Here is a 115343-nt window from a genome sequence, read left to right as displayed (position 1 = left end):
GAAAATACCATCCAGTTCACGGCCTAACGGACTGGCAACCGCTTCCGGTGAGCTGCTGCATTCTTCGTAGGAGTACCTCTCCGAATCAATACCAAAGCCTTTTAGCACGTTATTGTAAGCGGTCTTTCCATAGGAACCAAGATTAATAAATCCCCCGTCCCCACATTCAAAAACACCTGCTGGCTGATAAGCGGTCTGCATGACTCCTTGTCTGTGTTTGAGCGTTTGGTTCATGGTCCAGAGCACAAAGTTATCATCCATTACCCTCATCCAGCTTTCAGTCAAGCTGGCATCAATACGTTGACCCTTGCCGGTTTTTTGGGCATTCATATAAGCCATCAGAATTCCGTTGACTGCGATTAAACCTGTCAGGTAGTCACCTACATACTGCTGCGCATAATAAGGCTCACGATCAGGATAACCCTGCAGCAAAGACCAACCGGATTCAGACTGTCCCAATGGGTCATATCCGGGGCGGTCTATATGTCTCTGCTCACCGCCAAACCCAGATGTTCCGTACCCGCTGATGTGACAAATGATTAATTTTGGATTGACTTCCATCAACATCTCATCTGTAATGCCCAACTTATCAATCCAGACCATATTTTCAATCCAGACATCCGCATTTTTAACGAGTGATAAAAATATTTCTTTTGATTCAGGAACTTTTTTAAAGTTAGTCTCTAATGAAAAACTCAATTTGTTTCTTGCATTCTGTATCCAGGCACCACTAATGGACTTACCTTCCACTGTGATTTGTGGTTTCTGATGCCGAGCTGGATCTCCACCTGTTTTTGGTCTTTCAAGTGCAATAACCTCGGCGCCAAAGTCACTCATCATCGTGGCACAAAAAGGAGCTGCTACTATAGATCCGTTAAGTAATACCCTAATACCTGATAAAGGCCCAAATACAGGGGCAAAAAGAGGTGCTGGTTTATGTTTCAATTTTTCCCATCTGCTCATAAGTCGTTTCCTCCTAATGATTTATTTGCATGGCTGACACTTGTTCAGTGTCAGCCTGCATAGCCTTATAAATTAACCCAAGCATTCTTCAGCAATATCAATGGCGGAAGAATCACCGATTTCCACTACTTTACGAATGACAGCAACCTCTGGCAAAACGTTTTTGACATAAAAACGCGCACTGGCAATTTTGCCTTTATAAAATTTAGCATCTGCATTGCTCGCTGCTAATTTCTTACTAGCCAGTACTCCTTGGTCAAGTATCAGTCTTGCACAATAAAGCATGGAAGAAGCATGAAGAATACGAGTAGAGAATAATGGCATCAGCTGGGCTTTACCATCTTTCATATATTGCCTCAGTTGCTCAATTGTGGCGTTGTAATCTTCTAATGCAGCTTGCAGGATTTTAAATTCTTGTTCAAAACCTGCGACATCTTTGTTAGCCTCAATAAAATTGCTGATATCTCCAATCCAGTCCTTAAACACTTTTCCCTTTTTCAGGCCAAATTTACGACCCACTAGATCCAAAGACTGAATAAAATCTGTTCCTTCCCAAATGGAATTAATTTTGGAATCACGTGCCAATTGTTCAACTTGATATTCGGAAATATATCCGTAGCCACCGTGAACCTGTATAGCCTCGCCAATTAACGGCCAAGATAAATCTGAAGCATACGCTTTGCACAGCGGATTGCTAATTTGGAACATTCCATCAGCAAACTCACGCTCTTCAGCATCTTGACTGCTATGAGCCAAGTCCAGATAATAGCAGCTCTTAAAAATCAAGGCCCGAATTGCTTCTGTGCAGGATTTTTGTAACATCAGCATCCGACGAACATCCTCATGTTCAATAATGCGTACTTTAGGACCTTTAGGATCTGTAAACTTCGTGCCTTGTACTCTTACCTTAGCATATTCCTTGGCTAAGTTATAAGCTGCCGATGCTGCTGCGAGAGATTGTGTCCCGGTATTCAACCGTTCTTCATTCATCATTACAAACATCTGCGCAATTCCCTCGCCCTTACCGCTTTCATCTGGCGGATTACCAATAATATAGCCGCGACAGTTATCATTTTCACCATATGACAAAGCACAAGTAGGAGAACCATGCTGACCCATTTTTTCTTCAATTCCGGTAGTAATAACATCATTAAATTCACCTAGGGTACCATCATCATTTACCCAATATTTGGGAACTATGAACAGTGATAGCCCTGCTGTACCCGGGCGAGAATTTTCCGTACGGGCCAATACCAGATGGATGAAGTTTTCACAAAGGTCATGATCAGCAGCAGTTATAAATAATTTTTGACCTTTAATTTTGTAAATACCCGGCTCATCAGTAGGAAACGCTTTGGTAACATTTGCTCCAACATCAGTACCTGCATTGGGTTCGGTTAAGTTCATGGTTCCGCCCCACTTGCCATCGCACATGCCAGCCAAGAACTTTTGTTTTAAAAACTCACTGCCAAACTGCTGAATAACCGATATGACTCCAGAAGTCAAGCCCCAGAAACCTGTAAATGCAAGACTGGCATGACTAAGCATCTCATAGTTAGCTTGAATTAAAGTTAAAGGAAGGTGCCCCTCTGCTTCACGATCTGCGTTTACTGCGCCCAAACCAGCATCGTTGATAACTTGGTAAGCCTTTTTAAATGAATCAGGAGTGATTACTTTGCCATCTGTAAAATGAACACCTATTTTATCTGAATCGTCATTAATCACAGCAATTTCGTCTCGACAGATATTATATGTATTGTCAATGATAGGATCAATAATACCAACGCAGTCTTGATATTCTGAAAGTGAGAATAATTTGTCCATATCCAGCCATTCGTTCAGAACAAATTTAATTTCTCTCTTATCGTATAAAAATTTTGTACCTGCCACGGTTATTCCCCCTGCATAATATTTTATTGTTTTTTTAAATAACGCTGTAACCTTTCGGAGAAGGTTACAGCGTTATTTAAATATAAATTAACCGCCGATTGTTTGACCGCCATCTAGAAGGATATACGTGCCAGTCATATAACTAAAGCAATCGGACACCATTGCTAATACTGGACCAGCAATTTCCTCCACACACCCTAATCTACGGACGGCTGTTCTTTTTTCCATCTTAGCTTTGATCTCAGGATTAGCAAAAATATCCTGATTAAGTTCAGTAATGACATATCCAGGACAAACTGCGTTTACAGTAATACCATACCGTGCCCACTCATTAGCCATCGTCTTAGTAAGGCTTAAAACACCAGCCTTTGAAGCGCCATAAGGAGCAACACTCTTGCCGCCTATAAGACCACCAACAGAAGCAATATTTACAATTTTACCGCCTTTACCCTGTTTCGCCATTTGAGCAACAACAGCACTTGCAAACAAGAAACAACCCTTCAGATTGGTATCGATAACCTTCATAAAGCTATCCTCAGTCTGTTCCAAAAGGCTAGCGGTTTTTCCACTGATACCCGCGTTATTGATGAGAATATCTATCTTGCCAAAAGCCTCAACAGTTTTAGCAACTACTGCATCGATATTTTCTTTATTAGAAGAATCAGCAGCAATTCCAAGACATTTTACGCCATAAAGAGTATTAATATCTTTTGCAATCCGTTCACAATCTTCAGGGGTACGACTGGTAATAACCACGTTGCATCCGTACATTGCAAAGGTAGATGCAATGGCATAGCCGATTCCTTTTGTGCCCCCAGTAACAATAGCTACCTTATCGTTCAAATCAAAGCTAGGTTTTTTAATTTCCTTGGCCATTAAAATTCCCTCCCCCATTATATGAACATTTTACGGCATTGGACGAGCTACGTTGCCCGTCACAACGCCGTGTTACTTATCTTCTTACTTTTTTTCTATCTGAGTGTTCTTAAATTTATCCAGCATAGCTCTTGGTGTCACTGTCTTGCGCTCGTAACGAGGACACTTTACACCTTCAAAACCAGCAAGGTATTTGGCAATATCTTTCAGTGGCTCAAGGTCATAACGGCTCATCATCGTAATGGTCTCCATAAGCGGTGATCCACCACCATGTACACCGGCAACAGCTTGGGCTGCCTCAAAAGGATCACAAAGCTTATCCTCCATCATGCGCATCACTCTGTGCGTCTCCTCCACTGTATAATCTGGATTTCTCATGATATATTTATTGCAAAGATCAGCTGTCTCCGGTGCGTAGAAGGATTCTTCCGTTGGCAGCGATGCACAAATGCCGCCTGTCAGATCTGCCAGTGTCTCATATTCATGGTAAATTTTCTGGCCTGCCAATTTGCGTCCTGCATTGGTTAGAATTTCATCTGGTACCCAGGATCCGTTAGGAAATTTAACTGCCCGCAGCGCCGAAGACTGACCTGCTGCGAATACCAATTCAGCCGTGCTAATGATTTCACATATTTTCTCACGTACATGCGGCTCCTTAGCGATATCATTGACATCAGCTACTAACGCTGCCTGTGCGGCAATAACTTCGGAAACTGCTGTCTTACAGCCCGTATAGGAATGTCTGTGAAAGTGAGCAAACATCAGTGCCAGGTAGCCCGCATACTGAAGAACATCCGGGTTGTCAAGACCATTCAAAAATACCCTATCTTCGGGAACAAATACATCATCAAAAATTGTCAGTGATTCTACGTCTCCGACTTGATTAAATGGAGCCTGAATATGTTTCCGTTTATGATGCTGGCCAGGAAGCGCCATAAGCTTAATGCCATCCCAATCAGCCGGCAAAGCAAACGATACTGCATAGCCTTCATCGCCTTTACCCATAAACTTAGTTGGATTAACAATAATTTCATCAACATACGGCGCATTGGAATTGCAGATTTTTGCTCCGCGAACAATAATGCCCTTACAAGGTTTTCCGTCAACGCCTATGCCATCCACATCTGTCTTGATTATATGTACAAACTGGTCCGGATCTGGTTGCATATGAGCTCTCTTATACTTAGGATTACGCGACCCCTTTACATCAGTCTGAGCACAGTTGCAGATAAGATCATTTTCCTGGCAATATAAAAGATACTTATTAAAGCGTTCATGATACTTTGTACCGCAAGCCAAATCGCAGTCATAGGAGACTACCGCAATAGCATTAAGCGCATCTGAACCCATGCAGCGTTGTGTGCAGCCGCCGACGTGTTGACAAAGTAGTCTTGTCATCAATTGCTTATTAAGCAAATCTTCCTTGGATTGATGAATGTGTGTGAACCGGTTAATTTTCTTGCCGGTAAGGTGAGAAGTCGCCATACATACATCGGCGTACTCAGGATCATTGGCCAGATCATAGCACTGCTTCATAACATAACAACCGCCGTCAATCCAGTTGCCTGACCGGTCAACCTTTTCACCATTCAAATATACATTTGGTTTCATTTTGAGCAGTCGCGCTTTATACGCTTCATATGTTCCTACTCCCATTGTTAATTCCCCCTTGAATATTTTTATATTTTAAAAAATTTCGATATAGATGGAACGCTCGTTCTATGTAGTTAGAATAGCATATCCAAATATTTACGTCAAGATAATTATGAACATTTTGTATTAATGATGAATTACTTACTTTATCTAATAAATGATAACCGCCATAAACATTGCCACTGCTAAACAAACACAGCCCCCGACTAAGCCAAGAAAGAAAATGTGTTTATAAACTTCTTTGTGCGATAAACCAAAAACTGCCATGCAAGAAAATATAAAACCACTTTGGGGCATCGCTGAAAATGTTGAAGAAGCCATAGCAGAAATTCTATGAACTACCTCGGGCGATACACCGGAAGCTATCCATGATTTGCCGAATAGAGGAATAGCAATTCCCAAAGCACCGGATGCTGAAGCGGTAACCATAGCAAGGAACCCAGTTATAACAGGTATTTGAGTTAATGCTCCTCCAGGCAGGCTACTCATACCACCTTGCAATAATTTAAAACCAGGAGCCGAAGCTACGACACTCCCAACACCTACCGCTGCAGCAGTAAAAATAATTGGCAACAAGGAATTGGTTGCCCCCGCGTTAAGCGTCTTAATTTGATTTGGTATATGGTTAAATAGCACAACCGCAGCCACAATAACCGCAGCCAATAACGCTGGAACTATTATATTGGAAATATGCATTGCACTACCTATGAATATGATTGCAATTAGAACTACCATAGGCAGTACTGATGCAAAAAGAGAGGGTAACTCCTTCGGATTTACATCGGAATTTATCACTTGACCGCTCTCTTCGTAATGTTCTCCGGTAGCCAAAACACTTTTCAGCTGCCATTTCATATACACTAAGCCCATTATGGCTGAAATTATAGTAACAACAATACTCATCACGGGTGCGGCTGCAAGAGTCGTTCCTAATGCGGTTGGAATAACATTTTGTATTGATGGAGTCCCCGGTACCATAGTCATGGTAAATGTCGTACCACCGAAAATCATTGGCACCATTACAAGGCGCCACGGCAAATTCAGTTCCTTGAAAATAGGTCTGGCAAGTGCAACGATTGTAAAGATTACAATGAATAAGCTTACACCACCATATGTCAATACTGCGGATATTAATGATATTGCTATTAAAACCGCATAGGCGTTCTCTTTACCGGTCAATTTAAAAATACTATTGGCAATGCTTACTGTTGCTTTACTGTCCTCCAAATATTTACCTAATACTGCACCCAATATAAATATTGGCAGAAAGCCGGTTATAAAGCCGCCAAGTCCCGCTAAATACGATGTCTTGCCAACAAAAAATGCCTCTTGCAACGACATTCCGTTAGTTAAAATAATTACTAATGCCGCTACCGGCGCAATAACTACGATGTTGACACCTTTAATTGCTAAATAAACCAAAAGAGCAATTCCCAAGATAATACCTACAGGTGCTAACATAATATCCACTCCTAAATATATTATTTGTTATGTTTTTAATAATTCACTTCCTCGGCAACCAGCGGCTGCTCATTCAGGACATTATCTATCTGACCCGTAATATTAATAGAAGAACTCAACCTTCGAAAAATACGATTTTCCGAGATCACTTACTCCGTCAATAAGCTTGCTATCCTTAATTTTGAGATCCTGCATTCCAATCGTCCAAGTTACATTTTTAGCAATCGTGCTAAACAGGGCTATGGATACACCTTTGATATTATCAGTGCCTTTCATATTGGGTATGCTCCAGATGTAGAGCTTACAGCTTGACCGTCAAAGCCGCCAATGCCATACGGAGTGGCACCAGCCTCAACACTGCGGTACGAAATCGTGGACTTTCTTATAGTCTGTCAGCGGTTTGGCCTCAAAATAGGCCGCCGGCATTTTAGAACATTCTAACAATTTCCCCTGCCAAATTTAGTGTCTAAGATAATGATTTACTGGTTATGAGCAGGAATTTTTTCCTCAAACAGCTTAAACTTTTGAACCTTACCACTTGGAGTTCGGGGTAATCGATCTACAAACTCAAACAATACGGGTACCTTATACTTAGCCATACGTTCCAGCAACCACTTTCTAGTCGCCTCCGCAGTCATTGAACCCTTTTGTTTTGGTACTATATAGGCCTTTACTTGCTGACCCAGGTACTTATCGGGAATGCCAATTACTGCAACCTCAGCAATCAGCGTGTGCTCTTCAAGGACAATCTCTATCTGGCGTGGATAAATATTCTCTCCTCCACGTATAATCATGTCCCCTTTACGATCAACAATATACAGGTACCCCTCGTCATCAAAATGGCCTATATCACCTGTATGCAAAAAACCTCCCCTCATGATTTCCGCAGTCTGCTCAGGTTTATTCAGATAGCCCATCATAACACAATCACCCTTGATGCAAACTTCACCATCTACATTGTTGGGCAGTATGTTACCTTCTTCATCCATGATCTCTATTTGTTCCCCCGGATGAGTCATCCCGCATGAGCCATCCTTAAAATGTCCGAGAGCCGGCTCCGTAGTATTTCCTCCGCATCCCTCGGTGAGACCATAGCCTACTAAAAAATCTATGTTATATTTCTTCTTAAACTCTCTTCGTGTTGCCAACGAAAGAGACGCCCCGCCGGTAAATGCATAACGTATTTTTACTTTGGACAGATCAATGTCAATCGGATCAACCTTACTTAAGATATAGTCAAACATTGTGGGTACACCCATAATAATGGTAATTCCGTATTGCATAACCGCTGGCCAAAATTCATAGGGAGAAAATTTCTTACAGATACATAGAGCTTGCCCAGCATAGCTTATTGGATAAGTAAACACGCACAGGGGATTAGTGTGAAACATGGGCAACATAATCAACATAACATCATTGCCCTTGATATAACCCTGCCGGTTAATATTCCGGCATTGCGAAAGCTGAGCCCTGTTAGAAAGTAAAATTCCCTTGGGCTGACCAGTAGTACCGGATGAATATAATAACATAAAAGGATCCTCAAGACTTTGTTTGACTAGACATTCATCTGTAGGATACTGTTCCAAAATATCTGCAAACATTTTTTGCGCTATAGCTGATTCGTGAGCTACATCAGTTACAGCTTCAACCACATAAGGCTTAGACTTGGACTGATCAAGACCCTTAGCAAATTCATCAATATAATCACTTCCAACAAAAGCTGCCTTCGGCTTAGCATCATTCAGCACATACGCAATTTCCGGGCCCTTTAAACAATAATTCATGGCTAGAGCTACCGCCCCCAGCTTTTGAGCACCCCACATGGTATAGTAGATTTCGGGAGCATTCCGGATCATCACCGCCACAATGTCGCCCTTTTTGACACCCTTTTCTTTTAGGAAATTAGCTATCTGATTTGCTCGTTCATTGGTATCTCTGTAAGTTAATTTTTGATCATAATAATACACATGTGGTGCTTCCGGAGTTTCCTTTGATCGTATTGTTAGCATTTGGGCTATACTCTCAAATTCTAACCGCCTTCCTTTTAAATGAGCTTGTGCCTCCAGTTCTATAATTGGCATTTGTGGTCTCATGATATCTCGCCTGCCTTAGTTTAGATAACGGTTTCAGTGGAAACTATCATACTCAAATCATGGCAAGATATGTTGATACGATAAGCTGTTATACCCATCGTACCAACGTATAAAAAATATCTTCTTATTTTTTTTCTATCTGAGTATTCTTAAATTTATCCAGCATAGCTCTTGGTGTCACTGTCTTGCGCTCGTAACGAGGACACTTTACACCTTCAAAGCCAGCAAGGTATTTGGCAATATCTTTCAGTGGCTCAAGGTCATAACGGCTCATCATCGTAATAGTCTCCATAAGCGGTGATCCACCACCGTGTACACCGGCAACAGCTTGGGCTGCCTCAAAAGGATCACAAAGCTTATCCTCCATCATGCGCATCACTCTGTGCGTCTCCTCCGCTGTATAATCTGGATTTCTCATGATATATTTATTGCAAAGATCAGCTGTCTCCGGTGCGTAGAAGGATTCTTCTGTTGGCAGCGATGCACAAATGCCGCCTGTCAGATCTGCCAGTGTCTCATATTCATGGTAAATTTTCTGGCCTGCCAATTTGCGTCCTGCATTGGTTAGAATTTCATCTGGTACCCAGGATCCGTTAGGAAATTTAACTGCCCGCAGCGCCGAAGACTGACCTGCTGCGAATACCAATTCAGCCGTGCTAATGATTTCACATATTTTCTCACGTACATGCGGCTCCTTAGCGATATCATTGACATCAGCTACTAACGCTGCCTGTGCGGCAATAACTTCGGAAACTGCTGTCTTACAGCCCGTATAGGAATGTCTGTGAAAGTGAGCAAACATCAGTGCCAGGTAGCCCGCATACTGAAGAACATCCGGGTTGTCAAGACCATTCAAAAATACCCTATCTTCGGGGACAAATACATCATCAAAAATTGTCAGTGATTCTACGTCTCCGACTTGATTAAATGGAGCCTGAATATGTTTCCGTTTATGATGCTGGCCAGGAAGCGCCATAAGCTTAATGCCATCCCAATCAGCCGGCAAAGCAAACGATACTGCATAGCCTTCATCGCCTTTACCCATAAACTTAGTTGGATTAACAATAATTTCATCAACATACGGCGCACAGGAATTGCAGACTTTTGCCCCGCGAACAATAATGCCTTTACAAGGTTTTCCGTCAACGCCTATGCCATCCACATCTGTCTTGATTATATGTACAAACTGGTCCGGATCTGGTTGCAGATGAGCTCTCTTATACTTAGGATTACGCGACCCCTTTACATCAGTCTGAGCACAGTTGCAGATAAGATCATTTTCCTGGCAATATAAAAGATACTTATTAAAGCGTTCATGATACTTTGTACCGCAAGCCAAATCGCAGTCATAGGAGACTACCGCAATAGCATTGAGCGCATCTGAACCCATGCAGCGTTGTGTGCAGCCGCCGACGTGTTGACAAAGTAGTCTTGTCATCAATTGCTTATTAAGCAAATCTTCCTTGGATTGATGAATGTGTGTGAACCGGTTAATTTTCTTGCCGGTAAGATGAGAAGTCGCCGTACATACATCGGCGTACTCAGGATCATTGGCCAGATCATAGCACTGCTTCATAACATAACAACCGCCGTCAATCCAGTTGCCTGACCGGTCAACCTTTTCACCATTCAAATATACATTTGGTTTCATTTTGAGCAGTCGCGCTTTATACGCTTCATATGTTCCTACTCCCATTGTTAATTCCCCCTTGAATATTTTTATATTTTTAAAAATTTTGATATAGATGGAACGCTCGTTCTAATTTTAAAAAAATAATTTCCTCTTTTCTGCAAAATACGGAATAGCCGAAACAATTCACCATGATCTATTTACTTTCATTTGCTGCTATTATGATTAGTCCCAGCTAAAAAGACGCTTACCAACTCCGAAATCATTATAGCTCTTTCACAGTTTTTAGCATCTTGATAATTTTAGCTGATCTTTCATTTAGAAACTGTTGTGGATCTACATCGGTATAATCAAATACCCCTTTGCCTGATTTCAACCCAAGCTCCCCTTTAGCGACGAGTTCTTTACCCAAAGAATTGGCTTCGGTATCATTACATAACGTTTTATGAATATCCGTTGATACCGATGTGGTCAAATCCCAACCAACTATGTCATACAAAGCCATAGGTCCCTCAAAAGCATAGCGAATACCACTCGTATTTCTTATCGCTTTATCTATGTCTTGAGCCGTAGTCCATCCCTTAGTTACCATATATCCGGCTTCCCTGGTAATAGCCGTTGCTATGCGATTAACAATAAAGCCGGGAATGTATTGTTTAATTACAGCTGGATCTTTGCCTAACTGAATAAGTAATGCTTTTACTTTATCAAGAGTTTCATCTGAAGTCTTCGGCCCCATTACTACCTCTACTAATCCCATGATAACCGGTGGATTGAAAAAGTGAGTAATTAATAACCGTTCAGGATGTGATATTTGAGCAATTTCAAAGATATTTGAAGCTGAAGTATTACTACAAAAAATACAATCTGGAGTACATAGTTTATCAAGCTGTGAAAAAATTTCTCTTTTAACATCAGCGTTTTCAAAAACACTTTCTACCACTAAATTTACTTGGGGAGCACATTTAGTAAGATCAGCTTCATAAGTAATTAATGTTTTAGTTTGTTCGGCTTCTTTTTGAGTTGCTAACCCTTCTTTGATCAAATTATCCACGTTGTTACTAATTCTTTCTTTTGCGTGGACAAGTTGTTCTGAAAACTTATCACTAATAATTACTTGAAAACCCTTGCTGGCAAATAATTGTGCAATACCACTCCCCATAGTACCAGCACCTACAATTAATATTTTCCAATTTTCAAACATGATAATCCTCCTTATATAATTAATATGCTTTTGAAAGCCAAGAGACTTTATAGTTCAAGACGTTGTCTTGGCCTTTTTGCTTTTTTCCTTCAACCAATCTCAAGCTTTAAAATTGGGAACTTGACTTTTTCGAAAGGTCCTTATAATCGCGCTGAAGAAATTTTTAATGTTTTTTATATTGTGAAAATTTAGATATGGATAGAACGCTCGTTCCAAATTTAGAATAGCATAGTCCCAAATCTTCGTCAAGAAAATTTGGGTATTTCTTAACAAAGTTTTTTAGCATAGTGACGAATACATTCTCTGGTTAAGAAATACCGCTAATGTGATCCTTTTCTGACGTTGAACCTTAATTTAATCTAATAATTTATTAGTTCTTGCTGAACAGTTTGTCCTAAACCGTTAAGTATAAAATCAAACAAGTAACGATCAATATCATTTATAGATTTATCCTTTACAGTCCAACTTTTTAAAGGTAAAAATGCAACTATATATGTTAATATACTTGCTAATATCTCTAAATCAGTATTGATAGGTGTTTGTTTATTTACATCTTCTAGCATTTTGTGATAACTAGCAATCGTAGTTTCTTGTTCCATTTTTAAAACATTATTTAAATAATCCTTTTTTAGGTATTTGGTTTCAGTTGAAATAAATTGTATTAATTTTTTATTCTTACTTGCAAAAGTCATATTAGCTTTTATAAAACTTAAAAGTTTTTCACCCGGTGTATCATATTGCTCAATATTTTGAGCTTTTATAAATTCAAACACTTTGTTGTGAAAGTACTGGTGTACCAAATACAATACGTCATCCTTGGAAGAAATATAGTGATAAAGTTGCCCCATAGACATATTGCATGCATCCGCAATCTCACGAATAGTAGTCGGATGAAAACCCCTGACATAAAAAAGTTTTAACGCACCTTCCACTATCTGTATTTGTTTACTCTCAATCAAAAATTCATTTTTAGCAGAAGAAATAGAGTAATTTCCTATTGTCTGCTTTTGTTTATCGTGTTGCGTTTTGACCCCACCTCTCCAGAATAATCAATAATGAGTGTATCATAGATTACATAGTTATGCTACCTCTACCTTCAATTTCACCTTATGTGGTCTTAGACTTGGCCCCTTTAACTTGGTTTACATTAAGAAAGAGGAGCCGATATCGGCTCCTCTTTCTTAATCAAATATTTTTAGCATTCAAATTAAGACAGTTCCTCTGGACAATGCATATTCTTACTTTTTTCGTACTCTTGTAGAACAGCTTTTCCTAAGCCGTTAAAAATAAAATCAAATAAACAACAATTAACATCGTCTATAGATTTTTCTTTTACAGTCCAGCCCTTCAAAGGCAAAAATGCTACTACATAAGCTAATATACTGGCTAGCACTTCTAAATCACCATTGATTGGTATTTCCTTATTTAGGTCTATTAACAATTGATGATAATTATCAATTGTATCTTCCTGCTCCATATTTAAAACATCTTTTAAATACTCTTTTTTTAAATATTTTGTCTCTGTCGAAATTAATTGTATAATTTTTTTATTCTCACTGACAAAAAACATATTAGCTACTAGATACTTGATAAGTCTCTCCATTGGCGTAGCATACTGTTCAATATTTTGAGCTTTAACAAAGTCCGACCTAAGCTGGTGAAAGTATTGGTGCACCAAATACAATACGTCATCTTTAGAAGAAATATAGTGATAGAGCTGTCCCATAGACATGTTACATGACTCTGCGATCTCACGGATAGAAGTCGGATGAAATCCTTGTGTGTAAAAGAGCTTTAATGCACCTTCTACAATTTGTATATGTTTACTTTTTATCAATTCATCATCTTTAGCAGAAGAAATAGCATAATTTCCTTTTTTTTGTTTAGATTCATTACTGTCCGTTTAGGTTTCCTCCTATCAGTGATAATTTGAAAAAAATTACTTTGTTAAGTAATACTACTAAATAACATTTTTTTTGTCAAGCGGTTACTTGGATCTCAGGCAAACGTATGTTCTGCCACCAAATAGTTGTTAATAGTAGAGAATAATTGTGATATAATAAGAAGCAAAAATATGGAGGATATAGCACAGGTCTCTCGCTTAGCGGGCTGATCCTGAATAGAAAACTCGGGGGTATTTTTTTGCTGCTGATTTTACGTATTGGATTTCTGTTGATGATGCTCTTAATTTTTAACCACAGTGCGATCGCTATAGCGCAGATACCGTTGCGCGGTGTTGTCGAAGGTTATTACGGGAAGCCGTGGACACAGGAAGAACGTCTGAATCAGTTCTGTTTTTACGGTGAAAAAGGACTTAACGCCTATATTTATGCACCGAAAGATGATCCGTTGCATCGGGCTAACTGGCGTGAGCCATATCCTGATGAAAAGTTGAAAGAACTGAGCAAACTAATTGTTGTTGCCGAGAAGCACGGTGTAGAGTTCATTTTTGCGGTTTCACCCGGCCTTGATCTACATTTTGAGGCGGCTGCAGGTGAGAATGACCGCCAAGCAATGCTTCATAAACTTAGTACGCTTTACCAAGCCGGGGTGCGGCGTTTTGCTGTTTTCTTTGACGACATTGAGAATCGCAACGGCAAGGGCCAGGCTGCTTTTCTCAACTGGCTCAATGAACATTTGGTGCATCGCTATAATGGAATCAAGTCCTTGATTGTCGTGCCGACGGAATATTTTCTCGAAGATATGGTACAGCATAAAATGGTTAAACCCTATACTGTGGATTTTGCCACAGCGCTTGATAAAGATATTCTCGTGCTTTATACGGGACAAACCGTTGTTCCAGAAGGGATTTCTGTGCAGGATATGCAGATGGTATCAAAAATTTATGGGCGGAAAATAGGGGTATGGTGGAACTACCCTGTGTCAGATTATCTAAAGGAAAAACTTGCGCTAGGTCCGGTACATAACCTTGAAGGCAGTGCAGACATGGCAGCTTTTTTCATGAATCCCATGGAACATGCGGAACTTTCAAAGCTTACTCTGGCAACAGGAGCAGATTTTTCGAGAAATCCTTCGAAATACGATGAAGAGGCTTCCTGGCAGCAGGCTCTTCAGGAGCAATATGGAGACCAGGCAAGAAATATGGAACTTTTTGCAGAGCATTCGCAGCGCATGGAAAATGACTGGGCACATACAGGGCGGCAGGATGCTCCCTATATGCGGAAACAGATGAATATTCTATGGAAAAAAATAAAAATAAAAGGCAATGCGAAATTTGAGATTTCATGGCTTAAGAAGAGTTTTATTCATTTAGAAAAGGCATCTCAGGAATTACTTGAGGCACTCCCGCAGGAAAAACTTAATGAGTGTAAGCCGCAACTGCAGTTATTGGCGCTGACAGCAGTTGCAGATCACAAAGCCATTGCTATGATTGAAGCCGAGATGAATGAAGAGACGCAGCTTTCCCGGAAGTATTACCGTTTACTGCTGAGGGAACGTGCCAAGCTTATCGATAAAGAAAAAAATACAAAGATTTCCGAAAAAACGGCACGGGCTTTTGTTGACGAAGCAGCTTTATGGTATGAAAATAGGCATAAAAAAATGACGAGGACAAATGACAGTGTTAATCATATGAAACCTAGCCGTAAGCCCACTAGTAACAAATAACCACCTGGTGTACCATACCTCAGGTGGTTGCTTGATTGTGTTTATATTATCCTGATTGGTTTCTGTTCCGGAAGTGCGAATTTAAACTCAGGTTCCTTTTCACGCATCTTCCTGGCTTCTTCTCCAGTTTTTACTTCAAACCAAATACCTTCCGCCCTGCGTCCTGAGAAGGTTGGTCCAAAGCGAACAAAGATAGCATTGTCCCAGTCATAAACTTCTTGGAGTGAAGGTTCTAAAACCCGGAGTTTTAATTGCCCGTAGGAATACCTTGTATGCTCCAAAGATAGTAGTTTCATAAGTTCAGGAATTGTGTATTCCGTAATCCCATTAGCTTTTGAAGACCAAATGATATCAAAAACAGCTAATGTATGCTTGCCTCGATATTGAATTCCCTTTATCAACTGACACTCAAAATCATTAGGATCCATTGTTGCAATCAACTGCAAAATTCTATCGGTGAATTGAAAAGTTATCCTCTTCTCCGTATATTCGATACTTTGAAACCACTGTGTCCGGATTAACCTTTGACTATTTTTTTCGTATAGCCAAACTCCTTTTGTAGATACCTTTTCAAGCTCATTAACCAACGAAGCATACAAACGATTAGAATCGAGATCGCAAACTTTTAAAAAATCACTAATTGGCATCCCGCATTCCGTTTGGGTGGACTCACCTGTTCTAGATATCTGAAGTTGAGAGATAGCCGCAGTTAACATTTTTTGCTGAAGCTCAGTAAGTGGGTCACGACGTCCGATTACATTGCCCACGCTGATCGATTTATTAGGATTAGCTGTAAGTCCCTCAGGATGCAGTGCCACAGATACCAATTGTTCACTATCAAAAGCTTCGGAAACTTTTTTTATAACAATATCCAATTTTGCCACCTCACAGCATTATTATATAGTAGGGTATCCATCAATTGCAAGTCGCATCCACATCGCAATGGGTGAAAACATAATACCCATTATCAGCCAATAACAAAGAAATAACTTTACCAATTCCCGAAGCCGCTCCCGTAATAACAGCTACGCGTTTCTTATACTTCACATAATAAATCAGCCCGCTTAAGCTGCAAATTTTATTCACTTAATACCGCTGTCAATACGTCAGAAAGTATTGTGATCATCTCATCAACTTCCTGGGAAGTAACAATTAATGGCGGCATAAACCGTATGTAAGCAGGACGTGGCGAATTAATTAACAATCCTCTTTTTCGACATTCACTGACCACTTCGCTGCCTTTTTCTACCGGCAAGTCAAATGCAATCAAAAGTCCCTTGCCGCGAATATTGGTTACTTTAAATTTAGAGGCAAAGCTAGTTAACTGGTGCCGAATGTTTTCACCCTGTATTTCTGCATTTTTAGATAAATTTTTATCGATAATTTCATTCACAACTGCCATACCTACCGCCATCCCAAGCGGTTGACTGGAGTACGTTCCTCCTTGGTCGCCAGCATCAAATATATCAAACTTCTCCTTGGCCAATAACGCAGCTAAAGGATACCCGCCCCCGATACCTTTAGCTAAAGTCATTAGATCAGGTTCAATATCGTAATGTTCATAGGCAAAGAGTTTTCCTGTCCGCCCAATACCCGTCTGAACCTCATCAAATACTAATAAAATGTTTTTTTCATCACATAACTCACGCAATGATCGGATATAATTTTTTTCAAGTTCAAAAACTCCGCCCTCACCTTGCACAGGCTCCAACATAATTGCACAAGTGTTGACGCTGATTGCCTCCTGTATTGCAGTAAGGTCATTTTGCGGAACATGCTTGAACCCCTGAACCTTAGGTTCAAATAGGCTTTCCCATTTTTGTTTACCGGTAGCTGACATGGTTGCAAGTGTCCTTCCATGAAAGCTATCGATTGCTGTAATAATTTCATATGCCCCATTAAGATACTTTACACCATATTTCCGTGCTAATTTTATAGCACCCTCATTAGCTTCCGCGCCAGTACTGGCAAAAAATACTTTATCAAAACAGGATTTATCAGTAAGAAGTTTGGCAAATTTAATCATTGGCACATTATAAAAGGTTGGGCTGGCATTGATTAATTTTGCACTCTGTTGTGCAAGAGCTTTAGTTATAGCTTCTGGACAATGTCCCAAAGAGGTAACTGCCCAACCACCGATAAAGTCCAGATATTTTTTGCCATTTGTATCCCATAAGTACATTCCCTCACCTTTCTCCATGACAAGGTTAGGCCTATTGGCAGTAAATAAAATAGAATTATTTGCTTCCTTAAGCAGTGATTCTGTATCCTGTTTGCTTTCTTCTAAACTCATACATGTACTGCAAGTAGGACAAGCTGTATTTAGCTTAGGCTTATGAGCTCTAATAAACGCGCTTACCACTGCACCCTCTACTTGCGCTAACTCAGCTTTCGACAAGTGCGAAAACATTTCAATACCTATATCCATAACATCATAGACCCGCGTAACTTGGACTTCAATGTTTCCAAACCCAACATTCACTAACTTGTCCTGGTATTCAGTATCGCTAAGCGCCCCGGCTATGCAACCGGCCCAAGCAATTAAATCCTGCTGTACTTTCAGCGGCAATGCTTTTTTGAGTACAATATCTGACACTGCAAACCGTCCACCTGACTTCAAAACCCGGAAGCATTCTTTTAGCACCTTATCTTTATCGGCAGACAGATTAATAACACAATTTGAGATAATGACATCCACTGAGTTATCAGGCAAAGGAATGTCCTCAATATGTCCTTTTAAGAACTCTACATTTGCAATTCCTGATTTTTTCTGGTTTTGTCTGGCTTCTTCCAGCATCTCGTCAGTCATGTCTAAACCGTATGCCTTACCATGAGGTCCAACTCTCTTAGCAGAAAGCAAAACATCCAACCCGGCACCACTACCTAAATCCAATACTATTTCGTCAGGATAAAGTTCAGCCAGCGCAGTTGGGTTGCCGCACCCAAAAGAGGTTGCAACCATATCCTCAGGCAATCCCTGAACCTCTATCCCCGAGTATAGATTTCCAGTAATTTTTTGTGTTGCTTTACCTAGGCTAGTGTCGCAACAAGAACTTCCTTCACCGCAACAGCCTTTTCTTCCGGTAATAGCCTTGGCGTACTTCTTTCTTACTACCTCTCTAATTGTTTCACTCACAACTGCACCCTCCTTCTTTTCGTATAATTCCTGAGCAGATCTGGCGTTCAACAAAACTCATATTTGAGTCTTTTACTGCTTTGAGGATATAGGGTAAAGCTTCAATCACCAGCTCGCGCTTTTCTTCAGGAATCGAATTCAATATCCGTTCGTAATATTTTTTCATATTGCTATTGATTACTTCAACCATCTCATTTCCTTGGGCGGTTAACGTAATTTTCATGTATCGTCTATCCTCCTTATCGATGTTCCTGGCTACCAGTCCGGCATTAACAAGATTATCGACTGTACGACTCATGGTACTTTTATCAAGAGTAAGTAGTTCTGATAATTCAATTAATGACAAACCATTTGACCTGCCAATCTCCACCAAGGTGTGGCATTGTGCAATTGTAATCCCGCAACATGAGGCATCTGCCTTTTGTAACAAACCAGTTTTCCGCACACATGTCCTAACAACTTCCCGAAAAATATCGGCATCATTCGTATCTACCAAGATAACTACCTCTCTTCATTTTTTGTCTCTTCTAATATCAATCTTTATTTCGATGCTACTATTATTTGTTGACAGACAGTGGCAATAATTCCCCACACAAATCCTCCTTCATATTAAGTGTATACATTCTATATATTGCCAAGCAAATTGTAACATAAAACAGTTTGATATTGCAACTGTATTGAATTTATTGTTTATAACCCAAAACAGGCACCGTTTTTAAAACGATACCTGTTTGCATAATAAAATAATAACAATCAAACTTTTCTAGCGTTATTGAAAAATTACCCGGCCTTCATCCCCATCAACGGTAACAATTTGTCCATCTTGAATAGCCATCATAACACCTGGTACGTTAATTACTGTTGGGATTCCATATTCTCTAGCAATAATTGCTCCATGTGAAATATATCCTCCGGTTTCCATTATCACAGCACAAGCTTTCAAAAACAGAGGAGTCCAACCCGGATCGGTAGAAGGGGTCACCAGGACCTCGCCCGGCTGCAGCTTATTTCCCTCGCCAGGATGATTGATCAATCGGGCTGTACCAGTGGCTTTGCCGGCTGCCGCTCCCACGCCCTGCAAGTAATTACCTGAGGGAATGATAGCCGGCTGCGAGCGCGTTGCCTTATCACCCTGGATAATGTCCGGAGGGATGAGCAACTCATTGGCTTTATGAGTTGCTATGCGGTCTTGCACCAGGCTTTTAAGCCCCATCCCATTCCATTCTCCACCTACTATCGAGAATATCTCGGGCCAGGTGCAGAAGAAACTATCGGATGGTTCATCAATAAGGTTCCGTCTGGCAAAACGGTTGCCCAACTCCAGGGCTATAGAACGGTAGGGTTCCAAAGCCATGACCAAAACCGATTTAGCCATTTCCCGTAATCCGGCTCCCTGCTGGGCATCTGCAATTGTTTGGGCTCGCAAGTCGTCCAGATTGGCGGTGGACATCGTCGTCCTAATAATATCCAATAGGTAGGAAGGATCTTCCTGCCAGCGAGGGTTGATGACATCCAATTCAACAACTGTTACTTATAAAAGATAATTCAAATACTCAAACAAGCGGATTTAGGAACACCCCATAGGATAAGCCTGATACGGCTCCCTATGGGGTTATTATCGCTATTCTACAATATTTAATTGGAAGTGATGTGTACCTTGCTTGATAAGTTTGTTCCTTATCAAGGTACACATTATGCTTTACCTTATTCTTGCTGTTTAGGTCAAATTTCAATTGTGGTAACGCTACCTTATCGCAACTTCCTGGCCCGAGGGACTAACTGCTATGGCAATCCGGTTTAGCCCGCTTTGCCGGATTGCCTCCATGAGCTCTACCACCCGCCCGTGCTCGACGCTGCGATCGGCATTGATGATCACCGAGGTTTGCTTGTCGCTCTTACTCTGATTTACAAGCCGCAGCACAGCATCTGCAGGAGTAGCAATCTGTTCTTTATCGTAAAAAATATTGCCGTCTTTGGTCAGAGTTAGCGTAATCACTTGCTGCGGTTTATCTTGGTTTCCGGCTGCATGGGGCAGATTGACCGGCATACTGAACTGGTTGGTCATTGATAATGAGGCCAACATGAAGAAGACTAGGAGGAAAAACATGGTATCAATCATGGGAATAATCTCAATGCGCGCTTTCTTAAGCGGTTTTCGAGGTATCTTCATCTGCCGTCCTCCTTGCCGACGAGGTCAGAGCTATTTCCAGCCGAGTGGCGTAGTGTTCTATAGTGTCAGTTTCCCGTTCGATGCGCGAGAGAAAGTAGTTGTAAGGGATGAGAGAAATCACCGCCACGGTTATGCCTGTTGCGGTGGCAATCAGTGCCTCGGCCACCCCGCCGGTAACGGCGTGTGGTTGGCCCATTCCTGATAAGGCCATGATCTGAAAGGAATTGATCATGCCGATAATGGTGCCCAAGAGCCCGAGAAGTGGCGACAGTGTGACGATGGTGTCCAGCACCGGTAGGCCACGCCGCATGGTGGACAATTCGGCAATCCCCGCCGCTTCCATCGCTTTGGCTGGGCTGAGACGGTTATTTATTCCAACTGCCATTATTTTAAGGAGTGGTAAGGAAGATTTCCCGGCCAGATTCAGCGCTTCATTCCTGTGTTCGCTGCCTATCATATTCAGCACCTTTTCGGCAAGATTGGTATCACTCATGCGTCGAAAAAAGAAAAATCGCTCGATGATAACAGCTACCGCTGCCACAGAACAAACGGCTAGTGGAAGCATCATCCAGCCTCCTTTTAATAATTCGTACAAATTCATCATCCTCTCTTTTAGACCGAAATTACAGTAACTTATATTTCGACTTCCTTCTATTTCCCCTGGTTCTTCGCAGCTACCGGAACTTTTTTTTATTCAAATGGCTAGCTGTCTGAAATTTCTCCAGGTCCTGACGTTCAATACGCCATTTTGAATTCACACGATTTCTCAATTTAAATCCTTGTATTTCTCCTTCATTTAACCATTTAATTACAGTTACATATTCTACTTTCAAGATTTGCGCTGCTTCCTTCGGAGTCAATAATTCCATGTTTCACCTGCTTTCTGCTGGAAATTTTGCCAATATAGTATCCGGCATACTGTTTCTTCCTATGCCTCTCTAAGGGAGAACCGCACTCTTACGTCAAAAAAACTGGTAATAGGTATTCCGCACCTTTTCGCAGGCGAGAAGCGCCACTTTTGCACTGCCATCAGCGCTGCTTCATCGAATGACTCATAGCCGCTGCTTTCACGTACACTTACCCTAACCGCTGATCCGTCAGTGTCGATGAGGACGCGTACAAGAACAACTCCTTCTAAATTAGACTTTTTAGCACTCTGGGGATAGGAGGGCCTAGGAGTGTAAAGACAACTGGCGCCTGCCGACTCACCACCGCCTTGTTTATCACCTTGCCCTTCGCCCATGTTTCCACCGCCCTTTATATCACCTTGCCCTTCGTCCATATTGCCACCGCCCGTAACCGCAGTTTCAACTGTACCAGTTCCCTGGGACACCTTCTTAACCACCGAATTCTCACAAGATTCTCCGGGAATTGCTGCCGGCAGTGGATCGGTGCGCTTAGAGGCCTGTACAGACTTTGACGCCACCGGCTCTTGCTGAGATGATGTAGATGGGGTCGGCGCGAAAGTAGAAGATTGCTCCGGTGCCGGAGTATCATCGATTTCCGTTTTCCCGGTATCCAAAATGCTAGCAGGCATAATATCGACCCCGATACTGGCAATATCAACTGTTGGTGCATCCGGTTCAAACAACCCCAGCGTGAGTATGGCGCCAAGCAATGCGCCATGGAGAAATAATGAGATTCCTAATGGTTTCGTAAAAGGAGAATTATTTAAAAAACTCATTCTAGCCTCCACTACAATAATTTATTTTTTAGCACATATACTAAAACCGTCACCTATTTTGCTAAAATCCAGTCGGTGATCGTGAAACTGCATCAATGATGACTTGTGAGCTATGCTTATTATCGCTGTATCAGGCAGCCTGTCCATAAGAAGCCGGTAAAGTCTGGCCTCGCTTAATTCATCTAACGCCGAAGTCGCTTCATCAAGGAAAAGCCACTGCGGTTTAATCAACAGTGCACGCACAAAAGCCAGCCGTTGTTGCTCACCGGCGGAAAGCTGCTGATCCCATTGACATTCTTCATCCAATCTGCTGCACAGCCTTGACAAACCGCAGTCAGCTAACGTTTGACTGACAAACTCATTGCTGTAGACTTCTGCCGGCTCAGGATAAGTCACTGCCTGACGCAACGCACCAATAGGCAGATACGTTCGCTGGGGAAGATACAACATTCTGGTGCCGACCGGCAGCTTAATAGTACCACAGCAAAAAGGCCATAGCCCGTTGATGGCGCGAAAGAGGGTTGTTTTCCCACAGCCTGAAGGTCCGGTGACTAAAGTGCGGCTACGGGGTGGAAACTGCAGGGCAATATTTTGCAAAATCGCGGTATCATCAGGCTGGTAAAGGGAAAATTCCTCCAGATGAATATCATCTGCCGTTACCGCTTGCCGTGTTAAGCCCGGAGAAAGGGCTGCTGCTGCCTCCTGCAACGCTTGTTGAAAGCCGATAAGCCGGTCTATCGTGGCCTTCCATTTCGCCAGCGATTCATATCTGTATACAAACCAGGAAAATGAGCCTGCCACTTTGCCAAATGCATTTTTTGTCTGCATCATTTCACCAAGTTGTATCGCCCCGGTGAAGAATAGTGGCGCTATTACCAGATAAGGAACTATATCCGTAACCTTGGAATAGCCGAAGTGAAAGTACCCGAGTCGTTTTACCCGGTGGATGATATTGAACCAATTAGACGCTATCTTGCCGAAACATCGGCTCAGATTTTGCTGTTCCTGTTCTTCCCCCCGGGAAGCCGCGATTTCTTCGGCGTTTTCCCGCAGCCGGACCAACGCAAAGCGGTAATCGGCTTCGTATTGCTGCTGTTCTCGATCGAATGCGATGAGCGGCTTGCCAATTTGGTGATTTATCCAGGTCCCAACGATGGAATAGAACAGAACGACCCACAGAATAAAGCCGGGAATCTGAATCCCGCCGAATGTAACCAGGTTTGACATATTCCACAGAATGGCGGCGAACGCTCCTAAAGATCCCATGGTATAGATAAACCCGAAAACTATTTCAATCGTTTGGATCGGAAAATCGCGCAAGTCTTCGGCGATCCGCTGGTCGGGGTTGTCCGCACCAATGACGGCAAACCGCAGACGGTAGTAAGCCTGATCTTTGAGCCAGCAGCCGGCATAACGCTTAGACAGCCAGCGGCGCCAGCGAAGCTCCACAATCTGACGAAAATAAATCTCATAAGTCCTCATAAGCAGATAGATAACGCCGAGGATAAAATAGCGGATCAGTTGATGGATAAATTCCGCGTAATCAACATCTTGAAAGCTATTATAAAAAAGTCTCTGCCAGTCATTATATACTACGGACCAGTAAATCTCGGCGATGTTCAAAGCCAGAACACCGCCGAGCAATGCTCCGGAAACCCAGCGTTCTTCCGACCGCCAGTAAGGAATCAGGAGTGTCCATAGATTACGGGAAAAAGTTAGTATTTTAGCGATCACAATTCGTTTCCTACTCCTTTAATACGGCAATGTTATCTACTGAAAAGTCCGCTCAACACACAGGACACAGTTCCGCGGTGTACCTGCTTGAACATAGTTTGTGCCACCATAGGCCCAGTACTTTCTGTTTTTTCTACAATATCCTTAGCGGAAAGTCCACTCAGCACGTAAAATAAAGTTTCTTGGATTACCGGCCTTGAAATAGCTGCCATTGCCATATTGCCAATACTTTTTGTTAGTCAAATTATATATGTTGAGTGAGTAACGACAATCACTACTTGGCTTATAATAAATAACCCCATCAATTGTATTATAACCTGTCAAATAGCCCCAATTTTTTACATTATAATCAAGCGCACGCGTGCCAACATGAGTTAGTCCGCCGCCAAAGCCCCAGCCCTTCCAGTGACCATCCTGTACTTCATAAGTAGTCCACAATTTCAGGGTATGCTTTGGTATATACGGAATCGGCGAACCGCTTGCATAATAATCATCAGTTACAACTCTGCCATTGCAATATGAATAAGACAGCAAGAGATTCCACCATGGGCGAATAGCGTAGGTAGCATCAAGCTCCATTCCTTTGCTGGTTATCTTACCAATCTGGACATATGTCTTAGGATCGGTGTCAAGACCAAAAGTCATATTACCACGGTTGATGCGGTAAGTTGACAACGTAACACTAGCCCGGTTGCTCATGTCGACCTTAACGCCGCCCTCAACCTGATCACCGCTTTCCGGGGTAAAATAGAAGGTTTGACCAGCGTCGTTAGTTTTTGGACTCTGCGGTTCATAGTAAGTAGAGCGACCGACAAACCAGGTAACCCCCGGCGAGGCTTCATAAGTGAACCCCAACCGCGAACTATGGCCTGAAATTTCGGGGTTCTGTTTGCTACTTAACTTTTGGCGGGTCCAACTGCCCCCGGCGGTAAACTTAACTTTTGGGGAAAGTTCTACAATATCCGAGATATAAGTTCCTAAACGCTTCTCATTCACAGCGGAATTAGTATTACTCTTTTGAACATAGGGAGTGGGATAATCTTGGTCTTCTAACAAGGAAATAGACCCATACCCTGAACATGATTTAGACCAGGGATTATTCCAAGTACTGTACGCCCAGGTGTAGCCTACTGTTAAATCATGCTTTAAACCCCAAGCATCAAATTTACCGTTGGCATTTGTATCCCAGGATTTTGTATCGGACTCCCGCACGCCTTGTGTCCAGCCTACTGTTTGGGTAAGGTTAGTACGATTTACCGTTCTTGTACCCATTATCCGATCACGATAGGTTGACCGATCGCTGTAACCAATGGCGGAGTGAATCGTCCAGTCATCATTTAACTTGTAATCCACCCGCGCCTGAATGGTCCGGGCGATAAATTCAAATTTCCTGTATTTTGTATAATTTGCATCATAGGGAAGTAGCCAATAATATGTTGCCTTATTGTGAATTCCCGGCACAAAGCCGATGTCACCCGGATCCGCTCCGGTATGATGATGATAGCCCGCTTCGAAAGTGTATGTTAGGTCTTGCCTTGGCTGCCCTTGCACAATAAAGTCGCCGTCAAAGCGTTTATACCTAGTATCCCCCCATCTAAAATCCCCATAATCGGCATTTTGAATAATGGTGCGCGACAGCCACTTTTTGTCCTTAGTCAGCGGAATGGACATATCAATATCTATCGACCGGCCTTTCCAGGAAAGAAGATCAGTACCAATAGTATAAGACTCATAAGGCAGTGGCTTTTTGGTGACAAAGTTAATCAGCCCCCCTGGCGAGCCGTCTCCATATAGCACCCCCGACGGTCCTTTAAGAACTTCGATACGATCCAGATTGCCTGTCCATCTGGACATTACCGAGTACCTATCCGATAAGCCATTCACATAAAATGGAGCATTAAACCCGGAGCCAAAACCACGGATGGCATAGCGGTTTGAAGTATCCCAATAATCAAGGGAATCCAACCCCATAGCCACCCCAGCGATATTAGAAAGCGCCTGATCAATAGTCGTCACATGCTGCTCTTGCATGACTTTTTGCCCCACGCTGGCGATTGACTGCGGCAAATCCTTATTTTCCACATCGGATTTGCTGCCGGCGTAGCTGTGAGTTATCACGTAATCTTTGACGCCTTCAGCATCTTCCTGCTGCCCAATGGTCAGCTTTTGCTTCTCCTTATCCGCCTTAACTTCCACCTCAGCAATCGGTACGTTCCCATTCTGAGTTGCTTTGTCCGTTACGACCGGGTTATTTCCGGCTTTGGTCTCTGATTTTTGTTCAGATGCTTGTCCTTGTTCCTGATTTGATTGTTGCTCCGCCGCAACAGCCTGGTTTCCTTCTGCTTGCACGGAATCGCTGTTCTCCTCTGCAAGAGCCATTCCTGGCAGCCAGCAGGACATAGCAAGCGCCAGCGCCATGGCCCCTACCCGCTTTCGCATTATCTTTTTTGTCTTGTTCATCCCTCTCCACCATCTCCTATTATTTTTAGCCCGGACTAAGATGCCTCAGGCTTTTTAATTTATTGTCTACCTTACTTTTTTTACATAAACAAATACCCTTTTTTCAATTTCCCGGGCCACGGTTTTGGCCAATTCACCACCCATCGCCGCAATAGTGGCTGCGGCTTCCGGCACTTCGCCTTTCGTACGTTCAAACTCAAACGCGATATAATAGCCGCCGGGCTTAACCAAGGGGAGACATGACTCCACCAATTTGCTCAAATGAAAAGAAAGTCCGCGCGACAAGGCAACCTGATATTGTCCCTGGTGTTCCGGCATAGTTGCCGCATCCTCAACCCGGCAATGAATTGTTGTAACTTCGCTAAGCTTAAGTTGATCGATAACTTCCTGTCGAAAAGACAGCCGGCTATCTGAGGCGTCAAGCATGCAAAGCTTTATATCCGGTCGCAGTATTTTCAGCGGTATGCCGGGAAATCCCGCCCCGGAAGCAATATCAATAACCTTACCGCCGATAGGAAAGACCAACGGATCATAGCAGGAAAGACAATCAATAATGGTCCTTATTGTTATGTCGGCATCCCGAATATACTCCCGGGCTTTTAACATCTCGTAGTAACAATTTAAGTCTTCCAATTGTTTGCCGCTGAGTATTATGTTATTTTTTGCCGACATCGTAGTCAATTCCGCACTTAAAGTCATATATTTCATTCTCCCTCTGTTAATTTTTCAGCCGCAATTTTTTCGTTATTAATTTATAACCTTGTCCAGGTGATGCAATTAAAAAGTAATTGGATACATTTACAGCTCCACCATAATAATTAATCTGTAAGATTATCAGTGTCCGCAAAAACAAATCCGCGGCAAATTGAACATCGCGGCCAACCCGGCTACAGTTACACCGAAATAAATCACCGGTTTTCCTTGCTGAAGTTCATGATACGTGTCGTTAACCAGCACACTGCCGGTGCTGAGCACGATATCTGCCCAGCGGGCATGCTCCGCATTCAAGGCCGCATCGTAGATTCGCGTGCCGCATCGAATTTGGCCGATATTGTCCGGATTAAGATCACTTGCCCGTAGTTCAAATCCGGCCTCGTTCAAAGACTGGATCATGGCCGGCTGAAAACCGATAAAAGCGATTTTGGGGTTGCCATATTTTTCGCGAATATATTCCGGCAGTTTTTGGGCACATTGCGCAGGTTCTGCATCTTTGCAATGAATTGTCGCTTCCACCTGGTTTAAGCTGCGCATTAGGGCATTTAATGTCGCTACAAAAATCGCCCGGCGAAAATTCGTATCCAGTTTCAGATTTAGTACATTACCCAGCGTCCCTTCCCAGCGTCCCGGCTGATCGGTAAACGCCTGGCCGATTCCCTCGCCCAGACGCGATTCCAGCATAACTTCTTTCCCGTTAAGTAAAGGATAATCATCACGGTCAGGTTTACCGATCGCTTCTTCCGGGGTAAGGTCCCGCGCCGAAACAATTAAAACTTTTTCTTGTTCGCTCCAGCCGTTTTCCGCTGCAATCTTAGCAAGCCGCACTTGGGCCGTTTCCAATAATGACATTTGTTGCCATCTCCCTTTAGTTTATGGTAGTAAAACTTTTCTTTATATCATTTCGCTGTAATTATGATTTTCGAACGCAGTGGCTTCCAAAATGAACTATCGCCATCCGGAGCTACAAAAATTATCTGAATATTTACACCGGCTTTATCCCTTTTTTACATAGACAAATGTACGTTTTTCAAGTTCTTGCGTCACAGTTTTAACTAATTGTCCGCCCCCGGCGGCAACTTTTGCGGCTGCATCCGGCACTTCTTTGCGGCGCTCGACCTCAAACTGAATATAATGACCGTCCGGCTTGACCAATTGCAGACATAACTCAACCAATTTGCTGAGCGAAAAGGAAAGGCCACGCGATACGGCAACCTGATATTGTTCACGATGCTCTGGCATAAGTATGGCTTCCTCAACCGGAGCATGAACCAGTGTAACGTCAGATAACTTCAGTTGATCGACAACTTCCCGCCAAAATTCCAGCCGATAATCTGAGGCATCAAGCAAACAAAGCTTACTATCCGGCCGCAATATTTTTAGCGGTATGCCGGGAAATCCAGGTCCGGCAGCCACATCAATAACCCGGCAACCAACCGGAAACATCGTAACATCATAACAGGAAAGACAATCAATCATTGTACCTACCGTTATTTCGGCGTTTCGGATATAATCTCTGTCCCTCAGCATTTCATAGTAACAAGTCAATTTTTCTAACTGTTTATCACTAAGCTTAATGTTGTATTCTTCGGCCATAGTAGCCAATGCCGCATTAAAATCCATTGGTTCATTCCTCCTATCGCTAAATAAGACAATAGCCGGACCAACATGTGCCCTTTTGCGCACATGTTAGCCCGATATTCTTGTTCTTATAATGAATATGTATACTTACTACTCCGGTCAGGCAGGCATTCGGCCAAATTTCGTAAGCGCCGGACAAGTTCTTGTTGCTCCTCGACCGTTTCAACATAATTGCACAGACAAGACCGGGGATATTCGGCCGGTGTTGATCTCACCTTTTTTATATAAACAAGCGCCTGGCTGTTATCCTGATTGGTAAGCTGCACAGATTTGGTCTTGGCTAATTCTCCACCTAACATGACGATACGCGCGGCGGCTGCCGCGACTTGCTCCTGATAATTTTCACTTTTGAAGGCAATATAATAACCGCCGGGACAAACCAAGGGCAAACATAACTCCAGCAGAACAGTAAGCGAAGAGGGGATGCCACGTGAGAGTGCGACCTGGTATTGTTCCCGGTGTTCCCGGCATTGACCGGCATCCTCGGCCCAGGCATGAACCACCGTAACGCCCAGCAATCCCAGCCGGTCAACCACCTCCCGCAAAAGCGGCAACCGCTTGTTCGACCAATCAAGCAAGCAGATCTCGACATCAGGCCGCAATATTTTTAGCAACAGACCAGGAAACCCCGTTCCCGTTCCCACATCGACAATCCGGCAGCCAACAGGGAAGACCGCCGGATCATAACACGCAAGACAATCAATAATAATCCCGATAGTTGTGTCTGCGTTTTGAATGTAACCTCTGGCCTGCAAAATTTCATAGTAACAAGTCAACTCCTCCAATTGCTTATCACTAAGTTTGATATTATATTTCACAGCCATCGCAGCTAATTTTGCGCGAAAATCCATTTATTCCAGTCCTCCCATTGGCCTGCTTTGATAAACACTGACCGTCATTCCAACGTTTTGGTCTAATACATAAAGAAATTGCCATAAGCCATAAGGAATGGCGTGGCAATTTCAGAATTAAATAATGCAATATACACATAACCATACAATAGATGTTCTTGCACTTATCTCTAAAATTACATTCCTTTCCAAATGGGAGGTAAAGTAGTTTCCCGCTATACCCATTGGCTAGTTGCCATTCTTTTCAGTTTAGGCAATTTAGCTCGGAATTTTATATTCAATATATTTAATCTTACTTTGGGATTGTCATCATTTTTTGCTATTGCTTAATTACCCTAACTACAATCATGAAATCTGATCTAAGTCAAGCCGGGCGTTCAAACGAACGCCGGTTTGGCTTAAACCAAAAAACTATACGTAGATCTTAACCGACAACTTTAAATCCAAGTCCCTCTACCGTCTTTACATACTCAGCACGATCTGCGGAACCAGTTATAACCGCTTCCTTGTTTCCTAAATCAACAGTTACACCTGTAACTCCAGACAGATCTTTAAGTGCTTTTTCTACCTTGCCTTTACACATACCGCATGACATGCCTTCAATTTTTAAGACTGTTTGACTCATTTTCTCACCCCCTTTCCATTCTGTAAAATTTAGATATAACAAGTAGTTATTGCTAAGCTTTTTTATAAAACCATACCATTTTTGGTAAACAGCATTTTACATTATATTTTAGCAACATTAAATATAACAAAAACTAATAAAAATATACAAAGTTTTTGCTTATGTGTATTTACATTTGTTTGTTTTTATTAAATAATATACTTAAATGTATTTAATTGCAATTAGGTATTTTTATGTAAGCTAGTAATATAAAAATACCTATTAAAAAAGGAGTGTAAACAATGACGACAAAACTTCGTTACGATTATGCCCCGTAACTTCTATTCAAGTTTTCCTTGTCCAACATTTATAGTTCTAATTTGAAAGGATATTATGATTCGTCCACATAAAGAACGTCGCATTGAACAATTACCACCTGTTACCCTTTACAAGCCTGCAGGAATTCCCTGTTGCAAACAAGATGAAATTACCTTAAAAATTGAAGAAATGGAAGCCATTCGCTTAGCAGATATTGAACTACTTGATCAATTAGCTGCTGCTGAACGCATGGAAGTATCCCGCTCTACCTTTAATCGTATTGTTAATGCGGCGCACCAAAAAATAGCAGCTGCATTATGGCGGGGCCAGGCATTGCGTGTTGACGGCGGCACTTTTCGAATTGCTCACAAATGCCAAACTGACCTACGCTATTTTACCTGCCAAACCTGCGGCCACAAGTGGACATTACCGCATTGCACCAGACAACGTTGTTGTGAGAAACATTGCTGTGAGGTAACATGTCCTGCGTGTCATGCTTTAATTGTTATACATCAAGATGAATAAAAATTTTTGCGCTAATTATGAAATATATCTCACGCAATTATTTCAAAATCAATGATAAATGGTAGTTATATTGAAAAAGTATCCATTAGAAAAGGAGTGTAAACAATTATGACAAAACCTCAACGATTATGCCCCGTAACTTCTACTCAAATTGCCCTTGTCCAACGATTGCTCGGCGGTAAATGGAAGCTAGTGATATTATGGCGATTAAGCGAAGGAATAAAACGATTCGGTGTCCTGCAAAAACAACTGCCTAATATTTCGCAGCCAATCCTGACCCACCAACTGCGAGAGCTTGAGCGGGATAAACTAATACATCGTGAAGTATATAATGAACTCCCTCTGAGAGTTGAATATTCATTAACCAGCATTGGCAAAAATATTGTACCAGTATTAGTAAGCGTTTTTAGCTGGATAAACAACTACAATACAAGCATACAAGCTTTAGCTGATGAATTAGCCGCTGGTAAAGATTCTGCTCCAATAATACAGAGCTGCCACTGTGGTGACTATTGCATTTGCGGCGATAAATGCGATTGTGACAGCACGGAGAAATAACTGGATAAACAAAGACCTTCCAGTTTTTCACCAAGCTGGAAGGCCTTTGTCTAAAAAAGTGGACTAATCGAATTTGTTTATACAATCAGCTGATGTTCACAGAGATCAACACAAATGAAAACAAACATCAACCTTTCTTTTCTTTACTCAAAAATACGTATTAAATTAGTAAACAAGTCTTTACTTTGTTGAATTTTTTCTTCCCCGCCAAGAACGCATACATAATTCTGCTTCATACACTCCGAAACTAGCGGTGCCAGTTGTCTAACCTGTTGCGGAGTAATATTAAGGATCTGCTGCCGCTCCTGTTCTAAGTCCTGCTGAGTAATATGCTGCAAATAGTTTTCAACTGCCCGCGTTCCCTTCATCGAGGCAGTCAACGGACTATCCAAATCACTAATTGTGCCAATAATATATTTAGTCATTTCCCGGTCACTTACTGTGAATGATTCTAAAAAGCCGGCAGCTTCATCATAAACAGCTACAGTATCTTGTAAATTAGGATCGCGATAAGAACCAAACACCATATTACCGTTGCGTTCAAAGCGGGCAAAAGCGCCATATGCACCACCCTGTACCCTAATTCGATTCCACAGATACCCATAGCGCATAATTGTTTCTACTACTTTTAGACCACCATGATATTCAAAGCCAAGCCGACGGAAATTATAGCCTTTAGCAACATATTGTACCTTAGACGAAGTCATTAAACCTTCATTTTTGGCGGCAAAACAGAACTCATAAGTGCCTGGAAGAGATTTGGCTTGTTTAAGCTGTCCGGCCAATATCGGTAAATTTTTAATAATTTCTGCATAATCACCCGAATCAGCAGTTATACTCAGTAACAGACCTTGCTTGGTAAATAGTAAGTCGGCAACCTGCTGTAAATTAAACTGAATATTTTCAAATTCCTGTTCAAAGTTTTCTTCCAGCTTTGTAACAAAATAATAAAATGATAAATAACTAAGTTCCTTACATTTCGCTACCGGCGAAATATAAGACAATACCCGGGTTAACGAAATAGCTTGGCCTCCTCGCAAAATACTCGCAGCACATTTAGATTTTATCTCAGAGACCAGTTCTTTAAGCCGCTTTTTATCATTAAATTTACTATGACCAAGAATTTCACCAAGTAGTGACATAAGTTCCGGCAGTTTAGCAACAAGTACCCTTGATCTCACTATAAATTTCGGATAAAACAAGGTATCGTCATTTTTTTCCGAGTAGACTACTGAAGAAGAATGGATTCCTCCGGTATGAATATTAATTTCATTAGTTAGTTCACTATAACTGTATTTTTCGGTATCCACTTCGCCAAGCACCCGTTCAAGTAAAACTAAGTAAGGAAGCAATTCCTGCGGCACAACGGCAGTGTCAAAATACAAATTAACATAGGCGATGCGGTTAGTAAATAAGGAATGGAATAGCACCTTTAGGCCCGCTTCCTGTCTTTCTTCCAGTGGCAGCTTTTCAACTTTTGGAGAAATGTCACTAAGCTTAAGCAAAGGTATGGTTTCCAATTGCTCAGCTGAATCCGGGGTAGTCTGCCGTTTCTTTAATTTTGCAGTTTGATTCACAATAGCTTGGATTTCCGCTGCTGACAGTTTGGATTTGTATTCGGCAAGCTGCTGCTTTAACTGACCATTCTTTGCTTCAGCTAACCCTTGTTCTGGTTTTAATACAACGATTGCCTGATGGGCATTATCTAAAAGCCGTTGTTCTATCATATTTTCGAAATAGTTAGAAGTTAAACCTTGTTTAATTTTCGCTAAAGGAGCTTCATATTCCAAATGAATCAGCGGGTTTTGATCATACAGCCAACTATCCATACAATCAAAATTATACCCCAGGCCTTTATTGCCGAAATCATCTGCACGCAAGTGAAATTCATGGATGTTAACTGATGCCTCCAAGAATTTTTTATCAATACCCTTCATACATAACTGCCGCAGTGTCTTGTAAACCACCTTAACAAAATCATCCTTCTGGTTTTCATTGGCACCACGTACACCAACAGTAAATACCGGTTGGAGAATCTTTCGATTAAACCGGCCAAATACATCCTTGCCAATACCCGCTTCAATCAAAGCTTTCTTTAACGGTGCCGCCGGAGTGGACAAAAGTAAATGATTAAGAATTTTAAAAGCTAGGATTGCTTCAGCATCCGTAACTTCACCAATAACAAAGTTTAAACTAAGGAACGTCTTATCCGACTGCTTTTCATTGGGTGAAATGGGATATACATAAGTGCAATCTTTAGTATGAGTAAACGGCAATTGTTTTTTTATTGCCGAATCTACCGTTATCTTATCAAAATTGCTTAAATATTCTTTATCAATAAATGCTAACTCTTCGTCAATATCCAGATCTCCATATAAAAAAATATAACTATTTGACGGATGATAATATTTTTTATGAAAGTCAACGAAATCTTGCTGTGTTAAGTCAGGAATACAATCAGGATCACCACCGGACTCTACACCATAAGGTGATTCAGGAAATAGCGCTTCTTGAATCTTTCTTCCAAGAATAGCATCAGGCGATGAAAACGCGCCTTTCATTTCATTGTAGACTACGCCTTTATATGTTAACTCATCTGCGGCATTTTTCAGTTCATAATGCCAGCCTTCTTGCATCATAATCTCCGGATATTTTTCAATGTTAGGATAAAACACAGCATCAAGATAAACATCCATAAGATTACGAAAGTCTTTGCTATTGCGACTTGCAACAGGATACATAGTTTTATCAGCAAATGTCATGGCATTAATAAAAGTATTCAGCGAGCCTTTTACAAGTTCAACAAATGGTTCTTTTGTAGGAAATTTACGCGAACCACAAAGGACAGAATGTTCCAAAATATGCGGTAATCCTGTACTATCGCTGGGAGGAGTGCGAAAACTAATTGAAAAAACCCTATTATCATCATCGTTTTTTAAAAATAGCAACTTTGCCCCTGACTTGACATGGCAAAAAAGCTGTGATTTGCAATTAATTTCTTTGACATCTTTCCCTTCAAGTAATTTAAATCCATTCACAATTTGCCCTACATTAATTGTCATAAATGCACCTCTTTTTAGAGATTTTTGATTATTCAGATGTCTTTACTTGATAGAATAGACACCTTAAACGCAATCATTTTATTAAATAATATACTTAAATACAAATTATTACAATAAGGTACTTTTTTGTAAGCTGGTACTGTAAAAGTACCTATATTTGTAACATACCTATTTATTTATAGGTATTTTTATAGTAGTAAGTTATATAAAAATACCTACTTGTAAGAAGTTTCCTTTTGATGTAGTATTTGTATGAACACAAACAGGCATAAATAAACTAAATAAAACAATAAATTTAAAAGCACTTAACCAAGGAGGGCATAAAAAACAAAACCCTGCACAAAAAATGCCAGAGTCGTAATCTTTAAAATAGCGTTATTCTCCTCTTGATTTACGGCAGTCATCCGGGTGACCAAGGCATTAGATTTTCAAGCAGGGACGAGTTGGAATGAACCGTTTTTTATCCCCATACAGGCATTTTAAGCAGTTGTGACACTTTTTTTACCAGCCCACGGGAGGATTTATTTTGCGCATTTCTATAAAACAAAAAGCAAAAAAAATTTTACGTAATTATGTCTTTATTCTCAAAATGCTTTGGCAATATAGCCGAAAACAATTTATTTTACTTGCTTTAATGACTATTGCTGCTTCGATGATCCCTATCGGGATACTGTTTCTGAATAGAGAAGCATTAAATATTATTGCCTACCCCGCCAAACAAGAAAATGGTTTTATCAGTACTATTATCGTTCTAGCGCTTATTGCAATTGCCAATAGTTTACATCGGTTTTCTGAAGAGCTGAAGGATTTGGCTATTCAAACAAGCTTATTTATGATTTTCTTGCGAATAGCTAGAGGTTATGAACAAGATTTATATGCGGTCATTTTAATGGACTTTTTTGAAACCAAACCTACAATAGAATTGAATAAGGGGGTTGAGTTCCCAACAAAGGACACTCCTCCGACTATTGAATTCCGTAATGTATCCTTCGCTTACCCCGGTATGACAAAATCAATATTGAGTAATATGAGCTTCACTATAAAGCCTGGCGAAAAGGGACGTAAAGTAAAAAGTACGCTTCTCCTTTCTGGTTTGTTTGGTTTGGCGATTAAACAATACCATAAAGGGGCGTACTTTTTACATTTTTTATAAAATTTTTATTGCGGGAGGAACTACCAAGGCCATCGCGTGAGGGATTTCGTTCTGCTTTTGATGCAATAGAAATTATCGTGCTAGAAAAGTGGGTTCACACAGCAAACCGTCACCCATGATTCTCCTTATGTAAAAAGCTTCAGCACAGCCCTGTATTTTTGATAATCACATTAACGGTTTCATGGTTAGGGCTGGGTGTTGCTTTTCTTCCAGAAATGGTAAGATTTCATCTTCAGTAATGCCAACAGTTTCATCAGCAATCTTATCAACAAAATCGGCACCCAAACCGGCGGCTACCGCAGCATCAACCAGATCTTGTCCGAGGTATTCTTTAAGGTCTTTTGGCATCCAGACAATACGACCCAAGCCGCCATCAGCAGAGATAAACTTGGAACTGGTAAGATACGTACGACCAATACCCATGAACCCAGGAGTTTGCACACCACCGCCGCAAGTGCCGGCCAGCGTTGAGAAGGTCATACCGCAAGGAGTATCACCAGAATGCTCACGGGTAGTAATCATTACACCGTTACACAACGGGAGTATCGCCAGAATGGCTTCAAAACATCCACAAGAGGTCATCGGACGATCCATCAGAGTATAGAGATTAACCTCTTCTAGTGTACGGTTAGAGGAATTATATACGAATTCGTTCATACTCTGCCACATGCCCTTAGCTTCATCAAGGCACTCGCCTTTAGGAATCGGCTGGTTTGGGCCAGTGGGGGTAATTTCGTTAGATGCTTTGGCATCAAGCCAGCTTACAGCACCACACAAGCCAACCCGCTGCGGGGTAACAATACATACATGATTAGGTGCAAACGATTGACAAAGCAAACAAGAGTAGAAGACATCCACCGACTCGTCAGTAAGACCTTTCAGGCGGGCATCGCGCGCCTTATATTTCTCACGGGCGATCTTGATTTTTTCTTCAATAATATCTTTATCAGTAACGATTGTAACCTGCACACGGTCAACAATGGCCGGATAATCCGACTTATACTTAGCAATAAGAATCTCGCCAAAGTCCCTGATTTTGAAGCCAGCAGCTTTAGCGCCTTTGCTGATACGAACCCAGCACATATCACGCTGTGCTACGTGCCACAAACCTTCACCGTAGTTGAGGTTGTAGTGAACGCGGCGCTCAAGCACACCTTCAAAATCTTCTTGCATCTTACGACCATAGATGTCAATCATGAAGCCAATCGGAAAAATACTACCTTCAGGCATTTCATCAATATCTGGTCCGATAACTTCGATTTTACCGTCTTCAACTTCGTCAGAAGGCAGCATGCGGACAAGTTCGAAGCTGGTGGAACGGCCACCGCCGAACTCAACATAGGCATCTTTCTTACGGATGGTCTCGCCTTCGAAAGCAGGACCAATTGTGATAGGCACAGGAATGTCAACGATTTTGAGCTTAATGCCGCGCAGTTCAAGCGCCAGCTTGACAATTTTATCATAGTCAGGCTGAGCTTCCAGAAGTCCGGGAATCTGAAGTTCTGACGGCAAATCCTGGTCAGTAACTATCGGGAAACCAAAAAACAATGCCCCTGCACCAATAGCTACAGTAACAGCGTCGAGTTCGCCCAATGCAATGACGAAGGCCGGCACACGGCGTTTTTGATAGTCAAGCATTTGCTCACGCGCTCCATTGGGAACACCACCGAACGCCAAGCCCGCACGAGTGGCAAAGTTGACCGCATGAATAATCTGGGTAAATTTTCCCAATGGGAAGGTAATATAATCAACTCCGACTTTGATCTCTTCTGCAATGCATTGTTCAATTATATCATTGACTAGCATTACCATAATTCCTTTGGCTTGCAGGTCTTTAATCAGCTTGGCGCCAGCCTTGGCGTCTTTGGCTTTGCCGGTGACAACAGCAACTCCAGGAATAGTTCCGTCAACCAGCGGTACACCAAATTTACGCAAAACCGGGTCAGATAAAAAGCCAGTGTAAGGAGGTTCATCAGGTTTTGCGCCGGTAACATAACGTAAAGCTTCAATAATTTCCCCCGCATACAATGTTGCTTCACCTGATAACAAAGCATTACCTAACTCCGGCTCAGGACGTAGATTATTCTCTTTAATTCTCTGTAAGACAGGTATAAGATCTCCCAGAGTCAAGACTTCTTCACTGCCCAAGGCGGTAATGATCGGCAGCTTGTACGCTGTATCAGGATATTTAACTAGGGCTTCAACCCCGTGCTTTTCAATGGCTTCGTTGAGAAGTTTTTCGGCAACACTTACAGCCGTAGTGGCTCCTTGGTAAGCCAGCTCACAAATTTGTTTCGACATTTGTAGTCCTCCTTCATAGAGTACGTTTTATTCACCTAATAATGAAAGTCCGGCTGCTTGCTCAACAATTTATTATATATGCTTTACAGCGCCTTTCCCTACTTATAAAATATCAGAGAAATAGCATGCCGGATGTCATCTAGCCGACATCCGGCAAGAAAAATCCCATTTTCCCAATAATTATAATTACCCGCTATACTACTCACTATCATCACGCGCACGTTCGGCAATAATCGCAAAGTCATGAATAATCAACTTATCCTTTCCCATAGTAATTATTCCTTCCTTTTGCAAATTATTAAAAAACATATTCACCGTCTGTCTTGTGCTATCGACCATTGTACCTATTTGTTGATGAGTTAATCCTAATTGGACTTGAATAGCAGACTCTCCGTGATGATTTGTCGAAAGAGCCAGACTATAAATAAAATGATAAAGTCTCTTATTCACTTCTTTAAATACTAAACTTTCGATAATATTCATTGAATTTCTCAGGGAATCACCCAATACTGAAATCACATTCATAGCAAACAGTGGAACTTCTACTAACAACTTACGGAAAGACTCAACAGGAATAAGTAACACTTCACTATCTGCCAGCGCCTGTCCCAAAGCACGCGTATGCCCACTATAAACATCACCGGTTTGCAATAGTGTAAGGGTAAACTCTTTACCGTTAGGATAACTCAAGTATACACGTATTTTACCGGACACAAGCAAATAGATATAATCTGCAGGTTCACCAGAACCAAAAACTTCTTCTTTTTTTCTATATTTCCGCGTAAGACAATGGCTAAAGTACTTGGCTACGATTGCTTCCGGCAATTGGCTGAATAAAGGTAAACCGTGCAAGTCCCCTAATTTCTTCAATATTCGCACCTCAATCTTTAAGAAATCCCCTGCTGCTTTAATAAGCTAAATATGCTATTTATATTTTACACTTTCGCCACCGAGTTTGCATCATGAGAATTCACTTCTCATTATTAACCTCCCGCTGCAAAATAATACCCATCAACCCCGCATTCGGCAAGAGATGAGGCCATTTATCAATTATATTTGCTTCGCCATCCAGCTCAACGTCCACCAGATAAAGCTCTGTGCCCGCCACTTCCGCTTCATATATATTGACATCCGTTTCTTTATTGAGACCGAATGCTAGTGTGCTAGGAATTAAAGCGATAGCCCGTTCCCCAAAGTGTTTCAATGTACTCTGGGGAAGCTGGGTCTTTTTCAATTTTTTTGCGGATTTTTTGGATATGGACAGCGACTGTGGCAGTCTCGCCGTAATACTCGTCGCCCCAAATAATGTCGAAAATATGCGTTTTGGTAAAAACTATATTTGGATTAGTCGCCAAGAATAATAACAGTTCATATTCTTTGGTAGTCAATTGAACGTTTTGGCCATTAACCGTGACTTTATGGGAAGCGGTGTTAATTTCGAGGCCTTTGTGTTGAATGACCTCAGAAATAGCATGCCCTTTGAGACGCTCATAACGCTTGATATGAGATTTAATTCGTGCTATCAATTCAGCTGGGCTAAATGGCTTAGTCAAATAATCATCGGCCCCGAAGTCCAAACCTCTGATTTTATCAATATCATCGCTACGAGCGGAAACAACAATGACTGGTATCTCTAATTTTTTGCGAATTTCCCGGATAATTTCAAAACCGTCTTTATGGGGCAGCATCAAATCTACGACAATAACGTCATATATACCCGAAAGAGCTTTTTTTAGACCTTGAAGTCCATCTTGAATGATTTCTGCATTATAGTTGTGTAATTGCAGATAGTCACGCTCAAGCTCAGCAATGTCGATATCGTCTTCAATAATTAATACTTGTTTCATGGCGTCAGGTCACCACCTTTAGCCTCCAAAACCGGGAGCATAATTGTAAAGCATGTGCTTTGGGCTTCTATACTGGAAACGGTAATTTCCCCGTGGTGCGCCTCAATAAGTTCCCGGGCTATGGCTAGCCCTAAACCGGTGCATTCATAGTCTTTCTTGCGTTCCGTGTCAATGCGATAGAAGCGGTCAAAGATAAAGGGAAGCTTATCGGCAGCTATTCCGTGGCCGTTGTCTTCTATATCCAGACAGATAAACTGGTTTTGCCGATACATTGTTATTTTTATGGATAGATTATTCTCCGGGCCATGTTTGACGGCATTGCTGATTATATTGTTAAAGGCCTGATGAAATCTCTTGCCGTCAAGCTTTACAAAATCGCAATGCTCTAGTTGGTCAACATATTGAAATTCGATATTTTTCTCTTCTAAATCAAATTTATATTCTTCCATAAAATCTTTCATAAACGGGCGAACAGCTACATTTTCAAAGGAAAAATTCAATTTTTGCATTTCAAGTTTTGAAAAAAGGAACAAATCATCAATAAGTTTATTGATGTACACGATATTATGATGGATGGTTTTTAGGTACTTGTCCTGATCACCCTCATTTTTAATACTCCCATCCAGTAAAGCCTCAATATAACCTTGAATTGCCGTTATTGGCGTTTTTAAATCATGTGAAATATTAGCAATTAGTGTTTTGCGATTATCTTCATACTCAGTTTGCAGTTTCTCACTGTCATACAATTTTTGCGCCATTTCGTTAAAAGAAAAAATCAACAGACCAAGATCATTAGCTGTTTGACACTCTACTTTTACATTATAGTTTCCTTTGGCAATTTCATCTAAGCCCAGTTTGAGTTTTTCGATAGGGGCAAATATTCTTTTTTCTAAACGCAGCAGGAAAATAAACTGGAATATTTCTTTAATACAGATTAGGGTGGCAAAAAAGAATCCAATTCCTTTGAACCCCACCCAACTAAATAATAGATACAAAATCAGGATATTGAATAGAACAAAGGCCGGACGAAAATAGCGAAAATAACGATGGTATTTTTGAAACTCATGGTGATGATGGGCATGTATCCTGCGAAGTTTCATGAGAAATATATCTTCGCAATTTTTGTCTGAAGTATGGGGGTATCGGCATTTAAACATATAAATCACCTGTGTTTTCTTTTTATAACTACATTATATTGCAAAAGATTAAACAGGCGCAAAACATTATTTTTGTTTGCGCCTGACACTAATAATTTTATTGTTCGTTAAGCTGTAATTCAGCGTTGATGCTTAAACTATGCTCTTCGTCTTGCTCATTATGCTGTGTGCCTTCAAAGATAATCACAATCTTCTCAATTTCATTGTCTTTGTTGACAGACATTGCCAAGGAGAAATTGCCTTTTTCTATAGAGCAAAGTTCTTTCACAAAACAATGGGGGCCGTGGTTATGGCAGGAATCAGTGGAACTCATTCTTTCCTGGAGTAAAGCTTTAATATCTTCGGGCAGCTCAGTTATCTCCAAGGTAACAAGAGTAGTCTTATCGCTTTGCTCTTCCGCTTTAAGGCTGTTTAAAATCTGCAATGCAAAAGTGAGTATCGTAAGCTTTTGCTTTAGGCCTCCGCAACTGCCAGGATGCATATACTTAAATAGTTTATGATGCTGGCTACCGTGACAATGGTTGGTAAATTCGGTAATGCTTTGATGTTTTACTTGCTTGCCCTCATAATCTACTTCAGTAGCGATATTGGCCTTAGTCTGCTTAGTCAGCAGATTTTTTTCGAATTCGTTTTTTACATAAAAAATTTGCGCTTGGTCTTTTTGTACTTGGCCTGTTGCTACCCCCCGCAAAACATCCTTTTCCCTCAGTGTGCTGACTACATCATACAATAATTTGATTTTATTCATCTTATAATAACCTCCTTGAGTTGTTATGAGCTTATTATAAGGAAGCAATATAAAGCGGCTTTAAACGATTTATAAAATTTTTATAAAAATACATATAACATTTTATAAAAACGCCTAAAGCACAACCGGCAAAGTTCCGGCTACTTTAGGCGTTTTTATGATGGAGGCAATCCGTGAAAACGGGGGACAGGGTGCTGACACCGCATTTCATTGTCACCACCCTCATCCCCATGACACCTTTCATTTCTTCTGCCGGAACAGCAAAAAAATTTTCTATAAACAACAACATAATACCCCATTAAATAGTTTAAACTATGATAGAAAATGGTTAACAACGGAGGTGCGACATGACAGATAATTTACGCGATAAGTCAGTGCATGAAGTCTGCGTTGATAAGACTTCCTGTCAATCGGAGCAACGAAGCGACAGGTCGACAATTCGTAAGAAAGTGGAACCGCCAAAACCAGCCTCCAATAACGATACTACTAAAAGATACTAATGCACTAACTCGCGGCATGGAGACTACTGCGAACTCAAACCAATCTTAAAACTAAAATATTTGAGGTGATTCCTTTGACTGACAAAGAGACAGTTGTAACTGAATCTGACAATGATTCTATACCTACGCATGAAAAAGACAAGGATATAGTCGAAAATGTTGCAGGAAACCTAAAAAATAGTTTACCGGATGAGATGCTTAACCTCGGTTTCCCTTCCTAATCCCGCCTTGCGGGATTTTTATTTTACGTAAGACAGACCACCTCGGATCTAAGTCCTACCCTAAAAGGAAGCAAGGACGTTCTTTTTGCTTCCCTGACAGGGAGAATGCTTTAATTATTCAACTATCAACCAATATTCATAGGGACGGTGGTATTGTCATTTCAGATAAGTGAGGACACTAGGGACGTTCCCGTTTTGTCAGCATCTTGCTACAACGCCACGAGATATTCCAGTCGCCCTCTCAGGTTGGCGAATCGATAGGCATTCTTTTTCTTTTAACCGCCTAAATAATGCATCTCTTTCCGGCTTAGGCCATGCGAATACTTCATGGGGTTCCCTTCCCTCTATACATTGCAATATCCTGCGTCGTATTTCTTTCTCTGATAAATTTTTCTTTCCAGACACATCAAAATCATCGTTTAAGGAGGTCATAAGAGCATGAGGTCAGGCCACTTAAACAGGACAACAGGGACGTTCCTTTTTGTTACACAACTGTCTCAAGTTAAAGATGACAAAACGGGAACGTCCCCAATGTCTACGATGTGTAATACATAATGCATAGTGGCTACGGAAATAATAACGGCTGGAGGAGGTTTGCTGATGGCAATTAACTTAATCCCTTTTATTTACACTGCTGTCTTTGCCGGGATTGTTTTAGCACTTGTACCCAGACAAGAAATACGTCGGCTATCAATTTACGGGATTATCTTCGGGGGGCTTTTTGATGGTATAATTGTTAGTATAGCGAACCTTTTTGGAGAATTTAAATATATAAACTATGAGCCATTTGGTTTGATGGGAATACATTTTTTGGCTCCTGTCGCATGGACATTGTTTTTTATAATATATTTTTATCATTTACCTACGAAAAAAGTGTATATTTATATATACACGACCATGGGGATTTTCTATAGTATGTTATTTTGCCAAATGATTACGAAACTGGGTGTATTATCTCTTGCGCACGGATTATTTGACTCGATTATTCCGTTTATACCATGGTATATCATAGCCACCTGGGGTTATCTAAAACTAACAAAAATTGACGATAACTTTGAAAGTGTAAACCCAATGGAACACGAGCAACGCAGGTTCCTTTATCCTGCTGTAGCAAAAAAGCTCCCAAAGCTAAATGAAGAAGGCAGTGATGAAGCACCAAAAGATTGATGGGAAGCATCGGGACGGTTCCTTTGCTCCCATACCTTAAATAGGAAGCATCGGGGAGTGTAAAATTAAGTGTGTAAGTTCGAAAGAACTTACACACTTAATTTTACACTCCCCCTTATCCCGAAATTTGGGGCAAGGGTCGTCTTCTGTTTCGTACTCTTTGAGCTTTACCACAAGTCTTCAGTGGCCTCCCTAAAAGGCCGGGTATTGCTATAATTTATCTTAATGTAAACCGATTGTCTCGAGGATGCCAGCCCTCTTTGCCGATAAATATATTTTCGCGGGGCATCTCCTCGCCGTCTTTATACAAATCAAATTTAACAACATCGCCGCCTCTGACTATAAAGCTAATTTCGTCAATACCGCGGCCGGTTAAGCGAAAGCGGATGGTATCACGTTGCCGGTCAACTCTAACAAAATCGCCGTTTTCCAGGTCTCTCTCCTCTATATCATGAAAACGTCCGTCAGTACGAATAACACCTGTAAATACCTGCTGACCGCGCAAGTTGGTGGACTTTAGATGAAATTTGTTTTTATCATTATGCCAAACAGATAAACTAGGGATATGCATCATTTGTCTTAGAGTTTGCTCAGGACGGCCTTCCGAGCGGTCACTCCAGGCAAAAGCAGTTCCTGAGACAGTAACAAAGAGGCAAGTAACCAAAACCAAAATAGATAGCCTTTTCAAGATAATCATCTCCTTTAGCTGGGTTTCATTCCACTATGTACAATAATTTGCCCAACGGAAAAATTAATAGGCAATGTTTTACGGCTTCATTCAATTTTTCTATTTATACCCCCTCGCTTTTCCTAGAATATAAATTTTAGTACCTTTTTGAATTATATCTGCCTAATTTTAGAATAATTTTAGAAAAGGTTACCTAAAACAAGTCGCCTCTCAATTGAGAGGAAACACGGGGAGGGAAACACTGTTTCTCTTGATAAAGTTGCAAAAAGAGAAGCGTCCCTACTGTCTAGCTATGGTTTAGGTTTTGACTTTAACTAGCGGGTCTTTGCTTCCTGCTGCCTGAATAACATAAATTCTTCCAATACCTCCCTAAATCTTTGGCTAGTATCTGTTGTATCTTTTCCCTCTTTATCCAGCCGATCAAGTTCTTCAGATAGTTGCCAAATTTCATTATATAGCTCAGTCTCTTGTTTCTTAAAATCCAGGTCTCTGATATTCATAGTCAGTTAAACTCACCCTCCTTATTTTATTTGGAGGCTTCTATGCCCTCCTGTAATCACCCATGAATGGGAATTTTACAGGAGGAAATTAAAAAGGATCACATATGCAGGATTATTTCTCCCTACACATGCGATCCTAATCGATTATTGCAACAGTATCAAGATACAGGAAGTAACCCAAATAACAGAACCCGTCAACGTGTTCTGCCAAACCTGTATCAAGATATGATACCATCGAATATTGCATGCAGTCGCACAGCCATCTGCCTTTCGCGTCAATCATTACACCCCGACTGTCAAAACTTGTAATTTAGCTAACAACCGGGTATAATAAGATTGTCGTCGTGGACAGTTCGCTGTTACGTGTAGGTGTCTCCGCACCTGCTCGTGCCTATAGGTGTTCTAGCACCTATGGGACACGGCGACTTTACTTTTTAATTTCCACCTATTACTAATATTAGTACTCTTTTACATGAATTGCAAGGGCATAAAGGTAAAAAGATTGGTTTTTTATTAAGAAACTTACACCGTCCCTTGTAAGCTAAAAAACAGCCGGTTAAGCAGAATTAATTCCCGTAACCGGAAATGTTTATAGGGACGGTGGTACTGTCATTTCAGATAAGTCAATTTTTCTATTAAAGCACAGCCTGACCCCCAAAGTTCCCAACTGACTCACGCAGTATTTGTTGTACTACTTAACCGTTCAATGTCCTCAACATTTAATATAGCTCGCCGTATTGATCGATAATCATTGGCAGGAACGTCCACAATTTCGGCCCCAGTTTCAGTTTCAATCTCAAATAAACATTGAGGGGCACGTGTTGTGTTAATTAAATCAACATAACATCCATAATCAATGGCATATACATTAAATCTAATACCTGGTTGATCATGGGCAGATATCCCCTGTTTGATAAGGTGTATAACCCTAGCATCAAATAAGAAATCAATTAAATAATGTTTTACGTCATTTCTAATTAGAAATGCTTTTGCCCTTCTATGTGCAATTACCTCATCAACTATTTTTCTCAACAACATATGTGCTTCCGGTTTAGCCAATACCGCGGATTCTTTCCCGCGATTATACCATAATTTTGCTGCAACCCTTATGTCATTTATTGATATTAAGGAATTATTCGCTTTCTGGGCTGCAATCCCTATTATATTTATCGCATCTCTAGGAACCCCTTCTGCTGCCCTAACAAATTCATCAAAAACACCTTTCTGGGTAAATGCACTCTGTATCAATTCATTGCTGTTTGCCGGAAAATTCCCTTCATTAGTTTCAACAATTGATGCTACATGTTTGAAAATTAACTCCTTAAAAAATTCTTTTGCCTTTTCTGCATCGTTGTCAAAAACCATATACTCATCCAAATTTAGACTTGTTGCAATATCAGCTCCAACTTCTATTCCAATATATGTACCATCACTCATTTCTCTTCTAAACATGCACCTTTGCTCTATTGCCGCTATTTTAGTTGTTATCCCAGGAATTGTAAATATAGTGCGGCGAAGCAAATCCGATAGAAATGGTTGCAAATCAATCGGCACCTCACTCCACTCATCTAAATAGAACCATACCCTTTTAGGCGTAATAGCTTTAACAATTCCATCTAGAGCTGCTCTGACCTTTCCGAAATGTATGCGATGCCGCTCCTCACCAGTTCGTACAATCTTTCTTTCAGTAGTATTTTTTTGCTCATTGGCACTCTTTAATTGCATATCAACACTAGGTTTACAAATGTGAATTTCCAACTCAGTTTCACTATTATCCTTTGTTTCAGCTTTAATGGTTTCTTCTTGATTAACAATACCTGTAATAGCTACTTCCGTAATTGATTCAGCAAATCTATCCAACATAGGCCCAATCTTCGATAAATCTAATTCAGAATCATTTTCAAGAGCAAAATTGAGAATTTGATCATGCAATGCTGCTAGAGTATCCATCACGAGCCTTGTTGCCCTTTCGCCAACTGAGATTGTGGGATCTGAATAAATTCCACCAGACGACCCCAGAGTTCGCATATCAATATTTACTGCTACGTCACCTTTAGATTTCATAAACTCAGCTAAATAAGCCATAGCATGAGTCTTCCCTGTTCCGCGTCTACCAAACAATATTTGATGATCTATACTTGATAAAAGAGTGAAAATTGGACCTGCATCTACAAATGAGGCAACTAAGTATGATCTATCTAGTAATTCAGCTCGACGAGACATCTTTAGAAACACGGAGTTAATCTGATTTGTCATTTCATTCCTCCAGACTAGACGGGAACCAGTCAAGGGGCGGTTTCTCCCGCCTCACACATCTTCATTAAAATATATTACTTCCCCTCAAATACATATAATTCCTGCCAATCGACATAAATTTGGAAGTGATTTTCGTTATTGCCCAAAATAGTTATTAAACAAACATAAAACACCACCCCAAAATTAAATTCAAGGTGGTGTTTATTCATGACTTTATTAAAATGAAATAATTGTAACATTACAAAATAATCTGATCAAAATCATCAAAAAAATAGATATTGTACATATATTCAGACTGTTTATGAACAAAATAATTAGATTAAATTATTTATTGCATATCAATTATACTTTTGTTCAAATAAGATATTGATCAGTTTCCAAAGTCAGGAACGTCGTTCTGACACTCTGTCCAAAGGTCAATACTTAATACTTTAATTTTCACACCTTGGGAATATTAACCTATTTCGTTTTCGATACTATCTTTGCGACACGCTACAACTGATATATCATTTTCTTTCCAATATGTAGCAACGTTATCGGTAGCACCCGTATCTACTGCAATAATTTTCTTTCCTTTACTTATCGCGTAATTTATTTCCGTACGCCCCATACTACCTACTGTTACAGCCGCAGGGCGCGCAGGTGCAAGTACCACACTTGAACTGAAAGGCGGACAAGGGGACGGTGGTATCGTCTTAATCTCAAGACAGTTCCTCCGTCCCCTTGTCTTATACGCCATACTCTCGTTAGAGGGCGGCAGGGTCTCCCAAGTTCACACAGAGTAATGATGTGTAGCATGCCAAGACCTTTGACCCCGGGGAGCTGAATTCAGCTCGCCTTTTATCGCCAAACTCAGTGTTGTCTTCTGCTGGTTCTAAGGCATCGACCTACCCATTTGGGGATTTCGGGGCTCTACATCTTCAGCTTTCGCTTTCTGCCTACTACCTTTCTTGCCTACGCTTAGACCTGGCGTTACCGCTTCAGTCCCAAGGCTAGATACTGAGTGGCTGTCTAAGCCTTCTCAGGCGGGACTCCCACCCGCTATACTCTGTGCGCTTCTTGGCGCACAGAACCGTCACCCTTTGTTTCTGACACCCTGTATTTAACGTACCCACTTAGTACTTTATAAAAGTGGCTTCCGGATAGGATAGTGACGCTCCTTTCAATAATTCAGAATTCAAGCCTTTGAGATTAGTGTCAAAAAAGGCCAGCATATAAGCATTAACGATTTTGTAACCTCTATCTGCATTGATTGTGCCTATATCGTTATCAGAAAGTTTATTCTGTTCATAGTAAGTGGGTAGATCAGAAAAATTCAAATGTTTCATTCCTGCAATGACAATTGTTGCTCCACCTGCTAGCGTACTTTTTTTAATTTGTTCCGCACCCATTCTGATGCTCTTGATAACTTGGCCAAACTGTTCCGGCTTCATTATATTTTTAAGAAGTTCTTTAAGTTTTTTCTCGTCAACATTTATATCAAGATCATAAAAATCCTTGGAACATAAGAACATGGCAGGGACTTTAATCCCTTTTTCCAAAACAGTGCCATTCAAATTGCCATCCAGACTTACAATAGCTTTTATACGTGAATCCTGACATGTAGCTTCGGCAACAGTGGCTCCGCCTAAAGAATGTCCGAACGCGCCAATTTTGCTGAGATCCAGTTTTTTATAAAATATGCTTTGTCGATTATCATTGAGTTGTGTAAGCTGATTAATGACAAAGACCATATCTTGAGTGGACGTCCGGAATTGAAGATCAAAATTCTTTAAATAATTATTATCGTTTTTTAATTCCAATAATTTCGCTATTTTGCCGTCGGGGAAAATTGTTGAGAGAGAGCGAATGTAAGGATGGTCAACCGCAACAACGACATAGCCATGACTTGCTAATCCCTCCATAAATGCCGTATATAGATATCTTGTCATACCATAACCAGGTGAAAAAAACACTACGGGGTACTGTTGCTCATTATCAGCGACGTTTGTCGATTCAATAGCGTTGACACGAGATTTAAGCATATTCAGCATAGATCTACCTTCTATCGCTACATAGGCTTTGCGATCAGGTTCAGGCATATACTCCGCGCCAGGTTTGTTAGTATCAGTAGTGGGATACCAGATCGTAACCATTAACTCTCGTTTATCCCCCGGTTTGCCGCCTAATAGTTCTTGTCTGTCGCTATCAATCCAGTGAGCGGAAGTTCTTCCTACATTGAATTCTCCATCCGGCTTGGGAAAAGCCCTGGCAAAAGGAGCGCCATACACTAAGATTATAAGCAGGATTGCAGATATTCCCGATAGTATCATTTTAATTCTCATACGAAAACTCATCCTTTCTTATCAAGTACTGACTAAATTCTGTACTATATATCCCATGTTTGGCGACATATTTTTCCAAGTCATTATAAATCAAGGGTTTTGAGTCCCTGCCTCTGAAATTGTAGTCCTAAATATGTAGATATTGAGGACACTAGGAGGACACTAGGGGACGTTCCCGTTTTGTCAGCATCTTGCTACAACGCCACGAGATATTCCAGTCGCCCTCTCAGGTTGGCGAATCGATAGGCATTCCTTTTCTTTTAACCGCCTAAATAATGCATCTCTTTCCGGCTTAGGCCATGCGAATACTTCATGGGGTTCCCTTCCCTCTATACATTGCAATATCCTGCGTCGTATTTCTTTCTCTGATAAATTTTTCTTTCCAGACACATCAAAATCATCGTTTAAGGAGGTCATAAGGGCATGAGGTCAGGCCACTTAAACAGGACAACAGGGACGTTCCTTTTTGTTACACAACTGTCTCAAGTTAAAGATGACAAAACGGGAACGTCAGGTTGTGCAAAAACCATGCATTCCTTTTAATATTCACCTAAAAGTGGGGAATGAATGGCGTTTTCGATCTAATTTTATCTTCTTGAAGCCTCGAACTAGGCAATTTTTGATGCTAAAGTGGAGAATTAAAGTTAGTGATTTCTGTTTTCGCACAGTCTGACGTCCCCAATGTCTACGATGTGTAATACATAATGCATAGTGGCTACGGAAATAATAACGGCTGGAGGAGGTTTGCTGATGGCAATTAACTTAATCCCTTTTATTTACACTGCTGTCTTTGCCGGGATTGTTTTAGCACTTGTACCCAGACAAGAAATACGTCGGCTATCAATTTACGGGATTATCTTCGGGGGGCTTTTTGATGGTATAATTGTTAGTATAGCGAACCTTTTTGGAGAATTTAAATATATAAACTATGAGCCATTTGGTTTGATGGGAATACATTTTTTGGCTCCTGTCGCATGGACATTGTTTTTTATAATATATTTTTATCATTTACCTACGAAAAAAGTGTATATTTATATATACACGACCATGGGGATTTTCTATAGTATGTTATTTTGCCAAATGATTACGAAACTGGGTGTATTATCTCTTGCGCACGGATTATTTGACTCGATTATTCCGTTTATACCATGGTATATCATAGCCACCTGGGGTTATCTAAAACTAACAAAAATTGACGATAACTTTGAAAGTGTAAACCCAATGGAACACGAGCAACGCAGGTTCCTTTATCCTGCTGTAGCAAAAAAGCTCCCAAAGCTAAATGAAGAAGGCAGTGATGAAGCACCAAAAGATTGAGGGTATATAGTTCAGAGATAATTCCCTCTTTGCTTAAAGGATACGGAGTCGAGTAGAGGCGGAACTCACGTTCCAGCCTTCCGGGTAGAAGGGCTGCGGGAAGCATAGGCGGGAAGCATAGGCGGGAAGCATAGGCGGGAAGCATAGGCGGGAAGCATAGGCGGGAAGCATAGGCGGGAAGCATAGGCGGGAAGCATAGAGACGGTTCCCTTGCTCCTATGCCTTATTTAGGAAGCATCGGGGAGTGTAAAATTAAGTGTGTAAGTTCTTTCGAACTTACACACTTAATTTTACACTCCCTCCTCATCCCGAAATTTGGGGCAAGGGTCGTCTTCTGTTTCTCGGCGGACAAGGGGACGGTGGTATCGTCTTAATCTCAAGACAGTTCCTCCGTCCCCTTGCTTATACAGGAAACAACCAAAATAACAGAACCCGTCACCGTGTTCTGCCAAACCTGTATCAAGATATGATACCATCGAATATTGCATGCAGTCGCACAGCCATCTGCCTTCCGCGTCAATCATTACACCCCAACTGTCAAAACTTGTAATTCAGCTAACAACCGGGTATAATAAGATTGTCGTCGTGGACAGTTCGCTGTTACGTGTAGGTGTGTATGCACCTGCTCGTGCCCATAGGTGTTGCCGCACCTATGGGACACGGCGACTTTACTTTTTAATTTCCACCTATTACTAATATTAGTACTATTTTACATAAATTGCAAGTACATGAAAGTAAAAAGATTGGCTTTCTATTAAGAAACTTACACCGTCCCTTGTAAGATAAAAAGCAGCCGGTTAGGCAGAATTAATTCCCGTAACCGAATGCTCATGGACGGTGGTACTGTCATTTCAGATAAGTCATTTTTTTTATTAAAGCAAGCCTGACCCCCAAAGTTCCCCGACAGTTGATATTAAACTTGGCAAGAAACGGTTTTGAAGCAATTAGCTCAAACGGAACATTAAGTATCAAGATTTTTAAAGTGGACAGGGAAGTGGGTTTGGAGGTTCAGGATAATGGTAGCGGAATATTCGAAGAAGTACTTGGTAACATAGGTACGCCGTTTTTTACTACTAAGTCACAAGGGACTGGGCCTGGCTGTTTGCTATAGCATTGCTAGGAGATATCAGGCGGCTAGAATAGTTATTGATTCAGACTTATCGGGTACAACGGTCTCTACAAGATTTCTAATCCCCAACAATATTTATCAGTGAACGCGGGTGGTGTATGTAAAACCTTCACCAAGCGAATCTTAAAAGTAAGCATAAAACTAGTGTGACCTACTCTGCTGCCAACTTGACAACTGCTTCAAATAATAACCTCGTTCCGGCAGCAATATCCTCAATACTTGCCCATTCTGCAGGATTATGACTAAATCCGCCTTTGCAAGGTACAAAGATCATACCTGTTGGGGCAATAGCTGCCATATGCATGGCATCATGCCGGGTTCCGCTGGGCAGCAGCATACAAGAAGACTTTTGCCGCTTCGCTATATCATGTAGAAATTCGACTATTTTCCGGGAAAATTCCACAGGCTTTTCATCAGCCAATATCGTTACTTCGGCTTGGACACCGCGCCGGTTTTGTGGGAAAGCACCGGGACGGTTCTTGAAGGTATCAATCGGAAGTTTTGCGCGCAAAAAGGCTCAATTAACAGCTCCCGGCTGCCAGTTGAGCCACAAAACTATCTACGCGCAAAATTTTTGATTGCCTCAGAAGAATGAAGTCGCGGGCTGCCCAGCTATGGAATTTCAATCTTTTTCTCTTGGTTTTTGATCGTTAATTTTTTCTGTTTTCGTACATTTTTTGTGCTTTACTTTGCTGATTTGTAATAAATTGGGCTTCATTTGTCTTGATTGGACATACCTTCCCCCTCCCCACAAACGGGTCTTGGCAGTATCTATTCAATTTTTGCAACTATTAAGGCGATGCCTCTTTGGGTAACGAATAGCTTGCCTGTAATTTACCTTTTCCACATACAGGACACCTCGTTACATCCCGGCCTACAAGAATGCATAGAATCTCAACAGTTGTAAGACCTTCAAATTTTGGTTTGTAGGTTGGACTTAACGTTAGTTTTCTGCTTAGTTCCAGCTTGGTCTTTTTGTTTCGGTTGGCAAGGAGTCCATAATGCCTGATTTTGACAAAACCTTTGGGAAGTACATGCAGTAAAAATCGCCGGATGAATTCAACGCCACTGAGCGTTAGCGTTTTTGTCTGGTTGTTGTCGTTAGAGTCTCTTACGGTAATTGTCACCGTATGTTCATCCATGGCGACAATGCGCGTATTGGATAAGGCTATCCGGTGCGTGTACCTCCCCAAATATCGGACAACAGCGAGTGGTCCGGAAAAAGTCTTTTTAGAGTAAATGTACCAGTTTTTGGCATAACACTGTTTGAGTAAATCCCGGAAACATTTTGGCTGTTGATATTTCTGGGCATCTCCATAAAACATCAGCAAGTTTTGGCGGTAGTATTGCTTGATGTGGTGAAGAAATTTACCTCGAAACTTTTTAGCTAACACCTTTACTGGAATGAAGAACTTCTTGCTGCTGTTTCGCCATTGATTGTTTTTGGTTAGTCCACCTGCCAATACCACAGTATGGATGTGCGGATGATAGTGCAAATCTTGTCCCCAGGTATGCAGCAAGGAAAAAAGCCGATCTGTGCACCAAGATATTTGGTATCTTGGGAAAGTTCCGCCAAGGTTTGGGCTACCGCTTTATACAACAAGCCATAAAGCAATTCCTGGTTTTGATAAACCAATGGCTGAAGCTGTGATGGTAAGGTAAACACAACATGGAAGTAAGGGGCAGTGAGGATATCTTTGCTTCTTGCGTCTACCCAAACTGCCTTATTAATACCCTGACACAAAGGGCAGTGCCGATTCCGGCATGAATTGTAACGAACAACTATATGACCACATTCTTCGCATTCAAACGTATGACCACCTAAAGCTGCTGTCCTGCAGCGCATGATGTCACTAACGGCTTTGGCTTGTTGTATATATGGAGCATAGCTTTGTTCATACTGGGGATAAAACTTAAGGAAAACATCCTGTACAGTAGTCATTTGGGGTTGCTGTTTCCAGTATCAAGAGGACTCTTAATGCCCATAAGGCTTTTCGATGTCATATGCAGGTACGTCATTGTAGTCTGAAGATTTTTATGCCCCAGCATTTGCTGGATAAACACGGGATCGACCCCATCTTCTAATGTATGTGTAGCAAAACAGTGCCGAAGCGTATGGGCAGAAATATTCTGGTCCATTTGCAACTGGTTGCGCAGCTTAATGATGGTATTTTTGATGGACTTAACGTTAATGTGCTCACCTTTGTGTTGTCCTGGAAACAACCAATCGTCCATTTGGTAGCTTGAAAAATATGCCCGGAAGTATTTTCGCAATACATCAAGGGCCAGTTCTGATAAGATGGTGTATCGATTTGTATTATGTTTGGCGTTTTCTACCCGTACGCGCATACTTTTACTACAAATATCACAAATCTTCAATTTAGCTACTTCGCTGACCCTGAGGCCACTACCGTATAGTAATGCTAAAATAGCTTTATGCTTTAGATTCGCAGCTTTATTTAATATTGCCAGTACATCTTGTTTAGGTGGGATGACTGGAAATTTACGTATTCTTTTCATCCGGGGAATTTTTAAGGGGTTCCACTCTTTACCTATGATGCAGGTATGAAAGAATTTGACAGCAGAAATGTAACAATTGATGGTTCCCGCTGACAGACCCTTTTCCTTTTTGAGATAGAGGATATATTGTTGGATATCACTATCTGTAACGTTTTCCATGCATTTGTGTTGATTTTGCATATAATTGATGAAGGCAAAGATTCTTCGCAAATAGGATTCTCGTGAAGATTCCGGAGTTCCTTTAAGTTCAAAGTATAGCTCAATCTCTTGTTTATATTGTTGCATAGACATACTACCTCCTGATTTTTTGGGTTTTGTGAAGCCAATTCATGGCATCAGGAGGAGCTCTAGCTGTGTTAAAAAACGTATGTATTTCAATCTTAAGACATGGTATAACCCGACTTTTACAGTTAGCAGAACATAGAGAGCAGACAGAGTGAAATAATCTACTTGTAAAATGCGGACTTCCGCATTTTTTTATGCGTTTTTATTTATGTTATGCTACAGATATGCTATAATGTAAATGAGGTGATATTCAATGATTAAAAAAGATCGTGTAAAGCGTGGCGGCGTTATTAAGACTCACATCCGTGTTGTCGAAGGGTATCGCCCTGGACCAGGGCTACCCACAAAGCAGCGTACGATTAAAAGTTTTGGTTATCTCGAAGATCAGCCAGATCCCGAAGCTTTCATGGCTATGGTAGTGAAATTCGATGATAACTTTAAAGATACTGTTCCCTTACGAATCGAAGTTGCAGCTAATGCGATGATGTATGGTGAAGAAAATCGGCGACAGAACTACGGATACAAGTTCCTGGAAGCCGTTTATAATCTGCTCGAAATCAATTCATTCATCGAGAACTTTGAGAAATCACGCAAGTTTCGGGTGGAGTATTCACCCTGCGACATTTTTAAATTCTTAGTGTTGGCAAGAGTTCTTCATCCAGATTCAAAACGCGCCTCATGCCAATTGAAGGACGGCTTCTACGGGATGTGCACCGATTTTACATTGCCAGATGTCTACAGGTCGCTTGACCACTTCGCAGATTTTGAGGTGGAGTTGCAACGGCATTTAAACGAACGTGTTAAAGAATCGATCGGTCGAGACCTTTCCTATGCATTCTATGATGTGACTAATTATTTCTTCGAGATCGATTTCCCAAATGGCGAAGAGGATCTGCGAAAAAGAGGCGTATCGAAAGAACACCGCACTGACCCTATTGTCGCAATGGGGTTGTTTATGGATTCCAACGGATTACCAGTCAATATGTCGATGTTCCCAGGAAATACAAGTGATTCCCTTACGCTTCAGCCGACAATGAAGGATGTCAAGGATTCGTACGGGTTAGGACGACTGATTGTAGTTGCCGATAAAGGCCTCAACTCTTCGAAGAATATCAACGCAATTGTGAACAACGGTGACGGTTTTGTCTTTTCGCAGATAATAAAAGGGAAAAAAGGACAACGCTACAATGAAAAACTGTTTGATCAAAGTGGATGGACATCAAACGAACAGGGTACCTACAGATACAAGCTGTTCGAAGAAGAATACGAGGGTAAGGACAAGGACGGAAAAAAAGAAATCTGCCGCGTACCCCGTTTGATGGACAGTAGAAACACATAGTATACTGATATCAGAGAGGGGATAGAAAAGATGAAGCAAGCTAAGAAGTACAGCGCAGAATATAAGATGGAAGCAATTCGACGATTGGAGCAGACGGGTGAATCGGTCGCTAAAGTGGCTGCTGATCTTGGGGTTAATGAAAATACGATGCACGGATGGATAAAGCGGCACCGTGAAAAACCGGTAAATCCTTTTCCCGGCAGCGGCAAGCTCAGCGACGATGATGAAAAGATGCGTAAGCTGGAACGAGAAATTCGTGAGCTGCGGGAGGAAAATGAGATTTTAAAAAAGGCGGCGCAGTACTTCGCCAAGAACCTCAAGTAAAAAGGTTCGAGTTTATCGCAGAACACCGCCATGAATATCGGGTAGCGAAGCTATGTGAAGTGCTCTTTGTTGCAAGAAGCGCTTATTACGCATGGGAAAAACGCCCGGCAAGCAATAGAACGCTTGAAAATCAAGCATTAGCTGAAAAAATCAAAGAAATTCATGAAAGAAAGAATCGGACCTGTGGCAGCCGGAAGATGACCCGGGAACTACGACGACTCGGCAATCATGTAAACCATAAGCGGGTCGAACGAATCATGAAACAAGAAGGAATCCGCTCGAAAGTAGCCAGGAAGTTTAAGGCCACTACGAATTCTAACCATACCCTGCCGGTAGCTGAAAACCTCTTAAATCGTGAGTTCACAGCAGAAAAACCTAATCAGAAGATGGTAAGCGATATTACCTATGTATGGACTGAGGAAGGTTGGCTATATGTTGCTGGAATAATGGATCTTTGCGGACAGAAGATAGTAGGCTTATCTATGGGGGATAGAATGACGAAAGAACTAGTGATAAACGCTTTGAAGAGCGCTTATTTTCGGGTGGGCCGGCCAGAAAACGTATTACTTCATTCGGATCGAGGCAGCCAGTACTGCTCCCACGACTACCAAAAGCTGCTGAAAAGATATAAGTTCACTTGCAGTATGTCGCGGAAGGGAAACTGCTGGGACAACGCGCCAATGGAGTCATTCTGGGGGAAAATGAAATACGAATGGCTCAATGAGCATCGGTTTAAGACAAGAGATGAGGCAAGAGCTGCCGTCTTTGAATATGTTGAAATATTTTACAACCGACAGCGCTTGCATGAAACCAACGGCTATCTAACTCCGGAAGAATATTATTCAATCGCCTTGGCGGCGTAGGCAATTGTGCAAAACATTGCGAATGTAGAGACTGATGATTGTAGTGACTATAAACATCGGCTGTAGTGACTATATTTCACAAGAGGTTGTTATCATGTTTATACGAACAATAAAACGCAAGCTCAAAACCGATACGGCGTTTGATTTCAAGCTACTTGAATCTTATCGTCAGGCCGGATCGCCTCCCAAGCACAAGTTTATCAAAGGTTGGACGATAAAGAAGTCGGACATTTGGGCCATGGGCGACATATTCGTAGACGACATAGAATTTGATCTCGATTTAGCCGGGATGAGTCGTAGCGAAATCAGGAAAATTATCGCGTCGATACGAAAAAAGTTAGTGACTTTGTTGAAATAATGAGCATGGCTTTGAGATATTGAGAAATTCTTGGGTTTTTCCTGTCTATTTTGCGGGGGACGCCCCAATCCGAGTAAGAAAAGTACTTTTATATTGGAAGAAGGTAAGCGTCAAAAATGCCGTCACCTTGACAACAAGTCATTTGGTAACGGCATTAGTTTTACAGTAATCTGGAACAAAACTGGGCATTAGTCGTTGTAGTGCCTCAACATCATTTCGTATATCCCAGTTGGGTGCGTTTTTAAAAATATAAGTCAGGTAGGCATATGGATTGAGCCCATTTTCCTTTGCGGTTTCTATTATGCTAAACACAACTGCGCTGGCTTTAGCTCCTCGCGGTGTGTTGGCAAAGAGAAAATTTTTGCGGTCAATCACAAACGGCTTAATGCTGCGCTCGGCGCGATTGTTACTGATTTCCAGCCTTCCGTCCAGTAGATATCGTTCGAGATATTTCCATTGCTCCAACGTATAGTGCACGGCTCTGCCAAATCCGCTCTTGGTAGATGCCTTTACTGTATGAAGGTACGACAAAAACTCGTCAAGCACTGGTTTTGCCAGTTCCTGACGCTTTTTATAGCGTTCTTCCGGTGTACAATCAGCTAGTTGGCGCTCAATAGTAAATAGCTTATCGCAATATTGTTTGCCACGTTGCGCCCCAGAGCCTTCTCGGTCTTTTTCCAAAAGGCCTTTTAGCGCCTCGTCAAATTTTCTTCTGGCATGTGCCCAGCAGCCCACAATGACGATTCGCTCCGGCAAGCTATGATACCCGGCATAACCATCCGTATGAAGGTAGCCGCTAAACTCCTGCAAAAATTCTAAAGGATGCTTTGCCTTCCGGTCTGGCTGATAATCACACAGCACAATAGGTATACTAGCACACCCGCCAGTTCTATACAGCCACATGTAGCTTTTGCTTTGCGCAGATTTGCCCGGCTCGTGAAGTACCTGTAAAATGGTTTCATCTGCGTGGAGCACTGGCTGTATGGAAAGTAGCTCTTTAAAGGCATCATAGATTGGCTCCAGCCAATCTTCAGAACACCGAATTAGCCAGTTAGACATAGTTTGTTTGGAAAGAGCTATGCCCATACGGCTCAAATCTTGCTCCTGGCGATGCAATGGCATTCCATTTGCAAATTTCTGTGTCATAATATGAGCAACTGCTTCTGGAGAAGCAAAGCTTCCTTTGATTACCGGCTTGTCCATTGGTGCCTTGATAATAGGCACGCTGCATGAATTGACTTCACAGTCGCGGCAGGCATATACATAGTCAATATGTTCTACGATAACTGCCTTGGCCGGGATGATCTTCAATTCGCGACGGACATTTTTACCCATAATATGCAGTTTTGAACCACATTCCGGGCATTCCTGTTCATGTTCCGGTAAAAAATGCTCGACAACCTCTATTGGTAAATCGGCAGGAATGGTCTCTTTTCTTTCTTTGACATTCTTACGATAATGCTTCTGAACTTCAGTCAATTCAGGCTCGGGCACCCGTTCATCTGCTGTTGCCTCCGCCTCGTTAAAAAGATTAAACTGATCGTATTTGCTTTTTTCACTGGAGGAGCCGAACTGTTTTTGTTTGGAAAGACGCATTTGCTCCATCAGCCACTTGACCTGTTGAGTCAGTTCCTCATTTTGTATTTTTAGTGCCTCATATTCAGTACGAGAAACAGAGATCATTTCTTCTTGTGTATTAGTACCGTTCACTAGAATTTTCATGTAATAATTATACCATATTTTATGGCTTTTTTCCATGAAAAATCCGTTAAATCCATTGATTTTGCAGGATATTTAGGACTTTCAGCAAATTAGACGATTTGTATTTTATCGACTTTTTTATGCGCCCTCGGCTGTTGAATGCTTAACCCTTCCATTAGCCAACGAAACTGTTGTGGCGTAATGTGTTTGACCTCTTTTTCATCTTTTGGCCACTGAAAGCCTCCGTTCTCCAGCCGTTTATACAAAAGTACAAAGCCATCGCCATCCCAAAAGAGCGCTTTGATTCGATCACGCCGACGGCCGCAAAACAGGAACAGACTGCTGGAGAACGGATCTAGGTGAAAGCATTGCTGTATGGTCGCTGCCAGACCATCAATAGATCTTCTCATATCGGTGTGGCCACAGGCGAGAAAGATATGTTCGATTTTAGATATATCACCTAACATAAATGTTTCAGTGCCAGAAGCGTAGCCTCCACGGTTACCATATCAGCGCCTTGATAGACATGGATTTGCATATCGTTACGCTCAATCGTGATAGCCAATGTTTCCGCACGATGCTTAGGCATCTTCATTTCTGCAAATACCGAACCCTGTACGGGAACAGCCTCGCTGGAGACAGGGAGACTTACCGAAATTGCCCGGCAAGTCTCCTGACATACAAGTTTCTGCCAATGATAGTATGTTTTCACGTTAATGTTATTTTCGCTGCACCACGTTTTAATGGTTTTGCCACTGTTGCGGCAAGCCGTAACAATATTGCGCCATTTCTCCAATCGAACTTCATGCGTCACTTTCTGTACGCTCATAAAAGTAGACCTCCTGCGAGTTTCTAAGAATCCAAATGACTCCAACAAACTCTATGTGATTCTCTTGGACCTATTGTCTCATCCGGAGGCCTGGTTGTACATGTGACGATTTATTTGACGCTTACGGAAGAAGACTGAAGCCGACATGGCAAAGCGTAAACGGGAAGAAAAACTGGAAAAAGCTGCGCGTTCGGTCAAAAACAATGCCTATAGTATCAAAAAAGGTGTCGACGAATATACAAAAGAAGCTATCGTTGACAAGGAAACTGGGGAGATACTGGGAAACACGAAAAAGCTCCGCAGTGTGAATTTAGAAAAGGCGGAGCATGACGCGATGTATGATGGCTATTTTTGCATTATCAGCAGCGAACTTGACTACGATGAGCGCAAAATGCGGCAGGTATACGGCGGTCTTTGGCAGATAGAACAGTCGTTTAGGATTATGAAAACAGATCTTTATGCCAGACCCGTGTTCGTTAGAAAAATTGAACATATCCGTGCACATTTCTTGATCTGTTTCGTCGCCCTTCTCATCATCCGAATCATTCAGCACCGCATGGGAGAAAAAGCGTTGTCAGCCGAACGAATCGCAAGAACTCTGGGGGCTGCGACATGCCAGGTTTTGAAAGGCGGTATCATTCACCTTGACGATGTCGGCGGTGCGATCGCGTTTCAAAAAGCGCTAAACAAAAAAGGGGAAATAGTAGACACTTTGGCATATTCCGATAGAGATGAAATCGCAATGGACTACAAGATAATCCAGGACACGTTCGGCACAAGTTTTTACAATATTTATCCGAGGCAGGAGCTATTTAATAAATTCCTGAAAAATATTACTGTAGCATAACAAATTTTACATATGAATCAACTTGAATAAAGCCAGTAAATTCAACAATTATGAACTTCTTTTATCTTTCTAACTGTAAAAGTCGGGTTAAAAAACGTATGTATTTCAATCTTAAGACATGGTATAATCATAAAGTAAAAAGTACGTTCCTCCTTTCTGGTTTGTTTGGTTTGGCGATTAAACAATACCACAAAAGGGCGTACTTTTTACATTTTTCATGAAATTTTTATTTACGGGAGACTACCAAGGCCATCGCGTGAGCGATTTCGTTCTTCCGACGCTTCCGCACAAAAAAACAACGTTATCACCAGCAGAAGCAAGAGAAGAACGAAATCGCTCCCGCGATGGCTTATTTACAGTTCAGCCTGGATAAGATAAAATTGTAATGTACACATTTATAATTTGAGAAAACGTCGAAATAAGTCGAAAAAGATTGAAATTCCATAGCTGGGCAGCCCGCGACTTCATTCTTCTGAGGCAATCAAAAATTTTGCGCGTAGATAGTTTTGTGGCTCAACTGGCAGCCGGGAGCTGTTAATTGAGCCTTTTTGCGCGCAAAACTTCCGATTGAAGCCTTTGAGAACCGTCTCTCTTGCTTCCAAAACAAATCCCCTCTCCCCTTGTTTCTGTTAATTAGAAGCTGTAAATCAATTGAGCAAAGAAGTTTTTCTTGTCCTTGGTTTCTTGTCCAAAAGTATCTATTTGCTCTAAGTCATTGTATTGAACAGTCAAGATACCATTACGGAATACCGTGTACTCAACACCAAACTCAGTACCTTTGACGTTATCAAAGTTACCAAAATAATAGTCTAACTGGTGACCACTATCAATTGTAGAAAGTTCACAAGCATCAAAATTATCATCAGCTTTTCTGTAGCCAACCCATGTACCAAAGGAACCTACTTTATGTCCTGCAGCACCTTTATATAAGATTTTGCCCATCCAAGCATCTGCTTTATCGAATCCGGACCAAACTTTAAGGTTCTTCTGTTTATTTTGACCAACTTCACCAGTGATAGTGAAATTATTAATTCCAGTATATTTTAAGCCTGCAGAAGTGCTTTTATAAGCATATGAATCTTTATCCTTGAGGTAAGACAAAGAAACATGTAGTTTATCAGTTACTTTAGCATCAATGTTTGCAACCGTGAAATTTAAAGTTTCATCAAAACCTACTACACCTGCCAATGGAAAATAGCGTGGTTGTGTAGTTTTGAAAGCGCCTACGGTAACTTTCACATCTTTACCACCGCTTACTAGCAAACCATCGCAGTTACCTTCGATATCCGCAAGCATACCTTGACCCAACCAGATTGGTTGACGTCCAAAGCTATATTCTAAACCTATAGCGTTGCCAGTAATATAGGCTTGTGTAAGGTGCGATTGATTTTCAGTACCATCACCAAATTCTGATTCAGCTTCATAGCGACCATGGAAGATTACGTCATCTGCAATTTGAGATTCCAGGTTTAAACGCAGACGAGTTTTGCTGGTATTATCAGATTTACGTGACTCATGAACGTTTTCCTGATAATCATACCGTTCACGAACTTCACCAGTGAATTTTACTTTAGAGGCGTTTTTTTCAAGGTTGTCAACGCGAACACCAAGGTTATTCAGTTCAGAGCTAAATTCCGCTTTCAAAGCTTCCAGAGCTTTTTTGTTTTTCGGATTCAAGTTGTTGGCATTAGCCATTGCTTTTGCTACAATTGTAGCTGCTTCGTAACGGGTAAGAATTTGGTTACCTTTAAATGTTCCGTCGCCATAACCGGAAATTACACCGGCTTTAGCCAATTGATTGATAGAATCATAAGCCCAGTGTTTTGCCGGTACGTCGACAAAAGGATTAGCAGTAGCCGCCAATGCAGTCCCTGCTACGCTCATTGCAAATACTGTTGCAAGAGCCATAGCGGTTTGTTTTTTCATTGTGTTTCCCCCTAGAGTTAGAAATCTGTTTATTTGAGCTTCTAAAGAGAAATGTAAGTGTCCATGTTTCCTTACATTTCTCTTCGCAGAGCACAAATATGGTAAATAATTCTACATAAAGGAACATATTCCTGCAAAAAATAGTTTTTTTTGCAAACTAAAAAGAAGTCATGACCATCACTTCAAGTGGTAGTTTGTTGTTAGCCCTGTAAGGACTACTTATTGCAGCGGTAGCTCAGCTTGCAATAAAACTAGAGGGATACTATGGGATGTTCCCATTTTGTCAAGTATTTCGGTATAACGCCACGAGATATTCCAGTCGCCCTCTCAATTGAGAAAAAACACGGGGAGGGAAACACTTTTCTCTTAATAAGGTTGCCAAAAGAGAAACATCCCTACTGTCCACCTATGGTTTAGGATTTGACTTTAACTAGCGGGTCTTTGCTTCCTGCTGCCTGAATAACATAAATTCTTCCAATACCTCCCCAAATCTCTGGATAGTGTCGGTTGTATCTTTTCCCTCTTTATCCAGCCGATCAAGTTCTTCAGATAGTTGCCAAATTTCATTATATAGCTCAGTCTCTTGTTTCTTACAATCCCGGTATCTGCTATTCATAAGTCAGTTAAACCCACCCCTCCTTATTTTATCTGGAGGCTTATATGCCCTCCTGTAATCACCCATACATGGGAATTTTACAGGAGGAAATTAAAAAGGATCACATATGCAGGATTATTCTACCCTACACATGCGATCCTAATCGATTTTTGCAACAGTATCAAGATACAGGAAGCAACCCAAATAACAGAACCCGTCAGCGTGTTCTGCAAACCTGTATCAAGATATGATACCATCGAATATTGCATGCAGTCGCACAGCCATCTGCCTTTCGCGCCAATCATTACACTCCGATTGTCAAAACTTGTAATTCAGCTAACAACCGGGTATAATAAGATTGTCGTCGTGGACAGTTCGCTGTTACGTGTAGGTGTCACTGCACCTGCTCGTGCCTATAGGTGTTACCGCACCTATGGGACACGGCGACTTTACTTTTTAATTTCCACCTATTACTAATATTAGTACTCTTTTACATGAATTGCAAGTACATAAAGGTAAAAAGATTGGTTTTTTATTAAGAAACTTACACCGTCCCTTGCATGTTCATAGGGACGGTGATACTATCATTTCAGATAAATCAATTTTTCTAATAAAGCAAGCCTGACCCCGGGTCTTTGACACTTACTCATATAATGAAATCTCTGAAAGCCTTGAAAACAGGGCTTTTTTTGTTGGAAAAACGTCAAATCTGCCTTGTTTAATATTGCGTAATATAGCGTAACATGTTATAATATAAGGGATCGGAGGTGTTTTTAAATGAGACTTAGTATTTCTAAATCAAAGAATTCAACTTCGCTTTATGTCATACAATCTGTCTACGAAAACGGTAAGCGTTCCACAAAAGTTGTTGAAAAGTTAGGAACGATTGCTGAATTACAGCATAAGCTAAATGGACAAGACCCTTTTGAATGGGCTAAATCATACATCGAAGAACTTAACAAAAAAGAAAAAACTCAATTACGCGAAGTCACAGTTAAATATTCTCCATCTAAGATTATCTCCAAAGATCAACAACGCTGCTTTAACGGCGGATATCTCTTTCTCCAACAGCTTTATCATGAACTCAATCTGCATAAGCTATGTGCTGAAATTTCAAAGAAGTATAAATTTACTTTCGATCTGGATGCCGTACTATCGCGGCTCCTTTACGGACGAATCCTTTTTCCTTCTTCCAAACTCGCAACTTACCAACATTCCTCAAAATTTATTGAGCAACCCAACTTTGATTTACAGCATGTCTACCGATCTCTTGAGGTCATTTCAAAAGAAATGGATTTTATCCAATCTTCTCTTTACAACAACAGTCTTAAACTCTCAAAGAGAAATACCGGCATTCTCTATTATGACTGCACCAACTACTTTTTTGAAATCGAACAGGAAGATGGCCTTAAACAATATGGCGCTTCTAAAGAACATAGGCCAAATCCCATTATTCAGATGGGATTGTTCATGGATGGCGATGGTATTCCCCTAGCTTTTAACCTCAACAGTGGTAACACCAATGAGCAGATTACCCTTAAACCCTTGGAAGAAAAAATACTGTCTGATTTCAAGCTTTCCAAATTCGTTGTTTGTACTGATGCCGGCCTGGCTTCTGAAAGCAACAGGAAATTCAACGACAAGGGCGAGCGTGCCTTTATTACTACTCAATCTATTAAAAAGCTAAAGAAGCATTTAAAGGAATGGTCGCTTGATTCTGAAGGCTGGCATCTTCCAGGTCATGATAAAACTTATGATATTTCCTCTATTGACGAGAACGCATACAAAGACCACTGCTTCTACAAAGAACGTTGGATTAAAGAAAACGGCCTGGAACAAAAGCTCATTGTCACCTATTCCATCAAATATAGAAACTATCAGCGTAAAATTCGCAATTCACAAATCGAACGTGCTCAAAAAACGATTGATACGAATCCGACTAAAATCTCAAAAAACAATCAGAATGATTATAAACGCTTTATCAAGAAAACCAGTTGCACACCTGATGGTGAAATAGCCGATACTTCTATATATACGCTGGACACAGAGACTATCTCTAACGAAGAAATTTATGACGGCTTCTATGCGGTATGCACGAACCTCGAAGATAGCGCCCAAGACATCATCAAAATCAACCAGCGCCGCTGGGAAATTGAAGAATGTTTTCGGATCATGAAAAGCGAATTTAAAGCAAGACCGGTGTATCTAAGCCGTGAAGATAGAATTAAAGCGCACTTTACTTCCTGCTTTATGTCACTTGTTATTTATCGTTTATTGGAAAAAAAACTAGGAAATCGGTTTACGTGTCAAGAAATAATCGACGGCCTGAAAGAAATGAATTTCTATAAGATTCAGGGCGAAGGTTATATCCCAACCTACACAAGAACTGATTTTACAGATGTGTTACATGAAACTTATGGGTTTCGAACAGATTATCAGATCATACCAAAAACACAGATGAAAAAAATTTTAAACATGACAAAAAAACAAAAACATTACTCACTTTTCTAAAAAAGCAAAAAAGCTTGATACCCCTTGCAAATCAGGGATTATCAAGCTTTTTATCGTCTTCAACTGTCAAAGACAGGATATTAGTACTCTTTTACATGAATTGCAAGTACATAAAGGTAAAAAGATTGGTTTTTTATTAAGAAACTTACACCGTCCCTTGCATGTTCATAGGGACGGTGATACTATCATTTCAGATAAATCAATTTTTCTAATAAAGCAAGCCTGACCCCCAAAGTTTTCTGCCCTCCCTATCATTGACTTTGATCGCATTTTCTTAGCGGCATACGGTGGTATTCTTGCTATTGCCAGCTTTAGCAATACGGTTAATTTTCGTATTCCCGCTTATGTTGTTGATCCAGGACAAGCTTTCCTCACTGCGGACGAGTGGCGTAGTCTGGTTAATAATATTCAGGAAATGCCGGGGAGTATGGTGGATATCGAACTTTAACGGAGTAGTTGAAAGTTATCCTTGTATTAGCCTGCTTGAATATAACCATATTTTGTATATATGTTGTCGGTAATAAACCTTTGATAAAACTTTTAATACTACTTGTTCCCTTAGCAGGCGTTAGTAGACTGGGAGGAAAAATATTGAAAACGATGACTATACGATTGTTCATGGCGATTATTATTCTGGTAGTGGTACTAGGAATATCAGTCTATGGTATTAATAAGTACGTCTCACAAGTTGGGACGCGTTATATAATGGATGAGCAGTTTATACCTAAGGCTGACGCAATTCTTGTCTTGGGCGCATATGTTTTTCCAGATGGCACGGTTTCATATATGCTTGATGACCGGTTAAGCGTTGCCTATGATCTTTACAAAGAAGGCAAAGCCGATAAGATAATTGTTAGTGGCGATCATGGGCAAAAAGATTATGACGAAGTACATGCCATGAAACAATATCTTGTTAATAAAAATATACCGGCTAAAGATATTTTTATGGATCATGCCGGATTCAATACTTATCAAAGCGTTTACAGGGCCAGGGATATCTTTAAAGTTAAGAAGCTTATTATCGTAACCCAGGAGTACCATTTATTAAGAGCCGTTTTCGATGCTAGAGAATTAGGTATTGAGGCATATGGATTGAAAGCAGATTTGCATGATTATGGCATTGTAATGAACTCTTACTTAGTGAGAGAGATAGCCGCAAGAAACAAGGATTTCTTTTTGGCAACGTTCATCCAACCGGAACCAAAGTTTTTAGGTGATGAGATACCAGTTAATGGCGATGGCAGGACCACTGAGGATTAAGATTTGGAATTGTGTATAAACGAGAATTGAAGCAGCCTTCCTGATACGGTTTCGGGAGTTTGCCCTATGGGCGCTCGGAAAAGGAGTATTTAGCCTTGCTCGAAAAGATGTGAAAGAGACACTTTACCACTTAGCCCCTAAATAGAAAAGCAGAGGGACGTCAGGTTGTGCGAAAACCATGCATTCTTTTTAATATTCACCTAAAAGTGGGGAATGAATGGCGTTTTCGATCTAATTTTATCTTCTTGAAGCCTCGAACTAGGCAATTTTTGATGCTAAAGTGGAGAATTAAAGTTAGTGATTTCTGTTTTCGCACAGTCTGACGTCCCTGTTGTCAAGGAAGATCACCACGATTGTTACATTTGCCTCAACTACCTGTAGTGAAAAAGGGGACTAGAATTGTAGCTGTAGAAAAAGATTTTTCCGAAGAGTGCCCCGAATGCCTAAAAAGGGACTAGCGGGACGGTCGGAACAGTTGTTGTTTGTTGTTGTTTCATTTTGGTTTTTGTGAACAAAACATGTTTTTCTGACAATGCTTGTTACAAATGATGTTGCTCAAGAGATTGCCAGAGTAACACTGAGAATTGTTAAAAAAATTTTATTCAAAATAAAGGCAAAAAAGAAATTTTGTGGAATTAAAGTAAATTAATTATAATTATTTGTGAGGGGGATAAATATTGTCTGCTTTATTTCGTTGTCTGAGCTTAACTCTATTAATAGTGGGTTGTAACATGATTACAGTTTATCCAATTTATGCATCTGCATTACCACAACCTGTCTCAGGGAGTTATCTTATGCCACCAACGGTTCAGTTATCAGGTCATGTAAAGCTCGTGGATAGTTATTATTACGCAGTCGTCGAATTAAGTAATTCAACTGGTAAACAAGTCGTGGTTAAATACATTGATCAGAGTTTACATAGTCTACTACAGAGCGCTCTGCTATCACAAAATTTAGTTACTTTTGTAGGACAAAACGTAGGTGTTTCTTCACCCCCAAGAGGGGGGACTTGGAATATGAGAGTATATAATATTGACGAGGTTACATTATATGATTCCCCTTAACCTTTGTTAGCTTGTTTTTGGTTAACTGTAAAAGCACCGGAAAGCACCGGGACGATTCCGACGCTTCTGCACAAAAACAACGTTATCACCAGTAGAAGCAAGGGAAGAACGAAATCGCTCACGCGATGGCCTTGGTAGTCTCCCGTAAATAAAAATTTCATGAAAAATGTAAAAAGTACGCCCTTTTGTGGTATTGTTTAATCGCCAAACCAAACAAACCAGAAAGGAGGAACGTACTTTTTACTTTATGATTATACCATGTCTTAAGATTGAAATACATACGTTTTTTAACACAGCTAGAGCTCCTCCTGATGCCATGAATTGGCTTCACAAAACAAAAAATCAGGAGGTAGTATGTCTATGCAACAATATAAACAAGAGATTGAGCTATACTTTGAACTTAAAGGGACTCCGGAATCTTCACGGGAATCCTATTTGCGAAGAATCTTTGCCTTCATCAATTATATGCAAAATCAGCACAAATGCATGGAAAACGTTACAGATAGCGATATCCAACAATATATCCTCTATCTCAAAAAGGAAAAGGGTCTGTCAGCTGGAACCATTAATTGTTACATTTCCGCTGTGAAATTCTTTCATACCTGTATCATAGGTAAAGAGTGGAACCCCTTAAAAATTCCCCGTATGAAAAGAATACGTAAGTTTCCAGTCATCCTAAGCAAGATGTGCTGGCAATATTAAATAAAGCTTCTAAAGCATTACATTACTATACGGTAGTGGTCTCAGGGTCAGCGAAGTAGCTAAATTGAAGATTTGTGACATTTGTAGTAAAAGTATGCGCGTACGGGTAGAAAACGCCAAACATAATACAAATCGATACACCATCTTGTCAGAACTGGCCCTTGATGTATTGCGAAAGTACTTCCGGGCCTATTTTTCAAGCTACCAAATGGACGATTGGTTGTTTCCAGGACAACACAAAAGCGAGCACATTAACGTCAAGTCCATCAAAAATACCATGATTAAGCTGCGCAACCAGTTGCAAATAAAACAAAATATTTCTGCCCATACGCTTCGGCATTGTTTTGCTACACATGCCTTAGAGGATGGGGTCGATCCCGTGTTTATCCAGCAAATGCTGGGGCACAAAAATCTTCAGACTACAATGACATACCTGCATATGACATCGAAAAGCCTTATGGGCATTAAGAGCCCTCTTGATACTACTGGAAACAGCAACTCCAAATGACTACAGTACAGGATGTTTTCCTTAAGTTTTATCCCCAGTATGAAAAAAGCTATGCTCCATACATACAACAAGCCAAAGCCGCTAATGATATCATGCGCTGCAGGACAGCAGCTTTAGGTGGTCATACGTTTGAATGCGAAGAATGCGGCCATATAGTTGTTCGTTACAATTCATGCCGGAATCGGCACTGCCCTTTGTGTCAGGGTATTAATAAGGCAGTTTGGGTAGACGCAAGAAGCAAAGATATCCTCAATGCTCCTTACTTCCATGTGGTGTTTACTTTACCATCACAGCTTCAGCCATTGGTTTATCAAAACCAGGAATTGCTTTATGGCTTGCTGTATCAAGCGGTAGCCCAAACCTTGGCGGAACTTTCCCAAGATACCAAATATCTTGGCGCACAGATCGGCTTTTTTTCCTTACTGCATACCTGGGGACAAGATTTGCACTATCATCCGCACATCCACACGGTGGTATTGGCAGGCGGACTAACAAAAAACAATCAATGGCAAAACAGCAGTAAGAAGTTCTTCCTTCCAGTAAAGGTGTTAGCTAAAAAGTTTCGGGGTAAGTTTCTTCACCACATCAAGCAATACTACCGCCAAAACTTGCTGATGTTTTATGGAGATGCCCAGAAATATCAACAGCCAAAATGTTTCCGGGAGTTACTCAAGCAGTGTTATGCCAAAAACTGGTACATTTACACAAAAAAGACTTTTTCCGGTCCACTCGCTGTTGTTCGATATTTGGGAAGGTACACGCACCGGATAGCCCTATCCAATACACGCATTGTCGCCATGGATGAACATACGGTGACAATTACCGTAAGAGACTCTAACGACAACAACCAGACAAAAACGCTAACGCTCAGTGGCGTTGAATTCATTCGGCGATTTTTACTGCATGTACTTCCCAAAGGGTTTGTAAAAATCAGGCATTATGGACTCCTTGCCAACCGAAACAAAAAGACCAAGCTGGAACTAAGCAGAAAACTAACTTTAAGTCCAACCTACAAACCAAAGTTTGAAGGTCTTACAACTGTTGAGATTCTATGCATTCTTGTAGGCAGGGATGTAACGATGTGTCCTGTATGTGGAAAAGGTAAATTACAGGCAAGCTATTCATTAGCCAAAGGGGCATCGCCTTAATGTTGCAGAAATTGAATAGATACTGCCAAGACCTATTTGGGGGAGGGGGAAGGTATGTCCAAATCAAGACAAATGAACCCCCATTTATTACAAATTAGCAAAGTAAAGCACAAAAAATGTACGAAAACAGAAAAAATCAACGATCAAAAACCGAGAGAAAAAGATTGAAATTCCATAGCTGGGCAGCCCGCGACTTCATTCTTCCCGGACAATCAAAAATTTTGCGCGTAGATAATTTTGTGGCTCAACTGACAGCCGGGAGCCGTTAGTTGAGCCTTTTTGCGCGCAAAACTTCCGATTGAAGTACCAGTAGGTAAGGGGCATCCTCGCACGCATTTTGCGCCGTTCGGACTCCCTTTTCCCCTGATTCACACACGGCGTGAAACTTTCGCTTCACCGCGCGTTCCATCAATATTTTATGGTTAGTCAACAACAACTTTTCTCTCATCCTGTTAAGCTTTTTCTCCGATTTTACAGGTAATTTCGGATGTACCGCAGTCCAGTGGATTCTTTCATGACACGTTTTACAAACACTCGCTAAATTTGGGACACGGTTAAGGTCTTTCAAAGACAAAGATGGTCGAATGCGGTGAAATTCCACATTTTCACTCCCAAGCTTTACTTTGCACACTCTACATGTCCCTTTATCCCGGTTAAATGCATACGCACAGTTTAAATGATACTCAAAGTTATACCCTAAACCGTTTGTTTGACTCGCAATTTTGCTCGCGTTGAGCAATTTGTCTTGGCGAAATAATCCCTTGGTCTTTCCTGTCCGTTGTTGATACCTCTCGCGCCCTTCCTGCGTGTATGGAGTTTCCTCTTGATTTTTCAGTTTGGTTTTTCGCCATTTGCAAAAGGCCAGAGAGGTAAGTCCAATTTTCTGTCCGTTTACTTCTAGCATCGGTATTTTTGTTGTATATTGACTATGCACCGATGATAAATTGTCAGTCTGATTCGCAGGAATCGACCGACCACCAATTTTCTTCATTTCACGGCGGGCAAGGTACATAAGATTCCAAGAATGTTTGTTTATATCCGTTGTGATTTGAGTCGCCTTGTCATAGTAATTGATGATTCCCCGAATTTGACTGTTTAGCAGATGGATGTGCTTTATTGTCTGTTCTGGCGTCCCTTGTTTACTTATCTGCCGTATGGGTTCGCGTAGGCTGTTTATTTTGTCTTTAAGCCGTAAGGGATTGGGTCTTGTTTTTGTCTTGTATCCTTTACGCGCCTTAGCGAACTTAATGACCTTGAAGGTAAACCCCAGGAATTCTATTGGTTTTTTCCTGACGTTCGTGATTCTTGTTTTTTCTTCTGATAGTGCCAGTTTATATTTGGACATAAATTCTGTCTGTAGGCGGAATTTCCACTTTTCTGCATTGGTTTTTGTGTTGGTGACAAGTACCCAGTCATCCGCATAGCGGATAACATACGCCGGTTTTAGTGCGCTACGCTCCCGTAAGGCTTGTAACTTACCATCCTTTCGCGTGTATGCATACCGGGTTTTCTTTTCTTCCCAGGCATTGGCAACTGACCAGTCGAATCGATTTAAATACACATTTGCCAGTAGCGGCGATATGATTCCGCCTTGCGCGGCTCCCATTAGATTTCGCTTAACTTCGCCCATAATTCCGGCTTTAAGCATTTGTTTAATTATCATCAAGACTCGTTTGTCCCTGATACCCATATGCCAAAGTTGTTTGATCAGCCGGGTATGATTTATGGTATCGAAATAAGCTTTTATATCTCCCTCGACGATCCAGTGGTATCCAGTTTTATGGACGATGTCTGCTATTCTTTCCAAAGCCATATGTGTGTCTCGGTAGGGTCGAAATCCATAAGAATGACTATAGAACTGAGCCTCGAGGATTGGTTCTATGACGATGCGAACACATTCTTGGATAATGCGGTCTGTAACAGCGGGTATTCCCAGCGGTCGAAGGCTTATTTTTCCCGGTTTGGGGATGTACACTCTGCGTATCATCCGAGGTTGGTACTGGCTAAAATGTTTCTGGATTGTATCGATAACTTGCTCATAGGGTAATTCAAGGATTTGCCGCATGGTTTCGTTATCGGTTCCCGGCGTGTCAGCTCCACGGTTTGCTTTAATATTGTGGACTGCGGTTTGTATGGTAACCCCTGATATGATGATTTCCAGCAGACCGTTATGTTTTATAGCTTTTCTATCTTTTTTTGCTTTCTGGGTCTTTGTATACAACTGGTCAAGGTATTGATACAGTTCCTTTTCGTCGGCAGGAACTTTTAGGACGGGATAGTTAGATTGTTGTTCCAAGCATCAGCCTCCTCGTTTTCGATTTGGCCAGCTGGTTTCATGTCAGGTATGGCTCCACGCCTTCCCTAGCAGGTTGTGTTGACTTTCATATAAATATTGACTATGCCCCTTCACTCCATGGACATTACTCCATTTCATCATTACTACGGGCATTTCCTCCCATTTCGAGTCATCTGCTTTTATCTGCATTAGCATTCTCGTCCGAAGTTCCACTGTTTCTTACATTCTAGCTTTACATAGTGACTTTAACCTCTTCCTTTGGCCCGCCAATCATCTTTTTGACCATTATCGGCGGTCGTAAGACTCCAAACCTCATTGGGTTATCATTGGGTTTGGAACAGGAATGAAAAAGGAATTTCCATTCCTGCGCTTGGACTCCACGAAGGGAGTAAATACCTTCAGTTAGGTATCTTGTTCTTTACGGGTCGTACATACGGAAGTTCCTGATGAGTAGGCATGATCACTTTATAGCCCCCGACTACTTCGCTAACCACTTCACAGGTCTGCTTTTCGCCGTCTTCACCGAGCTTCGTACCTCAGCAGGATAATCTACTTAAGTCACGTCGGAGTATTAGGGATGGTCTGCCGATATTCAGTCCATAGCAGGTAATGCTCCTGCCAATTTGAATGTAAAATTCGCTTTATGCGCCTGGTTTTATTGCTCATTTCTGCACAGGTTGTCCAGGAACAGTGCGCACTCCTTTGATAACCGTCCCCATGATTCCAATTGTGTTTACTTGTTGGGACTATGAATAAACAAACCCTAAGATTTACGATATTTTATTTCTCTTAATATCTGTTTATTTAAAGCAGTCTCAAGTGCTTCTATCTGTACTTTTGTATTGTTAATTATCTTATTAATCATTTCGCGTTCATATTTATTTATATATGGTTGTCGCAATACCATGGTTAATTTGTTGTGAAAATCAGAAACCTTGGTTTTGTGTTTTACAATTTGCTTCTCTAGTTCATCTGTAATTTTATGAAATTCATTCATTCTTTTCATTTCGCTTATTTTCTTTTCGGCAATACACAAATCATTTAACATGATATTGATATTTGCTGATATTTCTTCTTTTTGTTTATTAACCCAATCAATTAACGTTTGACTAATAAAGTGTTCTTTAATTAGTTCTTTGGTTTCACTCAAACTTAAATCTTTAATAATTAAATCCCTTTCAAGTTCTTCACAATACTTGATTTTAATTTTTGATAAATACTGTAATAGAGCATTATAAAACAAAAAGCAAATTGCTATTATTATAAAAGTAAGTTTTAAAAGACTGATTTCTTTATTTAGAATTAAAGAAAAATTAATGTTGTATAATGAATATCCTGAAAGACAAACAAAAACCATGGATAATAATATTTTTAAACTTCTTGGGAAATATATAATCCAAAATAAATCAGTTATGAACATGGGATAATCAACAAAGTTAGATTTTATATTATTTCTCCATTTATACCATTCTGTCTTTATATAATATCCTGCTGGAAATAATAATTTTAGAGTGTATGCCCAATTAAATAGATTATAATGAAAGGATGAAATATTTAGACTTACTGCAATCTGTTCAGTATATTCATTCAATAATATAAGAATACAAAACATAACTATTTGCAGAAAATAATAAGATAAAGCATTGTTTTTAGTAATTACATTTAATTGTCTTAACGATGTAAAATTATTAAAAGAATCTATAAACAATCTTATACTTGCTAACATTAAATTAATAAATGAGGTAAATAAAAGTAAAAATGTTAATTGGTTGTGAGTATCAGTTAATAGCGGTAAATATTCAAGTACTTGCCAACCTAAAACCCCAATTGCCCCCAATATAGCCCATGATGTAAATCCTGATGTTTTACTTCTTGACAATTCTCTATCATTTAATTTAATAACATAATCTATTAAATCTTTTTTTGATAATCCTTTGCTATCATCTATTATTGGTTTATCCTCTGACATACATTCCACCCTTTGCCCAATATGTATATACCTACAATTCAACATTAACTGGTAAATTCCTACAAAGTTCAAAATAAAACAAGGAGGGCGCGGGGTCAGGCCTTACTATATAACCCTTTTCACGGTTTCGAATAGTTTAGTCGGTAGACCCAAAAATCTCTCGGATACCCCTAAATAGTAGCCTACCTTAAATATGCCCTTACAACCGTAGCCTAAAATGGAATTTAAATGCACAAACGAGGAGTCAAATCACTCCTCGTTTGTTAGTACGTCTAAAATTTGATTAGCATTAAGGAAGCTTCAAATCAAAAAAGCTTTTATATTTTAAACCCACAATTATAAATTAGCGTTGTTCCAACCCTACTCCACCGTCACACTCTTAGCCAGATTCCTCGGCTTATCAACATCACAGCCGCGAGTAACCGCAGCATAATAAGCCAATAGCTGTAACGGAATAACAGACAAAATAGGCGTCAAAAATTTATCAGTAGCTGGAATATAAATAGTATGATCAACATATTTTTCGATTTGATTATCGCCTTTGAGCCCAATGCCGATAACAACAGCGTCACGAGCCTTGACTTCTTTGATGTTGCTGAGCATTTTTTCGTAAACATCTTTCTGCGTGGCTAACGCAATGACAGGCACGCCTTCAATAATTAGCGCCAAGGTGCCATGTTTGAGTTCACCGGCAGCGTAGGCTTCGGCATGGAGAAAACACGGGGACAGGATCTCGTTTCAAAAACTCCTTCCAAGTTCATTCGAAACAAAGTACCTGTCCCCCTGTTTCCGGGAGACTACCAAGGCCATCGCGTGAGCGATTTCGTTCTTCCGATGCTTTCGCACAAAAAAACAACTTTATCACCAATAGAAGCAAGAGAACCGTCCCGCTTGCTTCAGCGACGAACGATAACGGAATTCGGAAGCCACATCGACTTCTACCGGAATGCGGGCTAGGTTTTCGATCAGATATTTACCAACAATGCCAGCATGATACGCGGTACCGCAGGCGACAATCGCGATTTTTTTGAGAGCAGTAACATCCTCTTTAATCCATTTTAATTCTTCAAATGCTACGCCACTGTTATCTTTGGCTACTCGTCCCGTCATGGTTTCGCGGACAGCCTTAGGCTGCTCGTAAATTTCTTTTATCATGAAATGCTCATAGCCGCCTTTTTCAGCTGCTTCGGCATCCCAGTTTACTTCAAATACTTTTTTAGTTACTGGTACTCCCTGACGGTTCGTGACCCAAACGGAATCTTTGGTCACTATGGCCATTTCGCCATCACTCAGGATATAGGTTCTCCGTGTGCGGCTGATGATAGCCGGAATATCGGAAGCGATAAAATTTTCTCCTTCGCCAAGGCCAATAACCAGCGGATTATCCTGTTTGGTGCAAATAAGCTTATCCGGCTCATTCTGGCACATAAAGACCAACGCATATGAGCCTTCAATAGTTTCCAATACTTTTTTTACAGTGGCTTCAAAATCACCTTCATGGGGAGACACTTAGGGACGTTCCTTTTTCATCACTCATATTGCTTAGGTGTCACGTGGATAGGGTGTGACATCCGCATTTCATTATCACCACCCTCATCCCCATAACATCTTTCATTTCTTCTTCTGCCGGAACAGCAAAAATTCTTTCAAAACTTTTTCGAGTCTTTGGGAAGTATCCGTTGTATCTTTCCCGCTTTATCCAGTCGATCAACAAGAAGCAAGATGTGCGTCCCCTTACTTCTACGTTGTAGACCTAAGGTCAAAACCGGACTCGGAAAATCCGACCGTCCGGGATTGTAGGGAGGCGTCAGGAAACATGGCTATTGAAATAGTGCGTGCGCCTGACCTCTATCCCGACCATTCTGGTCTTCGTCCCTCATTATTTCAGATATTTTCTAATGCACCATATCTATTTGCCTGTGTTGTCATCTCGTTAAGTATCTGATAACGAATCTCTTTACCAATTGCCCTAGCTAATAAAGGGGGAACTGCATTACCAACTTGTTCATATTGCTCTGTTAGTCGGCCCGTAAACATGAATCTATCAGGAAAAGATTGTATTCTAGCTGCCTCTCTAACACTAAGTCCCCTATCTTGGGTTGGATGAAAGAATGATCCCCAATGTGGATCACATTTAGTAAGAATAGTGGAACACAAACCATCAGGATGCAGTCTTCCATAACGCTTAGTGTGATCGCTACGCCGCGCCCTCTTTAGGCCCGCAGGAAGTAAGTCAAAAGGAATATCTCGCCAACTTCCACCTTGTGGTATATATTTTAACCGTTCTAGATTAATTTCTCCAAGTTTTGGAGACCTATGATTATAAATAGATTTACTATTTGTGCGTAATTCTTCCTGGTAAGCCGACAATGGTGGCAAAATATATTCCATATTATCTGCTCCTCCCCCATTCTGAATAGGGGGCAAATCTGATAAAGCATCCATCACAGTAGTCGGTTTTGCTAGTTGTTCAGCAAATAAACTATTCTCATCATCTAACTTATAGCATAAGGTTTTGGCTCCTGTAAAGTTTGCCACTCCAGTGGCGTAATGCGTTGGCTTTGGGAACTCGCACTGTGCATTCTCAAGTCTTGTTCCAATGAAAAAAGTTCGCCAACGCAACTGTGGAACTCCATAATGTGCTGCAAATAGGATCATGTGTTTAACTTTATACCCTAATTTATTTAAATGGTAATATATAGCCTTAACCACTGCCCCATTTTCTAAAGAGACTAACCCTGTAACATTTTCAATCAAAATAAACTTGGGTTGGAAAAACTCGGCAACCCGTAAAAATTCAAGAAACAAATGATTTCTCTCATCTTCCATCGTCCTGATTGGTGCATTTATAGAAAATCCTTGACACGGTGGTCCTCCTGCTAATATATCAAGCTGCCCTGGACGAACATGGCTTAAAAATGTCAATTGCTCATTTGATAAACTCCGAATATCCTCTGTAAATACCTTTGTACTCGAATGGTTTTTTTGATACGTTTCAGCATAAACCTTATTAATATCACTGGCAAAAACAACATCAAAACCAGCTTGCGTTAGCCCCTCTGATAAACCCCCCGCACCACAAAATAAATCTATAGCTACTAACCTTCTCATTTACTCACCTCAAACTGACCTACTTACATTTATGAAGTGTTTGTTCAACACTCCGTCTTATCACTTCGTCAAAATTATCCCCAAAATTTTCTCCATCTGAAATGAAATTCAAAGCAAAGTCTTGCAATGATATACGTAACGTTCGTACTCGCTTAACTTTACGTATGTTACCGTTGTTTACTTCATCCCCCAAGGCGTACGTAAATACCGTCAGAACTCCTCTTCCAGGCTTGTCCAATACACCTTCAGTGCCAACAATTTCTTCAAATCTTTGATATACGGCATCTGGAACAATAAAATATAATCCTTTTGTGGCTAATTTGGAAGCCGAATAGATTTTTCCTTTTCGTATAATTTGAGGAATCAACCGTTTGTGTACATTTGCCCAGTTCATTCCGTGCTCGGATTTAGGAATAATAACATCTTTATTCTTAGCAAGCAAACTATATCCCTTCCAAGTTTCACGGTAGTTGTTAGTAATATCAATACTCTGAACCTCTACCCCAACACACTCAACCGCTTCCCCATCAATAATTTTCACTAAAACCCAGTCCATACTCAACTTATTTCGCGTTGAACCAACTTGAATTTCCTTTCCTGAATCGTGCCCAAACGCCAATACAAATTCATTAGGCTTCTCTGAAACTAAATTCGTGCCCATAACTTCATCTACTAAATAGAGGGGCAAATAGCCAAATGCGTCAAAAGCGACTTCTCTTAATACAAAATATCCATCAGCATAAAGCCTCTTAGGGCAAATTATTACTTCTTCACCACTACTAATAACAGAACAAACCCCATACGTAATGGTCTTATCATGATTAAATTTTGAACACTTAGTGCCGACAAACGGGCAAAGTTCCCTATCCCAAAATCTACGGCACTCTGTTGTAGTATCATGAGCAGTAAAGCCAAAAATTTCACAAATATCTTGCCGATGTTTCTGCATTAATTCCACCGCCTCAAGTATGGTACCATTTTAATTGTACCATACTTGAAGCATTACGATAACCATTTAGTATAATAACTATGTTTTTTAAACAATTTGCGTTATTGAAGAAACTTGGGAACTCCTTTTTTGTCGACATCTAGTAATGATGTCAAAAAAGGAACGAAACAAGAAGAGACCTGGAAAGATACAAAAAAGGATACAAGGGGACGATCCTATCGTTTCCTAGACTTTAACCACAATGTTAAATGTAAGTTGTGAATGTCAATGAATTTCTTGAGAAGCAGAAGGACGTTCATGTCGCTTCTTCTTTGAAACGACATGAGTCAAGGGACGTTGTTTGGCTCATTTTATACTACTTCATCAAAATACATTACTTCCCCTAAAAGCACAATATCCCTGCCGAATCCATACAAATTTGTCAATAATTTTTGAATTACCAAAATAACGACTAGGCAAACACAAAACACCACCCCAAAACTAAATTCAGGGTGGTGTTCTTTCATGACCTTATTCAACTAAAACAAGCAAACCTACTACTCCACCGTAACACTCTTAGCCAAATTCCTCGGCTTATCAACATCACAGCCGCGAGTAACCGCAGCATAATAAGCTAACAGTTGTAACGGAATAACTGACAAAATCGGCGTCAAGAATTTATCAGTAGATGGAATATAGATGGTATGGTCAACATATTTTTCGATTTGACTATCGCCTTTGAGGCCAATGCCGATAACAACGGCATCACGCGCCTTGACTTCTTTGATGTTGCTGAGCATTTTTTCGTAAACATCTTTCTGCGTGGCTAACGCGATAACCGGCACGCCTTCAATAATTAGCGCCAAAGTGCCATGTTTGAGTTCGCCGGCAGCGTAGGCTTCGGCATGGATATAGGATATTTCTTTGAGTTTAAGTGCCCCTTCGAGAGCTACGGCATAGTCTAAGGAACGACCAAGGAAGAATACATCTTCATTGAAACCATATTGTTGGGCAAAGGTTTTGATGGGGTCAACATCTTCCAGCAGTTCATGGATGTGGTTGGGCAATTCGCGTAGTTCTTGGCAAAGTTCGAGGACTCTTGCTTGCGGCAGCTTGCCTTTGAGCGAGCCCATATAGATGGCCAGCATAGCCATAACAATCAGCTGAGTCGTATAGGCTTTGGTTGAGGCTACCGCGATTTCCGGGCCAGCCCAGGTATAAATAACTTGGTCAGCTTCGCGGGCGATAGAGGAGCCGACAACGTTAGTAATAGCTAGTACACGCGATCCCAGCTTTTTAGCTTCTTTCAATGCGGCTAGGGTATCTAGGGTTTCTCCGGACTGGCTGATAACGATGGTGAGCGTCTGGTCGTCAATAAGCGGCGAACGATAACGGAATTCGGAAGCCACATCGACTTCTACCGGAATGCGGGCTAGGTTTTCGATCAGGTATTTACCGACAATGCCAGCATGATAAGCGGTACCGCAGGCGACAATCGCGATTTTTTTGAGAGCAGTAACATCCTCTTTAATCCATTTTAATTCTTCAAATGCTACGCCACTGTTATCTTTGGCTACTCGTCCCGTCATGGTTTCGCGGACAGCCTTAGGCTGCTCGTAAATTTCTTTTATCATGAAATGCTCATAGCCGCCTTTTTCAGCTGCTTCGGCATCCCAGTTTACTTCAAATACTTTTTTAGTTACTGGTACTCCCTGACGGTTCGTGACCCAAACGGAATCTTTGGTCACTATGGCCATTTCGCCATCACTCAGGATATAGGTTCTCCGTGTGCGGCTGATGATAGCCGGAATATCGGAAGCGATAAAATTTTCTCCTTCGCCAAGGCCAATAACCAGCGGATTATCCTGTTTGGTGCAAATAAGCTTATCCGGCTCATTCTGGCACATAAAGACCAACGCATATGAGCCTTCAATAGTTTCCAATACTTTTTTTACAGTGGCTTCAAAATCACCTTCATAGTACTCTTCCAACAGGTGAGCTACCACCTCAGTATCGGTTTCAGAAGTAAATGTATGGCCTTTGGCAATAAGTTTCTCTTTGATATGCATATAGTTTTCGATAATGCCATTATGCACAACAACAAACTTGCCGGTGCAATCAGTATGCGGGTGAGAGTTAGCGTCAGAAGGACGGCCATGTGTCGCCCACCGGGTATGGCCAATGCCCAGATTGCCGGTAAGCGGCTTCATTTCTACCTTTTTGGCAAGAACATTCAAACGGCCAACACTTTTATCAATATTTATTTTACTACCATCAAAAACGGCAATACCAGCCGAATCATATCCCCGGTATTCAAGTTTGCTCATTCCTTCTAATAGAAACGGTGCCGCCTGATCGGGGCCAATGTAGCCTACAATTCCACACATATATATAATCCTCCTAATTACGGCTATAATACGCTTTGTCTATATTAAAATTTTTCTTCTGCATGCTGCCGTTTTGTTCCGCAAGTTACCCTGCAGTTTTGTCGGCCAGCTAACGACGACAGTCGCCGAGAGGCATCCGCTGACTACTCGATAAACCTCTCCCTCGTCTGCTTGGTTTCGCTCCAAGCACCAGCGCTTTTTCCAACTAGCTTTTGTCACAAATGCAATAATTATTCTGCTTCCACTGTCATTCTCACCTCCAATAATAATAACTATACATATGCAAAGGAGCACTGTTTAGTGCTCCTTTGCTGTATCTATCTTATTGTAATATAGTTTAGTATATTGGTCAATCATGTTTAGGATTGTTCTTGCTTAATTACAGCGGCAATGGTAGTAACAATGCGTTCCAAATCAGGCAACGCCGGGCCTTCGGCCATTACGCGAATAAGGGGTTCAGTGCCTGAAGGCCGCACCAGTATCCGGCCATTATCACCTAGTTCCTGCTCGCCTGCCTGAATAGCGGCCGCAATCTTAGTGTTATTCTCCCAGCCTTGCTTGCTTTTAACGCGAATGTTTTCCAAGAGCTGGGGGAATCGGGTCATTACATGGGCTAATTGTGACATTTTTTTGCCGCTTTGTTTTAAGGCTGCAGCCAGCTTTAGGGAAGTGATCAGACCATCGCCGGTTGTACTGTACTGACTAAATATGATATGGCCTGATTGTTCACCGCCAAGCACCAATTTATGTTTGAGCATAGCTTCCAGCACATAGCGGTCACCTACTGGGGTAACAAGCACTTTGCCACCAGCATTTTTCATGGCCTGGTGCAGGCCCAGATTGCTCATGACAGTAGCTACTAGTGTTTTATCAGGCAGGGTGTTTTGCTTAAGCATTTCTAATGCACAGATAAGCATGATTTGGTCACCGTCAACCGCTTCTCCAGCTTCGTCAACAGCCAGGCAGCGATCCGCATCGCCATCATGGGCCAGTCCGATATCGGCCTTATTCTGAACTACTGCAGCCTGCAGTTGTTCAAGATGGGTTGATCCGCAGCCGGCATTGATATTACTGCCATCAGGTTTATCATTGATAACAATAACCTCTGCGCCTAATTTTCTAAAGGCAGCAGGAGCTGCCTCATAGGAAGCACCGTTGGCGCAGTCGATAACAATTTTAAGCCCATTTAACGAACCATCCACTGCTTTTAAAGCGTAATCAACGTATTCTTGGTATAGATTGTGCTTATAGGTAATAAAGCCAACACCGTCAGCAGTAGGCCTAGGCATAGTATCTGGCTCAGCCTTGATCAATTTTTCCAGTTCATCCTCAACAGCATCAGGCAGCTTATAGCCTGTACCGGCAAAAAATTTGATGCCATTATCAGGATAGGGGTTATGTGATGCCGAAATTACAACACCAGCCTGCGCGCCATGCTGTTTGGTCAAATACGCCACTGCCGGGGTCGGTATAACGCCCAAGAGCACAGCTTCACCGCCCGCCGAGCAGATACCAGCCGCCAGCGCAGCCTCCAGCATATGCCCGGAAATACGGGTATCCCGCCCAATATAAAATACCGGACATTGATGTTCTTTGCCAAAATAGCAGGTTGCCGCCCGGCCCATTTTAAAAGCCAAATCTGGGGTAAGTTCAGCGTTAGCTAAGCCGCGCACGCCGTCAGTTCCAAACAATCTTGCCATGTATATAGTTGCTCCCTTCAATCTGCAGTGCGAATAATTACACCTTATATTCTTTAATAAAACTGATAGCTGCATTCATCCCGTCGAGGGCAGCACTCATAATGCCGCCGGCATAACCGGCCCCTTCACCAATAGGATAAAGCCCGGTCGTGTTAACAGAAGTAAAATCCTGCCCGCGAATAATCCGGACAGGCGCTGAGGTTCTGGTCTCAACACCGGTAAGCACAGCCGATGGATGATCAAAGCCTCTGATCTTACGGCCAAATTCCGGCAAGGCTTTCGCCAACGTTGCTGTTACAAACTCGGGCAAACATTCTCTAAGGTCTCCAGGCGTTACACCAGGACGATAGCTGGGCTTAACAAGATACTTACTACTACCGCTTTTACCAGCTAAGAAATCACCGACCGTCTGCACAGGCGCCTGATAGTTATGACCGCCTACAGCAAATGCCAGTCGTTCATAGCGGCGCTGGAATTCGATGCCATCAAGTACATTTGGTCCAAAATCAGCGGGATTAACGGTTACAGCCAGCGCACTATTAGCAATCTTTGAATTGCGATTGAACAGACTCATACCGTTAGTTACTACCCCGCCGGCCTCGGAAGCAGCCGCAACTACCAGGCCGCCTGGACACATGCAGAACGAGTATGCGGTCCGGCCGGCTGCCCGGTCTTGATACACCAGCGCATAATCAGCCGCTCCCAGCTTGGGGTGACCGGCGGCACTGCCATATTGTGCACGATCAATTAACTCCTGCGGATGCTCAATGCGAACACCAATAGCAAAAGCTTTGGCTTCCATCGCAACATTCGACTGGTAGAGCAGTTGATAGGTATCGCGGGCGCTATGGCCGATGGCCAGAAACAGCGCTTCACACGGCAGAAAGCGGTTATCATTAATGGTTATACCGGTCAGACGGCCTTCCTTATTTTCTATGGCTGTTAGTCTTGCTTCAAACTCAACTTGACCACCCATTTCGATAATCCGGGTGCGGATATTCTTGACAACTTGCCTTAGTTTATCTGTACCAATATGGGGTTTATGGAGATATTTTATCTCCGGCGAAGCACCAGCAGCTATCATCAAATCGACCACCAGCGCCATCCGCGGGTCATTTACCCGGGTGGTAAGCTTGCCGTCAGAAAAAGTACCAGCACCGCCTTCGCCAAATTGAACATTACTGTTTTCATCAAGCTTACCCGTATGCCAAAAATCTGCAATATCCCTGGCTCGCTGGTCAACACTGCGGCCGCGTTCAATTAATAGCGGTTTATAACCATGTTTTGCCAGCATTAACGCCGTAAATAAGCCTGCTGGTCCTGCGCCTACCACAATTGGACGGTTTGTTAGCTGCTTACCCCCGGGGGTAATATCCTCTGCAACCATTGGTGTTACCTGAATAACATCCTTATCACCTGATAGGCGGGCCAAGACCTGGCCTTCGGGAACGGCTGTTTCCACCTCCAGGGTATATACAAAAGTAATCATATTCTTCCGGCGGGCATCAACGGCCTTCCGGACAATGGCCACTTGACATACGGTATCTGCCGCCAGTTTAAGACGTCTGGCAGCTAATTGTTCCAGTGGTGTATCATCAGATAACGGTACACGAAAATTGCTGATTTTAAGCAATGATCCCTATCTCCTTTAGAGTGGTCCGACTTTTATCTTCATAATGACTGTCCCTGTCGTGCCAGTCATGCCTTCTGGTAATTGAAGCTTGACTTCTTTGTCGGTATCTTTGCTGATATCGGTTAAATTTATTGCTTCGGTATAAATAGCATCCAGCTTGTCAATACCCTTGTTTGGCACTGTTTCTGTTATTTCTACTTTATTTGGCTCTGTGACAACATTCTTAATGACTAAGCCTGGTGATAATTCACCCTGAGTAACCGGCCTGATATCCAACATTCTTTTCTTAACTGCAGCTGTCAGGTTAACAGTTATTTTGATTTTTTCCGGATAAACAGTGAGACCTTCTACTTCTTTATTGGCACGATTAACCGGAATAAGCACTGCATCTGCCGTAATATCGTTACTTTTGGATGATAGATCCACCATTGCTACTACTTTTGCCACTGTGCTTACGACATTTTTTGGCCCCTCAACAGTAACCTGTTCATAGGCAGGCACTGCCTTGCCTATCACCGTACCCGGAGCAGGAGTGCCAGTTAAGCGCACCTCAATAGGTAGCTGACGACTGATAATGGGATCAAGCCGCAGTTGCACTTTATCCGGACTGATTTCGACCAGTTCCAGGCTAGAAGGAATAATAGCGTTAACGGCGATATTGTGACTGCCTTCAGTTAGACCCTTTACATCAACAACTGCCTTAAGGTCTTTGGTACGTACTCCCGCCACCACGTTGCGTGGACCACGAATTTTTACCTTGACTGTCTCAGGTGCGTCCAAGAGCACATAATCAGCCGCAACATTGCGCACCTCCAGAGGAATAATGAAGGAAGCTTCAAATGGCGGGTTTTGCTCATTCATTACATACATCCACAGAATAATAGCCATTATGATAGCCAATATCTTGGGTACTATATTTTTAGTTTCTCCAGGTTTTTTGAAATAATTGTCAATCATTATGACGGCCTCCAGCTAAACAGATCACTAAGAGAAGAACTTCTCACCACAAACAGCGGTGCAAGCTGCTCTTTTAGACTCTCAGCGTCCATATATCTGTGCAACCGTCCACCACGGGCCAGTGAAATAATTCCAGTCTCTTCGCTGACAACAACGACGACCGCGTCTGTCTGTTCACTGATACCAATAGCCGCGCGGTGTCTGGTGCCCAATTCTTTGGTCAGACTCCTGTCATCCGATAGCGGTAATAGGCAACCTGCGGCTTGCACCCTATTGCCGCGAACAATAACTGCACCGTCATGCAATGGTGTATTCGGGATAAAAATATTAATCAAAAATTCACTTGATACTAACCCATCCACTTTGATACCGGTTTCAATATAATCATTTAATCCAGTCTCCCGTTCGACCACAATTAACGCGCCAATTTTATTTTTTGACAGCGCAGTAACTGTCCTGGCTAGTTCTTGAAAGAGATTCTCCCGTTCTTCCGCATTTAGCTGGGTTCTATTTTGAAAAAAGCGCCCCCGTCCCAGGTGCTCCAGTGCCCGCCTTAGTTCAGGCTGAAAAACAACAGGCAAGGCTACTAATACTACTGTCATTGTCTTTTGGAGCAGCCAGTTAATCACATTGAGTTCCAGCCAACGGCTAACCATAGTAGCCAATAGCAGAACAACAAGGCCCTTTAAGAGCGCCACCGCCCGGGTATCTCTTATCATGACATATAATTTATATAAAAAGTAGGCAACAATTACAATATCAAGAATATCAAGAAACCCAATTGTAGAAATTATGCCCTTTATTTGTAATAACATGCTGTACACCTCAAACAAGAAATAAAAATTCAGGTTAACCTATAGTTTTATTCTACCCACTATTAGGAAAACCTTTTAAGAAAATGGTATTTATTAAAAAATTATAATGGCAATTTGCATAGCTATCGGAAACTCTTAATTCGATACTATACAAATTAGGCTTGCGCCTGGTGGCACAAGCCTAATCTTATTCTAGTATATGCAGTAAAATCAGTTTATAATTTCGTCACTTCTTCAACCCAGCCAAATTTATCGGCGACACGCCCCTGTTGAAGGCTGGTTATATAGTCGAATAATTTATGTGAGGTTTCGCCGATCTCACCATTGTTGATAATGATTTTCTTTCCTTTCCAGCAAAGCTCACCAACCGGCGAAATGACGGCAGCCGTACCAGAGCCAAAGACTTCCTGCAAACGGCCATTTGCATGTGCTTCGTATACTTCCTCAATGGAAATACGGCGCTCAGTAGCTTTCATACCCCAGTCTTTAGCAACTGCGAGCACCGAGCGACGGGTCATACCATTTAGGATGCTGCCATTCAGTTCTGGCGTAATGATCTCATCATCAATTTTAAAGAAGATGTTCATTGTGCCAACTTCTTCAATGTATTTTTGTTCAAGTGCATCAAGCCACAGTACCTGGGTGTAACCATCTTTTTTAGCTACTTCGCCTGCCTTAAGACTAGCTGCATAGTTTGCCGCAGTCTTGGCTTCGCCCAGACCGCCTTTTACAGCACGTACATAATGATCTTCAACCTTAATCTTGACAGGTTTAAAACCAGAGGCATAGTAAGCGCCAACCGGGGAAAGGATGATAAATAAGGTGTACTGAGAAGCTACTTTTACGCCAACATAGGGATCAACCGAAATAACAAACGGACGAATATATAATGAAGTTCCCAATGCTTTGGGTACCCAGTGCTTATCCAAGTCAATAAGCTTTTTCAAAGCGGTATGTACTAAGTCAACATCCATCTGCGGAATGCTTAGGATATCCGCCGAATTATTAAAACGGTTCAAATGGTCTACCGGCCGGTACATTACAACACGGTTATCTTCGGTACGAAATGCCTTCATTCCCTCAAAAATAGCTTGACCATAGTGTAACACCATGGCCGCCGGGGAAATGTTAAAATCTCCGTAAGGAATAATACGGGCATCATGCCAGCCTTTATCACTGGCATAGTCCATTACAAACATATGATCAGTAAAAATCTTACCAAACCCTAGTTTGTCATCTGTTGGAAGTGTGCCGCGTTTATCAGCCAGTGTAACAGCAATATCTGTCATGTCAACAGGCCTCCTTGGGTGTATATTTATAGTTATTATAGAGTGGTTTTTGTATACATGTCAAGGCGTTTTTGTTGTTTGTCCATGACGGACCTAGCAATAAGCACGGTTTGTCCAACCTGAGTAGGCGATGTTCCTCCCAGAGAGTTACGAGCCGCTACGCAGGTCTCTATTGAAATAGCATCTGTAATGTCGGCTGCAAACAAGGGCGAAAATTCTTTAAACTGTTCCAGTGTTAAGTCTGTCAATGTTTTTTGCTCATTTAGACAATAGGCTACGCATTTACCAACAACTTCATGCGCTTGCCGAAAGGGCAAGCCTTTTTTTACCAGATAATCTGCCATGTCGGTCGCATTGGAAAAATCAGTTTTTAGTGCCTGCCGCATGGCACCCGCGTTGACCTTCATACCGCGCAGCATCGCAGCATAGACTGTCAGACTGAACTTAACGGTATCAATGGTATCAAACAATCCCTCTTTATCCTCTTGCAAATCTTTGTTGTATGCCAGCGGCAAGCCTTTAGTCACTGTCAGCATAGCCATTAGGTGACCAAACACCCGGCCAGTTTTACCCCGCACTAGTTCAGCAACGTCCGGGTTTTTCTTTTGCGGCATAATGCTAGAGCCTGTACAGTGAGCGTCATCAAGTTCAATAAAGGAAAATTCAGTTGACGACCAGAGGATAATTTCTTCACTCAGACGACTCAGATGCATCATCAGAATTGACGCAAATGACAAGAATTCCAAAATATAATCACGATCACTGACAGCGTCCAGACTATTTTCATAAACACGGGCAAAATTGAGTTCGCGCGCTACCTGCTCCCGGTCAATGGGAAAGGTCGTACCGGCCAAGGCCCCTGCCCCTAGTGGCATGATATCGGCAGATTCCCATACCCCGCCCAAACGCCGGAAATCCCGTTCCAGCATAAAGAAGTAAGCCAGCATATGATGGGAAAATAATATGGGCTGTGCCCGCTGGAGATGGGTGTAACCAGGCATGATCACCTCAGGATACTTGTGGACTGTATCTAAAATAGCCTGTTCTAAGTCAAATAATAGCTTGGCAACCTCAGCGACCTGGCCGCGCACATACATATGAGTATCAAGTGCCACTTGGTCGTTACGGCTGCGAGCTGTATGCAGCCTACCGCCAGCCGCTCCGATACGTTCGGTCAGACGTTTTTCAATATTCATATGAATATCTTCTAATGATACCTCAAAACTGAAATTACCAGCTTCAATATCAGCAAGTATATCTTTTAGACCATCAATAATAAGTTTAGCATCTTCCTGGCTTATTATACCGCAGGCAGCCAGCATGGTGGCATGGGCAATACTGCCGGCAATGTCCTGGCTGTACATCCGACTATCAAAAGAAATGGAGGAGGTAAACTCCTCCACCATTACATCCGTACTTTTGGCGAAACGTCCGCCCCATAGTTTACTCATTGTTTTTCTTAGCCTCAGCTTTCATCATGGCCCGGACTTTGAGTGGCAGGCCAAAGAGATTAATAAAACCCTCCGCATCGCCATGATTGTATAATTCTTCACTGTCGCCAAAGGTTACGATTTTTTCGTTATAGAGAGAATACGGCGATGTCGCGCCAGCACTTATGATATTGCCTTTATATAATTTCATCCGCACAGTACCACTGACTGTCTGTTGGGTAGAATCCACAAAAGCATCCAGGGCTTCTCTAAGCGGGGCAAACCACATGCCATCATAAACCAGTTCTGCATATCTAATAGCTACTTGCTCTTTATAATGCAAAGTAGCCCGATCAAGTGTCAGATATTCCAGTTCACGATGGGCATAATATAAAATCGCGCCGCCGGGATTTTCATATACACCGCGGGATTTCATCCCCACAAGGCGATTTTCTACAATATCAGCGATACCGACACCATTGGCAGCACCAATATCATTAAGCTTAGTTAAAAGGGCTACGGCATCCAGCTTAACTCCGTCAACGGAAACCGGAATTCCTTTTTCAAAACCAACTTCGACGTAAAGCGGTTTATCAGGTGCTTTTTCCGGCGGAGTCGTAATCATGTATACATCATCTGTGGGCGCATTGGCCGGGTTCTCAAGATCAGCACCTTCATGGCTTAAATGCCAGATGTTGCGATCCATGCTGTAGGGACGGGCTTTGGAAACAGGTACAGGGATACCATGTTTTTCCGCATAATCGATAGCATCTTCGCGGGAGCGGATGTCCCAGATCCGCCAGGGAGCAATGATTTTGAGATGAGGAGCCAACGCTTTGACGGTAAGCTCGAAACGAACCTGGTCGTTGCCTTTACCGGTTGCGCCATGACAAATAGCATCTGCACCTTCTTTAATAGCAATATCAACAAGTGCTTTGGCAATAATCGGACGGGCAAAGGAAGTACCTAGCAGATATTTTCCTTCATATACAGCACCGGCTTTTAATGTCGGCCATACATAGTCTTCGACAAAACCAGCCGTTAAGTCTTCAATATAGACCTTGCTGGCACCTGATTTGAGAGCCTTGTCATGTACAGGCTCCAGTTCATCGCCCTGACCAACGTCAGCGCACATGGCAATGACTTCGCAGCCATAGTTTTCTTTAAGCCAAGGAATAATAACCGAAGTGTCCAGGCCACCAGAATAGGCCAGCACAACTTTTTTAATGTCACTCAAAATGTAGTTCCTCCTTGATTATTAAGTTAGTGATACGCTATAAACTTATATTTTATTCGCTTATTTGCTATTTTGTTCCTGCAAGAAAGGTAGCAAAAATTGAGATTGCCACGCTTACGCTCGCACTGACCGGGACAGGGGTGAATCAAACTCTCCCCTTGATCCCCAATGTTTTCAGCTACGCTGAAACGAGTCCGTAACTCCGGCATCCCCAACACCCCCGCCACCCCGTATCCCAAAAAAGTCACGGACTGCCGGAACTTGTTAGAAATGTCCAGATGCTAGGCGCGACGAGGAGGCGCAGCGCGGCGTACAGTCGTACGTAAGCAAGCCCCCGCAGGAGCAACAACGCAGATGGGCGTTTATAACAAGTTCTAATGTAATGGCCTCCTAATCAGCCATTAATAGAGCCATGATGGCCTTCTGCACATGCAAGCGATTTTCTGCTTCGTCAAATACCACAGAATTCGGGCCTTCAATCACATCATCGGTGATTTCCTCACCGCGATGGGCTGGCAGACAGTGCATGACGATCGCGTCTTTTTTGGCAACCTGCATGATGGAGTTATTAATTTGGAATCCAGCAAATGCCTGTTTGCGGATAGCCTGCTCCCCTTCTTTACCCATGCTGGCCCAGACGTCGGTATAGAGGATATCAGCATCTTTTGCAGCAGTAAATGGATCGTCCAAAATAGTTATCTTACTGCCTGACAGTTTGGCGGCAACGGCGGCTTGTTCGACAATGGTGGCATCTGGGGCATAGTTAATCGGTGTAGCCACACTGATATCCATACCTACTTTAGCACAGACATGTAACAGCGAGTTGACCATATTATTACCGTCGCCAATATAACACAGTTTGCGTCCTTTTAGATCGCCCTTGTACTCGATAGCAGTAAAGATATCGGCCATTGCCTGGCAAGGATGCAGTAAATCTGTCAGGGCGTTAATCACTGGAATATTCGCGTACTCGGCCAATTCCTCTACTTCCAGATGAGAAAATGTCCGAATCATAATGCCGTCCAAATAACGGGCTAATACGCGAGCAGTATCTTTCACCGGTTCGCCCCGGCCGATTTGCAAATCGTTGGACGACAGGAACAAGGCCATTCCGCCTAGCTGCCACATGCCAACTTCAAAGGAAACTCTGGTACGGGTTGATGACTTTTGAAAAATCATGCCCAGTGTTTTGCCTTTTAACAGCGGATGCGGTTCACCTGCTTTTTGTTTTGCTTTTAATACTTTGGTAAAATCAAGAATTTGATAGATTTCCTCAACTGATAAATCATGTATTGATAGAAAGTCTTTTCCTTTAAGACTCATTCCTAACACTCCCCCAGTTTAAAGTTATACAGCCGCTAACGTTTTATCTAATACGGCGATCATTTCATCAACATGGTCTTTGGTTATGATAAGCGGCGGTACAAACCGGAGTATATCGCCAGCGGTGCAGTTTATAATAGCGCCTTGACTTAGGCAGCTATTAACAATATCCCGCCCCGGAAGGGTAAGCTTGGCGCCAACTATCAGTCCTTTGCCCCTCACCTCGGTAATCAATGCCGGATATTTGCTTTTAAGAGCATTGAGTTTATCTACAAGATAATCGCCTATTGTCTGAGCATTTTCTAGTAACTTTTCTTCTTCGATGACAGTAAGCACAGCATTGGCTGCCGCACAGGCGAGCGGATTGCCGCCGAAAGTACTGCCATGGTCGCCAGCAGTAAAGGCTATTGCTATCTTATTAGTGGTAATAAAAGCACCGATCGGTACACCGCCCGCTAATCCCTTGGCTAACGTCACAATATCTGGTTGGATGCCAAAGAGTTCATAGGCAAACATTTTTCCTGTCCGTCCCATACCTGTCTGAATCTCATCGAGGATTAAAAGTGCCCCGTATTGGTCGCACAACTGCCGGACCTTTATCAGATAATCCTTGTCAGGAATATTTACGCCGCCTTCTCCCTGGATGGGTTCAAGCATTACGGCGCAAGTCTTAGCGGACATAATTGCCTCTAGCGCTGCAATATCATTAAATGGAACATAGGTAAAACCACCCGGCAGCGGCTCATAGCCTTTCTGGTATTTGGGCTGGCCGGTCGCGGTCAGGGTAGCCAGCGTCCTCCCATGGAAGGAATGATCGGCGGTAATGATTTCAACTTTGTCGGCAGCAATCGTTTTGCCGTATTTCCGGGCCAGCTTGATAGCTCCTTCATTGGCCTCAGCACCACTATTGCCGACAAATACTCTGTCAAGACCGCTTAATGCCGCAAGTTTCTTGGCAAGTATGGCTTGCACTTCGGTGTAATACAGGTTGGAACAATGAATCATTTTGCCGGCTTGCTCAGACACTGCTTTTACAAGTGCCGGATGAGCATGGCCAAGGACATTGACAGCGATGCCGCCAAGAAAATCTATATATTTTTTTCCTTCATTATCATAAACATACGGTCCGTCACCATAGCTAAGAACAAGGTTATAGCGGGAAAATACCTGCAAATAATTATCTTGATCAATGTCCACTATTGTCTGTTTATCCATTGATGTACCTCCTGTATTTGACTACTTCGGTACCAATACCCTCAGTGGTAAAAATCTCCAAGAGTAACGAGTGGGGGTTACGGCCATCAATAATATGCGTTTTGGCTACTCCGGCAGCTAATGCTTTTACACAAGCCTCAACTTTGGGAATCATGCCGCCGTCGATACCGCCTGTTTTGATCATTTCCTGAGCTTCTGCCAGCGATAAGGTAGAAACAAAGGTGCTCTTATCCTTGCAGTCCCGGTAAATGCCTTCCACGTCAGTAATAAGCGCCAGTTTCTCGGCCCCTAATGCCGCAGCCAATTCCCCAGCCACGTAATCAGCGTTAATATTGTAGGTAGCACCGTCTTTACCAACACCAATAGGCGATATAACGGGGATATAGCCTTGGTCCAAAAGGCTCTCAACAATACCGGTGTTTAGTTTGAGCACATCGCCGACAAAACCGATATCCACTTCTTTGACTTGACCATTCTCACGTACTTTAGCCAAATGTTTGGCGGCAATAATTAAGTCGGCATCTTTGCCGCTTAAACCGACAGCTTTGGCTCCAAGGAAGTTTAGTAACTTTACGATTTCACTGTTAATTTTGCCGACAAGCACCATTTCCGCGATAGCTACCGTTTCAGCGTCAGTTACTCTGAGTCCGCTAACAAAGTTTGACTCTTTACCCAGTTTCTTGAGCATACCGGTAATCTCCGGACCGCCGCCGTGAACAACAACTGGGCGAATCCCCGCATATTTAAGGAAAATAATATCCTGAATCACATTTTTTTTGAGTTCATCATTAAGCATGGCATTACCGCCATATTTGATGACAACTGTGTTGCCTGAGAATCGTTGCAGGTATGGTAAGGCTTCAATAAGCACAGACGCTTTTTCTACCGAGTTTATCATAGAATCATTCCTTTCCCCATTTGAATCTAAACTATCAGGTTGTATATTCCCCATTAATTTTGACATATTCATAGGAAAAATCGCAGGTCCAAACAGTAGCCGCTGCTTCACCCTGACCTAAGTTTACCGTTATGGCAATATCTTTGGCAGCCATAATCTCTTTAAGCTTAGCAGTTTCAAGACCTGCAACTCCCTGGCCATCTACAACAATGGTTAAATCGCCAATTGCCAGTGAAGTCTTTTCAAGCTGCGTTTTAGCGCCAGAATAGCCAACAGCACATAAAATGCGGCCCCAATTGGGGTCCTGACCAAAGAATGCCGTCTTTACAAGCGGTGATTTGGCGATGGCCATCGCAGCGCACTTAGCATCAGCAAAGTGTGCTGCACCAGTAACGTTAATCTCTAAAAATTTGGTTGCCCCTTCCCCGTCACGAACAACAAGCTGCGCTAATTCAGTGCATACTGTTTTTAATGCGAAATAAAACTCCTGATAATCCTGACTGCCGGCAGCAGCAATGAGTTTGTTGCCTGCCTGGCCATTAGCCAGGACAGCTACTGTATCATTAGTACTGGTATCACCATCAACAGAAATCATATTATAGGAGAGTTCAACGGCTTGACTAAGCGCTTGATTGAGTAAATCAGGCGCAATGGCAACATCGGTGGTTATAAAGGAGAGCATTGTTGCCATATTAGGGTGAATCATACCTGCACCTTTGGCAATCCCGGCAATTTTACAAGGTTTGCCGCCAAGCGTAAACTCATAGGCACAGGATTTAGGGAAAGTGTCTGTTGTCATAATAGCAGACAGCATCGCTTCAGACCCATTCTCAGATAACACCGCTGCCGCTTGGCTAATGCCTGCTGTTATTTTATCCATCGGCAATGGAACACCGATTACACCGGTAGAGGCCACTAACACTTCACAATCATTTAAATTAAGCATCTCGGCTGTCTTGTGAGCCATTGTCCGGGCATCGGTAAGCCCTTGATCGCCAGTACAGGCATTGGCACAACCAGAATTAACAACAATGGCGCGTACCTTGCCTTGGCTTACAGCCTCCCGTGAAACAAGCACAGGAGCAGCAGCCATTTTGTTGGTAGTAAACTTAGCGGCTACTGCTGTGGGAACAGTGCTATAAATAATGCCAATATCTTCTATACCATTCTTTTTTATACCGGCATGCACGCCAGCAGCCTTAAATCCCTGCGGTGCCGTAATGCCACCCGTGATTTTCGTTAACATTTGTTTCCTCCTATGGGTAAACAGGGGCATTATCTAGCCCTATCTTCTCATCTATATTAAACATAACGTTCATATTCTGTATTGCCTGACCAGCAGCGCCCTTGACCAGATTATCAATGGCGGAAATGGCAATTACCCGCTTGGTTCGCTTATCAATATGCCAACCCAAATCGCAGAAATTGCTGCTGCGTGTATTCTTGGTCACTGGATAGCCGCCCCGGCCTAACAATCGGACAAAATATTCGTTGCCATACTGTGAGGTATAGGCCTCATCAACCATTTCCGGAGTTACCCCTGCTTTGAGATTGGCATAGCAGGTACTGAGTATTCCTCTGGGCATAGGAATAAGATGAGGCGTAAAGTTAATTGTCAGCTCTTCTCCAGCCAATCCACCGAGGACTTCCTCGATTTCCGGCGTGTGGCGGTGGCCCCCCACATTATAGGCCTTGACACTCTCAAATACTTCACTAAAATGCGAACCCAGGTTTAGACCACGCCCGGCACCAGTTACGCCAGACTTGGCATCAATGATAATAGTTGTCACATCAACCAGCTTGTTTTTCACCAACGGTGCCAGAGCCAGGATGCTGGCCGTTGTATAGCAGCCAGGATTACCGACAATGCTGGCCTCACGCACTTGGTTGCGGTTTAGCTCAGTCAGGCCATAAACAGTCTTAGCCTCGCGGTGCGTATGCGGCACTTTGTACCACTCCTCATACACATCATGGTTTTTAAACCGATAATCAGCACCCAGATCAATAATTTTAATGGTAGGATTGATGGCCGTTGCCTTACGTCCTACCTCCATAGCATGACCATGAGGCAAACCGATAAAAATGACGTCACTCTCAGCGGCAAGTTTCTCCAAATCGACCAAACTTGTTAGTGTCTGCGGATAAAATCGTGTAAGATGAGGGTATATATCTGCAATGGCCGTTCCCGGCTGACTTTCTGAAGTAATATATTTTACTTCGGCAACCTGATGGGATGCCAGTAAACGCAGTAATTCGGCACCGGCATAGCCGGTAGCTCCGACAATACTTATTTTCATAGTCCTCACTCCTTTTGTAATATTATACATTAGTCATGAATAATAATGCAAGTATTTTTGTTTCATGTATACATTAAATTTTGTAAATGTCTGCAAAATTCTTGCTGCCGAATAACTATGTAGTCCTGCCGATCAATAGTATAAGTACAAAAGAAAATAGAGGCTGTTGTTTTTCACATCAGCCTCTGTCCGACAACCGAATTTCCCCCATAATTGGTATACTGTGCCCACACTGAGGGCATTTTTTCTCCGGCTCACTTAGACGGCTGTAACCACTGAGACGGTCAATTACCTTGTAGCCACATTGTGGGCAAAAGGTATTCGTACCATTGCCACCGACATTGCCTAGATATACATAGTTAAGATACTCACGCGCCGCCGACGCCACTGCCTCCAAGGTCCCTACCGAAGTCGGCGGCAGCTCCATTTTATGGTTAGGAAAGTAGCGGGAAAGGTGTAATGGTATATCTGCATTAATGCCTGACAACCATTTAGCCAAGCTGGCAATTTCCTCTACAGAATCATTAAGCCCGGGTATGATTAAAGTGGTAATCTCGACATGGCACTGCCGAGCCGCCTGTTCTACGGTGCGTTTGACATGAGTAAGGTCTCCGGCACACACCTTTTGGTAAAACTCATTGGTAAAGGCTTTAACGTCAATATTCATAGCCGCAATGTAGGGCAGCAGTTCCTGTAAGGGTTGTTCATTAATAAACCCATTGGAAATCAATATATTGCTAAGTCCAGCTGCTTGTACTAACCGTGCTGTATCTAAGATATATTCATACCACACACTGGGCTCAGAATAGGTGTAGGCAATGCCGATATTACCCTGGCTGGCAAGCTGACTGGCCAGTGCTGCTGCTGCCTGCGGCTCAAGTAAGGTAAATTGCGGCTGCGCCTGGGCAATGTGCCAGTTTTGGCAAAATTGACAAGCAAAGTTACAACCCCAAGTGCCAAGTGACAGGATGGTGCTGCCAGGGTGAAAATGATAGAGTGGCTTCTTTTCGATAGGGTCAAGTGCTTGGGCAGTAGCTTGCGCATAATTTATATTGTATAGTTTGCCGCCCGTGTTCCGGCGTACCCGGCAAAACCCTGTCTGCCCCTCGGTAATAATGCAGTTTTTTGGACATAATTTGCAGGCAACGGCTTGTCCCTGCTGCTCATAATGGAGTGCCTCACGCACTTTTATTCACCTACTGTAGCTATTTATATCGAGTTACGGTAAAACGGTATAAATCAATCTCTTTTCCCGCCTGAATACCTGCTTTTTGCATAGCAATACTTACCTGTTCAGTGACAGTATCCACACCTTCGAGATTAGGCAAAAGCAAGCCGGAACGGCGTCCGTTACGAACAATTACCCCGTAGGTTTTAGGTTCAAGGTCATCAATGCTATCAATTTGCTCCGGTGTTTCCAATACATCGACCGAAATTTCCAAATCTGCCAGTTCGTTTAGCTTAATTGGGCTAAAGCGAGGATCTTCAGTCCCAGCGCTAACGGCATTCTGAATAATTTCTTCGGCAATACTCGGCTGAGTAGACTCAAAGGTACCAATGCAGCCACGCAATTGGCCTTCTTTTTTAAATGATACGAAAACCCCCGCCTTCCCCAGTAAATTCTCGGGGAGTCCGACTGGCTTATCCATAAGCCGGCCATGTTCCAGGTAATAGGTAAGACTTTCCCTGGCAAGTTTTACCGGCTCACTTTGTTTATCCATCGTAGTGCCTCCTACTTCTTACCCTTTATTTTATAAGCAATAACCGCATACCCAACACCAAAGGGGCCTTCATATGAAGTTGTCACCACTTCGGCATCCAGTCCCCCCATAACGCCCATAAGAAAAAACACTGACCTGAGACCGCATTGTCCGGCTTCTTCAATCAAATTTTTATCCATATTGAGTAAAGACTTAACATCAATATTGGTAAGAGCAGTAACTAGCTGCCGGTCAAACTCGGCGCCTTTCGGGCTATAACCGGCAGGAGCGTCTGGTGTCAGACGGTGTGACAAGTCACCTGAGGCAATTACCGCTACCCGCTTACCCACATGACTGATAGCCGCCTGCACGGCTTTGCCAAAGGTATACATTTCCTCATAAGCCAGCATACCTACAGATAGATGCACAATTTGCCCTTTGAACCCTGCTTTAACTAGGTAGTAGAGCGGGACAAAGGCTCCATGATCAAGTTGTAGTGGTATTCGATAATTTTTGGCAACATCATCGGTCAGTTCAGTTAGATTAATACCGAGTCGCTGACAATTGCGAATTATATTTTTTATTAGTAGATTATCGGTCTCGAAACCTAGAGTTACATCCGGAGCACCAAACTGGGCCATACTCCCCCTCAGGCGGGGGTGAATACTAATAGCCACAGCATCTTCAAATACCGGACCATGTGGTGTAATAATAACAACAGTTTGGGGATTTTCGTCTTTTAGCATTTCTGACACTTGTCTTGCGGCTTCAACTGTACTCTTAATATTTTCGAGTTCCTGGTTTCCTACTTCCGGAATCATGATCGGGGGATGTGGCATGAGCGCACAGCCAACCAAATTATCCATAAAATCGCTCCCTCCAGCTAGTGGTGCGTGGTGCTTTTTATCGTTCCACATTGTGGCTAAAATGATACGCCAACGCTTTCGTAATGGCTTCAGCCAGTTTTTGTTGATAAGCTTCACTGTTAAGCTGCGTAGCCTCAGCAGGGTTGCTAATAAAACCAGCTTCAATGAGCACACCTGATACAGTTACAGATTTCAATAAAATAATGTCAGAATCCTGCTTGACTTGGCGTCTATTACCAGGGGGAAAATTTTTTAATGCTTGCTGGATAATTTCGGCTAACTGCTTATTTTCCTCCTTATTAGGATTATAAAACACCTGAGCCCCTGACCAATTAGCCCCTTTAATCGCATTGCAATGAATACTAAGATAAAGGTCTGCTCCTGATTTTTCAATAATTTCTGCCCGCTTTAACAGATCATTGCGTTTCCCGCCTTTACCTTTGGTATAATAATCGACATCTTCCTCACGAGTAAGCACAGTTGTAGCTCCATTGGCTGCCAGGGCTGCGGCTACTTTGACTGCAATCGCTAAATTTATATTTTTCTCATCCAGTCCATTCCATTTTGCCCCATCGTCAATCCCACCATGTCCGGCGTCAATCGCGATGGTTTTACCACTAAGCACTGCCAAATCGGCATTCTCAATATCTGCCTGCACAAGATAACGTAACGTCAGGAGGTTTAATACCACCACCGCTATACTAAATACGACTACTCTTACTACTCTATGCCGTCTTACCGCCAGTACCCGCATACTATCCCACCTTTTTTCCTGTTGCCATTGCTACTTACACTGTATTCTCTATTCGGCAATTAAATGCTAAAATAGAGAATGAAGAAGTTTGCAATAGTAGAGGTGATCTACATGAAAACCAGGCGTATAAAAATAAGTCGCCTTCTGACCTTGTTAGTTATTGTATTTCTTGGTGCGTTTTTATGGGCAGGCGGGGGGTCCGTATTGCGTTCATCGATAGCCAAAATCAACCCACTGCCAACAGCAGCACCTGCTGCAGCTAATACATTGTCTAGCATTTCCGGAACCTGGGAGCGGGTACGGCGGGTAATTTTTCTTAAAAGCGCCATTGATGCTAAGTTGGATAAAAAAAGTTATGTCCGGCTGTCTGATACGCCCCTGGCCTTGCAGCAGGCGATCATCGCCGTCGAAGACAGTCGCTTTTATCACCATGCAGGGTTTGATATTGAGGGTATTTTACGGGCCACCTTAGTTAATGTACAAACAGGCTCTTATATTGAAGGCGGCAGTACCATTACCCAGCAATTAGTCAAAAACCTATTTCTCTCCCAGGAACGGACGCTTGGCCGAAAAGTTGAGGAATTTGTCCTCGCCATTGATATTGAGTTCCGCTATTCGAAAGAAGACATTCTGGAAATGTATTTGAATACCATCTATTTTGGCTCTGGGGCTTATGGGATTGGGGAAGCTTCCACCATTTATTTTGGCAAACCGCCTTTTCATCTTAATTTGGCCGAATGTGCCATGATAGCCGGTTTACCTAATGCCCCCTCGCTCACCTCTCCCTATGTCGATTTTGCAGCTGCCAAACAGCGACAAGCCGTAGTACTTGCCGCTATGTCCCGCAACAGCTATATTGGCCCGGCACAAGCCCAAGAAGCCAAACTTACACCCATCTTGTTAGCAAAATAATCAGTAACCGGCTAATGGCCGGGCCTTACTGATTAAAAATGTAACTTTGGGCGTCTCTCTTGATCCGAAATTAGTAAAAACCCCGTAAATTGTTTTTACGGGGTTTTTACTGTTGCTATTTTAAAACATTTGTTTTGTGGTGTAAAGAAACTATGTTAGCAAACCGTGCTGCAGTCATCATTGAAGCAGAAAAATAGTAAAAGTATTATAATGATGATTATAAAACAGCTACTATCACGGCCTCCTCCGAAATTACCAAATCCCATAAAGCATGCCTCCTTCATTACGTATTAGGGACATTACATACTATGCTATACAGGATGGGTTTGCTCCAGGAACATTATAATAAAATAACGCCAAGCAGTATAGCCTCCTGGCGCTTGGTTATACTAAACATGATTTCGTCCTCTCCCTTAAGCGCCGCTTGGTACAGGTGGCGCTATTTTTTATTGTCCTATATTTTACCCACAGTAAACTCATTTCAGCTAAGTTACTAATCCAGAATCTTTTATATTGACATAGTAACGAAGGTTTTATTATATCTTTGTTAGACAAACAAAAATATAGTTCCAAGCCACATTACCAATAATTTATCCACTGAAAGAAACATCATCTACCAAAACAGTGCCTGTACTTCTGTCACCATGTTTGGTAAATACTATCCTGGCACAGGTTGTGCCCGCCGGCGCTATACTAGTTATCCGCTTTATAAAGACATAATTATTGCCAGAAAATCGCTCGTCTATAACTATCGGATTAACTGTAGGATCAATAGCTGGGGAATTGCTCGGCTGCCAAAAAACTTCGGCTAAAAATTGTGCATTACCACTTAAATTCTGGGCATTTACAGAAAAACTAAATTTATAAGGGCAACCTGGAGTAATACCGCAAATAGTTTGCTCTAAGGTAGCAACAGCATTGGTTGCATCTCCAAGCAAAGCTGCTACGTTACCAGTTAATGATTCATTATCACTCGTGATATTTGCTCCTGTCCAGGAGTCGAAAACATCACATACAGTTGGATCAACACAAGCAATTTCGAAACTGGGGTTTTGAACTAACTCTACAGTCTGCGGACATGTCCCCTCAGGACAGGTACACGAACCAACGGGGCAAGTGCATGAACCTGTTGGACAGGTACACGAACCCGCTGGGCAGGTACACGAACCTGCTGGGCAGGTACACGAACCTGCTGGACAGGTACACGAACCTGCTGGACAGGTACACGAACCTGCTGGACAGGTACATGTACCTGGTGGGCAGCCACATGGATTAGTGGGTTTAAGACAGCTTTTTATTGCGTTTGCGAAATTATTATTTTCTTCTGTTTCGCATTCGCAATAGTGCTTTCTATCGCACACACTATCATTTCCCCCAAAACTATCATCCTCATTATTTTTACTCATAATTTCTTCCTCCTAAATTAGTTAGATATTATGTTACGTTGTAAAATATGCTCTAAGAAACATTTTTGCTCCAAAAGAACACAGACAATATAAAAAGGATAGCCTTAGGAATCTCCCCAAAATCATATACTTTCTTAGCTTAAAATAAAGAAGTTACCCATTTTATTAGGCTAAAGAACCTCACGATGGACACCATTGTCTTAGGCTAACGGTTGGCACTATCAACCCCCGTATCAGACTTTCATCGACTAGGCAAGCGCCCATGCTGGACACACGCAAAAATCCCTACAAACACTGAGTTTGTAGGGATTTCATTTTTTCCAATATTAACGTTTGGAGAACTGAGAAGCTTTACGCGCTTTTTTGAGGCCGTATTTACGACGCTCTTTTTCGCGTGGATCACGAGTTAAGAGACCTGCTTTTTTCAGTGGTAGACGGAATTCACCATCAACCTTTAACAGTGCACGAGCGATGCCGTGACGAACTGCGCCAGCTTGACCGGATACACCGCCCCCCTCAACCTTAGCCAAAACATCATATTTACCAACAGTATCAGTAATGTTAAGCGGCTGAGTAACGATAAGCTCAAGAGTTTTCAAACCAAAATATTCGTCTAGAGGACGTGTATTTACGATGATCTTGCCTTCTCCCGGAACCAGACGAACTCTGGCAACCGAGGTTTTTCTGCGACCTGTGCCGTAGTAAGTAACCAATGCCATATATATGTTCCTCCTTTCCGGTTTTACTTAATATTAAGTTCCAACACTTCCGGCTGTTGCGCGGCGTGTGGATGATTCGGACCTGCGTAAACATTAAGTTTACGATACATTTCACGACCAAGGGTGTTTTTGGGTAACATGCCTTTAACAGCCGCTTCAATAACACGCTCAGGTTTGGTTGCTAACATTTTGCCAGCAGTAGTGAAAGTTGTGCCACCCGGGTAACCGGAATGACGGAAATAGGTTTTTTGCTCCAGTTTCTTGCCAGTTAATACAATTTTTTCAGCATTAACCACAATTACATGGTCGCCGGTATCAACATGTGGAGTAAAAATTGGTTTATTTTTGCCGCGAAGAACTTTCGCGACTTCAACGGCCAAGCGACCAAGGGTTTGACCCTCAGCATCGACAACATACCACTTGCGCTCGATGTTGGCCGGGTTTGCCATAAAAGTTTTCATTGTCTATCCTCCTCGAGAAAGCTAAAGGACTATAATATCGAAAAACAAGCTATGATGATCAACCTTGAATTCCGGGGCTAATGGAAGTCATGGCAAAATTCTCATAAAGCTATTGTAATAAATTAGTTAACTAATGTCAAGCGTTATCCCTTGCCACTGAAAAATTATTTTATATAACTTAGTATTTAACATCCATCAAATACAAGCCTTGCGCAGGCGCAGTGATCCCTGCAGCATGGCGGTCACGTCCTTGCAATATTGACGCAAATTCAGCCGGAGTTAAACGACACTGACCGACTTTGACAAGGGTTCCCACTAAGTTACGTACCATATGGTAGAGGAAACCTGTACCCCAGAATTCAAATTCAATCAAAGAGTTACCTGTACTGCGGCAATGAGCAGCCATTATGGTGCGCACCGGGCTTACAGGTGCTCCCCCTGTAGCCCGAAAAGCTGAAAAATCATGGGTACCCACAACAGCTTGCGCAGCTTCATGCATTAAGGATACGTCAAGCGGTAACGGAAAATGCCAGGCATAATTACGCTCAAATGGGTTAGCTATCCGCGTATTTACTAGCCGGTAGCGGTAAATCTTACTTTTTGCGGAACAACGGGCATGAAATTCGGCAGTCTCTTCTGCGGCCGCAACAACAACAATATCATCAGGCAATAAGCCCCTGGCCGCCAGTGGGATACGTTCTGCCGGTATTGTGCCTTGAGTGAAAAAGTTGACAACCTGATAATAGGCATGCACCCCCGCATCAGTCCGGGCCGAGCCATTTATAGTAAGCGGATGCCCAAAGATTTTTTGTAATCGTTCTTCCACTAGCTGCTGAATGGTCATGGCATTGGCTTGGCGTTGGAACCCATGGTATGCATTTCCGTCATAAGCGAGGACAAGCTTAATGTTTCTCATATCACTAGTTTATATGCCCTGACAATTACTAATACAGCAATCAATACCATAAGAATCACAGCTGCTATTATGTCCGGCGCACCCATTTTTAGTTCTTTCATCCGGGTACGGTTTTCGCCGCCCCGGTAGCATCTGGACTCCATCGCCACTGCTAGTTCGTCAGCCCGGCGAAAGGCGCTGATAAATAACGGCACTAATAAAGGTACCATGTTTTTGGCTCGTTTCAGGATGCTGCCAGATGAAAAATCTGCGCCTCGCGCAATTTGAGCCTTCATAATCCGGTCAGCTTCCTCCAGCAGTGTCGGAATAAACCTCAGTGCAATGGTCATCATCATCGCCAGCTCGTGCGCTGGCACCCCTAATCGCCGGAAGGGATTTAGCAGTCTTTCTATACCATCAGTGAGCGCAATCGGTGAGGTGGTAAAGGTTAATAGTGAGGATACCACAATTAATAGCACCAGCCGTAAAGACATAAATATGCCCATACGACTGCCCTCTTGGGTCACAGTCAGTGGTCCCAGGTTATATAGTACTGTCCCCGGGGTACTAAAAACATGAATAGCCACTGTCAATAGAATGATGATCCACAGCGGCTTAATTGACCGCAGTACCATTCGCATGGGAATCCCTGACACAGCCACTGCCATAACTGCAAAGGCAGTAAGGATAGCGTAAGCCAGATAATCCTCTGCCAAAAATATCGTACTAATATATGTGATTACGCCCAGTATCTTGGTACGGGGGTCAAGCAAATGGATGGGTGATTTTCCCGGAAAATATTGGCCTATAGTTATATCAGTGAGCATTTTTCCGCCCCCTGACAGCTTGATAGATCCCCTTAGCCGCAGCCTCAGCCGTCATCACATCATTATTAATAGCCAAACCCTTAGCTCTAAATTTGTCAATAAGTGCTGTAATTGGCGGCACATCAACTCCAGCTTCCTGAAGTTTTTCACGGCCACTGCTGAAAATTTTCTGTGGTAGCCCATCAAGACTAATCTGTCCCTTATTCATAACCAGCACACGGCTGGCAAAGCGCGCAATATCTTCCATGTTATGGGATACAAGGATAACAGTAATCCCAGTTTTTTGATGTAGTTGAACAATTTGGCCAAAAATTTCATCGCGCCCGCAAGGATCAAGTCCGGCAGCCGGTTCATCCAGCGCCAGATAGTCCGGTTCCAGGGCAATTACTCCGGCGATAGCTACCCGCCGCATTTGTCCGCCACTTAGATTAAAAGGTGAGCGATCTTTGAAGGTATCATAGTCAAGCCCGACAAACTCCATCGCCCGTCTGATGCGAGTTTCTATTTGGTCTTCAGGTAGACCGAGGTTCTTAGGGCCGAAGGCAATATCCTGATAAATGGTTTCTTCAAATAGTTGATGTTCAGGATATTGAAAAACCATGCCTACCTGGCGCCTAACCTGCCGTGCCGCCTGGCTTTTCATTTTTAGATCAATACCATCAATGGTTACTTGACCAGAGGTTGGTGCAATCAGACCGTTCATATGCTGAACCAATGTAGATTTCCCTGAACCGGTATGCCCGATTATACCGACAAATTCCCCTTTGTTTATTACCAGATTAATATTTTGTATAGCTGTTCGCTGATAGGGGGTTCCCGGCATATACGTATATGTAACGTTATCAAAGTTTATGGACATAACGCCACCACCAATTGTTCATCTCTTATTATGTCTTGGCTAAGCTGTATTCCTTGTTTCCGCAAGTACACAGCAATTTCTGCCGCTACCGGAACATCTAATCCCATAGCTTTGAGCCGTTCGACCTGACAAAAAATTTCCGTAGGTGTTCCCTCCATGGCAATTTTTCCTTGCTCCATTACTACTACCCGATGAGCAGTCACAGCTTCTTCCATGAAGTGCGTAATATAGACAACTGTGATTCCTTCCTTATTTAACCGGCATACGGTGTCTAGAACCTCCTTACGACCTCGGGGATCAAGCATGGCTGTCGGCTCATCAAGCACCAGGCACTTGGGTCGCATTGCCAGTACACCAGCAATAGCCACTCGCTGTTTCTGACCGCCGGAGAGCAGATGGGGGCCATGATGGCGATATTCTTCCATATTGACAAGTGCCAGGGCCTCAGTTACCCGCCTGGCAATTTCCTGGGGAGCTACGCCTAAGTTTTCCGGGCCAAAGGCAACGTCCTCTTCGACAATTGCAGCCACAATCTGATTATCCGGATTTTGAAACACCATACCTATTTGCTGCCGGATTTCCCATACCTTATCGGCATCAGCAGTATCAATACCGTTGACAAGACATTTGCCGCCTGTCGGCAGTATCAAGGCATTAAGATGCTTTGCCAAGGTTGATTTCCCTGAACCATTGGTCCCAATGATAGCAACAAATTCTCCCTGATTAATTGTCAGGTTAATATCAGTAAGCGCAACTACCTCCTGGTTATCGTAACCGGGGTATGTATGACGCAAATTTTCAATTTTAATAAGTTCTCCCATTTGAGGCTACTGCACCCCCGTAAGAATAAAGGCGACCCGTTGGGCCGCCTTGTCTCTGTACTTGTTATACTAATTCGATGATCGCCATCGGAGCAGCATCGCCCCGACGCGGTCCCAGTTTCATGATCCGGGTATAACCGCCATGACGTTCGGCATATTTAGGAGCAATCACATCAAACAGCTTTTTAACTACTTCTTCGTCGTAGAGGCTTGATAACACTTGGCGGCGAGCATGCAGATCGCCCCGCTTAGCCAAAGTAATCATTTTATCGGCAAGGCCGCTGATTTCTTTCGCCTTAGCTTCCGTTGTCTCAATACGCTCATATGCAAAGAAGGAAGTTAACATGCTGCGAAATAATGCTTTACGCGCACTAGTGTCCCGTCCTAACTTTCTGTAGGCCACAACTCTTCCCCCCCTTTACTCTTCTTGTTCTGCGAGTGCCAGACCCATTTCAATTATTTTCTTCTTAACTTCTTCCAGTGACTTGCGTCCCAAATTGCGAACTTTCATCATATCATCTTCACTTTTTTGCACAAGCTCAGCCACTGTGTTGATTCCGGCCCGTTTCAAACAGTTGTAAGAACGTACTGAGAGATCCAGGTCTTCAATGGTCATTTCCATTGTCCTGTTTTTACCCTCTGCAGGTTCTTCAGACACTAAATCCTGATCCTCATCTTCTTCTGGAGGTTCTCCGGCAATATTTTGAAACAATTTCAGGTGCGACACCATAATTCCAGCAGCTTTGCTAACCGCTTCTTCAGGACGCATACTGCCGTCAGTCCATACTTCTAATGTCAGTTTGTCATAATTAGTTACGTTACCAACACGCGTATCGGTAACGTTATAATTGACGCGTACAATAGGTGAGAAGATGGAGTCAATAGGAATAATCCCGATTACATGGTCGGGTTTTTTGTTTTTGTCAGCCGGTATATACCCTTTGCCTTTTTCGATCATGATTTCCATCCGGAGCTGACCACCGGCACCTACTGTCGCCAGATGCAGTTCCGGGTTTAAAATATCAATATCGGCATCGGCCTTTATATCGCCTGCGGTGACTTCGCCTTCTTCAAACGCTTCAACAAGCAAAACTTTAGGCTCGTCACTATGCATTTTAAGACACAGTTCTTTTAGGTTTAGAATAATGTCGGTGACGTCCTCCCGAACACCAGGAATAGTAGCGAATTCATGCAGCACACCATCAATTTTCACTGAGGTTACAGCTCCACCTGGTAAGGATGATAAGAGCACCCGCCGTAAACTGTTGCCCAGCGTAATGCCAAAGCCCCTGTCAAGCGGTTCCCATACAAATTTGCCATAACGGCTGTCTTCACTTATTTCTACTATTTCGATCTTCGGTTTTTCGATTTCAATCATCCGGAAAAACCCTCCTCATTTGGCCAAACTCTTACATTACGCCATCGCCACGGTTGAGGGCAGCTTATCTTGAATACAACTCTACGATGAGATGTTCCTGGATAGGAATATCAATTTCCTCCCGGGTGGGGTAGCGCATAACTTTACCGCTCATATCGGCAGCCGTAAGTTCGATCCAGGCTGGAACTTGCTTAGACCCAAGCGATTCGGCGATTTTTTTCATAATAGGTGATTCTTTGCTTGTTTCCTGGACGGCGACAACATCACCGGCTTTTACCAGAAAGGATGGTATATTTACTCGGCGGCCGTTTACATTAAACAAGCCATGACGTACCAATTGTCTTGCTTGGTTGCGGCTTTCAGCCATTCCCATGCGAAAAACAACATTGTCAAGTCTTCTTTCCAACATAACCAACAGATTTTCGCCGGTAATGCCTTTTTGGCGTTCCGCTTTTTCAAAGTAATTCCGGAATTGACGCTCAAGTACGCCGTAGATGCGGCGGGTTTTTTGTTTTTCCCGGAGCTGAATACCATACTCAGAAACTTTTTTACGGGTTTGACCGGCACCATGCTGGCCGGGAGCAAAGCTGCGCACAGTGAAGGCGCATTTATCGCTATAGCATCTGTCGCCTTTGAGATACAGTTTTGAACCCTCGCGGCGGCATAATCTGCAAACAGGACCTGTATATTTTGCCATTCTTACCAAACACCTCCCAATTCCCTAAACTCTTCTTCTTTTTGGCGGACGGCATCCATTGTGCGGAATGGGTGTTACGTCTTTAATCGCATTAACTTCAAGGCCTGCAGCCTGGAGTGAACGGATGGCGGCTTCTCGGCCGGCACCAGGACCTTTTACAAATACTTCGATTTGTTTAAGGCCATGTTCCATGGCAGCTTTGGCAGCGGTTTCAGCAGCCATTTGAGCAGCAAATGGGGTACTTTTCCGTGAGCCTCTAAAGCCCAGTCCACCGGCGCTTGCCCAGGAAATGGCATTGCCTCTGGTATCAGTGATGGTAATGATGGTGTTGTTGAAAGTCGAACGGATATGAGCAACACCATGTTCTATATTTTTACGTTCTTTACGTTTTGTTCTGACAACTTTTTTTTGAGCCAAAGGTTATTCCCTCCCTTACTTCTTCTTCTTAGCGCCGACAGTTCTTTTTGGGCCTTTGCGAGTACGGGCATTGGTCTTAGTACGTTGACCGCGTACAGGAAGACCCATGCGATGCCGCTTGCCACGATAAGAGCCGATCTCAATGAGCCGCTTAATGTTTAATGCTTCTTCCCGGCGAAGATCGCCTTCTACGCGATAGTTTTTATCAATGTTTTCACGCAGTTTGGCAACTTCTTCTTCAGTTAGATCCCGGGTCCGGGTATCAGGATTGATTCCGGTATTAGCCAGAATTTGTTTTGATAATGTTAAGCCAATACCAAAAATATATGTTAAGGCAATTTCAATGCGTTTGTCACGCGGTAAGTCTACACCGGCAATACGTGCCATGTTTTAATCCACCCCCTTCTTTTAACCTTGTTTTTGTTTATGTTTAGGATTCTCGCAAATCACCATTACTCTGCCATGCCGTTTGATGATTTTGCATTTTTCACATATAGGCTTAACCGATGGCCTTACTTTCATAATTAAACCTCCCTTTAGTGCGTCCGCCGCTCGCCAGTCCGTGTTCGCTCATCGACTTGACTAACGAACTTACGAACCCACGAACACAAGCTATTTAAACCTATAGGTAATACGGCCGCGTTTTAAATCATACGGTGTAAGTTCAATAGTAACTTTATCGCCTGGCAAAATTCGAATAAAATTCATCCGAATTTTCCCTGATACATGCGCCAGCACAATATGACCATTTTCCAATTTTACCTGGAACATAGCATTAGGCAGCGCCTCAACGACCGTACCTTCCACTTCAATTACATCTTGTTTGGACATATGAGCTTATCCCCTCCTCGTCCGCTTTTAACAGCTTATCTGGTCGCCTCAATGTGGGCGAGGTCCTGACGAATATCTTCATCGGTGATTGGTAAACCCCCCGCTAAAGCATCCGTCACCTTGTTAGCAATAGAGTTAAGCCTTTTAACATGCTTAACATTCTTTTTTTAGGATTGCTGACTCTACGTCTGCGTCCGTCAGCTACCAAAAGAGTTTGCGGCTTATACCACCCAAGTACTAGATATGCGTGACCAGTATCCCGTCCGGTTGCTGAAATCACAATAGTTCCTGGGTTATAATTTCCCTCTGGCACAAGCCGTCTCCTCCTATAGTTTTGTTAATATTTCCGGACCATCAGGCGTAATCGCAATGGTGTGTTCAAAATGGGCTGACGACTTGCCGTCAACAGTCACTACTGTCCAGTTATTGCCCAGAGTCTTAACCTCATGCGTCCCGGCATTAATCATAGGCTCTATTGCTAATGTCATACCAGATTTTAATCGCGGCCCGCGTCCAGGAAGCCCATAGTTAGGTATTTGCGGATCTTCGTGCATATTCCTGCCAATGCCGTGCCCAACATAATCGCGCACCACACCATAACCATATCCTTCGGCATAGGTTTGAATTTCATGGGAGATATCACTTAACCGATTCCCTACTAAGGCTTTTTCGATCCCTTTATAGAGCGACTGTTCGGTAACTTCAATAAGCTTTTTCATTTCAGCATCTACTTGGCCTACAGGCACAGTAATGGCGGCATCGCCGACATAACCATTTATTGTGGCACCAAGATCAATACTTATATTATCCCCATTTTTTAACCTTTTTAATCCAGGAATGCCATGTACTACCTCTTCATTAACCGATGCACAGATATTACCCGGAAAGCCATTATAACCCTTAAAGGTCGGTACTGCACCTTTGCTTTTGATATACTGTTCGGCAATCCTATCAATTTCCAGGGTTGTGACGTCAGGTTTAACCGCTTTTTTAACTTCGTTAAGCGCTTCAGCCACGATTCGCCCAGCATCACGCAGGTAATTTAGTTCCCTTTGTGACTTTAAGATTATCATACTTGACCGCCTCTCAGGCTATCTACTATATCTTTCAAAACAGTTTTGATGGGCTGCAAACCATTAATTTCGGTATACAATCCTTTGTCTTGATAGTATTCGATTAGCGGCTGAGTTTGGACTTGATATACTGACAAACGGTTAATGACTGTTTTTTCCTGGTCATCATCCCGCTGGTACAGCTCACCACTACATTTATCACAAATACCGTTTTGTTTCGGAGCGTTAAACACTACATGATAGGTAGCGCCACATCCTTTACAAATTCGGCGGCCAGTCATACGGCCAACGAGTTCAGAACCTGGTGCCGTAATATTGACAACCCTGTCAAGTTTGATGGTAAGTTCGGCCAATGTGCGATCCAAGGCTTCTGCCTGAGCAATAGTACGGGGAAAGCCATCAAGGATAAACCCCTTTTGGCAATCGTCTTTAGCTAAACGCTCTTTAACAATGCCAATGGTTACGCTGTCAGGCACCAAGTGCCCGGCATCCATGCAAGCTTTCGCCTGTTTGCCAAGTTCAGTGCCTTCTTTTACAGCGGCCCGAAACATATCACCTGTCGAGATATGCGGAATTTTGAAATTTTCAACCAACTGTGCCGCCTGTGTGCCTTTACCGGCACCAGGAGGTCCCATTAAAAGAATAAACATGACCACTACCTCCTACTTCATAAAGCCTTGGTAATGACGCATTAGTACCAGCGCCTCTACTTGCTTCATGGTATCCAGAGCCACGCCTACTACGATCAGCAGGGCAGTACCCCCAAAGTAAACTCCTTGGAGATTAGTTACTGCACCAACGAAATTCGGCAGTATGGCAATTATGGCCAGGAAGATTGATCCAGCCAGGGTAATTCTGGTCATAACCCGGTCTAAATAATCGGCGGTAGGTTTACCCGGTCTGATACCAGGAATAAACCCGCCGTGTTTTTTCATATTATCTGCCATATCTGATATGTTCATAGTAACCGCAGTATAGAAATACGTGAAAAAAATGATGAGCAGCGCATATAATGCCGTCTGCAGCGGCGTACCCCACGCAAACCACCCTGCCACTGTTTTTACCCAGGCAATATCAACAAACTGGGCAATGGTTACCGGGAACATCAGCACAGATGACGCAAAGATAATTGGAATAACACCCGCTTGATTAACTTTAAGCGGAATGTGAGTAGAGTTGCCACCATACATTTTTCGGCCAACTACTCGTTTAGCGTACTGTACAGGAATTCTGCGCTGGCCTTGCTGTATCATAATAACAAACACAATCATGGCCACTGCAATGATGAGAAACAAGAAAACATTGAAAATATTAATTGTTCCTGCTTTTACATACTCGTAAATGGTAAAGATGCCATCTGGCAATCTAGATACGATACCAGCAAAGATGATCAACGAAATGCCGTTACCAATACCTTTTTCGGTAATTTGCTCACCTAACCACATAAGAAAAGTTGTTCCCGCAGTAAGTGTAAGCGCAATAATTAAAATGTTACCAAAACTAGGGTTAATGATGGCTACCTTAAGACCAAATGCCATACCAATTGCCTGAATAAAACCAAGTCCGACAGTACCATAACGAGTGATTTGGGTGATTTTTTTGCGACCCTCTTCGCCCTCTTTAGCCCACTGTTCGAATTTCGGCACAACTACGGTGAGTAGCTGCATAATAATCGAGGCATTAATGTAAGGCGTTATGCTCATGGCAAATATTGAGAATTTGCTTAAAGCACCACCGGAAAACATATCCAGCAGACCAAACAGATTACCACTGGTAAATAGTTGCTCGATAACGGCGGCATTTACTCCCGGTACCGGGATATGCGTACCAAGCCTGAATACCAAGAACATTACCAAGGTGAATATAATCTTCTGCCTTAGCTCAGTAATCTTTAAAATATTGGAGAGCTCTGACAGCAATTAAATCACCTCAACTGTACCGCCGGCTGCCTGAATTTTTTCAGCGGCCGACTTAGTAAAGCCATTGGCTTTAACTGTTAAAGCTTTGGTGAGCTCGCCATTACCTAATACTCTAAGACCATCAAGTACTTTTTTTATTACACCAGCTTCTACTAAAGCTTCGAGATCAACAACTGAACCGTTGTCAAACCGATTAAGTACAGCTACATTAATTTCACTGTATTCTTTGGAGAAAATATTGGTGAAACCGCGCTTAGGCAGTCTTAAGTACAAGGGCTTTTGGCCGCCTTCAAAACCAGGACGCACACCACCGCCGGCACGGGATTTTTGGCCTTTATGACCTTTACCGGAGGTTTTACCAAGACCGGAGCCTAAACCACGGCCTACACGAGTGCGAACTTTTTTTGAACCAGGCGCTGGAGCTAATTCATGTAATTTCATTAACAGCACCTCCTTGAACTAGTATGTTTGGCTATAGCCACTTGGGAATTATTCTGCAACTTCTTGGACGGTAACAAGGTGTTCTACTTTGTGAACCATCCCTCTAATTACCGCATTATCTTCTTGAATAACCGAGCTGTTGGTTTTTTTGAGACCCAGCGCTTTTACAGTTGCACGCTGGTCCTGTGGCCGGCCAATCACGCTACGGGTTAAAGTAATTTTTATCTTCGCCATAATGTTACCTCCTTAACCCAACAGTTCCTGAACGGTTTTGCCGCGCAAAGTGGCAACTTCCTCAGCTCGTTTAAGCTGACTTAAACCAGTCATTGTAGCCCGAACCATGTTGTTGGCGTTAGATGAACCAAGCGACTTCGTCAAAATATCGTGAATGCCGGCAAGTTCAAGCACAGCACGTACTGGGCCGCCAGCAATTACGCCTGTACCTTCTGAGGCAGGCTTTAACATTACTTTGCCGGCACCGAACACACCCATGATTTGATGAGGAATAGTGGTACCGACAATAGGAACCTTTATTAGATTTTTCTTAGCATCTTCTACACCTTTACGGATAGCTTCAGGTACTTCACCAGCTTTGCCTAGGCCGAAACCTACATGGCCGTTGCCATCGCCGACAACTACCAGAGCGCTGAAGGAAAAGCGTCTGCCACCTTTAACTACCTTGGCAACCCGGTTGATGAATACTACTTTTTCTTTAAGGTCAAGACCGGTGTAATCAATTCTGGCCATTAATTTCCCTCCTTTTCTTAGAATTCAAGTCCAGCTTCGCGTGCAGCAGCCGCTAAGGCAGCAACGCGACCGTGATAGATATTGCCGGCACGATCAAATACTACTTTTGTGATACCCTTTTCGAGGGCCCGTTTAGCGATTGCCTCGCCTACAACTTTGGCTGCCTCAATATTGCCACCATATTCAACTTTAGTCTGCACTTCTTTATCTACAGTACTGGCTGATACCAAGGTCACGCCAGTTTTGTCATTAATAATCTGAGCATAAATATGCTTCAAACTACGAAATACGTTAAGACGCGGACGTTCAGCACTGCCAATTAGGGTTTTCCGGGCTCTTAATTGGCGTTTTTGACGCCCGATATTTTTGCTCGGTTTACGCAGCAAGGTGTTCACTCCTTTCGCTTAAATTCCTTACCTTGAGTTTATTTCTTGCCTTTACCGCCAGCTTTACCCACTTTGCGGCGGATAACTTCGCCTTCATATTTGATGCCTTTGCCTTTATACGGTTCTGGTTCGCGATAGCCACGAATTTTAGCAGCAAGCTCACCAACAACTTCTTTATCAATGCCTGAAACCACAATTTTATTAGGCGCAGGAACATCAATGGTGATGCCCTTCGGCGGCTCAACTTCCAGCGGATGTGAGAAGCCTAAAGTGAGCGCCAGTTTTTGACCGGCTTTAGCGGCACGATAACCAACTCCAGCAATCTCCAGGGTTTTAGTAAAACCTTGCGTTACACCTGTTACCATGTTGCTGACCAACGTTCTGGTCAAACCGTGCAGCGAACGATGTTCTTTGTTATCTGTAGGCCGTTTGACGTTAATAACATTGCCTTCCATTTCGATAATCATATCTTTATGAAGCTGGCGTGTCAGTTCGCCTTTAGGGCCTTTAACTGTTACTACATTGTCATCCCCGATAGTTACGGTAACGCCAGCAGCAACAGTGATGGGACTCCTACCAATTCTAGACATGTTGCACCTCCTGTATCACTACTAGACTACCAGACGTATGCGAGTACTTCGCCGCCCAGACCTTCTTTGCGTGCAAGTTTATCGCTCATGATGCCTTTAGATGTCGAAATAATCGCAATTCCAAGACCTCCGAGTACTCGCGGCAATTGTTCTTTCTTTGCATATACGCGCAGACCAGGCTTAGAAATGCGCTTAATCCCCGTAATTACTTTTTCGC

111 protein-coding genes, 2 pseudogenes and 1 riboswitch (2 of these 114 only partly in view) are annotated in these 115343 nt (G+C 42.3%); of the genes and pseudogenes, 19 read left to right on the top strand and 94 right to left on the bottom strand.

The genetic code is table 11. The features are described from left to right. From AC1ECB_RS27010 to AC1ECB_RS26960, 11 genes are all read right to left on the bottom strand, one after another. A protein-coding gene (locus AC1ECB_RS27010; RefSeq protein WP_485666633.1) for a CoA transferase crosses the window boundary here: on the bottom strand, window positions 1–963 show its 5' portion. Its footprint begins 327 nt before the window's first position; the window shows 963 of its 1290 coding nt (coding positions 1–963); its start codon is at window positions 961–963; the stop codon falls past the left edge of the window. Between the two features lie 72 nt (window positions 964–1035). Continuing rightward, window positions 1036–2853: an acyl-CoA dehydrogenase gene (locus AC1ECB_RS27005; RefSeq protein WP_485666632.1), complete on the bottom strand. Its 1818-nt coding sequence runs from the start codon at window positions 2851–2853 to the stop codon at window positions 1036–1038. Window positions 2854–2940: 87 nt separating this feature from the next. After that, window positions 2941–3729 carry an SDR family NAD(P)-dependent oxidoreductase gene (locus AC1ECB_RS27000; protein WP_485666631.1) on the bottom strand — a complete coding sequence of 263 codons (789 nt, stop codon included), beginning with the start codon at window positions 3727–3729 and terminating at the stop codon, window positions 2941–2943. Window positions 3730–3813: 84 nt separating this feature from the next. Continuing rightward, the gene (locus AC1ECB_RS26995) at window positions 3814–5385 is read right to left on the bottom strand and encodes a 4-hydroxyphenylacetate 3-hydroxylase family protein (protein WP_485666630.1); all 1572 of its coding nucleotides are present in this window, start codon (window positions 5383–5385) and stop codon (window positions 3814–3816) included. A 147-nt stretch (window positions 5386–5532) separates the two neighbouring features. Further along, window positions 5533–6843 carry a GntP family permease gene (locus AC1ECB_RS26990; protein ID WP_485666629.1) on the bottom strand — a complete coding sequence of 437 codons (1311 nt, stop codon included), beginning with the start codon at window positions 6841–6843 and terminating at the stop codon, window positions 5533–5535. A 102-nt stretch (window positions 6844–6945) separates the two neighbouring features. Continuing rightward, entirely contained in the window at window positions 6946–7119 is a 174-nt protein-coding gene (locus AC1ECB_RS26985) for a hypothetical protein (protein WP_485666628.1), read from the bottom strand. A gap of 203 nt (window positions 7120–7322) precedes the next feature. Then, complete coding sequence (locus AC1ECB_RS26980; RefSeq protein WP_485666627.1) at window positions 7323–8936, bottom strand: class I adenylate-forming enzyme family protein; 1614 nt, start codon at window positions 8934–8936, stop codon at window positions 7323–7325. Between the two features lie 124 nt (window positions 8937–9060). Beyond that, window positions 9061–10632, bottom strand: coding sequence for a 4-hydroxyphenylacetate 3-hydroxylase family protein (locus AC1ECB_RS26975; RefSeq protein ID WP_485666626.1), 1572 nt, complete (start codon window positions 10630–10632; stop codon window positions 9061–9063). A 199-nt stretch (window positions 10633–10831) separates the two neighbouring features. Then, window positions 10832–11770: a 3-hydroxyacyl-CoA dehydrogenase family protein gene (locus tag AC1ECB_RS26970; RefSeq protein WP_485666625.1), complete on the bottom strand. Its 939-nt coding sequence runs from the start codon at window positions 11768–11770 to the stop codon at window positions 10832–10834. Window positions 11771–12129: 359 nt separating this feature from the next. After that, window positions 12130–12729, bottom strand: a complete 600-nt coding sequence (locus AC1ECB_RS26965; protein WP_485666624.1) for a TetR/AcrR family transcriptional regulator — start codon at window positions 12727–12729, stop codon at window positions 12130–12132. A gap of 248 nt (window positions 12730–12977) precedes the next feature. Further along, the gene (locus AC1ECB_RS26960; protein WP_485666623.1) at window positions 12978–13607 is read right to left on the bottom strand and encodes a TetR/AcrR family transcriptional regulator; all 630 of its coding nucleotides are present in this window, start codon (window positions 13605–13607) and stop codon (window positions 12978–12980) included. 305 nt (window positions 13608–13912) lie between these two features. Here AC1ECB_RS26960 and AC1ECB_RS26955 point away from each other — a divergent pair, with 305 nt between their 5' ends. After that, a complete protein-coding gene (locus AC1ECB_RS26955) occupies window positions 13913–15397 on the top strand; it encodes a protein O-GlcNAcase (protein WP_485666622.1) in 1485 nt (494 codons plus the stop codon). Window positions 15398–15438: 41 nt separating this feature from the next. On the opposite strand, the gene AC1ECB_RS26950 is transcribed toward AC1ECB_RS26955, so the two are convergent. From AC1ECB_RS26950 to AC1ECB_RS26875, 16 genes are all read right to left on the bottom strand, one after another. Further along, a complete protein-coding gene (locus AC1ECB_RS26950; RefSeq protein ID WP_485666621.1) occupies window positions 15439–16272 on the bottom strand; it encodes a replication initiation protein in 834 nt (277 codons plus the stop codon). Between the two features lie 40 nt (window positions 16273–16312). Further along, window positions 16313–16444: a hypothetical protein gene (locus AC1ECB_RS26945; RefSeq protein ID WP_485666620.1), complete on the bottom strand. Its 132-nt coding sequence runs from the start codon at window positions 16442–16444 to the stop codon at window positions 16313–16315. Window positions 16445–16475: 31 nt separating this feature from the next. Continuing rightward, window positions 16476–18533 carry an acetylornithine/succinylornithine family transaminase gene (locus tag AC1ECB_RS26940; RefSeq protein WP_485666619.1) on the bottom strand — a complete coding sequence of 686 codons (2058 nt, stop codon included), beginning with the start codon at window positions 18531–18533 and terminating at the stop codon, window positions 16476–16478. Next, window positions 18526–19029 (bottom strand): MarR family winged helix-turn-helix transcriptional regulator, encoded by a 504-nt coding sequence (locus tag AC1ECB_RS26935; protein WP_485666618.1) that lies wholly within the window; start codon window positions 19027–19029, stop codon window positions 18526–18528. The genes AC1ECB_RS26940 and AC1ECB_RS26935 overlap by 8 nt, the downstream gene beginning before the upstream one ends. A 273-nt stretch (window positions 19030–19302) precedes the next feature. After that, complete coding sequence (locus AC1ECB_RS26930) at window positions 19303–20004, bottom strand: PEP-utilizing enzyme (RefSeq protein WP_485666617.1); 702 nt, start codon at window positions 20002–20004, stop codon at window positions 19303–19305. Window positions 20005–20277: 273 nt separating this feature from the next. Continuing rightward, on the bottom strand, window positions 20278–20703 hold the full coding sequence (locus AC1ECB_RS26925) for an ExbD/TolR family protein (protein WP_485666616.1): 426 nt from the start codon (window positions 20701–20703) through the stop codon (window positions 20278–20280). Continuing rightward, a complete protein-coding gene (locus tag AC1ECB_RS26920; protein WP_485666615.1) occupies window positions 20678–21298 on the bottom strand; it encodes a MotA/TolQ/ExbB proton channel family protein in 621 nt (206 codons plus the stop codon). The genes AC1ECB_RS26925 and AC1ECB_RS26920 overlap by 26 nt, the downstream gene beginning before the upstream one ends. 79 nt (window positions 21299–21377) lie before the next feature. Next, window positions 21378–21572 carry a helix-turn-helix domain-containing protein gene (locus AC1ECB_RS26915; protein ID WP_021168839.1) on the bottom strand — a complete coding sequence of 65 codons (195 nt, stop codon included), beginning with the start codon at window positions 21570–21572 and terminating at the stop codon, window positions 21378–21380. Between the two features lie 59 nt (window positions 21573–21631). Beyond that, window positions 21632–22387, bottom strand: coding sequence for an energy transducer TonB (locus tag AC1ECB_RS26910; RefSeq protein ID WP_485666614.1), 756 nt, complete (start codon window positions 22385–22387; stop codon window positions 21632–21634). A gap of 21 nt (window positions 22388–22408) precedes the next feature. After that, window positions 22409–24121, bottom strand: a complete 1713-nt coding sequence (locus AC1ECB_RS26905) for an ABC transporter ATP-binding protein/permease (RefSeq protein ID WP_485666613.1) — start codon at window positions 24119–24121, stop codon at window positions 22409–22411. A gap of 144 nt (window positions 24122–24265) precedes the next feature. Then, complete coding sequence (locus AC1ECB_RS26900; RefSeq protein WP_485666612.1) at window positions 24266–26581, bottom strand: TonB-dependent siderophore receptor; 2316 nt, start codon at window positions 26579–26581, stop codon at window positions 24266–24268. Between the two features lie 66 nt (window positions 26582–26647). Continuing rightward, the gene (locus tag AC1ECB_RS26895; protein ID WP_485666611.1) at window positions 26648–27280 is read right to left on the bottom strand and encodes a 16S rRNA (guanine(527)-N(7))-methyltransferase RsmG; all 633 of its coding nucleotides are present in this window, start codon (window positions 27278–27280) and stop codon (window positions 26648–26650) included. 135 nt (window positions 27281–27415) lie between these two features. Beyond that, entirely contained in the window at window positions 27416–28147 is a 732-nt protein-coding gene (locus AC1ECB_RS26890; protein WP_485666610.1) for a Rossmann-like domain-containing protein, read from the bottom strand. A 144-nt stretch (window positions 28148–28291) separates the two neighbouring features. Further along, the gene (locus tag AC1ECB_RS26885; protein ID WP_485666609.1) at window positions 28292–28918 is read right to left on the bottom strand and encodes a 16S rRNA (guanine(527)-N(7))-methyltransferase RsmG; all 627 of its coding nucleotides are present in this window, start codon (window positions 28916–28918) and stop codon (window positions 28292–28294) included. Between the two features lie 86 nt (window positions 28919–29004). Beyond that, on the bottom strand, window positions 29005–29787 hold the full coding sequence (locus AC1ECB_RS26880; protein ID WP_485666608.1) for a 16S rRNA (guanine(527)-N(7))-methyltransferase RsmG: 783 nt from the start codon (window positions 29785–29787) through the stop codon (window positions 29005–29007). A 165-nt stretch (window positions 29788–29952) separates the two neighbouring features. After that, window positions 29953–30068, bottom strand: a riboswitch (molybdenum cofactor riboswitch). 143 nt (window positions 30069–30211) lie between these two features. Continuing rightward, window positions 30212–30412: a heavy-metal-associated domain-containing protein gene (locus AC1ECB_RS26875; RefSeq protein WP_021168830.1), complete on the bottom strand. Its 201-nt coding sequence runs from the start codon at window positions 30410–30412 to the stop codon at window positions 30212–30214. A 372-nt stretch (window positions 30413–30784) separates the two neighbouring features. Between AC1ECB_RS26875 and AC1ECB_RS26870 the strand changes: the two genes are divergently transcribed. Both AC1ECB_RS26870 and AC1ECB_RS26865 read left to right on the top strand, forming a co-directional pair. Continuing rightward, entirely contained in the window at window positions 30785–31234 is a 450-nt protein-coding gene (locus AC1ECB_RS26870; protein ID WP_485666607.1) for a DUF134 domain-containing protein, read from the top strand. Window positions 31235–31342: 108 nt separating this feature from the next. Next, entirely contained in the window at window positions 31343–31792 is a 450-nt protein-coding gene (locus AC1ECB_RS26865; protein ID WP_485666606.1) for a winged helix-turn-helix transcriptional regulator, read from the top strand. Between the two features lie 143 nt (window positions 31793–31935). On the opposite strand, the gene AC1ECB_RS26860 is transcribed toward AC1ECB_RS26865, so the two are convergent. Then, the gene (locus tag AC1ECB_RS26860) at window positions 31936–34854 is read right to left on the bottom strand and encodes an insulinase family protein (protein ID WP_485666605.1); all 2919 of its coding nucleotides are present in this window, start codon (window positions 34852–34854) and stop codon (window positions 31936–31938) included. A gap of 526 nt (window positions 34855–35380) precedes the next feature. Here AC1ECB_RS26860 and AC1ECB_RS26855 point away from each other — a divergent pair. After that, the gene (locus AC1ECB_RS26855) at window positions 35381–36007 is read left to right on the top strand and encodes a hypothetical protein (protein WP_485666604.1); all 627 of its coding nucleotides are present in this window, start codon (window positions 35381–35383) and stop codon (window positions 36005–36007) included. 165 nt (window positions 36008–36172) lie between these two features. Here the strand turns inward: AC1ECB_RS26855 and acsB are convergent, their stop codons facing one another. The 6 genes from acsB to AC1ECB_RS26825 form a co-directional block, all read right to left on the bottom strand. Continuing rightward, window positions 36173–38308, bottom strand: a complete 2136-nt coding sequence (gene acsB / locus AC1ECB_RS26850) for an acetyl-CoA decarbonylase/synthase complex subunit alpha/beta (protein ID WP_485666603.1) — start codon at window positions 38306–38308, stop codon at window positions 36173–36175. A gap of 198 nt (window positions 38309–38506) precedes the next feature. After that, window positions 38507–39187, bottom strand: a complete 681-nt coding sequence (locus AC1ECB_RS26845) for a Crp/Fnr family transcriptional regulator (RefSeq protein WP_485666602.1) — start codon at window positions 39185–39187, stop codon at window positions 38507–38509. A 91-nt stretch (window positions 39188–39278) separates the two neighbouring features. Beyond that, window positions 39279–39416: a hypothetical protein gene (locus AC1ECB_RS26840; protein ID WP_485666601.1), complete on the bottom strand. Its 138-nt coding sequence runs from the start codon at window positions 39414–39416 to the stop codon at window positions 39279–39281. A 55-nt stretch (window positions 39417–39471) separates the two neighbouring features. After that, window positions 39472–40155 (bottom strand): response regulator transcription factor, encoded by a 684-nt coding sequence (locus AC1ECB_RS26835; protein WP_485666600.1) that lies wholly within the window; start codon window positions 40153–40155, stop codon window positions 39472–39474. Further along, window positions 40152–41312, bottom strand: a complete 1161-nt coding sequence (locus tag AC1ECB_RS26830; protein ID WP_485666599.1) for a HAMP domain-containing sensor histidine kinase — start codon at window positions 41310–41312, stop codon at window positions 40152–40154. Before AC1ECB_RS26830 ends, AC1ECB_RS26835 begins: the two co-directional genes overlap by 4 nt. 97 nt (window positions 41313–41409) lie before the next feature. Next, window positions 41410–42060: a hypothetical protein gene (locus AC1ECB_RS26825; RefSeq protein WP_485666598.1), complete on the bottom strand. Its 651-nt coding sequence runs from the start codon at window positions 42058–42060 to the stop codon at window positions 41410–41412. 347 nt (window positions 42061–42407) lie between these two features. Between AC1ECB_RS26825 and AC1ECB_RS26820 the strand changes: the two genes are divergently transcribed. The 3 genes from AC1ECB_RS26820 (at window position 42408) to AC1ECB_RS26810 (ending at window position 43948) form a co-directional block, all read left to right on the top strand. Beyond that, the gene (locus AC1ECB_RS26820) at window positions 42408–42560 is read left to right on the top strand and encodes a hypothetical protein (protein ID WP_485666597.1); all 153 of its coding nucleotides are present in this window, start codon (window positions 42408–42410) and stop codon (window positions 42558–42560) included. Window positions 42561–42634: 74 nt separating this feature from the next. Then, complete coding sequence (locus AC1ECB_RS26815) at window positions 42635–42781, top strand: hypothetical protein (protein ID WP_485666596.1); 147 nt, start codon at window positions 42635–42637, stop codon at window positions 42779–42781. Between the two features lie 600 nt (window positions 42782–43381). Next, the gene (locus AC1ECB_RS26810) at window positions 43382–43948 is read left to right on the top strand and encodes a hypothetical protein (protein WP_485666590.1); all 567 of its coding nucleotides are present in this window, start codon (window positions 43382–43384) and stop codon (window positions 43946–43948) included. A 217-nt stretch (window positions 43949–44165) separates the two neighbouring features. Here the strand turns inward: AC1ECB_RS26810 and AC1ECB_RS26805 are convergent, their stop codons facing one another. From AC1ECB_RS26805 to AC1ECB_RS26785, 5 genes are all read right to left on the bottom strand, one after another. After that, window positions 44166–44645 carry a hypothetical protein gene (locus tag AC1ECB_RS26805; RefSeq protein WP_485666595.1) on the bottom strand — a complete coding sequence of 160 codons (480 nt, stop codon included), beginning with the start codon at window positions 44643–44645 and terminating at the stop codon, window positions 44166–44168. A gap of 305 nt (window positions 44646–44950) precedes the next feature. Beyond that, on the bottom strand, window positions 44951–45136 hold the full coding sequence (locus AC1ECB_RS26800; RefSeq protein WP_485666594.1) for a hypothetical protein: 186 nt from the start codon (window positions 45134–45136) through the stop codon (window positions 44951–44953). A gap of 672 nt (window positions 45137–45808) precedes the next feature. Continuing rightward, complete coding sequence (locus AC1ECB_RS26795) at window positions 45809–47392, bottom strand: hypothetical protein (protein WP_485666593.1); 1584 nt, start codon at window positions 47390–47392, stop codon at window positions 45809–45811. Window positions 47393–47846: 454 nt separating this feature from the next. Beyond that, a complete protein-coding gene (locus AC1ECB_RS26790; RefSeq protein WP_485666592.1) occupies window positions 47847–48131 on the bottom strand; it encodes a hypothetical protein in 285 nt (94 codons plus the stop codon). A gap of 376 nt (window positions 48132–48507) precedes the next feature. Further along, the gene (locus AC1ECB_RS26785) at window positions 48508–49716 is read right to left on the bottom strand and encodes an alpha/beta hydrolase family protein (RefSeq protein WP_485666591.1); all 1209 of its coding nucleotides are present in this window, start codon (window positions 49714–49716) and stop codon (window positions 48508–48510) included. Between the two features lie 750 nt (window positions 49717–50466). On the opposite strand from AC1ECB_RS26785, the gene AC1ECB_RS26780 reads away from it, so the two are divergent. Then, window positions 50467–51033, top strand: coding sequence for a hypothetical protein (locus tag AC1ECB_RS26780; RefSeq protein WP_485666590.1), 567 nt, complete (start codon window positions 50467–50469; stop codon window positions 51031–51033). 907 nt (window positions 51034–51940) lie between these two features. After that, a complete protein-coding gene (locus AC1ECB_RS26775; RefSeq protein ID WP_485666589.1) occupies window positions 51941–52144 on the top strand; it encodes an ATP-binding protein in 204 nt (67 codons plus the stop codon). A gap of 169 nt (window positions 52145–52313) precedes the next feature. On the opposite strand, the gene AC1ECB_RS26770 is transcribed toward AC1ECB_RS26775, so the two are convergent. The 4 genes from AC1ECB_RS26770 to AC1ECB_RS26755 form a co-directional block, all read right to left on the bottom strand. After that, window positions 52314–52673 carry a M20/M25/M40 family metallo-hydrolase gene (locus tag AC1ECB_RS26770; RefSeq protein ID WP_485666588.1) on the bottom strand — a complete coding sequence of 120 codons (360 nt, stop codon included), beginning with the start codon at window positions 52671–52673 and terminating at the stop codon, window positions 52314–52316. 280 nt (window positions 52674–52953) lie between these two features. Then, on the bottom strand, window positions 52954–53658 hold the full coding sequence (locus tag AC1ECB_RS26765) for an IS91 family transposase (RefSeq protein ID WP_485666587.1): 705 nt from the start codon (window positions 53656–53658) through the stop codon (window positions 52954–52956). Then, the gene (locus AC1ECB_RS26760; protein WP_485665400.1) at window positions 53610–54104 is read right to left on the bottom strand and encodes an IS91 family transposase; all 495 of its coding nucleotides are present in this window, start codon (window positions 54102–54104) and stop codon (window positions 53610–53612) included. The genes AC1ECB_RS26765 and AC1ECB_RS26760 overlap by 49 nt, the downstream gene beginning before the upstream one ends. Beyond that, on the bottom strand, window positions 54101–54973 hold the full coding sequence (locus tag AC1ECB_RS26755; RefSeq protein WP_485665399.1) for a tyrosine-type recombinase/integrase: 873 nt from the start codon (window positions 54971–54973) through the stop codon (window positions 54101–54103). The genes AC1ECB_RS26760 and AC1ECB_RS26755 overlap by 4 nt, the downstream gene beginning before the upstream one ends. Before the next feature lie 247 nt (window positions 54974–55220). Between AC1ECB_RS26755 and AC1ECB_RS26750 the strand changes: the two genes are divergently transcribed. The 3 genes from AC1ECB_RS26750 (at window position 55221) to AC1ECB_RS26740 (ending at window position 57851) form a co-directional block, all read left to right on the top strand. Beyond that, window positions 55221–56306, top strand: coding sequence for an IS1634 family transposase (locus AC1ECB_RS26750; protein ID WP_485666586.1), 1086 nt, complete (start codon window positions 55221–55223; stop codon window positions 56304–56306). A gap of 21 nt (window positions 56307–56327) precedes the next feature. Further along, a protein-coding gene (locus AC1ECB_RS26745) for an IS3 family transposase (protein WP_485669255.1) occupies window positions 56328–57493 on the top strand; the annotation gives its coding sequence in 2 pieces (ribosomal slippage) (window positions 56328–56601 and window positions 56601–57493; 1167 coding nt in all). A 34-nt stretch (window positions 57494–57527) separates the two neighbouring features. Then, window positions 57528–57851 (top strand): hypothetical protein, encoded by a 324-nt coding sequence (locus tag AC1ECB_RS26740; protein WP_485664417.1) that lies wholly within the window; start codon window positions 57528–57530, stop codon window positions 57849–57851. 138 nt (window positions 57852–57989) lie between these two features. On the opposite strand, the gene tnpC is transcribed toward AC1ECB_RS26740, so the two are convergent. The 3 genes from tnpC to tnpA form a co-directional block, all read right to left on the bottom strand. Then, the gene (gene tnpC, locus AC1ECB_RS26735) at window positions 57990–59573 is read right to left on the bottom strand and encodes an IS66 family transposase (protein WP_485664464.1); all 1584 of its coding nucleotides are present in this window, start codon (window positions 59571–59573) and stop codon (window positions 57990–57992) included. A gap of 89 nt (window positions 59574–59662) precedes the next feature. Beyond that, window positions 59663–60019, bottom strand: coding sequence for an IS66 family insertion sequence element accessory protein TnpB (gene tnpB / locus AC1ECB_RS26730; RefSeq protein WP_485666585.1), 357 nt, complete (start codon window positions 60017–60019; stop codon window positions 59663–59665). Next, complete coding sequence (gene tnpA / locus AC1ECB_RS26725; protein WP_485666584.1) at window positions 60013–60381, bottom strand: IS66 family insertion sequence element accessory protein TnpA; 369 nt, start codon at window positions 60379–60381, stop codon at window positions 60013–60015. The genes tnpB and tnpA overlap by 7 nt, the downstream gene beginning before the upstream one ends. A gap of 142 nt (window positions 60382–60523) precedes the next feature. Between tnpA and AC1ECB_RS26720 the strand changes: the two are divergent. After that, window positions 60524–61228 (top strand): annotated as a pseudogene (locus tag AC1ECB_RS26720) (IS1634 family transposase); the annotation flags it as partial. 633 nt (window positions 61229–61861) lie between these two features. On the opposite strand, the gene AC1ECB_RS26715 reads toward AC1ECB_RS26720, so the two are convergent. Further along, the gene (locus AC1ECB_RS26715; RefSeq protein WP_485666583.1) at window positions 61862–63154 is read right to left on the bottom strand and encodes an S-layer homology domain-containing protein; all 1293 of its coding nucleotides are present in this window, start codon (window positions 63152–63154) and stop codon (window positions 61862–61864) included. Between the two features lie 430 nt (window positions 63155–63584). Beyond that, the gene (locus AC1ECB_RS26710; protein ID WP_485666582.1) at window positions 63585–63770 is read right to left on the bottom strand and encodes a hypothetical protein; all 186 of its coding nucleotides are present in this window, start codon (window positions 63768–63770) and stop codon (window positions 63585–63587) included. Window positions 63771–64526: 756 nt separating this feature from the next. Here AC1ECB_RS26710 and AC1ECB_RS26705 point away from each other — a divergent pair. The 5 genes from AC1ECB_RS26705 (at window position 64527) to AC1ECB_RS26685 (ending at window position 70942) form a co-directional block, all read left to right on the top strand. After that, window positions 64527–66260, top strand: coding sequence for an IS1634 family transposase (locus tag AC1ECB_RS26705; protein WP_485666581.1), 1734 nt, complete (start codon window positions 64527–64529; stop codon window positions 66258–66260). Between the two features lie 600 nt (window positions 66261–66860). Then, window positions 66861–67520, top strand: a complete 660-nt coding sequence (locus AC1ECB_RS26700; protein WP_485669415.1) for a SanA/YdcF family protein — start codon at window positions 66861–66863, stop codon at window positions 67518–67520. 1418 nt (window positions 67521–68938) lie between these two features. Further along, the gene (locus AC1ECB_RS26695; RefSeq protein ID WP_485666580.1) at window positions 68939–69286 is read left to right on the top strand and encodes a phage integrase N-terminal SAM-like domain-containing protein; all 348 of its coding nucleotides are present in this window, start codon (window positions 68939–68941) and stop codon (window positions 69284–69286) included. Between the two features lie 16 nt (window positions 69287–69302). Continuing rightward, window positions 69303–69794, top strand: a complete 492-nt coding sequence (locus AC1ECB_RS26690; RefSeq protein ID WP_485669414.1) for a tyrosine-type recombinase/integrase — start codon at window positions 69303–69305, stop codon at window positions 69792–69794. Further along, window positions 69791–70942 carry an IS91 family transposase gene (locus tag AC1ECB_RS26685; protein WP_485666579.1) on the top strand — a complete coding sequence of 384 codons (1152 nt, stop codon included), beginning with the start codon at window positions 69791–69793 and terminating at the stop codon, window positions 70940–70942. Before AC1ECB_RS26690 ends, AC1ECB_RS26685 begins: the two co-directional genes overlap by 4 nt. Before the next feature lie 265 nt (window positions 70943–71207). Here AC1ECB_RS26685 and ltrA read toward each other — a convergent pair whose 3' ends face one another. From ltrA to AC1ECB_RS26575, 22 genes and pseudogenes are all read right to left on the bottom strand, one after another. Then, on the bottom strand, window positions 71208–73238 hold the full coding sequence (gene ltrA, locus AC1ECB_RS26680; protein WP_485664615.1) for a group II intron reverse transcriptase/maturase: 2031 nt from the start codon (window positions 73236–73238) through the stop codon (window positions 71208–71210). A 763-nt stretch (window positions 73239–74001) separates the two neighbouring features. Further along, the gene (locus tag AC1ECB_RS26675) at window positions 74002–75207 is read right to left on the bottom strand and encodes a hypothetical protein (RefSeq protein ID WP_485666578.1); all 1206 of its coding nucleotides are present in this window, start codon (window positions 75205–75207) and stop codon (window positions 74002–74004) included. A gap of 360 nt (window positions 75208–75567) precedes the next feature. Continuing rightward, window positions 75568–76707 (bottom strand): annotated as a pseudogene (locus AC1ECB_RS26670) (SIS domain-containing protein); the annotation flags it as partial. A 384-nt stretch (window positions 76708–77091) separates the two neighbouring features. Beyond that, the gene (locus AC1ECB_RS26665; RefSeq protein ID WP_485666577.1) at window positions 77092–78318 is read right to left on the bottom strand and encodes a DNA cytosine methyltransferase; all 1227 of its coding nucleotides are present in this window, start codon (window positions 78316–78318) and stop codon (window positions 77092–77094) included. 19 nt (window positions 78319–78337) lie between these two features. Next, entirely contained in the window at window positions 78338–79267 is a 930-nt protein-coding gene (locus AC1ECB_RS26660) for a hypothetical protein (RefSeq protein WP_485666576.1), read from the bottom strand. Between the two features lie 536 nt (window positions 79268–79803). After that, entirely contained in the window at window positions 79804–81633 is a 1830-nt protein-coding gene (gene glmS, locus AC1ECB_RS26655) for a glutamine--fructose-6-phosphate transaminase (isomerizing) (protein WP_485666575.1), read from the bottom strand. Window positions 81634–81992: 359 nt separating this feature from the next. Beyond that, complete coding sequence (gene glmM, locus AC1ECB_RS26650; RefSeq protein ID WP_485666574.1) at window positions 81993–83333, bottom strand: phosphoglucosamine mutase; 1341 nt, start codon at window positions 83331–83333, stop codon at window positions 81993–81995. Between the two features lie 37 nt (window positions 83334–83370). Continuing rightward, a complete protein-coding gene (locus AC1ECB_RS26645) occupies window positions 83371–84966 on the bottom strand; it encodes an NAD(P)/FAD-dependent oxidoreductase (protein WP_485666573.1) in 1596 nt (531 codons plus the stop codon). Window positions 84967–84981: 15 nt separating this feature from the next. Beyond that, window positions 84982–85923, bottom strand: a complete 942-nt coding sequence (locus AC1ECB_RS26640) for a CdaR family protein (protein WP_485666572.1) — start codon at window positions 85921–85923, stop codon at window positions 84982–84984. Continuing rightward, complete coding sequence (gene cdaA / locus AC1ECB_RS26635; protein WP_094607387.1) at window positions 85923–86738, bottom strand: diadenylate cyclase CdaA; 816 nt, start codon at window positions 86736–86738, stop codon at window positions 85923–85925. Before cdaA ends, AC1ECB_RS26640 begins: the two co-directional genes overlap by 1 nt. A gap of 215 nt (window positions 86739–86953) precedes the next feature. Then, a complete protein-coding gene (locus AC1ECB_RS26630) occupies window positions 86954–88027 on the bottom strand; it encodes a branched-chain amino acid aminotransferase (protein ID WP_485666571.1) in 1074 nt (357 codons plus the stop codon). Between the two features lie 35 nt (window positions 88028–88062). Beyond that, on the bottom strand, window positions 88063–89478 hold the full coding sequence (argH, locus tag AC1ECB_RS26625; RefSeq protein ID WP_485666570.1) for an argininosuccinate lyase: 1416 nt from the start codon (window positions 89476–89478) through the stop codon (window positions 88063–88065). Next, on the bottom strand, window positions 89471–90697 hold the full coding sequence (locus AC1ECB_RS26620) for an argininosuccinate synthase (protein WP_485669413.1): 1227 nt from the start codon (window positions 90695–90697) through the stop codon (window positions 89471–89473). Before AC1ECB_RS26620 ends, argH begins: the two co-directional genes overlap by 8 nt. A 387-nt stretch (window positions 90698–91084) precedes the next feature. Then, a complete protein-coding gene (gene argF / locus AC1ECB_RS26615) occupies window positions 91085–92017 on the bottom strand; it encodes an ornithine carbamoyltransferase (RefSeq protein WP_485666569.1) in 933 nt (310 codons plus the stop codon). 24 nt (window positions 92018–92041) lie between these two features. Further along, window positions 92042–93232: an acetylornithine transaminase gene (locus AC1ECB_RS26610; RefSeq protein ID WP_485666568.1), complete on the bottom strand. Its 1191-nt coding sequence runs from the start codon at window positions 93230–93232 to the stop codon at window positions 92042–92044. Further along, window positions 93225–94130 (bottom strand): acetylglutamate kinase, encoded by a 906-nt coding sequence (argB, locus tag AC1ECB_RS26605; RefSeq protein WP_485666567.1) that lies wholly within the window; start codon window positions 94128–94130, stop codon window positions 93225–93227. Before argB ends, AC1ECB_RS26610 begins: the two co-directional genes overlap by 8 nt. Window positions 94131–94164: 34 nt before the next feature. Then, window positions 94165–95376 carry a bifunctional glutamate N-acetyltransferase/amino-acid acetyltransferase ArgJ gene (gene argJ, locus AC1ECB_RS26600; protein WP_485666566.1) on the bottom strand — a complete coding sequence of 404 codons (1212 nt, stop codon included), beginning with the start codon at window positions 95374–95376 and terminating at the stop codon, window positions 94165–94167. Between the two features lie 10 nt (window positions 95377–95386). After that, window positions 95387–96427, bottom strand: a complete 1041-nt coding sequence (gene argC / locus AC1ECB_RS26595) for an N-acetyl-gamma-glutamyl-phosphate reductase (protein ID WP_485666565.1) — start codon at window positions 96425–96427, stop codon at window positions 95387–95389. A gap of 178 nt (window positions 96428–96605) precedes the next feature. Then, complete coding sequence (gene amrS, locus AC1ECB_RS26590; RefSeq protein ID WP_485666564.1) at window positions 96606–97613, bottom strand: AmmeMemoRadiSam system radical SAM enzyme; 1008 nt, start codon at window positions 97611–97613, stop codon at window positions 96606–96608. A 19-nt stretch (window positions 97614–97632) separates the two neighbouring features. After that, window positions 97633–98148, bottom strand: a complete 516-nt coding sequence (gene amrA / locus AC1ECB_RS26585) for an AmmeMemoRadiSam system protein A (RefSeq protein ID WP_485666563.1) — start codon at window positions 98146–98148, stop codon at window positions 97633–97635. 11 nt (window positions 98149–98159) lie between these two features. After that, window positions 98160–98993, bottom strand: a complete 834-nt coding sequence (gene amrB, locus AC1ECB_RS26580) for an AmmeMemoRadiSam system protein B (RefSeq protein WP_485666562.1) — start codon at window positions 98991–98993, stop codon at window positions 98160–98162. A gap of 37 nt (window positions 98994–99030) precedes the next feature. Beyond that, a complete protein-coding gene (locus tag AC1ECB_RS26575) occupies window positions 99031–99747 on the bottom strand; it encodes an N-acetylmuramoyl-L-alanine amidase (protein ID WP_485666561.1) in 717 nt (238 codons plus the stop codon). A gap of 111 nt (window positions 99748–99858) precedes the next feature. Between AC1ECB_RS26575 and AC1ECB_RS26570 the strand changes: the two genes are divergently transcribed. After that, complete coding sequence (locus AC1ECB_RS26570) at window positions 99859–100659, top strand: transglycosylase domain-containing protein (protein ID WP_485666560.1); 801 nt, start codon at window positions 99859–99861, stop codon at window positions 100657–100659. Between the two features lie 590 nt (window positions 100660–101249). On the opposite strand, the gene AC1ECB_RS26565 is transcribed toward AC1ECB_RS26570, so the two are convergent. The 24 genes from AC1ECB_RS26565 to rpsH form a co-directional block, all read right to left on the bottom strand. Beyond that, window positions 101250–102065 carry a hypothetical protein gene (locus AC1ECB_RS26565; RefSeq protein ID WP_485666559.1) on the bottom strand — a complete coding sequence of 272 codons (816 nt, stop codon included), beginning with the start codon at window positions 102063–102065 and terminating at the stop codon, window positions 101250–101252. Window positions 102066–102391: 326 nt separating this feature from the next. Next, the gene (rpsI, locus tag AC1ECB_RS26560) at window positions 102392–102784 is read right to left on the bottom strand and encodes a 30S ribosomal protein S9 (RefSeq protein ID WP_021168728.1); all 393 of its coding nucleotides are present in this window, start codon (window positions 102782–102784) and stop codon (window positions 102392–102394) included. Between the two features lie 23 nt (window positions 102785–102807). Next, window positions 102808–103245: a 50S ribosomal protein L13 gene (gene rplM / locus AC1ECB_RS26555; protein ID WP_021168727.1), complete on the bottom strand. Its 438-nt coding sequence runs from the start codon at window positions 103243–103245 to the stop codon at window positions 102808–102810. A gap of 178 nt (window positions 103246–103423) precedes the next feature. Further along, window positions 103424–104161, bottom strand: coding sequence for a tRNA pseudouridine(38-40) synthase TruA (gene truA, locus AC1ECB_RS26550; RefSeq protein ID WP_485666558.1), 738 nt, complete (start codon window positions 104159–104161; stop codon window positions 103424–103426). Continuing rightward, a complete protein-coding gene (locus AC1ECB_RS26545; protein ID WP_485666557.1) occupies window positions 104158–104967 on the bottom strand; it encodes an energy-coupling factor transporter transmembrane component T family protein in 810 nt (269 codons plus the stop codon). Before AC1ECB_RS26545 ends, truA begins: the two co-directional genes overlap by 4 nt. After that, on the bottom strand, window positions 104957–105826 hold the full coding sequence (locus AC1ECB_RS26540; protein ID WP_485666556.1) for an energy-coupling factor transporter ATPase: 870 nt from the start codon (window positions 105824–105826) through the stop codon (window positions 104957–104959). The genes AC1ECB_RS26545 and AC1ECB_RS26540 overlap by 11 nt, the downstream gene beginning before the upstream one ends. Beyond that, window positions 105817–106647, bottom strand: a complete 831-nt coding sequence (locus AC1ECB_RS26535; protein ID WP_485666555.1) for an energy-coupling factor transporter ATPase — start codon at window positions 106645–106647, stop codon at window positions 105817–105819. The genes AC1ECB_RS26540 and AC1ECB_RS26535 overlap by 10 nt, the downstream gene beginning before the upstream one ends. 64 nt (window positions 106648–106711) lie before the next feature. Next, on the bottom strand, window positions 106712–107050 hold the full coding sequence (rplQ, locus tag AC1ECB_RS26530; protein ID WP_021168722.1) for a 50S ribosomal protein L17: 339 nt from the start codon (window positions 107048–107050) through the stop codon (window positions 106712–106714). A 15-nt stretch (window positions 107051–107065) separates the two neighbouring features. Then, window positions 107066–108025, bottom strand: a complete 960-nt coding sequence (locus AC1ECB_RS26525; protein WP_094607408.1) for a DNA-directed RNA polymerase subunit alpha — start codon at window positions 108023–108025, stop codon at window positions 107066–107068. Between the two features lie 64 nt (window positions 108026–108089). Next, entirely contained in the window at window positions 108090–108722 is a 633-nt protein-coding gene (rpsD, locus tag AC1ECB_RS26520; RefSeq protein WP_485666554.1) for a 30S ribosomal protein S4, read from the bottom strand. Between the two features lie 24 nt (window positions 108723–108746). Then, complete coding sequence (gene rpsK, locus AC1ECB_RS26515) at window positions 108747–109139, bottom strand: 30S ribosomal protein S11 (protein WP_021168719.1); 393 nt, start codon at window positions 109137–109139, stop codon at window positions 108747–108749. Between the two features lie 15 nt (window positions 109140–109154). Next, window positions 109155–109526 (bottom strand): 30S ribosomal protein S13, encoded by a 372-nt coding sequence (gene rpsM / locus AC1ECB_RS26510; RefSeq protein WP_021168718.1) that lies wholly within the window; start codon window positions 109524–109526, stop codon window positions 109155–109157. A 21-nt stretch (window positions 109527–109547) separates the two neighbouring features. Then, window positions 109548–109661, bottom strand: coding sequence for a 50S ribosomal protein L36 (gene rpmJ / locus AC1ECB_RS26505; protein WP_028971919.1), 114 nt, complete (start codon window positions 109659–109661; stop codon window positions 109548–109550). A gap of 90 nt (window positions 109662–109751) precedes the next feature. Beyond that, window positions 109752–109970, bottom strand: coding sequence for a translation initiation factor IF-1 (infA, locus tag AC1ECB_RS26500; RefSeq protein WP_021168717.1), 219 nt, complete (start codon window positions 109968–109970; stop codon window positions 109752–109754). Between the two features lie 115 nt (window positions 109971–110085). Beyond that, the gene (locus tag AC1ECB_RS26495) at window positions 110086–110283 is read right to left on the bottom strand and encodes a hypothetical protein (protein WP_485666553.1); all 198 of its coding nucleotides are present in this window, start codon (window positions 110281–110283) and stop codon (window positions 110086–110088) included. A gap of 13 nt (window positions 110284–110296) precedes the next feature. Beyond that, window positions 110297–111043 carry a type I methionyl aminopeptidase gene (gene map, locus AC1ECB_RS26490; RefSeq protein WP_021168715.1) on the bottom strand — a complete coding sequence of 249 codons (747 nt, stop codon included), beginning with the start codon at window positions 111041–111043 and terminating at the stop codon, window positions 110297–110299. After that, window positions 111040–111693 (bottom strand): adenylate kinase, encoded by a 654-nt coding sequence (locus AC1ECB_RS26485; RefSeq protein WP_485666552.1) that lies wholly within the window; start codon window positions 111691–111693, stop codon window positions 111040–111042. The genes map and AC1ECB_RS26485 overlap by 4 nt, the downstream gene beginning before the upstream one ends. A gap of 12 nt (window positions 111694–111705) precedes the next feature. Beyond that, window positions 111706–112962 carry a preprotein translocase subunit SecY gene (gene secY, locus AC1ECB_RS26480; protein ID WP_485666551.1) on the bottom strand — a complete coding sequence of 419 codons (1257 nt, stop codon included), beginning with the start codon at window positions 112960–112962 and terminating at the stop codon, window positions 111706–111708. Continuing rightward, on the bottom strand, window positions 112963–113403 hold the full coding sequence (gene rplO, locus AC1ECB_RS26475; RefSeq protein ID WP_145095474.1) for a 50S ribosomal protein L15: 441 nt from the start codon (window positions 113401–113403) through the stop codon (window positions 112963–112965). It abuts the gene before it with no gap. Between the two features lie 48 nt (window positions 113404–113451). Then, a complete protein-coding gene (rpmD, locus tag AC1ECB_RS26470; RefSeq protein ID WP_021168711.1) occupies window positions 113452–113637 on the bottom strand; it encodes a 50S ribosomal protein L30 in 186 nt (61 codons plus the stop codon). A gap of 12 nt (window positions 113638–113649) precedes the next feature. Continuing rightward, a complete protein-coding gene (rpsE, locus tag AC1ECB_RS26465) occupies window positions 113650–114150 on the bottom strand; it encodes a 30S ribosomal protein S5 (protein ID WP_021168710.1) in 501 nt (166 codons plus the stop codon). A 17-nt stretch (window positions 114151–114167) separates the two neighbouring features. Next, a complete protein-coding gene (gene rplR / locus AC1ECB_RS26460) occupies window positions 114168–114536 on the bottom strand; it encodes a 50S ribosomal protein L18 (protein WP_021168709.1) in 369 nt (122 codons plus the stop codon). A 38-nt stretch (window positions 114537–114574) separates the two neighbouring features. Further along, window positions 114575–115126, bottom strand: coding sequence for a 50S ribosomal protein L6 (rplF, locus tag AC1ECB_RS26455; protein ID WP_485666550.1), 552 nt, complete (start codon window positions 115124–115126; stop codon window positions 114575–114577). A 26-nt stretch (window positions 115127–115152) separates the two neighbouring features. Continuing rightward, a protein-coding gene (gene rpsH / locus AC1ECB_RS26450) for a 30S ribosomal protein S8 (RefSeq protein ID WP_021168707.1) crosses the window boundary here: on the bottom strand, window positions 115153–115343 show its 3' end. The gene runs 208 nt beyond the window's last position; 191 of the gene's 399 nt are visible here — the last part of the coding sequence; its start codon lies off the right edge, out of view — the gene reads right to left on this strand; the stop codon is at window positions 115153–115155.

The organism is Sporomusa sp. 246TCP1 (assembly GCF_057319775.1).
This window is presented reverse-complemented; position numbering and strand designations above follow the sequence as displayed.

Coding starts and splice junctions, on each gene's coding strand:
- AC1ECB_RS27000 (WP_485666631.1), bottom strand. CDS start 3,729: ATGGCCAAGGAAATTAAAAAACCTAGCTTTGATTTGAACGATAAGGTA.
- AC1ECB_RS26995 (WP_485666630.1), bottom strand. CDS start 5,385: ATGGGAGTAGGAACATATGAAGCGTATAAAGCGCGACTGCTCAAAATG.
- AC1ECB_RS26990 (WP_485666629.1), bottom strand. CDS start 6,843: ATGTTAGCACCTGTAGGTATTATCTTGGGAATTGCTCTTTTGGTTTAT.
- AC1ECB_RS26985 (WP_485666628.1), bottom strand. CDS start 7,119: ATGAAAGGCACTGATAATATCAAAGGTGTATCCATAGCCCTGTTTAGC.
- AC1ECB_RS26980 (WP_485666627.1), bottom strand. CDS start 8,936: ATGAGACCACAAATGCCAATTATAGAACTGGAGGCACAAGCTCATTTA.
- AC1ECB_RS26975 (WP_485666626.1), bottom strand. CDS start 10,632: ATGGGAGTAGGAACATATGAAGCGTATAAAGCGCGACTGCTCAAAATG.
- AC1ECB_RS26970 (WP_485666625.1), bottom strand. CDS start 11,770: ATGTTTGAAAATTGGAAAATATTAATTGTAGGTGCTGGTACTATGGGG.
- AC1ECB_RS26925 (WP_485666616.1), bottom strand. CDS start 20,703: ATGAAGATACCTCGAAAACCGCTTAAGAAAGCGCGCATTGAGATTATT.
- AC1ECB_RS26915 (WP_021168839.1), bottom strand. CDS start 21,572: ATGGAATTATTGACTCCGAAGGAAGCAGCGCAAATCTTGAAAGTAGAA.
- AC1ECB_RS26910 (WP_485666614.1), bottom strand. CDS start 22,387: ATGAGTTTTTTAAATAATTCTCCTTTTACGAAACCATTAGGAATCTCA.
- AC1ECB_RS26900 (WP_485666612.1), bottom strand. CDS start 26,581: ATGAACAAGACAAAAAAGATAATGCGAAAGCGGGTAGGGGCCATGGCG.
- AC1ECB_RS26895 (WP_485666611.1), bottom strand. CDS start 27,280: ATGACTTTAAGTGCGGAATTGACTACGATGTCGGCAAAAAATAACATA.
- AC1ECB_RS26890 (WP_485666610.1), bottom strand. CDS start 28,147: ATGTCATTATTGGAAACGGCCCAAGTGCGGCTTGCTAAGATTGCAGCG.
- AC1ECB_RS26885 (WP_485666609.1), bottom strand. CDS start 28,918: ATGGATTTTAATGCGGCATTGGCTACTATGGCCGAAGAATACAACATT.
- AC1ECB_RS26880 (WP_485666608.1), bottom strand. CDS start 29,787: ATGGATTTTCGCGCAAAATTAGCTGCGATGGCTGTGAAATATAATATC.
- AC1ECB_RS26875 (WP_021168830.1), bottom strand. CDS start 30,412: ATGAGTCAAACAGTCTTAAAAATTGAAGGCATGTCATGCGGTATGTGT.
- AC1ECB_RS26870 (WP_485666607.1), top strand. CDS start 30,785: ATGATTCGTCCACATAAAGAACGTCGCATTGAACAATTACCACCTGTT.
- AC1ECB_RS26865 (WP_485666606.1), top strand. CDS start 31,343: ATGACAAAACCTCAACGATTATGCCCCGTAACTTCTACTCAAATTGCC.
- AC1ECB_RS26860 (WP_485666605.1), bottom strand. CDS start 34,854: ATGACAATTAATGTAGGGCAAATTGTGAATGGATTTAAATTACTTGAA.
- acsB (WP_485666603.1), bottom strand. CDS start 38,308: ATGTCGAAACAAATTTGTGAGCTGGCTTACCAAGGAGCCACTACGGCT.
- AC1ECB_RS26835 (WP_485666600.1), bottom strand. CDS start 40,155: ATGAAACAAGTATTAATTATTGAAGACGATATCGACATTGCTGAGCTT.
- AC1ECB_RS26830 (WP_485666599.1), bottom strand. CDS start 41,312: ATGTTTAAATGCCGATACCCCCATACTTCAGACAAAAATTGCGAAGAT.
- AC1ECB_RS26825 (WP_485666598.1), bottom strand. CDS start 42,060: ATGAATAAAATCAAATTATTGTATGATGTAGTCAGCACACTGAGGGAA.
- AC1ECB_RS26820 (WP_485666597.1), top strand. CDS start 42,408: ATGACAGATAATTTACGCGATAAGTCAGTGCATGAAGTCTGCGTTGAT.
- AC1ECB_RS26810 (WP_485666590.1), top strand. CDS start 43,382: ATGGCAATTAACTTAATCCCTTTTATTTACACTGCTGTCTTTGCCGGG.
- AC1ECB_RS26805 (WP_485666595.1), bottom strand. CDS start 44,645: ATGATTATCTTGAAAAGGCTATCTATTTTGGTTTTGGTTACTTGCCTC.
- AC1ECB_RS26800 (WP_485666594.1), bottom strand. CDS start 45,136: ATGAATATCAGAGACCTGGATTTTAAGAAACAAGAGACTGAGCTATAT.
- AC1ECB_RS26795 (WP_485666593.1), bottom strand. CDS start 47,392: ATGACAAATCAGATTAACTCCGTGTTTCTAAAGATGTCTCGTCGAGCT.
- AC1ECB_RS26790 (WP_485666592.1), bottom strand. CDS start 48,131: ATGGCGTATAAGACAAGGGGACGGAGGAACTGTCTTGAGATTAAGACG.
- AC1ECB_RS26785 (WP_485666591.1), bottom strand. CDS start 49,716: ATGAGAATTAAAATGATACTATCGGGAATATCTGCAATCCTGCTTATA.
- AC1ECB_RS26780 (WP_485666590.1), top strand. CDS start 50,467: ATGGCAATTAACTTAATCCCTTTTATTTACACTGCTGTCTTTGCCGGG.
- AC1ECB_RS26760 (WP_485665400.1), bottom strand. CDS start 54,104: ATGACTACTGTACAGGATGTTTTCCTTAAGTTTTATCCCCAGTATGAA.
- AC1ECB_RS26755 (WP_485665399.1), bottom strand. CDS start 54,973: ATGTCTATGCAACAATATAAACAAGAGATTGAGCTATACTTTGAACTT.
- AC1ECB_RS26750 (WP_485666586.1), top strand. CDS start 55,221: ATGATTAAAAAAGATCGTGTAAAGCGTGGCGGCGTTATTAAGACTCAC.
- AC1ECB_RS26740 (WP_485664417.1), top strand. CDS start 57,528: ATGATTGTAGTGACTATAAACATCGGCTGTAGTGACTATATTTCACAA.
- tnpC (WP_485664464.1), bottom strand. CDS start 59,573: ATGAAAATTCTAGTGAACGGTACTAATACACAAGAAGAAATGATCTCT.
- tnpB (WP_485666585.1), bottom strand. CDS start 60,019: ATGTTAGGTGATATATCTAAAATCGAACATATCTTTCTCGCCTGTGGC.
- tnpA (WP_485666584.1), bottom strand. CDS start 60,381: ATGAGCGTACAGAAAGTGACGCATGAAGTTCGATTGGAGAAATGGCGC.
- AC1ECB_RS26715 (WP_485666583.1), bottom strand. CDS start 63,154: ATGAAAAAACAAACCGCTATGGCTCTTGCAACAGTATTTGCAATGAGC.
- AC1ECB_RS26710 (WP_485666582.1), bottom strand. CDS start 63,770: ATGAATAGCAGATACCGGGATTGTAAGAAACAAGAGACTGAGCTATAT.
- AC1ECB_RS26705 (WP_485666581.1), top strand. CDS start 64,527: ATGAGACTTAGTATTTCTAAATCAAAGAATTCAACTTCGCTTTATGTC.
- AC1ECB_RS26700 (WP_485669415.1), top strand. CDS start 66,861: ATGACTATACGATTGTTCATGGCGATTATTATTCTGGTAGTGGTACTA.
- AC1ECB_RS26695 (WP_485666580.1), top strand. CDS start 68,939: ATGTCTATGCAACAATATAAACAAGAGATTGAGCTATACTTTGAACTT.
- AC1ECB_RS26685 (WP_485666579.1), top strand. CDS start 69,791: ATGACTACAGTACAGGATGTTTTCCTTAAGTTTTATCCCCAGTATGAA.
- AC1ECB_RS26675 (WP_485666578.1), bottom strand. CDS start 75,207: ATGTCAGAGGATAAACCAATAATAGATGATAGCAAAGGATTATCAAAA.
- AC1ECB_RS26665 (WP_485666577.1), bottom strand. CDS start 78,318: ATGAGAAGGTTAGTAGCTATAGATTTATTTTGTGGTGCGGGGGGTTTA.
- AC1ECB_RS26660 (WP_485666576.1), bottom strand. CDS start 79,267: ATGCAGAAACATCGGCAAGATATTTGTGAAATTTTTGGCTTTACTGCT.
- glmS (WP_485666575.1), bottom strand. CDS start 81,633: ATGTGTGGAATTGTAGGCTACATTGGCCCCGATCAGGCGGCACCGTTT.
- glmM (WP_485666574.1), bottom strand. CDS start 83,333: ATGGCAAGATTGTTTGGAACTGACGGCGTGCGCGGCTTAGCTAACGCT.
- AC1ECB_RS26640 (WP_485666572.1), bottom strand. CDS start 85,923: ATGATTGACAATTATTTCAAAAAACCTGGAGAAACTAAAAATATAGTA.
- cdaA (WP_094607387.1), bottom strand. CDS start 86,738: ATGTTATTACAAATAAAGGGCATAATTTCTACAATTGGGTTTCTTGAT.
- AC1ECB_RS26630 (WP_485666571.1), bottom strand. CDS start 88,027: ATGACAGATATTGCTGTTACACTGGCTGATAAACGCGGCACACTTCCA.
- argH (WP_485666570.1), bottom strand. CDS start 89,478: ATGAGTAAACTATGGGGCGGACGTTTCGCCAAAAGTACGGATGTAATG.
- argF (WP_485666569.1), bottom strand. CDS start 92,017: ATGAGTCTTAAAGGAAAAGACTTTCTATCAATACATGATTTATCAGTT.
- AC1ECB_RS26610 (WP_485666568.1), bottom strand. CDS start 93,232: ATGGATAAACAGACAATAGTGGACATTGATCAAGATAATTATTTGCAG.
- argB (WP_485666567.1), bottom strand. CDS start 94,130: ATGATAAACTCGGTAGAAAAAGCGTCTGTGCTTATTGAAGCCTTACCA.
- argJ (WP_485666566.1), bottom strand. CDS start 95,376: ATGTTAACGAAAATCACGGGTGGCATTACGGCACCGCAGGGATTTAAG.
- argC (WP_485666565.1), bottom strand. CDS start 96,427: ATGAAAATAAGTATTGTCGGAGCTACCGGCTATGCCGGTGCCGAATTA.
- amrA (WP_485666563.1), bottom strand. CDS start 98,148: ATGGATAAACAAAGTGAGCCGGTAAAACTTGCCAGGGAAAGTCTTACC.
- amrB (WP_485666562.1), bottom strand. CDS start 98,993: ATGGATAATTTGGTTGGCTGTGCGCTCATGCCACATCCCCCGATCATG.
- AC1ECB_RS26575 (WP_485666561.1), bottom strand. CDS start 99,747: ATGCGGGTACTGGCGGTAAGACGGCATAGAGTAGTAAGAGTAGTCGTA.
- AC1ECB_RS26570 (WP_485666560.1), top strand. CDS start 99,859: ATGAAAACCAGGCGTATAAAAATAAGTCGCCTTCTGACCTTGTTAGTT.
- AC1ECB_RS26565 (WP_485666559.1), bottom strand. CDS start 102,065: ATGAGTAAAAATAATGAGGATGATAGTTTTGGGGGAAATGATAGTGTG.
- rpsI (WP_021168728.1), bottom strand. CDS start 102,784: ATGGCATTGGTTACTTACTACGGCACAGGTCGCAGAAAAACCTCGGTT.
- rplM (WP_021168727.1), bottom strand. CDS start 103,245: ATGAAAACTTTTATGGCAAACCCGGCCAACATCGAGCGCAAGTGGTAT.
- truA (WP_485666558.1), bottom strand. CDS start 104,161: ATGAGAAACATTAAGCTTGTCCTCGCTTATGACGGAAATGCATACCAT.
- AC1ECB_RS26545 (WP_485666557.1), bottom strand. CDS start 104,967: ATGCTCACTGATATAACTATAGGCCAATATTTTCCGGGAAAATCACCC.
- AC1ECB_RS26540 (WP_485666556.1), bottom strand. CDS start 105,826: ATGTCCATAAACTTTGATAACGTTACATATACGTATATGCCGGGAACC.
- AC1ECB_RS26535 (WP_485666555.1), bottom strand. CDS start 106,647: ATGGGAGAACTTATTAAAATTGAAAATTTGCGTCATACATACCCCGGT.
- AC1ECB_RS26525 (WP_094607408.1), bottom strand. CDS start 108,025: ATGATTGAAATCGAAAAACCGAAGATCGAAATAGTAGAAATAAGTGAA.
- rpsD (WP_485666554.1), bottom strand. CDS start 108,722: ATGGCAAAATATACAGGTCCTGTTTGCAGATTATGCCGCCGCGAGGGT.
- rpsM (WP_021168718.1), bottom strand. CDS start 109,526: ATGGCACGTATTGCCGGTGTAGACTTACCGCGTGACAAACGCATTGAA.
- rpmJ (WP_028971919.1), bottom strand. CDS start 109,661: ATGAAAGTAAGGCCATCGGTTAAGCCTATATGTGAAAAATGCAAAATC.
- infA (WP_021168717.1), bottom strand. CDS start 109,970: ATGTCCAAACAAGATGTAATTGAAGTGGAAGGTACGGTCGTTGAGGCG.
- map (WP_021168715.1), bottom strand. CDS start 111,043: ATGATAATCTTAAAGTCACAAAGGGAACTAAATTACCTGCGTGATGCT.
- AC1ECB_RS26485 (WP_485666552.1), bottom strand. CDS start 111,693: ATGTTTATTCTTTTAATGGGACCTCCTGGTGCCGGTAAAGGCACACAG.
- rplO (WP_145095474.1), bottom strand. CDS start 113,403: ATGAAATTACATGAATTAGCTCCAGCGCCTGGTTCAAAAAAAGTTCGC.
- rpmD (WP_021168711.1), bottom strand. CDS start 113,637: ATGGCGAAGATAAAAATTACTTTAACCCGTAGCGTGATTGGCCGGCCA.
- rpsE (WP_021168710.1), bottom strand. CDS start 114,150: ATGGCCAGAATTGATTACACCGGTCTTGACCTTAAAGAAAAAGTAGTA.
- rplF (WP_485666550.1), bottom strand. CDS start 115,126: ATGTCTAGAATTGGTAGGAGTCCCATCACTGTTGCTGCTGGCGTTACC.